General features: G+C 70.9%; 83 protein-coding genes, 2 tRNA genes and 7 pseudogenes (1 of these 92 running past the window's edge). 42 read left to right on the top strand and 50 right to left on the bottom strand.

All coding sequences use genetic code 11. The features are described 5' to 3' along the window. From K7957_RS10215 to K7957_RS10200, 4 genes are all read left to right on the top strand, one after another. Positions 1–492: the 3' portion of a uracil-DNA glycosylase family protein gene (locus K7957_RS10215; RefSeq protein WP_223011895.1), read on the top strand. 81 nt of this gene lie to the left of the window's left edge; 492 of the gene's 573 nt are visible here — the last part of the coding sequence; its start codon lies off the left edge, out of view; its stop codon occupies positions 490–492. A gap of 176 nt (positions 493–668) precedes the next feature. Further along, the gene (locus K7957_RS10210) at positions 669–1802 is read left to right on the top strand and encodes a Gfo/Idh/MocA family protein (RefSeq protein ID WP_223011894.1); all 1134 of its coding nucleotides are present in this window, start codon (positions 669–671) and stop codon (positions 1800–1802) included. A 1-nt stretch (position 1803) separates the two neighbouring features. Beyond that, positions 1804–2625: a glucose 1-dehydrogenase gene (locus K7957_RS10205; RefSeq protein ID WP_223011893.1), complete on the top strand. Its 822-nt coding sequence runs from the start codon at positions 1804–1806 to the stop codon at positions 2623–2625. Positions 2626–2641: 16 nt separating this feature from the next. Then, positions 2642–4441 (top strand): glycoside hydrolase family 15 protein, encoded by a 1800-nt coding sequence (locus tag K7957_RS10200; RefSeq protein WP_223011892.1) that lies wholly within the window; start codon positions 2642–2644, stop codon positions 4439–4441. Positions 4442–4480: 39 nt separating this feature from the next. Here the strand turns inward: K7957_RS10200 and ftsZ are convergent, their stop codons facing one another. From ftsZ to K7957_RS10100, 20 genes and pseudogenes are all read right to left on the bottom strand, one after another. After that, on the bottom strand, positions 4481–5983 hold the full coding sequence (gene ftsZ, locus K7957_RS10195) for a cell division protein FtsZ (RefSeq protein WP_223011891.1): 1503 nt from the start codon (positions 5981–5983) through the stop codon (positions 4481–4483). 117 nt (positions 5984–6100) lie between these two features. Beyond that, complete coding sequence (gene ftsA / locus K7957_RS10190; protein WP_223011890.1) at positions 6101–7360, bottom strand: cell division protein FtsA; 1260 nt, start codon at positions 7358–7360, stop codon at positions 6101–6103. A gap of 34 nt (positions 7361–7394) precedes the next feature. After that, positions 7395–8369, bottom strand: coding sequence for a cell division protein FtsQ/DivIB (locus K7957_RS10185; RefSeq protein WP_223011889.1), 975 nt, complete (start codon positions 8367–8369; stop codon positions 7395–7397). Beyond that, a pseudogene (locus K7957_RS10180) lies at positions 8366–9334 on the bottom strand (D-alanine--D-alanine ligase); the annotation flags it as partial. The pseudogene K7957_RS10180 and the gene K7957_RS10185, both read right to left, overlap by 4 nt. Before the next feature lie 219 nt (positions 9335–9553). Further along, positions 9554–10480: pseudogene (gene murB, locus K7957_RS10175) on the bottom strand (UDP-N-acetylmuramate dehydrogenase); the annotation flags it as partial. Continuing rightward, complete coding sequence (gene murC, locus K7957_RS10170) at positions 10435–11853, bottom strand: UDP-N-acetylmuramate--L-alanine ligase (RefSeq protein WP_223011888.1); 1419 nt, start codon at positions 11851–11853, stop codon at positions 10435–10437. The gene murC and the pseudogene murB, both read right to left, overlap by 46 nt. Beyond that, positions 11850–13010, bottom strand: coding sequence for an undecaprenyldiphospho-muramoylpentapeptide beta-N-acetylglucosaminyltransferase (gene murG / locus K7957_RS10165; protein ID WP_246616955.1), 1161 nt, complete (start codon positions 13008–13010; stop codon positions 11850–11852). Before murG ends, murC begins: the two co-directional genes overlap by 4 nt. Next, positions 13007–14221, bottom strand: coding sequence for an FtsW/RodA/SpoVE family cell cycle protein (locus tag K7957_RS10160; protein ID WP_223011886.1), 1215 nt, complete (start codon positions 14219–14221; stop codon positions 13007–13009). The genes murG and K7957_RS10160 overlap by 4 nt, the downstream gene beginning before the upstream one ends. Continuing rightward, positions 14218–15522, bottom strand: a complete 1305-nt coding sequence (murD, locus tag K7957_RS10155; RefSeq protein ID WP_223011885.1) for a UDP-N-acetylmuramoyl-L-alanine--D-glutamate ligase — start codon at positions 15520–15522, stop codon at positions 14218–14220. Before murD ends, K7957_RS10160 begins: the two co-directional genes overlap by 4 nt. A gap of 55 nt (positions 15523–15577) precedes the next feature. Next, positions 15578–16648, bottom strand: coding sequence for a phospho-N-acetylmuramoyl-pentapeptide-transferase (gene mraY / locus K7957_RS10150; protein WP_223011884.1), 1071 nt, complete (start codon positions 16646–16648; stop codon positions 15578–15580). Further along, positions 16649–18019 (bottom strand): UDP-N-acetylmuramoyl-tripeptide--D-alanyl-D-alanine ligase, encoded by a 1371-nt coding sequence (locus tag K7957_RS10145; protein ID WP_223011883.1) that lies wholly within the window; start codon positions 18017–18019, stop codon positions 16649–16651. 196 nt (positions 18020–18215) lie between these two features. Continuing rightward, positions 18216–19643: a UDP-N-acetylmuramoyl-L-alanyl-D-glutamate--2,6-diaminopimelate ligase gene (locus K7957_RS10140; RefSeq protein ID WP_223011882.1), complete on the bottom strand. Its 1428-nt coding sequence runs from the start codon at positions 19641–19643 to the stop codon at positions 18216–18218. Between the two features lie 10 nt (positions 19644–19653). Next, positions 19654–21366 (bottom strand): peptidoglycan D,D-transpeptidase FtsI family protein, encoded by a 1713-nt coding sequence (locus K7957_RS10135; protein ID WP_223011881.1) that lies wholly within the window; start codon positions 21364–21366, stop codon positions 19654–19656. After that, a complete protein-coding gene (locus K7957_RS10130) occupies positions 21363–22007 on the bottom strand; it encodes a hypothetical protein (RefSeq protein ID WP_223011880.1) in 645 nt (214 codons plus the stop codon). The genes K7957_RS10135 and K7957_RS10130 overlap by 4 nt, the downstream gene beginning before the upstream one ends. Before the next feature lie 2 nt (positions 22008–22009). Continuing rightward, complete coding sequence (rsmH, locus tag K7957_RS10125) at positions 22010–22987, bottom strand: 16S rRNA (cytosine(1402)-N(4))-methyltransferase RsmH (protein ID WP_223011879.1); 978 nt, start codon at positions 22985–22987, stop codon at positions 22010–22012. Further along, complete coding sequence (locus tag K7957_RS10120) at positions 22987–23565, bottom strand: division/cell wall cluster transcriptional repressor MraZ (RefSeq protein ID WP_343228371.1); 579 nt, start codon at positions 23563–23565, stop codon at positions 22987–22989. Before K7957_RS10120 ends, rsmH begins: the two co-directional genes overlap by 1 nt. A gap of 559 nt (positions 23566–24124) precedes the next feature. After that, positions 24125–24445: a hypothetical protein gene (locus K7957_RS10115; RefSeq protein WP_246616954.1), complete on the bottom strand. Its 321-nt coding sequence runs from the start codon at positions 24443–24445 to the stop codon at positions 24125–24127. Between the two features lie 40 nt (positions 24446–24485). Beyond that, complete coding sequence (locus tag K7957_RS10110; protein WP_223012239.1) at positions 24486–25475, bottom strand: cysteine synthase A; 990 nt, start codon at positions 25473–25475, stop codon at positions 24486–24488. Between the two features lie 46 nt (positions 25476–25521). Then, positions 25522–25848, bottom strand: a complete 327-nt coding sequence (locus K7957_RS10105; RefSeq protein WP_223011878.1) for an Mpo1-like protein — start codon at positions 25846–25848, stop codon at positions 25522–25524. A gap of 30 nt (positions 25849–25878) precedes the next feature. Continuing rightward, positions 25879–26883 carry an alpha/beta hydrolase gene (locus tag K7957_RS10100; RefSeq protein ID WP_343228370.1) on the bottom strand — a complete coding sequence of 335 codons (1005 nt, stop codon included), beginning with the start codon at positions 26881–26883 and terminating at the stop codon, positions 25879–25881. A 193-nt stretch (positions 26884–27076) separates the two neighbouring features. On the opposite strand from K7957_RS10100, the gene K7957_RS10095 reads away from it, so the two are divergent. From K7957_RS10095 to aat, 4 genes are all read left to right on the top strand, one after another. Continuing rightward, on the top strand, positions 27077–28372 hold the full coding sequence (locus K7957_RS10095; RefSeq protein ID WP_343228369.1) for a Y-family DNA polymerase: 1296 nt from the start codon (positions 27077–27079) through the stop codon (positions 28370–28372). Between the two features lie 85 nt (positions 28373–28457). Beyond that, entirely contained in the window at positions 28458–28841 is a 384-nt protein-coding gene (locus K7957_RS10090) for a hypothetical protein (RefSeq protein WP_223011876.1), read from the top strand. A gap of 95 nt (positions 28842–28936) precedes the next feature. After that, entirely contained in the window at positions 28937–29644 is a 708-nt protein-coding gene (locus K7957_RS10085) for a ParA family protein (RefSeq protein ID WP_223011875.1), read from the top strand. Then, on the top strand, positions 29641–30369 hold the full coding sequence (gene aat / locus K7957_RS10080) for a leucyl/phenylalanyl-tRNA--protein transferase (protein WP_223011874.1): 729 nt from the start codon (positions 29641–29643) through the stop codon (positions 30367–30369). Before K7957_RS10085 ends, aat begins: the two co-directional genes overlap by 4 nt. Before the next feature lie 35 nt (positions 30370–30404). Here aat and K7957_RS20375 read toward each other — a convergent pair. The 5 genes and pseudogenes from K7957_RS20375 to K7957_RS10055 all read right to left on the bottom strand — a co-directional run. Continuing rightward, positions 30405–30638, bottom strand: a pseudogene (locus tag K7957_RS20375) (DUF2155 domain-containing protein); the annotation flags it as partial. Between the two features lie 203 nt (positions 30639–30841). Further along, positions 30842–31234, bottom strand: coding sequence for an NADH:ubiquinone oxidoreductase subunit NDUFA12 (locus K7957_RS10070; protein ID WP_223011873.1), 393 nt, complete (start codon positions 31232–31234; stop codon positions 30842–30844). Between the two features lie 270 nt (positions 31235–31504). Beyond that, complete coding sequence (locus tag K7957_RS10065) at positions 31505–32008, bottom strand: DUF192 domain-containing protein (RefSeq protein ID WP_223011872.1); 504 nt, start codon at positions 32006–32008, stop codon at positions 31505–31507. Next, positions 32005–32577, bottom strand: coding sequence for a cold-shock protein (locus K7957_RS10060; RefSeq protein ID WP_343228368.1), 573 nt, complete (start codon positions 32575–32577; stop codon positions 32005–32007). The genes K7957_RS10065 and K7957_RS10060 overlap by 4 nt, the downstream gene beginning before the upstream one ends. 91 nt (positions 32578–32668) lie before the next feature. Beyond that, complete coding sequence (locus tag K7957_RS10055; protein WP_425517196.1) at positions 32669–33319, bottom strand: regulatory protein RecX; 651 nt, start codon at positions 33317–33319, stop codon at positions 32669–32671. Here K7957_RS10055 and K7957_RS10050 point away from each other — a divergent pair. From K7957_RS10050 to nusG, 6 genes are all read left to right on the top strand, one after another. After that, positions 33306–35057, top strand: coding sequence for a fatty acyl-AMP ligase (locus tag K7957_RS10050; protein ID WP_223011871.1), 1752 nt, complete (start codon positions 33306–33308; stop codon positions 35055–35057). The genes K7957_RS10055 and K7957_RS10050 overlap by 14 nt on opposite strands. A 244-nt stretch (positions 35058–35301) precedes the next feature. Beyond that, positions 35302–37635: a putative bifunctional diguanylate cyclase/phosphodiesterase gene (locus K7957_RS10045; protein ID WP_223012235.1), complete on the top strand. Its 2334-nt coding sequence runs from the start codon at positions 35302–35304 to the stop codon at positions 37633–37635. A 61-nt stretch (positions 37636–37696) separates the two neighbouring features. Beyond that, positions 37697–37772: transfer RNA gene (locus K7957_RS10040), tRNA-Trp, on the top strand. A 105-nt stretch (positions 37773–37877) separates the two neighbouring features. Beyond that, positions 37878–38120 carry a hypothetical protein gene (locus tag K7957_RS10035; protein ID WP_223011870.1) on the top strand — a complete coding sequence of 81 codons (243 nt, stop codon included), beginning with the start codon at positions 37878–37880 and terminating at the stop codon, positions 38118–38120. Positions 38121–38399: 279 nt separating this feature from the next. Beyond that, the gene (secE, locus tag K7957_RS10030) at positions 38400–38597 is read left to right on the top strand and encodes a preprotein translocase subunit SecE (RefSeq protein ID WP_223011869.1); all 198 of its coding nucleotides are present in this window, start codon (positions 38400–38402) and stop codon (positions 38595–38597) included. 17 nt (positions 38598–38614) lie between these two features. Beyond that, positions 38615–39151, top strand: coding sequence for a transcription termination/antitermination protein NusG (gene nusG / locus K7957_RS10025; RefSeq protein WP_223011868.1), 537 nt, complete (start codon positions 38615–38617; stop codon positions 39149–39151). A 48-nt stretch (positions 39152–39199) separates the two neighbouring features. Here nusG and K7957_RS10020 read toward each other — a convergent pair whose 3' ends face one another. Beyond that, positions 39200–40237 carry an AraC family transcriptional regulator gene (locus K7957_RS10020; RefSeq protein WP_343228392.1) on the bottom strand — a complete coding sequence of 346 codons (1038 nt, stop codon included), beginning with the start codon at positions 40235–40237 and terminating at the stop codon, positions 39200–39202. 259 nt (positions 40238–40496) lie between these two features. Between K7957_RS10020 and rplK the strand changes: the two genes are divergently transcribed. The 3 genes from rplK to K7957_RS10005 all read left to right on the top strand — a co-directional run bounded on the left by rplK (position 40497) and on the right by K7957_RS10005 (position 42945). After that, the gene (gene rplK / locus K7957_RS10015; RefSeq protein WP_223011866.1) at positions 40497–40928 is read left to right on the top strand and encodes a 50S ribosomal protein L11; all 432 of its coding nucleotides are present in this window, start codon (positions 40497–40499) and stop codon (positions 40926–40928) included. A 4-nt stretch (positions 40929–40932) separates the two neighbouring features. Further along, positions 40933–41625 (top strand): 50S ribosomal protein L1, encoded by a 693-nt coding sequence (rplA, locus tag K7957_RS10010; protein WP_223011865.1) that lies wholly within the window; start codon positions 40933–40935, stop codon positions 41623–41625. Between the two features lie 150 nt (positions 41626–41775). After that, positions 41776–42945 carry an alpha-hydroxy-acid oxidizing protein gene (locus K7957_RS10005; protein ID WP_223011864.1) on the top strand — a complete coding sequence of 390 codons (1170 nt, stop codon included), beginning with the start codon at positions 41776–41778 and terminating at the stop codon, positions 42943–42945. A gap of 33 nt (positions 42946–42978) precedes the next feature. On the opposite strand, the gene K7957_RS10000 is transcribed toward K7957_RS10005, so the two are convergent. The 4 genes from K7957_RS10000 to K7957_RS09985 form a co-directional block, all read right to left on the bottom strand. Then, the gene (locus K7957_RS10000) at positions 42979–43722 is read right to left on the bottom strand and encodes a Crp/Fnr family transcriptional regulator (protein ID WP_223011863.1); all 744 of its coding nucleotides are present in this window, start codon (positions 43720–43722) and stop codon (positions 42979–42981) included. After that, complete coding sequence (locus tag K7957_RS09995) at positions 43719–44096, bottom strand: response regulator (protein WP_223011862.1); 378 nt, start codon at positions 44094–44096, stop codon at positions 43719–43721. The genes K7957_RS10000 and K7957_RS09995 overlap by 4 nt, the downstream gene beginning before the upstream one ends. 2 nt (positions 44097–44098) lie before the next feature. After that, the gene (locus K7957_RS09990) at positions 44099–45655 is read right to left on the bottom strand and encodes a GAF domain-containing protein (RefSeq protein WP_223011861.1); all 1557 of its coding nucleotides are present in this window, start codon (positions 45653–45655) and stop codon (positions 44099–44101) included. A 134-nt stretch (positions 45656–45789) separates the two neighbouring features. Continuing rightward, positions 45790–47877 carry a S9 family peptidase gene (locus tag K7957_RS09985; protein WP_223012234.1) on the bottom strand — a complete coding sequence of 696 codons (2088 nt, stop codon included), beginning with the start codon at positions 47875–47877 and terminating at the stop codon, positions 45790–45792. Positions 47878–48345: 468 nt separating this feature from the next. Between K7957_RS09985 and K7957_RS09980 the strand changes: the two genes are divergently transcribed. After that, the gene (locus K7957_RS09980; RefSeq protein ID WP_223011860.1) at positions 48346–49896 is read left to right on the top strand and encodes a spinster family MFS transporter; all 1551 of its coding nucleotides are present in this window, start codon (positions 48346–48348) and stop codon (positions 49894–49896) included. A gap of 178 nt (positions 49897–50074) precedes the next feature. Here the strand turns inward: K7957_RS09980 and K7957_RS09975 are convergent, their stop codons facing one another. Both K7957_RS09975 and K7957_RS09970 read right to left on the bottom strand, forming a co-directional pair. Further along, positions 50075–50617 (bottom strand): superoxide dismutase family protein, encoded by a 543-nt coding sequence (locus K7957_RS09975; protein WP_246616952.1) that lies wholly within the window; start codon positions 50615–50617, stop codon positions 50075–50077. Between the two features lie 89 nt (positions 50618–50706). Continuing rightward, on the bottom strand, positions 50707–51576 hold the full coding sequence (locus K7957_RS09970) for a CDP-alcohol phosphatidyltransferase family protein (protein ID WP_223011859.1): 870 nt from the start codon (positions 51574–51576) through the stop codon (positions 50707–50709). A 129-nt stretch (positions 51577–51705) separates the two neighbouring features. Here K7957_RS09970 and K7957_RS09965 point away from each other — a divergent pair, with 129 nt between their 5' ends. From K7957_RS09965 to K7957_RS09955, 3 genes are all read left to right on the top strand, one after another. Beyond that, positions 51706–52812 (top strand): inositol-3-phosphate synthase, encoded by a 1107-nt coding sequence (locus tag K7957_RS09965; RefSeq protein WP_132908946.1) that lies wholly within the window; start codon positions 51706–51708, stop codon positions 52810–52812. 10 nt (positions 52813–52822) lie between these two features. Then, positions 52823–53545 carry a phosphocholine cytidylyltransferase family protein gene (locus K7957_RS09960; RefSeq protein ID WP_223011858.1) on the top strand — a complete coding sequence of 241 codons (723 nt, stop codon included), beginning with the start codon at positions 52823–52825 and terminating at the stop codon, positions 53543–53545. A gap of 85 nt (positions 53546–53630) precedes the next feature. Then, positions 53631–53834: a hypothetical protein gene (locus K7957_RS09955; RefSeq protein ID WP_223011857.1), complete on the top strand. Its 204-nt coding sequence runs from the start codon at positions 53631–53633 to the stop codon at positions 53832–53834. 96 nt (positions 53835–53930) lie between these two features. On the opposite strand, the gene K7957_RS09950 is transcribed toward K7957_RS09955, so the two are convergent. The 3 genes from K7957_RS09950 to K7957_RS09940 are packed head-to-tail and all read right to left on the bottom strand — an operon-like array spanning position 53931 to position 59289. Further along, complete coding sequence (locus K7957_RS09950; protein WP_223011856.1) at positions 53931–55424, bottom strand: MFS transporter; 1494 nt, start codon at positions 55422–55424, stop codon at positions 53931–53933. Continuing rightward, a complete protein-coding gene (locus K7957_RS09945; RefSeq protein WP_223011855.1) occupies positions 55421–57301 on the bottom strand; it encodes an alpha-glucosidase family protein in 1881 nt (626 codons plus the stop codon). Before K7957_RS09945 ends, K7957_RS09950 begins: the two co-directional genes overlap by 4 nt. Beyond that, positions 57298–59289, bottom strand: a complete 1992-nt coding sequence (locus tag K7957_RS09940; RefSeq protein WP_246616951.1) for an alpha-amylase family glycosyl hydrolase — start codon at positions 59287–59289, stop codon at positions 57298–57300. The genes K7957_RS09945 and K7957_RS09940 overlap by 4 nt, the downstream gene beginning before the upstream one ends. A 304-nt stretch (positions 59290–59593) precedes the next feature. On the opposite strand from K7957_RS09940, the gene K7957_RS09935 reads away from it, so the two are divergent. Further along, positions 59594–60619, top strand: coding sequence for a LacI family DNA-binding transcriptional regulator (locus K7957_RS09935; RefSeq protein ID WP_223011854.1), 1026 nt, complete (start codon positions 59594–59596; stop codon positions 60617–60619). A gap of 382 nt (positions 60620–61001) precedes the next feature. Here K7957_RS09935 and K7957_RS09930 read toward each other — a convergent pair whose 3' ends face one another. The 5 genes from K7957_RS09930 to K7957_RS09910 all read right to left on the bottom strand — a co-directional run bounded on the left by K7957_RS09930 (position 61002) and on the right by K7957_RS09910 (position 70253). Beyond that, positions 61002–62465, bottom strand: coding sequence for a tryptophan halogenase family protein (locus K7957_RS09930; protein ID WP_343228367.1), 1464 nt, complete (start codon positions 62463–62465; stop codon positions 61002–61004). A gap of 22 nt (positions 62466–62487) precedes the next feature. Then, complete coding sequence (locus K7957_RS09925) at positions 62488–62973, bottom strand: DUF4142 domain-containing protein (RefSeq protein ID WP_223011852.1); 486 nt, start codon at positions 62971–62973, stop codon at positions 62488–62490. 11 nt (positions 62974–62984) lie between these two features. Beyond that, entirely contained in the window at positions 62985–64076 is a 1092-nt protein-coding gene (locus K7957_RS09920) for an alpha/beta hydrolase (RefSeq protein ID WP_223011851.1), read from the bottom strand. 85 nt (positions 64077–64161) lie between these two features. Beyond that, complete coding sequence (locus K7957_RS09915) at positions 64162–68280, bottom strand: translocation/assembly module TamB domain-containing protein (RefSeq protein ID WP_246616950.1); 4119 nt, start codon at positions 68278–68280, stop codon at positions 64162–64164. Then, positions 68277–70253, bottom strand: coding sequence for an autotransporter assembly complex protein TamA (locus tag K7957_RS09910; RefSeq protein ID WP_223011850.1), 1977 nt, complete (start codon positions 70251–70253; stop codon positions 68277–68279). Before K7957_RS09910 ends, K7957_RS09915 begins: the two co-directional genes overlap by 4 nt. Before the next feature lie 128 nt (positions 70254–70381). Between K7957_RS09910 and K7957_RS09905 the strand changes: the two genes are divergently transcribed. Both K7957_RS09905 and K7957_RS09900 read left to right on the top strand, forming a co-directional pair. Beyond that, positions 70382–70546: a hypothetical protein gene (locus K7957_RS09905; protein WP_223011849.1), complete on the top strand. Its 165-nt coding sequence runs from the start codon at positions 70382–70384 to the stop codon at positions 70544–70546. A 211-nt stretch (positions 70547–70757) separates the two neighbouring features. Continuing rightward, a complete protein-coding gene (locus K7957_RS09900) occupies positions 70758–73439 on the top strand; it encodes a TonB-dependent receptor (protein ID WP_223011848.1) in 2682 nt (893 codons plus the stop codon). A gap of 152 nt (positions 73440–73591) precedes the next feature. On the opposite strand, the gene K7957_RS09895 is transcribed toward K7957_RS09900, so the two are convergent. Beyond that, positions 73592–76504 (bottom strand): TonB-dependent receptor, encoded by a 2913-nt coding sequence (locus tag K7957_RS09895; RefSeq protein WP_223012230.1) that lies wholly within the window; start codon positions 76502–76504, stop codon positions 73592–73594. A 237-nt stretch (positions 76505–76741) separates the two neighbouring features. On the opposite strand from K7957_RS09895, the gene K7957_RS09890 reads away from it, so the two are divergent. Both K7957_RS09890 and K7957_RS09885 read left to right on the top strand, forming a co-directional pair. Then, a complete protein-coding gene (locus tag K7957_RS09890) occupies positions 76742–77011 on the top strand; it encodes a hypothetical protein (RefSeq protein ID WP_223011847.1) in 270 nt (89 codons plus the stop codon). Positions 77012–77516: 505 nt separating this feature from the next. Beyond that, positions 77517–79808 carry a TonB-dependent receptor domain-containing protein gene (locus tag K7957_RS09885; RefSeq protein ID WP_223011846.1) on the top strand — a complete coding sequence of 764 codons (2292 nt, stop codon included), beginning with the start codon at positions 77517–77519 and terminating at the stop codon, positions 79806–79808. Between the two features lie 141 nt (positions 79809–79949). Here the strand turns inward: K7957_RS09885 and K7957_RS09880 are convergent, their stop codons facing one another. Further along, the gene (locus K7957_RS09880) at positions 79950–80819 is read right to left on the bottom strand and encodes a phosphorylase family protein (protein ID WP_223011845.1); all 870 of its coding nucleotides are present in this window, start codon (positions 80817–80819) and stop codon (positions 79950–79952) included. Between the two features lie 24 nt (positions 80820–80843). Here K7957_RS09880 and K7957_RS09875 point away from each other — a divergent pair, with 24 nt between their 5' ends. Further along, entirely contained in the window at positions 80844–81272 is a 429-nt protein-coding gene (locus K7957_RS09875) for a DUF2147 domain-containing protein (RefSeq protein WP_223011844.1), read from the top strand. A gap of 68 nt (positions 81273–81340) precedes the next feature. Continuing rightward, complete coding sequence (locus K7957_RS09870) at positions 81341–81649, top strand: hypothetical protein (protein WP_223011843.1); 309 nt, start codon at positions 81341–81343, stop codon at positions 81647–81649. A 248-nt stretch (positions 81650–81897) separates the two neighbouring features. Here the strand turns inward: K7957_RS09870 and K7957_RS09865 are convergent, their stop codons facing one another. After that, positions 81898–82713 (bottom strand): DUF6454 family protein, encoded by an 816-nt coding sequence (locus tag K7957_RS09865; protein WP_223011842.1) that lies wholly within the window; start codon positions 82711–82713, stop codon positions 81898–81900. Positions 82714–83041: 328 nt separating this feature from the next. Between K7957_RS09865 and K7957_RS09860 the strand changes: the two genes are divergently transcribed. Then, a complete protein-coding gene (locus K7957_RS09860) occupies positions 83042–83854 on the top strand; it encodes a hypothetical protein (RefSeq protein WP_223011841.1) in 813 nt (270 codons plus the stop codon). A 20-nt stretch (positions 83855–83874) separates the two neighbouring features. Here K7957_RS09860 and K7957_RS09855 read toward each other — a convergent pair whose 3' ends face one another. Continuing rightward, on the bottom strand, positions 83875–84501 hold the full coding sequence (locus K7957_RS09855) for a DNA-3-methyladenine glycosylase family protein (protein WP_223011840.1): 627 nt from the start codon (positions 84499–84501) through the stop codon (positions 83875–83877). Positions 84502–84555: 54 nt separating this feature from the next. Between K7957_RS09855 and K7957_RS09850 the strand changes: the two genes are divergently transcribed. After that, positions 84556–84873: a 2Fe-2S iron-sulfur cluster-binding protein gene (locus K7957_RS09850; protein WP_223011839.1), complete on the top strand. Its 318-nt coding sequence runs from the start codon at positions 84556–84558 to the stop codon at positions 84871–84873. 253 nt (positions 84874–85126) lie between these two features. Here K7957_RS09850 and rlmB read toward each other — a convergent pair whose 3' ends face one another. Next, positions 85127–85876: a 23S rRNA (guanosine(2251)-2'-O)-methyltransferase RlmB gene (gene rlmB, locus K7957_RS09845; protein ID WP_223011838.1), complete on the bottom strand. Its 750-nt coding sequence runs from the start codon at positions 85874–85876 to the stop codon at positions 85127–85129. Between the two features lie 212 nt (positions 85877–86088). Here rlmB and K7957_RS09840 point away from each other — a divergent pair. The 4 genes from K7957_RS09840 to K7957_RS09830 all read left to right on the top strand — a co-directional run bounded on the left by K7957_RS09840 (position 86089) and on the right by K7957_RS09830 (position 88373). After that, positions 86089–86174, top strand: a tRNA-Tyr gene (locus tag K7957_RS09840). A gap of 159 nt (positions 86175–86333) precedes the next feature. Continuing rightward, positions 86334–87389, top strand: coding sequence for a tyrosine-type recombinase/integrase (locus K7957_RS09835; protein WP_343228366.1), 1056 nt, complete (start codon positions 86334–86336; stop codon positions 87387–87389). Continuing rightward, a complete protein-coding gene (locus tag K7957_RS20370; RefSeq protein WP_246616949.1) occupies positions 87389–87601 on the top strand; it encodes a hypothetical protein in 213 nt (70 codons plus the stop codon). Before K7957_RS09835 ends, K7957_RS20370 begins: the two co-directional genes overlap by 1 nt. A 16-nt stretch (positions 87602–87617) precedes the next feature. Then, positions 87618–88373, top strand: a complete 756-nt coding sequence (locus K7957_RS09830; RefSeq protein ID WP_223011837.1) for a hypothetical protein — start codon at positions 87618–87620, stop codon at positions 88371–88373. Positions 88374–88563: 190 nt separating this feature from the next. Here the strand turns inward: K7957_RS09830 and K7957_RS09825 are convergent, their stop codons facing one another. Continuing rightward, positions 88564–89754, bottom strand: coding sequence for a tyrosine-type recombinase/integrase (locus tag K7957_RS09825; protein WP_223011836.1), 1191 nt, complete (start codon positions 89752–89754; stop codon positions 88564–88566). Between the two features lie 27 nt (positions 89755–89781). Here K7957_RS09825 and K7957_RS09820 point away from each other — a divergent pair, with 27 nt between their 5' ends. Together K7957_RS09820 and K7957_RS09815 are read left to right on the top strand one after the other, a co-directional pair. Then, complete coding sequence (locus K7957_RS09820; protein ID WP_223011835.1) at positions 89782–90012, top strand: hypothetical protein; 231 nt, start codon at positions 89782–89784, stop codon at positions 90010–90012. A 39-nt stretch (positions 90013–90051) separates the two neighbouring features. Beyond that, positions 90052–90519 (top strand): hypothetical protein, encoded by a 468-nt coding sequence (locus K7957_RS09815; protein ID WP_223011834.1) that lies wholly within the window; start codon positions 90052–90054, stop codon positions 90517–90519. 1020 nt (positions 90520–91539) lie between these two features. Here K7957_RS09815 and K7957_RS09810 read toward each other — a convergent pair. Next, positions 91540–92340 (bottom strand): DNA adenine methylase, encoded by an 801-nt coding sequence (locus K7957_RS09810; RefSeq protein WP_223011833.1) that lies wholly within the window; start codon positions 92338–92340, stop codon positions 91540–91542. Positions 92341–92529: 189 nt separating this feature from the next. On the opposite strand from K7957_RS09810, the pseudogene K7957_RS20765 reads away from it, so the two are divergent. Then, a pseudogene (locus K7957_RS20765) lies at positions 92530–92895 on the top strand (tyrosine-type recombinase/integrase); the annotation flags it as partial. Here K7957_RS20765 and K7957_RS20365 read toward each other — a convergent pair. Together K7957_RS20365 and K7957_RS09795 are read right to left on the bottom strand one after the other, a co-directional pair. Next, on the bottom strand, positions 92824–94284 hold the full coding sequence (locus tag K7957_RS20365; protein ID WP_246616992.1) for a DUF3320 domain-containing protein: 1461 nt from the start codon (positions 94282–94284) through the stop codon (positions 92824–92826). The pseudogene K7957_RS20765 and the gene K7957_RS20365 sit on opposite strands and share 72 nt — an antisense overlap. Before the next feature lie 267 nt (positions 94285–94551). Further along, a pseudogene (locus K7957_RS09795) lies at positions 94552–96150 on the bottom strand (Tn3 family transposase); the annotation flags it as partial. A 15-nt stretch (positions 96151–96165) separates the two neighbouring features. Between K7957_RS09795 and K7957_RS20760 the strand changes: the two are divergent. The 5 genes and pseudogenes from K7957_RS20760 to K7957_RS09770 form a co-directional block, all read left to right on the top strand. After that, positions 96166–96666, top strand: a pseudogene (locus K7957_RS20760) (hypothetical protein); the annotation flags it as partial. Further along, positions 96605–96832: a lysozyme family protein gene (locus tag K7957_RS09785; RefSeq protein WP_223012278.1), complete on the top strand. Its 228-nt coding sequence runs from the start codon at positions 96605–96607 to the stop codon at positions 96830–96832. The pseudogene K7957_RS20760 and the gene K7957_RS09785, both read left to right, overlap by 62 nt. Positions 96833–97193: 361 nt before the next feature. Further along, the gene (locus K7957_RS09780) at positions 97194–98924 is read left to right on the top strand and encodes a ShlB/FhaC/HecB family hemolysin secretion/activation protein (protein ID WP_223011831.1); all 1731 of its coding nucleotides are present in this window, start codon (positions 97194–97196) and stop codon (positions 98922–98924) included. Between the two features lie 174 nt (positions 98925–99098). Beyond that, positions 99099–114434, top strand: coding sequence for a two-partner secretion domain-containing protein (locus K7957_RS09775; RefSeq protein WP_223011830.1), 15336 nt, complete (start codon positions 99099–99101; stop codon positions 114432–114434). A gap of 2 nt (positions 114435–114436) precedes the next feature. Beyond that, positions 114437–115210: a hypothetical protein gene (locus K7957_RS09770; RefSeq protein ID WP_223011829.1), complete on the top strand. Its 774-nt coding sequence runs from the start codon at positions 114437–114439 to the stop codon at positions 115208–115210. Positions 115211–115237: 27 nt separating this feature from the next. Here the strand turns inward: K7957_RS09770 and K7957_RS09765 are convergent. Continuing rightward, positions 115238–115343, bottom strand: a pseudogene (locus K7957_RS09765) (IS5 family transposase); the annotation flags it as partial.

Raw genomic sequence — 115343 nt, 5'->3', positions numbered from 1 at the left:
GTGATCCAGGTCTCGCCCAGCGCGCGGCTCGTCATCGCGAGCCAGGCGCCGGGCAGCAAGGTGCACGCCAGCGGCCGCCCGTTCGGCGACGCCTCGGGCGACCGACTGCGCGAGTGGATGGGGATCGACGCCGCGACGTTCTACGACGCGGCGCGCGTCGCGACGCTGCCGATGGCCTTCTGCTATCCCGGCCGCGCCGCGGGAGGTGACCGCCCCCCGCCCCGCGCCTGCGCGGCGCGGTGGCGCGAGTCGCTGCTGGCCGCGATGCCCGAGGTGCGCCTGACGCTGTTGGTCGGCAGCTACGCCCAGGCGCACGCGCTCGGCCCCGGCGCGCTGACCCCGCGCGTGGCGGACTATCGCGCGCACCTGCCGGCGCTATTCCCGCTGCCGCATCCATCGTGGCGCTCGCAGCTGTGGATGCGGCGCAACCCGTGGTTCGAGGCCGAGGTGCTGCCGGCGCTGCGGGCGGCGGTGGCGGGGGCGCTGGGGTAGCGCGCGCGCTTGCCGGCGACTGGCGGTAGGAAGACGAACGTGCAGGAGAGTCGTCCCGGCTTGCGCGGGGATGACGGCTGGAGAGTTCATCGGCGCTCTACCATCCCGCCGAACGGAACCTTCCCCCGCTCCCAAGCGGTTGCGGCGTTCCTCAAATGAACGCAGCGGAGACAGGCATGAGCATCGCGTCGGCACTAGGGCTCGGCGGGCGCAAGGTGCGCTACGCCATCGTCGGTCTGGGCGACATCGCGCAGGAGGCGCTGATGCCCGGCGTCAAGCACACCGGCAATTCGGAGATCACCGCCCTGGTCTCGGGGGACCCGGTCAAGCTCAGCAAGCTCGGCAAGAAGTACGGCGTCAAGCACCTCCTCGGCTATGAGGGCTTCGCCGGCCTGCTCAAGACCGGCGAGATCGACGCCATCTATCTGGCCACGCCCAATTGGCGCCACGCCGAATTCGCCGTGCCCGCGCTCGAGGCGGGCATCCACGTGCTGTGCGAGAAGCCGCTGGAGGTGTCGAGCGAGCAGGCGCAGCTGATCGCCGACGCCGCCAAGCGCGGTAAGGCCAAGCTGATGACCGCCTATCGCCTCCACTTCGAACCCGCCACGCTCGACGCGATCCGCCGCATCCGCGCCGGCGAGCTCGGCGAGTTGATCGCCTTCACCTCGCTCTTCTCGCAGCCGCTCGACCCCGCCAACCACCGCGCGCACCACGGCATCGAGGCCGGTCCACTGTTCGACATGGGACCCTATCCGATCAACGCGATCCGCTACCTGTTCGGCGCCGAGCCGGTCGAGGTCGTGTCCGCGGTCGGCGTCCGTCACGCCGCCGCGGGCCTGGGCGACCTCGACGACACGGTCGCCGCGACGCTGCGGCTGCCGGGCGGCAAGCTGGCACAGTTCACTGTCAGCTACGCCGCCGACGCGGTCGACAGCCTGATCGTCGTCGGCACCGAGGGCTCGATCGAGATGAACCCGGCCTATGGCTTCGGCCAGGGGCTCGAGCACTTCCGCAGCATCGGCGGCAAGGACTCGCACGAGACCTTCGCCGCGACCGACCAGTTCGGCGGCGAGCTGCGCTACTTCAGCGACTGCATCCTCGAGGACCGTGACCCCGAGCCCGACGCCGAGGAAGGGCTCGCCGATCTCGCGGTGATCGAGGCGGTGGTCGCCGCGATGCGCAGCGGCAAGGCCGAGCCGGTCAAGGTGAAGCAGCGAACGCGCCGCATCGATCCCGAGACGCAGCTGCAGAGCCTGCGCGCGGTGTCGACGCCCGAGCCGGTCAACGCCTCCTCGCCGACGCGCGACTGAGATGGCGACGTTCTCCGACCCGGCGCGCCCGCTCGCGGGACATAGCGCGATCGTCACGGGCGCCAGCTCGGGGATTGGACTCGCGGTCGCCGAGGCGCTCGCCGGTGCCGGCGCCGCGGTGGCGGTGAACTATCGCTCGCAGCGCGAACCCGCCGACGCGCTGGTCGGGCGGATCGAGGGGGCGGGCGGGCGCGCCGTCGCGATCGAGGCGGACGTCTCACAGGAGGAGGACGTGGTCCGCCTCTTCGACGAGACCGCCGCCGCCTTCGGCCGAGTCGACGTGCTCGTCGCCAACTCGGGAGTGCAGCAGGACGCCGCGATCGCCGATCTCTCGCTCGACCAGTGGAACGCGGTGATCGGGATCAACCTCACCGGCCACTTCCTGTGCGCGCGGGAGGCGGTGCGCCGCTTCCGCTCCCAGCCGAGCGACGCGCGTCCGGCGCGCAGCGCGGGTACGATCATCGCGATGAGCTCGGTCCACGAGGTGATCCCCTGGGCGGGGCACGTCAACTACGCCTCGGCCAAGGGCGGGGTCCGCATGCTGACGCGCTCGCTCGCGCAGGAGGTCGCCCCCGACCGCATCCGGGTCAACGCCATCGCCCCCGGCGCGATCCGCACGCCGATCAACAAGGACGCGTGGGAGACCGACGCCGCGCTGGAGAAGCTGTTGCGGCTGATCCCCTACGGCCGGATCGGCGAGGCCGAGGATGTCGCACGCGCGGCGGTGTGGCTCGCCTCGGACGACGCCGATTACGTCACCGGCACGACCTTGTTCGTCGACGGCGGGATGACGCTCTACCCCGAGTTCCGCGACAATGGGTGAGCGCGAGGAGGGTCGCGTGCCGCCACGCTCGATCGGCGACCGCGGCATCATCGGCGACCTCGAGACCGCCGCCCTGGTCGCACGCGACGGCACGATCGACTATCTGTGCTGGCCCGCGCTCGACAGTCCGACGATCTTCGCCGACCTGCTCGACGACGAGAAGGGGGGCGCCTTCTGGCTCGCGCCGCGTCTCGCCGACGCGCGCCGGCTACAGCTCTACCTGCCCGACACCAACGTGCTGGTGACCCGCTGGATGGCGCAGGAGGGCAGCGCCGAGGTGGTCGACCTGATGCCGCATCCCGCCGCGCTCGGGCCACTCGGCGCGCGCGGCCTGCTCCGCCGCGTCACCGTCACGCAGGGGACCGTCGGCTTCGACGCGCGCTGCGCGCCGCGCTTCGACTATGCGCGCGAGGTGCCGCGAGCGGAGGGCGAGGACCGGAGCGCGCGCTTCGTCGGCGCGGACCTCGCGCTGCGGCTCCACGCCTCGATGCCGCTCGTCCTCGGTGACGGCGAGGCGGCGGCCGACTTCACGCTGGCGGCGGGTGACAGCGCCTGGTTCGTGCTCGGCGACGACTCGCTCGCCCGCCCCGACGACGCGGCGATCGACGCCGCGGTCGACGCGACCGCGAAGGCGTGGCGCGCCTGGCTCGGCCACGCCAGCTACAGGGGGCGATGGCGCGAACAGGTGCTGCGCTCGGCGCTCGCGCTCAAGCTGCTGACCTCGGCGCGGCACGGCTCGATCGCCGCGGCGGCGACCTTCGCGCTGCCCGAGGCGACCGGCGCAGGGCGCAACTGGGACTATCGCGCCACCTGGATCCGCGACGCCTCTTTCACGGTCTACGCCTTCATGCGGCTGGGCTTCGTCGAGGAGGCCGAACATTTCCGCCGCTGGGCCGGCGAGCGCGTGATGCACGCCGACCAGGATCATCCGATCCGCGTTATGTACGCGATCGACGGGTCGGAGGCGGCGGACGAGCAGGAACTCGACCATCTCGCCGGCCACGCCGGCAGCCGCCCCGTGCGGATCGGCAATGCCGCGCACGGCCAGACCCAGCTCGACATCTTCGGCGAGCTGCTCGACAGCACCTATCTCTCGAACAAGTACGGGGCGGCGATCAGCCATGCGGGCTGGCAGCACGTTCGCGGCATCGTCGATTTCGTCATCGCGCACTGGCACGAGCCCGACGCGGGCATCTGGGAGATGCGCGGGCCGCCGCGCCACTTCCTCCACTCGCGCGTGATGTGCTGGGTGGCGCTCGATCGCGCCATCCGGCTCGCCAAGAAGCGGTCGCTGCCCGCGCCGCTGGTCGCCTGGGCGGAGGCGCGCGACGCCATCGTCGAGGACGTCTGGGCGCACTTCCGCCACCCGGTGCACGGCTATTTCGTGCAGGAGCGCGGCGGCACCGCGCTCGACGCCGCGCTGCTGATGATGCCGCTGGTGCGCTTCGTCTCCTCGACGGACCCGGTGTGGCTGAAGACGCTCGACGCGATCGGCGAGCAGCTACGCGACGACGGGCTGGTCTATCGCTACCGCGACGATGACGGGCTGGAGGGCGGCGAGGGCGCTTTCACCACTTGTACCTTCTGGTACGCCGAGTGCCTCGCGCGCGCCGGGCGGCTGGAGGAGGCGCAGCTGATACTCGAGAAGGGCATCGCCTATGGCAATCACCTCGGCCTCTTCGCCGAGGAGCTCGACCGCCGCGGCGAGGCGCTCGGGAACTTCCCCCAGGCGCTGACACACCTGGCCTTCATCAGCGCGGCCTATTTTCTCGATCGCCGGCTCGATCCCGGGTACCGGCCGAACTGGCAACCGTGACGCGCCGCCTGCCACGGTGGCAGGCGGCGAGGCGCGAGCTTACTGGTTGTTCTGGCGATGCAGGAAGCGCGGCAGGTCGCCGCCTTCGCCATCGTCGGCACGACCGCCGGCGTTGCGGGTCGCGTTCTGCATCCGCTCGAACAGCGTACCGCCCAGTTTGACGCGCGGCTGCGGCGGCGCTTCCTCGCCCTCGGCGCCCGGCGCGAGGAAGCGGCGACGCGCGGCGTCGCCCGCGGGCGCCTGCGGTGCCGGCGCTGGCATCAGCGAGTCGGCACCGAGCAGCAGCTCGTCATCGGCCGGGGCGGCCGGCGTCGGCGCCGGTGCGGATTCCACCACCGGACCCGAGGTGCTCGGCGGCACGCCCTGCGCCATCGCGCTCGCGGCGGCGCCGCTCGGCTGCTGCGGGGGCACCTCCGGGGTCGGCTGATAGGCGCTCGGCACCGGCACCGGAGCCGGGGCCGGCTGCGGTGCGGGCGCGGCGGCGGCCGGTGCGGCGTCGCTGCGGCGCGGTGCCGAGAAGCTGAAGGTGCGCGTCGGCTCGGCCACGGTCGTGCTCGCCGGCGCCGCGGTGGTGGCGCTGCTCTCGATCCCGGTGGCGACCACCGAGACGCGGATCTTGCCCTCGAGCTCGGGGTTGAACGCCGAGCCCCAGATGATGTTGGCGTCGGGGTCGACCAGCTCGCGAATGTGGTTGGCGGCCTCGTCGACCTCGAGCAGGCGCATGTCGTCGCCGCCGGTGATCGAGACGATCACGCCCTTGGCGCCCTGCATCGACACGCCGTCGAGCAGCGGGTTGGCGATCGCCTTCTGCGCCGCGATCAGCGCGCGATCGTCGCCCTCGGCCTCGCCGGTGCCCATCATCGCCTTGCCCATCTCCTGCATCACCGAACGGACGTCGGCGAAGTCGAGGTTAATGAGGCCGGGCATCACCATCAGGTCGGTGATGCCGCGCACGCCCTGCTGGAGCACCTCGTCGGCCATCTCGAAGGCCTGCTTGAACGTGGTGTTGGCGTTGGCGACCAGGAAGAGGTTCTGGTTCGGGATGACGATGAGCGTGTCGACGAACTTCTGCAGCTCCTCGATGCCCGCGTCGGCCGATTTCGCGCGGCGGTTGCCCTCGAAGCTGAAGGGCTTGGTGACGACGCCGACGGTCAGGATGCCCATGTCGCGCGCCGCCTTGGCGATCACCGGGGCGGCGCCGGTGCCGGTCCCGCCGCCCATGCCCGCGGCGATGAAGCACATGTGGCTGCCCTCGAGCAGGCGCGACAGCTCGTCGATCGTCTCTTCCGCCGCGGCGCGGCCGATCTCGGGGCGGCTGCCCGCGCCCAGGCCCTGGGTGATCTTGGCGCCGAGCTGGATCTTCTGCTCCGCGTCGGACTGCTTCAGCGCCTGCGCGTCGGTGTTGGCGACGAGGAACTGCACGCCCTGCACGTCGGCGCGCATCATGTTGGCGATGGCGTTGCCGCCGGCGCCGCCGACCCCCACGACGGTGATGCGCGGGGTGAGATCGTCGAGATCCGGTGTGATGAATTCGATGCTCATCGCGTGCTTACTCCGTCCGCTCCGCGCCGCCGTCACTCGCGCGGTTAATTTCTACCGATGTGCAACAACGAGACGCCGGGTGGAAGAGGAAACACCGCGAAACGCCCTGTAGCTGCGTCAATAATTCGCCTTGGCTGCCTGCACGAGCTTCCAGAAACCGCGCAGGCCGCGCTGGCGGTGCACCATCTGCTGCGACGGCACGAGCCCGCGCAGGTCGATCGGATCGCTCGCTGCAAAGAAGGCCAGCCCCGCCAGCGTGGCGAAACCCGGGCCCGAATGCGCCTCGGGCAGCCCGGTCAGCCCCTTGGGCCGGCCGACACGGACCGAGCGGCCGAGCGCCTGCTGCGCGTAATCGGCGATGCCCTTGAGCTCCGCCCCGCCGCCGGTGAGCACCACCTGGCGCCCGACCGGCCCCTCGAACTTCAGCTCCTTGAGCGCCGTCTGGATCTCGCTGGTGAGATGCTCGAGCCGCTGCCGGATGACCGCGATCAACGCCGCCTTGGTGATCTGCAGCGCCTCCGAGCCCTCGTCGTCGGTGCGCTCTCGGATCGTCACCATCTCATGGTTGTCGCGCGGCGAGGCGTTGGCCGAGCCGTGGAAACATTTGATTCGCTCGGCCTGTAGCCGCGTCGTGCCGAACGCCGAGGCGATGTCGTCGGTGATGTCCGCGCTGCCGTAGGGGATCGACTTGAGCCCCACCAGCATCGAACCCGCGAACAGCGAGACATTGGTGATCCCCGCGCCGATCTCGACCAGAGCGACGCCGAGGTCGCGCTCCTCGGCGCTGAGGCAGGCCAGGCCGGTGGCGACCGGCGCGGCGATGATCGACTTCACCTCGAGGTGCGCCGAGCGCACGCACAGGTCGAGGTTGCGCACCGGGGAGCCGTCAGCGGCGATGACGTGGATATGGACGCCGAGCCGGTCGGCGTGGAGCCCGAGCGGCTTCTTCACCCCCGTCAGCCCGTCGAGCGTGTAGAGCGCGGGCTGGGCGTGGAGCACCATGCGGCCGGCCGGGTCGATCGACTGGCGGCCCTCCTGGAGCAGAGCGTCGATGTCGGCCTGCTCGATCCGCATGCCGCCCAGCTCGGCCTCGATGAAGGCCTCGTCGCTCACCAGCCCGCCCGCGGAGAAGCCCGCCCAGACGTTCTCGATGTTGAAGCCCGCGATCCGCTCGGCCTGCTCCACCGCCTCGCGCACCGCGACCTCGGTCGAGTCCATGTCGGCGATATAGCCGCGCTTGACGCCGCGGCTCTCGCGCTGGCCGGTGCCGAGCACCACAAGCTCGCCGCCGTCCCCTTTCTGCGCGATCATCGCCGACACCTTGGACGAGCCGATGTCGAGCGCGGTGATCAACCCGTCCGGTGCTGCCTTGGCCATGCTATCCCCCTCACGCCCTGTTCCACGTCGTGCTCTACGCCTCGCCGACGCGCGTCGTTTCCCGCGCGCGCGTCGCCGTCGTCTCGTTGCCGGTACCGCCGTCAGTGGCGTTGCCCGCCACCGCGTCGGCGCTGCCGTCGTCCTGCAAGCGCTGGTGCAGGTCCTGCCCCGGCTTGCGCGCCACCAGCTTGGCGGGATCGCGCAGGTCGAAGCGCACCCAGCCCTTGCCGAGCAGCGCGCGCGCGCCGTCGAGCTGCGCGAACTTGATCAGCGCCTGCGCGGCGCCGTCCTGCGGCAGCGCCAGCGTCTCGCCGGTGTCGAAGGTGAGGTCCCAGCGGCGGTTGCCGATCCAGGTGGCGGCGCGGATGCGCGGCTTGAGCGCGGGTGCGGCGGCGAGCAGCGCCTGATAGCCCGCCTCCTGCCGGTCCGCGCCCGGCCCGATCACCAGCGGCAGGTCGGGCATATGCGCGGGGTCGACCGGGGCGAGCAGCCGCCCGGTCGGGTCGATCAGCGTGAGCTGGCCGTTGTCCTGCCAGATCGCGGCGGGCTCGCGCTCGGTGATGTGGATCAGCAGCCGATCCGGCAACCGCCGCGCGACATAAGCGTCGGCGATCCAGCCATAAGCGAGCAGCCGCTCGCGCACGCGCTCCAGGTCGACTCGCAGCATCGCGCGGCTCGGCTGGTCCTCCAGCGCGATCGCGTAGACGGTCTCGCGGTCCATCCGCTTGAGCCCGGTGATGTCGACCTGCTCGACCTCGAGCCCGGCACGTCCCGCCGCCTCGGCGATGCCGACCCCGATCGCCTGCGGCACGCCCAGCACCGTGGCGAGCGACAGCGCCGCGGCGCCGACGCCGCCGAGCAGCGTCCAGGTCACCGCGCGGCGCAGCGTCTCCTCGCTGACCGGCAAACGCGCGATCAGCCGGTCGCCGAGCGACGCCTTGGGCGCGCGCCGCCGGTTGTTGACCGCGCGTCGCGGCGGGGGCCCGCCGCGCTTGATGGTGCGGCTCACCGCGGCAGGTCCTTCGCGCGCGCGGCGGCCTTGGGCGCCGGCGCGCGCATCGCGGCGTCGACGATCGCCTGTACCAGCTCGGCGTAGCTCATGCCGGTATGGCGGGCCTGCTCGGGGACCAGGCTCAACGCGGTCATGCCGGGCTGGGTGTTGACCTCGAGCAGGAACAGCCCGTCGACGCCGCGCTCGTCGTCCCAGCGGAAGTCCGAGCGGCTGCACCCGCGGCAGCCGAGCAGGCGATGCGCCTGGAGCGCGAGACCGCGACACGCCTCGGCGATCTCGTCGGGCACCGGCGCGGGGAAGAGATGCTCGGTCATCCCGTCGGTGTATTTGGCGTCGTAATCGTACCAGCCCGACTTGGGCCGCAGTTCGGTGACGCCGAGCGCGCGCGGGCCATCGGCGTCGTCGAGCACCGCGGTGGTCAGCTCGCGTCCGCGGACGTACGGTTCGGCGAGCAGCTCGTCGAACTCCTGCCACGGCCCCGCGGTGTCGCGCCCGATCGGGTTGCCGTAATTGCCGCCCGCGGTGACGATCGCGACCCCCACCGACGAACCCTCGTTGACCGGCTTGAGCACATAGGGGCGCGGCAGCGGGTCGGCCTCGTACACCTCGACGGAGCGGACGATGCGCCCGCCCGGCATCGGCACGCCCGCGGGGACGAGCACCTGCTTGGTCAGCACCTTGTCGATCGCGATCACCGAGGTGGCGAGCCCCGAATGGGTGTAGCGCAGCCCCATCAGCTCGAGCAGGCCCTGGACGCTGCCGTCCTCGCCCGGCGTGCCGTGGAGCGCGTTGAAGACGAGGTCGGGCGCCGCCGCGGCGAGATCGGCGGCGACGCTCGGGGTCAGGTCGACGCGGGTGACGCGGTGGCCGAGCGACTCGAGCGCCTCGGCGACGCCGGCGCCCGAGTTGAGCGACACCTCGCGCTCGGCCGACCACCCGCCCATCAGGACCGCGACGTGGAGGCGACGGAATTCTTCTCCGGCACGGGGAGGGGGGCCGCCAAGCGAAGCACGGTGGTGGAGGGGGCTCTCCACGAAGCGCTCCGCCTGCCGAAGCCCCCCTTCACCACCAGCCTGCGGCTGGCGGTCCCCGGCAGCGGGTTGATCATGCCCCGCATGATCAAGGATCGTCGGGGGGACGATCCGACCCGCTGCTCCGTCCCGGGGAGGAATGATACCGTCACCCACGCGCTGTATCTCCCATTCCAGTTCGACGCCGCTCGCGGCCCTGACCCGCGCGCGCACGTCCTCGCCCAGCGCCTCGATCTCGGCGCTGCTCGCGGCGCCCAGGTTGAGCAGGAAGTTGGTATGCTTCTCGCTCACTTGCGCGTCGCCGCGACGCAGGCCGCGGCAGCCGGCGGCGTCGACCAACTCCCACGCCTTGGCGCCCGGCGGGTTCTTGAAGGTGGAGCCGCCGGTGCGCGAGCGCAGCGGCTGGCTCGCCTCGCGCGCGGCGGCGATGCGGTCCATCTCGGCCTGGATCGCGGCGGGCTCGCCCGGCGCGCCGCGGAAGGTCGCGCCCACCACCACCGCCCCGTGGGGCAACGCCGAGTGGCGGTAGCTGTAGCCGAGCTCGTCGCGCGACAACGTCCGCCGCGTGCCGTCGCGCAGCACCACCTCGGCCTCGACCAGCACGTCCGCGGTCTCGCGGCCATAGGCGCCGCCGTTCATCCGCACGAAGCCGCCGACCGTGCCCGGGATCGAGCGCAGGAACTCCACCCCCGCCACGCCGGCGTCGCGCGCGGTGGAGGACACGAGGATGCCGCTCGCCCCGCCCCCGCTGCGCAGCCGCGAGTCGCCGATCGGCTCCACCCTGGCGAATGCCTTGCCGAGCCGGATCGTCACGCCGGGCACGCCACCGTCGCGCACGATCAGGTTGGAGCCGAGCCCGAGCGGCAGCACCGGCACGCCGGGATCGAGCGCGGCGAGGAACGCGGCGAGATCGTCGACGTCGGCGGGCTCGAACAGCCACTCGGCCGCACCGCCGCTCTTGAACCAGACGAGCGGCGCCAGCGCGGCACCGCCGGTGAGTCGCCCGCGCACCGGAGGGAGCGTCGCGACGCTCACCGCCGCTGTGCCGCGATCGCGGCGGCGAGCCCCGCGGCCCATTTGGTGATATCGCCGGCGCCGAGGCAGATCACCTGGTCGCCCGCGCGCAGCTCGCCCGCCAGCGCAGCGGCGAGCCCTGCCGCGTCCTCGACCAGCTCGGCCTGGCGGTGGCCGCGGTCGCGCAGCCCCGCCACCAGCGCGGCCGAGTCGACGCCGGGCACCGGCGCCTCGCCCGCGGCATAGACCGGGGTGACATAGACGAGATCGGCGTCGTTGAAGGCGCCGCGGAACTCCTCCATCAGATTGCCCAGCCGCGAGTAGCGATGCGGCTGCACCGCCGCGATCACCCGCCCCTGCGCGGACTCGCGTGCGGCGGCGAGCACCGCGCGGATCTCGACCGGGTGGTGGCCGTAATCGTCGACGATCGTCGCCACGCCGCCCTCGAGCGCGACCTCGCCCACCTTGGTGAAGCGCCGCTTGACGCCGGAGAAACGCTCGAAGCCCTTCTGGATCGTCGCGTCGTCGATGCCGAGCTCGAGCGCGACGCCGATCGCGGCGAGCGCGTTCTGGACGTTGTGGCGCCCCGGCATCGGTAGGTCGATCCCCTCGATCGAGCGCACCGCGCCGTCCCGTGCGCGCACCTGCGCCTCGAAGCGGTTGCCGCCGGCATAGGGCGTGACGTTGACGCCGCGCACGTCGGCCGACGCCGCGAAACCGTAGGTGACGATGCGGCGGTCGCGCACGCGCGGGATCAGCGCCTGCACCTCGGGATGGTCGAGGCACAGCAGCGCCGCGCCGTAGAAGGGCACGTTCTCGACGAACTCGACATACGCGTCCTTGGCGCGATCGAAGCTGCCGTAATGGTCCAAATGCTCGGGATCGATGTTGGTCACCACCGCGATCGTGCCGTCCAGCCGCAGGAAGCTGCCGTCGCTCTCGTCCGCCTCGACCACCATCCAGTCGCTCGCACCGAGCCGGGCGTTCGAGCCGTAGCTGTTGATGATGCCGCCGTTGATCACGGTGGGGTCGACCCCGCCCGCGTCGAGCAGGGCGGCGACCATCGAGGTGGTGGTGGTCTTGCCGTGCGTGCCCGCGACCGCGACGGTCGACTTCAGCCGCATCAGCTCGGCGAGCATCTCGGCGCGGCGCACCACGGGCACGCGGTTCTGCAAGGCCGCCTCCACCTCGGGGTTGCCGCGCTTCACCGCGGTGGAGGTGACCACCACCGCCGCCCCGGCGACATTGCCGGCGTCGTGCCCGATCGTCACGGTGATGCCGCGCTTCCGCAGTCCCTCGACGACATAGCCCTCGGCGACGTCCGAGCCCTGCACGGTGTAGCCGAGATTGTGCATCACCTCGGCGATGCCGGACATGCCGATCCCGCCGATGCCGACGAAATGGATCGTCCCGATGTCGGTAGCGACTCCCCTCACGCGAACGCCTTCCGCTGCTGGACGCGACCGACCGGCAGCCGCGACGCGGGCGAGTCGAGGCTCTCGACCAGGTCGGCAAGGTCGCTCGCCGCCTCGGGGGTGCCGCAGGCGCGGGCGCGCGCGGCGGCGTTCTGGAGCGCTTCCGGGTCGAGCCCGAGTTTCTGCATCTGCTTGGCAAGTTCGCTGGGAGTGAAGGCCGACTGCGCGATCGTGCGCGCGCCGCCGGCGCGGGTGATCTCGCGCGCGTTGGCGGTCTGATGGTCGTCGGTGGCGCTGGGCAGCGGCACGAGGATGGCGGGGCGGCCCGCCGCGGTCAGCTCGGCGATGGTCGAGGCGCCGGCGCGCGCGATCACGACATGCGCCCAGCCGAGCTGCTCGGGCAGATCGGGCAGATAGGTGGCGAGGTCGGCCGCGATCTCGAGCCGCGCATAGGTCTCGCGCGCGCCGTCGATGTCCTCGATCCGCGCCTGGTGCGTCACCTGGAGGCGGCGGCGGAACGCGACCGGCAGCATCGCCAGCCCCTCGGGCACCACCTGGCTCAGCACCGAGGCGCCCTGGCTGCCGCCGGTGACGAGCACGCGGAAGATGCTGTCCTCGTCGAGCAGCGGATAGGGCTTGGCGCGCAGCGCGAGCACGCTCTCGCGCACCGGGTTGCCGACGTGATGCGCCTTGGCCTGGTGGCGCGCGCGCAGCCGCGCGGTCTCGGCATAGCTGGTCGCGATCGCGTCGACCTTGCCCGCCACCAGCCGGTTGACGCGGCCGAGCACCGCGTTCTGCTCGTGCACCGCGGTGCGGATCCCTGCCGCGAACGCCGCCGACAGTGCGGGATAGGCGGGATAGCCGCCGAAGCCGATCACCGCGGCGGGCTTGAAGGTCCGGTACAGCTCGGCCGCCATGGCGCGCCCCTGCATCATCAGCCGCGCCGCCCTGGCCCAGCCGAGCGGCCCGCCGGCGAAGCGCCCGGCGGGGATGACGTGGGTCTGCACGTCCTCGAACAGCCCGGGGAAGCGCACCCCGCGCGCGTCGCTCACCAGCGCGACGCGGTGGCCGCGCTTGGTCAGCTCGGTCGCGAGCGCGGCGGCGGGCACCATATGGCCGCCGGTCCCGCCCGCGGCGAGCACGAACTGGCGCGGGCGGAAGTCCTGCACGGGCGTCATTCGGCGTTCCATCGTGTGATATAGGGGCTGCGCAGCAGGAACGGGTTGCGCCGCGTGAACGCCAGCAGCAGCCCCATGCCGAGCGACAGCGCCACCATCGACGACCCGCCGTAGCTGATGAACGGCAGCGTCATCCCCTTCGACGGCGCCAGCCCGGTGTTGACCGCCATCGAGATCAGCGCCTGCGCGCCGAACTGCACCGCCAGCCCCGAGGCGGCGAGCAGCTTGAAGGGGTCCTGCTCGTCGAGCAGTTTGACGAAGACGCGGATGACGAGCGCGAGGAACACCAGCGCCACCACCATGCAGGCGAGCAGCCCGAACTCCTCGCCGATCACCGAGAAGATATAGTCGGTGTGCGCCTCGGGCAGGCCGTATTTGACCGTGCCGCCGCCCGGTCCGGTGCCGAACCAGCCGCCCGAAGTGAGCGTGCGGTGCGCCGCGTCGGTCTGGAAATGGTCCGCCGCGCCCTCGCCTTCCACGCCGGGGAAGAGGAAGGCGTCGATGCGCGCACGCGCGGTGCTGTAGAAGAGATAGGCCGCCACCAGCGCCGCGGGCACCATCGCGACGAATCCCATGATGACGCGCGTCGGCGTCCCGGCGATCGTGACGAGCGCGAGCCAGATGCAGCAGAAGATCACGGTCTGGCCGAAATCGGGCTGGAGCATCAGCAGCAGCGCGACCAGCCCGGTGAGCCCCGCGGTGATCATCGTCACCGGCAGCTCCTCGTCGCGGGACTTGAGCGACAGCAGCCACGCCACCGCGACGACGAAGAAGGGCTTGAGGAACTCGGACGGCTGGAACTGCGCGAAGCCGAAGCCGATCCAGCGCCGCGCGCCGTTCACCATCACCCCCGCGAAGGGCACGATCATCAGCAGCGCCACACACACCGCCGCGCCGATCAGCGACATGCGCCGCGCCACCGTGACCGGCAGCATCGACACGCCGAACAGCACCGGCAGCGACACGCCCGCCCACAGCAGCTGGCGCCAGAAATAATGCAGCGGCGCGAACTTGAGATGCTCGCCCGAGTAGCGCGACGCGCTCGCCGGCGACCCTGCCGCGACCGCGATCAGCCCGATCGCGATGAGGAACAGCGCGAGCAGCAGCAGCACGCGGTCGATGTCCCAGAACCAGGTGCCGAGCGGCGACGGGTCGCCGCGACCACCCCGCCCCTTCAGCCCCGCGCGCTGTGCCCTGCTCACGTCGGTCATGCCAGCGCCTCCACTGCCGCGCGGAACACGGTACCGCGATGCTCGTAGTCGCGGAACTGATCGAACGAGGCGGCGGCCGGCGACAGCAGCACCACCTCGCCGCGTCTTGCCTCGGCCGCGGCGATCCGCACCGCGCGCTCCAGCGTCTCCGCCTCGGCGACGGGCACGCGGTCGCGCAGCAGCGCGGCGAAGCGCGGGCCGGCCTCGCCGATCGTATAGGCGCGTACCACGTTGCCGAAGTGCGGCGCGCAGGCGTCGAGGTCATCGCCCTTGGCGCGCCCGCCGAGGATCCAATGGACGCGCGGGAAAGCGGCGAGCGCGGGGGCGGTGCTCTCCGGGTTGGTCGCCTTGCTGTCGTCGATCCAGGTGACCCCGCCCAGCGTCGCCACCCGCTCCATCCGATGCGGCAGGCCGTTGAAGGTCTCCAGCCCCGCCTCAATCGCGGCACGATCGAGGCCCAGCGCCTCCGCCACCGCGATCGCGGCGAGCGCGTTCTGCGCGTTGTGCGGCCCCTGCAGCGAGGGCCAACGCGACTGATCGAGCGGCGTGCCCGGCGCGATCGTCGTGATCGTCTCACCGCGATGCGCGAAGCACCGCGCGATCGCAGCCGAGGCGGCGTCGCCGATGCCGATCACCGCGCGATGGTGCGGCGACTGCATCGCGAACAGCCGCGCCTTGCTCGCGGCATAGTCCTCGAAGCCGGCGTAGCGGTCGAGATGGTCGGGCGTGACGTTGAGCAGCACCGCGACGTCGCAGTCGAGCGTCTGCGTCAGGTCGATCTGGTAGCTCGACAGCTCGAGCACATAGACCCCGCCCGCGGGCAGCGGCGCCTGCGCGAGGACCGGCAGGCCGATGTTGCCGCCCATCCGCGCGGGCACGCCGGCGGTGTCGAGCAGGTGGTAGACGAGCGCGGTGGTGGTCGACTTGCCGTTGGTGCCGGTGATGCCGACCACTTGATGCGGCGGCAGGTCGGCGCGGGCCTGCGCGAACAGCTCGATGTCGCCGACGATCGGAACGCCCGCGTCACGCGCCGCGCCGGCGAGCGGGTGCGTGTTGAGCGGTACGCCGGGAGAGACCACGAGCGCATCGAAGGTGGCGAGATCGAGGGTGGCGAGGTCGGCGATCCTGAGATCGTCCCCAGTATGGGGAAGCGAAAAGAGTGAGTCGCGCTTCGCCTCGTCCGTATCCCACGCCGTCACCCGCGCGCCGGCGGCGAGCAGCGCGCGCACAGCCGCGGCGCCCGAGCGTGCGAGCCCGAGCACCGCATAATGTTTCCCGGTCCAGGCGCGCGAGACGATCATTGTTCTGGACCCCGGCCTGCGCCGGGGTGCGGTGAGGGCGATGACGACATCGCCCTCACCGCAGCTTCAACGTCGACAGGCCGGCGAGCGCCAGCACCAGAGCGATGATCCAGAAGCGGATCACCACCGTCGGCTCGCTCCAGCCGAGCTGTTCGAAATGGTGGTGGATCGGCGCCATGCGGAAGATGCGCTTGCCGGTACGCTTGTACCAGAACACCTGGATGATGACGCTGAGCGCCTCCACCACGAACAGCCCGCCGATGATGCCGAGCACGATCTCATGGTGCGCCACCACCGCGATCGTCCCCAGCGCGCCGCCGAGCGCGAGGCTGCCGGTGTCGCCCATGAACACCGCCGCGGGTGGCGCATTGTACCACAGGAAGGCAAGGCCGCCGCCGATCACCGCGCCGCAGAAGATCGCCAACTCGCCCGCCCGCGGCACGTGCGGGATGCCGAGGTAATCGGCGAACTTCACGTTGCCCGCGAGATACACGATCAGCATGAAGGCGACCGAGGCGATGATCACGGGCATGGTCGCCAGCCCGTCGAGCCCGTCGGTGAGGTTCACAGCGTTGCCGAACGCCACGATCGTGAAGGCGGCGAAGATCGGGTAGAAGTAGCCCAGGTCGACGTAATAGCGGCTGGTGAACGGGAAATAGAGCCCGGTGCCGTTCTCCTGCATGATGATCCAGGCCGCGATGCCGGCGATGGCGAACTCGATCAGCAGCCGCGTCCGACCCGACACCCCCGCGGTGCTGGCCTTGCGGACCTTGTCATAGTCGTCGAGGAACCCGATCGCGCCGAACCCCAGGGTGACGAACAGGCATGCCCAGACGAACGGGTTGCGCAGGTCCATCCACACCATCACCGACAGCACCAGGCTGGTGAGGATCATCAGGCCGCCCATCGTCGGCGTGCCCCGCTTGGCGAGGTGGGTCTGCGGGCCGTCGAGGCGGATCGGCTGGCCCTTGCCCTGGCGCACGCGCAGCCAGCCGATGAAGCGGGGGCCGATGATCAGGCCGATCAGCAGCGCGGTCGCGACCGCCGCGCCGGCGCGGAATGACTGATAGCGGATGAGATTGAAGCCGCCCTCGAACCCGAGAAGCTGCGCGATCCAGTACAGCACTCAATCCACCTTGCCGGCGAGCGCGGCGACCAGCCGCGACAGCCCGACCCCGTTCGATCCCTTGACGAGCACCGCGTCTCCCGGACGGAGCAGGGCACGGACCTGGTCCAGCGCCGCGGCGGCATCGCGCACATGGACGAAATCGACTTGCCCCTCAAGCGCCTGCGCGAGCGGCGCCATCGCCTCGCCGACCAGCACGGCCGTTTCGACGCGCGCCGCCACCACCGCCGGGCCGAGCGCCGCGTGATAGGCCGCCGAGCCGTCGCCGAGCTCGCGCATCTCGCCCAGCACCGCGACGTGGCGCCCGGGCTCCTGCGCCAGCACCGCCAGCGTCGCCTGCATCGAGGCGGGGTTGGCGTTATAGCTCTCGTCGATCAGCAGCGCGCGGCCGTCCCCCGCCGCGACGTCGCGCCGCGCGCCGCGCCCGGCCAGCCCGCCGAGCTCGCCCAGCGCGAGGCCGGCGAGCGCGAGGTCGGCGCCGACCGCGTCGACCGCGGCGAGCACCGCCATCGCGTTCGACACCCAGTGCTGCCCGGGCTGCGCGATCGTCATGCTCAGCTCGCGCGCGCCGACCCGCGCGCCGACGAAGGTGCCGCCGCGCGGCGACGGCATCACCTCCGCGGCGTGGACGTCGGCGCGCTTGTCGAGCCCGAAGGTGACGATCTTGCCCGCATAAGGGTGCGCCGCCGCGATCAGCCGGTCGCGATGCGGGCTGTCGTAGGGGACGATCGCGATGCCGCCGGGCTCCAGCCCGCGGAAGATCTCGCCCTTGGCGTCGGCGATGGCGCTCTCGTCGGGGAAGAACTCGGTGTGTGCCGGCGCGATCGCGGTGACGATCGCGACGTGCGGGCGCACCAGGGTGGTCAGGTGCGCCAGCTCGCCGGGATGGTTCATCCCCATCTCCAGCACCGCATAGTCGCTGTCGGCGGGCATGCGCGCGAGGCTGAGCGGCACGCCGGTGTGATTGTTGTAGCTTTTCACCGAACGATGCGCGCGCCGGCTGGGCGAGCGGTCGAGCGCGGCGAACAGCGCCTCCTTGGTCGAGGTCTTGCCGACCGAGCCGGTGACGCCGATCACCTTGCCTTTGACCCGCGCGCGGGCGGCGCGGGCGAGCGCCTCGAGCGCGCCGAACGTGTCCGCGACGCGCACCGCCGGGTGCGCGGACTCGCGCGAGACGATCGCGCCGGCCGCGCCCTGCGCGAACGCCTGGTCGAGGAAGCGGTGGCCGTCGCTCTGCTCGCCCGCGAGCGCGACGAACAGGTCCCCCTCGCCGACCTCGCGCGAGTCGAAGGCGACACCGTCGGCGGTGAAGCCGGCAGAGGAAGTGCCGCCGGTGGCAGCGGCGATGTCGGACGAGGTCCAGAGCGTCATGACAATCCTCCCCAGCATGGGGAGGGGGACCGCGCCGAAAACGTGGTGGAGGGGGGATGCGGCATACGGAACGCTTCTAGCGGACGATGCGGGTGAAAGTCAGGGAGCGCGGCAGACAAGCTACCGCCACGCGCGGCAGCACGCGCGGCGCGCCCCCTCCACCATGCCCGCGGCATCTGCACGACCACCATCCCGCTCACGCCGCCATCTCACGCGCGACCGCGACGTCGTCGAACGGCAGCACCAGGTCGCCGACGATCTGGCCCTGCTCGTGCCCCTTGCCCGCGATCAACACGATGTCGCCCGCCGCCGCCTCGCGCAGCGCCGCCGCGATCGCGGCGCGGCGGTCGCCGATCTCGCGCGCGCCGGGTGCGCCTCGGAGCAGATCGGCGCGGATCGCGGCGGGATCCTCCGAGCGCGGGTTGTCGTCGGTGACGATCACCACGTCCGCCGCGGCCGCCGCCACCTGCCCCATCGGCTCGCGCTTGCCGCGGTCGCGGTCGCCGCCCGCGCCCACCACCAGGATCAGCCGACCCGCGACGTGCGGGCGCAGCGCCGCGCAGGCCGCCTCGATCGCGTCGGGCGTGTGTGCATAGTCGACATAGACCGGCGCGCCGCTCGCCGTGATCGCGGCGCGCTCGAGCCGCCCGCGCACCGGCTGGAGCCGCGCCAGCCCCGCGATCGTCGCCGCGACGTCGCCGCCGGTGGCGATCACCAGCCCCGCCGCGATCAGCGCGTTGGCCGCCTGATAGCCGCCGATCAGCGGCAGCTGGACGCGATGGTCGACCCCGCCGGCGCGGACCACCAGCCCCTGGCCGAGCAGGGTCGGCACGCGCTCGACCAGCCGCAGGTCGTCGCCGTGCTCGCCGACGGTGAGGACACGGTTGCCGCGCTCGCGCGCGATGTCGATGACTCGCTCGGACTGCGGGTCGTCGGCCCAGACCACGGCGCTGCCGTCGTCGCTCAACACCTGCGCGAACAGCCGCAGCTTGGCGGTGAAATAGGCCGCCATGTCGCCGTGATAGTCGAGATGGTCGCGGCCAAGGTTGGTGAAAGCGGCGGCGCGCACCGGCAAGCCCTCGGTGCGAAACTGGCTGAGGCCGTGGCTCGACGCCTCGAAGGCGAGATGGGTGACCCCCTCGCGCGCCAGCCCGGCGACGTTCGACAGGAAGGTGACCACGTCGGGCGTGGTCAGCCCGGTGACGACCCGCTCGTCGGCGGTGGTGACGCCGAGCGTGCCGATCGAGGCGGCGTGTTCGCCGGCCATGCGCCACAGCTGGCGCGTCATCTCGACCGTCGAGGTCTTGCCGTTGGTCCCTGTCACCGCGACCGCGGTGGTCGGAAAGGGCGCGTAGAAACGCGCCGCGAGCCGGGCGAAGGCCTCGCGCGGATTGTCGTCCGCGACATGGGCGGCGCCGTCGACGTGCGCGCCGGGTCGCGCCACCACCGCCACCGCGCCGGCCCCGATCGCGGCGTCGATATAATCCTCGCCGTTGACGCGCAGTCCCTGGAAGGCACCGAAGACGTTGCCCGGCGCGACCTTGCGGTGGTCGATCGCGAAGCCGGTGACGGTCGCGTCGGCGGCGACCGGCGCGTCATGGCCGAGAAGCGCGGAGAGCCTCATCGCGCGCGCCTCACTGGCCGCCGCTCTTGGGCGCATCGTCGCCCTGCCACAATGTCGGCAGGATGTCCGAGACGTCCACGTCGCGATGGTCGTCGGGCATCACGCCGAGCAGGGAGCCGACCCGCGCGATCGTGCGCCCCACGACCGGGGCGGCGTTCCACGCCGCGGTCTTCCACCCGCCCGTCTCCTTGGTGCCCTGCGGCGAGTCGAGCATCGCCAGCACGACGTAGCGCGGCTCATCCATCGGAAAGGCCGCGACGAAGGTGGCGACGTTGCGCGACCGGTCGTAGCCGCCCGCCACCGCCGCCTCCGCGGTCCCCGTCTTGCCGCCGACGCGATATCCCGGTGCGTCGCCCTTGCGCCCGGTGCCGCGCATCACGACCAGCCGCAGCATCTGCCGCATCCGCGCGCTGGTCGCCTCGCTGATCACGCGGCGACCGACCGGTGCGTGGCCGGGCTGCAGCTTGAGCAAGGTCGCGGGGCGCCACGTGCCGCCGTTGACCAGCGCGGCATAAGCGTTGGCGAGATGAAGCGGGGTCACCGCGATGCCGTGGCCGAAGGCCGTCGTCATCGTCGTCGTGCGCGCCCAGTATCGCGGCCACAGCGGCCGGCCCTTCTCGCGGATCTCGATGTCCGGGCGGGTATCGAACCCCAGCTTGCGGAACATCGTTTCCATCCGCTGCTGTCCTACCTCATCGGCGACGCGCGCGGTGGCGACGTTCGACGAGTAGATCAGCGTCTCCGCCATATTGAGCCAGCGCTTCGGGTCACCGCGCTCGTCGTGGATCGTGTAGCGGCCGACCTGGAGCGGGTGGGTGGCGTCGAAGCGCGCGTTCATCGAGGTGACCACGCCGGTGTCGATCGCGGTCGCCATGGTGATCGGTTTGAAGGTCGAGCCGAGCTCGAACACGCTCTGCGTGGTCAGGTTGCGCAGCTGGTCGGTGCCCGACATGCCGACGCGGTTGGGGTTGAAGGTCGGCAGCGATACCATCGCCAGCACCTCCCCGGTGTGGACGTCGAGCACGATGCCGCCCCCCCCTCGTGCAGAGAAGGTGGTCATCGCGCGTCCGAGCTCGCTCTCCAGCGCGGCCTGGACACGGGTGTCGAGCGACAGCGCGACCGGCTGGCCGATCGTGGCCGGGTTGGTGAGGCGCTCGTCGAGCGCGCGCTCGATCCCGCTCATGCCATGGCCGCCGCTGATGAAGCCCAGCGCGTGCGCGGCCAGCGTGCTCTGCGGGTAGAGCCGCTGCGTCTCGCGCTCGAACACGATGCCGGGCTCGCCGATCGCGTTCACCGCCTCGACCAGCGCAGGGCTGGCGCGGCGCTGCAGATAGGTGAAGCTCACCGGCTTGGTGATCTGCGCGTAGAACCAGGACTGGTCGCCCTTCTCGGGCATCAGCTCGGCGAGCTTGCGCGCGACCTCGGACGGGTCGCCGATCAGCTTCTTGGGATGGACGCCGATCGTCCAGGCGTCGATCGTGCGCGCGAGCGGGGCGCCGTTGCGATCGACGATGTCGCCGCGCGGCACCGCCGCCGCGACGCTGGCGCCGCGTTCGCTGCCCGCGACGACGCCGAGCAGCGTCAGCCGCCCGATCACCACCAGCACGCCCGCGACGAACAGCAGCATCAGCACCATCAGCCGCAGGTGCTGCGTGGCGAGCAGCTGCTGGCGCTGGTCGCCCGCGCGCACGCCGCGGACCGGACGGGCGACGAGGGCAGTCACCGCAGGCGACCGCGCTCGGTGCGGGCGCGGCTGAGCAGGTCGCCGACGGTGGTCTCGCTCAGCAGCGCGCGATCGAGCATCGCCACCTTCGCGGCGCGTGTGGCGGGGGCGTTCGGGCCAGGTGCGGCCGCCGCCACCACCGCCGGGGTCAGGCGGGCAGCGGCGACCGGCTTGGCCGCCGCGACCTTCACTGTCGTGACCGGCGCGGCGGCCGCGGTCCGGACGGTGGCGGGAGCGGCGGGAGCGGGAGCGGCAGAGGCGGTGACGGCGGTCGCGGCGGCGGGGACGATCAGCTGCGCGGTCTGCACCGGCGCGGCGGCGCCCGGCAGCGGCGCGGGCACCGGCTGGTTGGGCGACAGGGAGGCGAGCGCGGCCTCGTCGCGGACGAACTGCGCCGCGGTCGGCACCGTCAGCGCCAGCGTGTCGCCGTTCCAGCGCTCGAGCTGGGCGAGGTTGGCGCGCACGTCGAACTCGGTCTCGAGCGCGCGGATGTCGCGCTCCGCGCCGACGATCTTGCGGTCGAGCTGCTCCACGCGCTTGCGCTCGGCCGCCACCTGCGAGGAGACGAGGTAGAAGCCGATCGCGACCATCGCGCAGCTGGTGAGCCAGCCCAGCCCCTTCAACCGATATACCGCCGCCATCCTCACGCCTCCCCTACCCAAGCCGTCGCCGCCGTCCGCCGTGCCGCGCGTAATGTCGCCGAGCGGGCGCGCGGGTTCGCCGCCAGCTCGGTCTCGTCGGCGCGCTGCGCGCGCCCGATCATCTCGAAGGTCGCCGCGCGCGGCGGCGCCGCCGCCGGCAGGTGGCGCGAGCCGCCCGGTGCCGCGCCCGCGCGATCGCGCAGGAAGCGCTTGACGATGCGGTCCTCGAGCGAGTGGAAACTCACCACCGCGAGCCGGCCGCCGGGGCGCAGCACGCGCTCCGCCGCGGCGAGGCCGCGCTCCAGCTCGTCCAGCTCGCCGTTGACGTGGATCCGCACCGCCTGGAAGGCCCGCGTCGCGGGGTCCTTCTTGTCGTGCGGACGATGACCGAGCGCGCGGCGCACCACGGAGGCGAACTGCGCGGTCGTGGTCAGCGGGCGGGCCGCCACCACCGCGCGCGCGATCCGGCGCGACTTGGGCTCCTCGCCGTAGCGGTAGAGCACGTCGGCGATCGCCTCCTCGTCGGCGGTGTTGAGGAAGTCGGCGGCGGACGGGCCTTCCTGGCTCATCCGCATGTCGAGCGGGCCGTCGCCCTGGAAGGAGAAGCCGCGCTCGGGCCGGTCGAGCTGCATCGAGGAGACGCCGATGTCCATCGTCACGCCGTCGACCGGCGCGAGGCCGCGCGTCTCCAGCTCCTCGGCGAGCGCCGAGAAGGTGGCGGCGACCATCGTCAGCCGCGGCGCGTCGGCCGCGAGCGCGCGCCCGGTCGCAACCGCGTCGGGGTCGCGGTCGAACGCGATCACCTCGGCACCCGCGTCGAGCAGGGCGCGCGTGTAGCCGCCGGCGCCGAAGGTCGCGTCGACGTGGCGCTCACCGGGGGCGGGGGCGAGCGCGGCGAGCACGGGCGCGAGCAGCACGGGCACGTGCGGCGCCACGGCGTGACCGGGGGGCAGGCCGGTCGTCGGGGCGGTCTCGCTCATCATAGCGCGATCCCCTTTTCCTCGCAGGTGAACTCGACATATTCCTTGAGGAACGGATCGATGTCCGGGGTCTCGAGCAGGATGTTGGGCGCCCAGATCGTGATCCAGTTGAACGCGCCGAGGAACACCGCCGCGCCCGCGATGCGCGCGTAGCGGCGCTCGAACGCGGGCATGATGAAGCGGCCCGAGCCGTCGAACGGCAGCGGCTCGGCGCCGCCGGCGCGATCGAGGATGTTGTAATCGACCTTGCCGGTGCGCTCGAACTGCGCGGCGTCGAGCGCCTCCAGCCGGGACTTCCAGAACGGCACGAAGCCGGGATCGTAGGCGATCAGGCAGCGGTGCTCGGGATGCGGGGCGATGATGACGGTACCGCCGTCCTTGCCGTCGTCGCGAGGGGCGTTCTTGGCGAGCATCGCGCGGAGGGTGTTGGGAATCGCGACCCGGCCCTTGTCGTCGACAAGACCGAGTCCCTTTCCCTGGTAGTCCACCCTGTCCGTCACGCCCACCTCACACCCGGAGCGCACGACCTCCTGTTTCGGCAAGCGGCCATCACCGCCCGCCGACGTTGCTGTCAGCAAACAACAGTGGTCCTGCCCCCAATGTCGTGCTCGACACCTATCAGGGTTACCCGGGGATGAGAAGGGATATTCGGGGACAGCCGGGGAAACACCGGATTTTCTCGGCTGATCCGCGCGCTACGATGGAGGCGGCGGGCGCGAGCGGGCGCTCGCGCTGCCAAGAATCGGCGCGGAGAAGGCGTGGCGGCAGGCTTTCCCCGCTTCTCCCCGGACGAATCCAAGAAGGCGGGAGACGGACGTCATAAGGATGGGATCGAGAGCAGCTTCGAGGTGCATCGGCTCGCGAGCGGCGACCGGCGAATGGCCCCACCTCCCGGCACGAGACGGCGCTCGCGCCGACGACGATGCCACCCCCGCTACGACCGCCGTCACAGCCATGAGCCGGGATCTATCGTGCCGCGGACACAATGATCGTCGGACTCGCGACACCATGGATGACGGGTCAAGCCGGCATGACGATCGCGCGTGGCGCCAGACCGCATCACCCCGGCTGAAGGTAGCCGATGGGACGCACCTCCGCGTGCTCCTTCCCGCCGCCCCCAGCCGGGCGCGCCGTCCGTCACTGCGCGTGCGGCGCGGGCTTCTCGGCCGGCGGGGTGTTGGCGGCGCTGGGGGTGACGCCGAGCTCGGCGAGCGGCTCGTTGGTCGGCGTGACGGTGGGGATCGGACCCGGCACGCTCATGTTGACCACGACCGCGGGCTGCGCCGCGCCCGCGACCGCGACCGGGCGCTCCCGATCGACCGTCGAGAAGATCGCGCTCGCCACGCCGATCAGCAATACCACCATGGCGAGCCCGACCATGCCGACCCGCACGCGCTGCCGCGCCTGTTCGGACTGCTGGCGCTCGACCGCCACCTTCTTTCGCTGCGAAACCTTCATCTCGTCGTGCGACGTTAACCGATCGTCGCGGCGCTGTCGATCACGACCCGTCACGGCGCTGCCGTACCAGGCCCTTCGACGCCAGCCACGCCGGGTCATAGAGCGTCGAGAGATAGCGGAAGCCGGTGTCGCACAGGATCGTCGCGATCCTTTTGCCCGGCCCGAGCTGCCGCGCGAGGCGCACCGCGCCGGCGACGTTGATCCCCGACGACAAGCCGAGGCACAGCCCCTCCTCCGCCAGCAGCCGCTCGGTCCAGTCGAAGCCTTCCTGATCGGCGATGCGGAACTGCGCGTCGACGGGCGCGCCCTCGAGATTGGCGGTGATGCGTCCCTGCCCGATCCCCTCGGCGACCGACGAGCCCTCCGAGCGCAGCTCACCGCAGGCGTAATAGTCGTACAGCGCGGCGCCATGCGGGTCGCTCAGCGCGATGCAGACGCGCTCGTCCTTGGCCTTGAGCCCCAGCCCCACGCCGGCAAAGGTGCCGCCGGTGCCGACCGCGCAGGTGAAGCCGTCGATCCGGCCCTCCATCTGCGCCCAGATCTCCTCGGCGGTGCCGACGATATGCGCGCGGCGGTTCGCGATATTGTCGAACTGGTTGGCCCAGATCGCGCCGGGCGTCTCCTCGGCGATGCGGCGGGAGGTGTGGACGAAATGATATTGGCTCGAATAGGGCGCGGCGGGGACGGTCACCAGCTCGGCGCCGAGCGCGCGCAGCGTGTCCATCTTCTCCTTCGACTGGGTGTCGGGCATCACGATGATCGTGCGATAGCCCTTGGCGTTGGCGACCAGCGCCAGCCCGATGCCGGTGTTACCCGCGGTCCCCTCGACGATCGTGCCGCCGGGCTGGAGCTGCCCGCGCGCCTCGGCGTCCTCGACGATGAACAAAGCGGCGCGGTCCTTGACGCTCGCGCCCGGGTTGGTGAACTCGCACTTGCCGAAGATGTCGCAGCCGGTCGCCTCGCTCGGGCCCTTGAGCCGAACGAGCGGCGTGTTGCCGATCAGCGCGAGCGTGTCGCTTGTAATATGCATGGCGCGGTAGATGCGCAGCCCGAGGGCAATGCGCAAGCGAGCAGATCTATCGCGACGCGACCCCGGCCTTGGCGAGGTGCGGCGCGAGGCGGCCGACTAACCACAGGAAGAACATGCGGTAATCGGCGACCAGCGACCAGAGCGGCTGGCGGAAGGTCGCCGGGCGGTTGCGCTCGACCGTGAGATGCGCACCCCAGGCAAAGGCATAGCCCGCGGCCGGGACCGCGGCCCACCACCAGCCGCCGAACGCCAGCGCCGGCGCGGCGACGGCGAAGCTGAGCGCGGTGCCGGCGTAGTGGAGCGCGCGCGTGGCCGGGCGCGCGTGCTCGCGAAGGTAATAAGGCCAGAAATCGGCGAAGGTGCGCGGTGTCACGGGCGGGCTCCGATCAGTGCGGCGTGCGGATCATAGCATGCCGCGATCGTGCAGCCACTGCCGCACCTGTCCGGGCCATTGCGTCGTCACGGGCGCCGCCGTCGGGCGCAGCCCGAAGGCGTGCCCTCCCTTGGCGTAGACGCGCAGGTCGACCGGCACGCCCGCGTCATTGAGCGCTAGTGCATAGGCGAGCGGCTGCCGGATGTTGTCGGTCGGATCGTCCATGGCGTGGAGGATCAGCGTCGGCGATGCCTGAGGGCTGATCGTGACCCACGGCCGCAGCTCGAGATTGTTCCGGCCCTTGCCGTTGTCGAGCATGCGCGCGGTATAGGCGATCACCGCGAAATCGGGGCGCGACGACGCGCCGTCGGCGGCGTCGGTCGGCGCGTAGCTGCGCGCCTCGGTGTTGCTCATGTTGGCGGCGATATACGCGCCGGCGGAGAAGCCGACCGCGCCGACCCTGTGCGGATCGATGCCATAGGCCGCCGCGCGCTGGCGCAGGATGCTCATCGCGCGCTGCGCGTCCTCGAGCCCGAGCAGCACGTCGGGGCGGCGCTGCTGCCCGGCCACGCGCGGCCAGACCTGCGGGACGCGATATTTGAGCACCGCGCAGGTCATGCCCTGGCGGACCGCCCAGGCGCAGATCTCGGTGCCCTCGAGGTCCATCGCGACCACCTCGAAGCCGCCGCCCGGCAGCACCAGCAACGCGGTCCCGCTGTTCGACCCCCGGGGCCGGTACAGCGTCATCGTCGGCCGCGTGACATAGCTCGCCCAGTGCCAGCGGCGCCCGCCGACCAGCGCGGTGCCGTTGCCGGTACCTTCCGGACGATCGCCGCTGTCGGGTTTGGCGAGCGGGATCGTGGCGGGCCAGAGCGGGATCTGCTCGCCGCCGTCGCTCGGCTGCCAGAGGCCGGCGCGCTCATCCTTCGGAAGCGGCGTGGCCCCCCGTGGATCGGCACGCTCAGACGCCTGTCCGGTGGCCGTCATCATGACGGCGGCGACGAACGCGGCGGTGAGCGAGTGATACCGTGCCACAGAGCCACCGTCCCTGCCCGCGGCGATCGCCGGTCCGGTCCGGCGCATGGGGCGGTGCGGCGCCGGTCTAGCGCGCTCTGCGGCGGGCGTCATCGCCCGATCGCCGGATCGTGCCACGGCGGTCCGCGGTCTCGCCAAACCGCCTCCGACCTGCCATGTTCCTCATCCGTTCCCTCTCGCGAGTCGCCCGCCGGTGCCCAGCGCCGATCTCACCCTTCCCCCACGACCGCTGCGCTGGCTGTTCCTCGACCTGAACAGCTATTTCGCCAGCGTCGAGCAGCAGGTGCAGCCCGCGCTGCGCGGGCGGCCGGTGATCGTCGCGCCGGTCGGCAGCGACACCACCGTCGCGATCGCGGCGTCGCGCGAGGCCAAGCGGTACGGCATCTCGACCGGCACGCCGGTGTGGGAGGCGAAGCGCAAGTGCCGCGACCTGGTCGTCACGCCGGCGCGGCACGAGCTCTACGTCGCCTATCACCACCGCATCGTCGCCGAGGTCGAGCGCCACGTGCCGGTGACGCGGGTCTGCTCGATCGACGAGGTGGCGTGCCGGCTGCTCGACAATGAGAATGGCCGCGACGCCGCGATGGCGCTGGCCGGGCGGATCAAGCGCGGGCTCGCCGCCGCGGTGGGCGATGTTCTCACCTGCTCGATCGGGCTCGCGCCCAACCGCCTGCTCGCCAAGCTCGCGTCCGATCTGCAGAAACCCGACGGGCTGGTGGTGTTCGAGGCGGACTCGCTGCCCGAGGCATTGTACCCGCTCAAGCTGCGCGACATCGCCGGGATCGGTCCCAACATGGAGCGACGGCTGGCGCGCGACGGTGTCAACGACATCCGCCAGCTGCTCGCGCGCCGCCCGCGCGACGCCGGCCAGGCCTGGGGCGGCAGTGATGGCGACCGGCTTTGGTACCTGCTCCACGGCGTCGACCTGCCCGAGAAGGCCACGCAGAGCCGCACGATCGGGCACAGCCACGTGCTCTCCCCGCGCCACCGCGACTATGAGTCGGTGCGGCTGACCGCGCGGCGGCTCGCGCTCAAGGCCGCCAGCCGGCTGCGTCGCAAAGGCTATCGCGCGCGGCTGCTGGTGCTCCACGCGCGCTTCGAGGACGACAAGAGCAAGTGGCGCGCGAGCGTCAAGCTGCCGGCGACGCAGGACAGTTTCGTGGTGCTGGCGCGGCTCGACTCGCTCTTCCCGCGGCTGCGCGCGGCGGGCGCGGCGCATCGCAGCGGCTGCCGCATGATCGGTGTGACGTTGGCCGAGATCGAGCCGGTCGCGGGTGAACAGGGCTCGCTGTTCGCCGCGCTGGACCCCGACGACCCGCTCGCGCGCGAGACCCGCACGCTGGCGCTGAGCCGCGCGATGGACCGGATCAACGAGCGGTTCGGGCGCAACGCCGTGTCGGTCGGCCCGCTGGGCGGCGGGCGGATCGATCGCGTCGGCTCGAAGATCGCGTTCGGGCGAATCCCCGAGCTGTCCGAATTTCACGAGTGAGCGCTACCGAAATGGGTCGATGATATAATGACTTTAGTATGACAGGGTTGACGACCTTTTCCGCATGCGCGAAGCGTGCGGACCTATGCAAAAGCTCGCTTTCCTCCCCCTCGCCGCCTCCTTGTTCGCGCTCGCAGCGTGTAATTCCGAGCCGTCCAAGCAGGTTCTCGATTCCAACCCCGATCCGATGGCGTCGCAGCTGGCCAACGCCGCGCCCGTCGAGCTGCCGCCCGCGATCAAGGCGGACAAGACGATGCGCTGCAAGGACGGCAGCCTCGTCTACGTGACCTTCTTCACCGGCGACAAGCAGGCGGTGGTGCGCACCGAGAAGAACGGCACGCCGACGATGCTGAAGGGCGAGGGCGGCGAGGCGCCGCTGAGCGCCGACGGCGGCTGGAAGCTGACCGGCACGCCGACCGAGGTCACTCTCACCCGCCCCGGCAAGGGCGCACTCTCCTGCCACGCCTGAGCTGAATCGCGCCGGCGCGTCTCGCGGAGAGCGCCGGCGCCTCACCTCGATCAATCCTTGCCGCACGTCGCGGCCGCCCCTAGCGTCCGACGCTTATGGCAACCATCGCGATCTACAGCCTGAAGGGCGGCGTCGGTAAGTCGACGCTGGCGGTCAATCTCGCCTGGTGCGCGGCCACGCTGTCGGCGCGACGCACCTTGCTATGGGACCTCGATCCCCAGGCCGCCTCGAGCTGGGTGCTCGGCGAGGGCGCCGCGCACGACCGGGCGCAGGCCTTGTTCTCGCGCGACGTGGATCCCGAGCGACTGATCACGCGCACGCGCTTCGACCGGCTCGAGCTGCTGCCCGCCGACGCCTCGCTGCGCGACCTCAACCACCTGTTTCGCGAGCTCGACAAGAAGAAGCGGCTGCGCAGGCTGATCGCCGACCTGGGCGACCACGACCATGTCATCCTCGACTGCCCACCCGGGCTGACCGAGACCGCCGACCAGGTCGCGCGCGCCGCCGACCTGATCGTGGTGCCGGTGGTGCCCTCGGCCTTCTCGCAGCGCGCCTACGCCACGATCGAGCGCCAGTTCGGCGGCCAGGTCGCGATCCTGCCGGTCCACAACATGGTCGATCGCCGCCGCGCGCTCCACGTCGCCGCGGTAGGGCAGCACGCCGACTGGCCCGCCCTCCCCGCCGCCAGCGCGATCGAGGCGGCCACCGCCAAGCGGCTGCCGGTCGGCGTCGCCGCCCCGAACAGCGTCGCGGCCAAGGCCTTCGCGCAGCTGTGGCGCATCGTGGAGCAGCGCTGCGCTTGAGCGAGCCGCTCGACCCGTCGCTGCTGCTGGGCGCCTATTCGGTCGGGGTCTTCCCGATGGCGGACAGCCGCGACGCCGAGGAGGTCTATTGGGTCGAGCCGCGCCGCCGCGCGATCCTGCCGCTCGACGGGTTCCATCTCTCGCGCTCGCTGCGCAAGGTGATCGCGGGCGACCGCTTCCGCGTCACCGCCGACCAAGCCTTCGCCGCGATCATCGCCTTGTGCGCCGAGAGCGCAGAGGACCGTCCCGATACCTGGATCAACGCCTCGATCGAGCAGGCGTTCGTTCGCCTGCACGGGCTCGGCCTGGCGCACTCGGTCGAGTGCTGGGACGGCGAGACCCTGGTCGGCGGGCTCTACGGCCTCGCGCTCGGCCGCGCCTTCTTCGGCGAGAGCATGGTGAGCCGCGTGCCCAACGCCTCGAAAGTGGCGATCGCGGCGCTGGTGGCGCGGCTGCGCGCGGGCGGCTTCACGCTGCTCGACTGCCAGTTCATGACCGACCACCTCGCCTCGCTCGGCGCGATCGAGGTGCCGCGCGCCGACTACATGACGTTGCTGGGCGCGGCGCTCTCTTCGACCGCCTCGTCGGCGGGGGCGGGCTCATCCCCCGCCGCGCTGGCCGAGGCGGCAGGCGCCGGCGCCTTCGGCGCCTTGGACGCCGCGGCCGGCGCGGACGGCGGGGTGCCCGGGAAGGTCATCGCGCAGCTCTTGGTCCAGACGTCGTAGACCGGGTGGATCACCACGTTGGCGGCGGGCCGCTCCTTGTAGAGCCAGCCCGAGAAGGCGCGGCGCCACCCGCCCTCGACCGCGCGGACGTCGAGCTGGACGAAGGCGCCGGTGAGCGGCTCGGGCTCCCACGGCGCGGTCTGCTCGCACGCGCGCAGCCGCACGATCACGTCGCCAGCGCGCACGGCCTGACCGGGCTTCAGCGTGATGTCGCGGCTGATGCCGTTGCGCTTGTTGAGCAGGCCCAGCACCGCGACGCGCTGCGCCATCGGGGTGGCGCCGAGGTCGACCGGATCGTCCTGCGAGTCGAGCGACACTTCGTCCGAGGCGCGCGGTGCGGGCGCACCCGTCGGCGCGGGCAGCGCGGTGCTCACGGCCGGCGAGGCACCGTGGCGTGCGCCGCGCCAGCCCAGGCCCGCCCAGGCCGCCGCCGCCGCCACCACTAACAGCCCGCCGAGCGCGAGCCCGCGCCTCACGCGTCGGGGCTCCACGCCTCATAGTCGCCGGTGGCCGAGGCGCGCTGGCCGCCCTTCTCCAGCGCGCCCTGCGGGCGATAGGCCAGCGCGGTGCCGGTGAGATTGGGCACCGCCGGCTTCTGCCACTGCCGCGGTGGCGGCAGGTTCTGGTCGGGCGTGCCGTCGACCTGGTGGTGGAGCCAGCTGAACCACTCGGGCGGCACGCGGCTGGCGTCGTTGGCGCCGGCGTAGATCACCCAGCGGCGCGGGTTGCCCGCGGTGTCACGGCCACCTTCCCAATAGGTGTTGCCGAGCGAGTCCTCGCCGACCTGGCGCTTGCCGCGCAGCCCGAGGATGGTGCCCCAGCTGGCGCCGTTCCACCAGGTGAAAGGATTGAGGTTGATGCCCATGGTGACCCGCGCTTACCCGGCCCGCGGGCGCGGTTCAATGCCTGGCGGGTGTCGTAAAGCTAATCCTCCCCGCTGGCGGGGAGGGGGCGTGTGGGCGAGATCGTGTCCCCCGGACACGATCTTGGCGTGTCGAGGGCACGCCAAAGCCCTCACGCGCCCGAAGGGCGTGGTGGAGGGGGGCTTCCGCAGGCGCTGCGCTGCGAGGAAAGCCCCCTCCACCACCGGCTTCGCCGGCGGTCCCCCTCCCCGTGCCGGGGAGGATCTAGAAGGTCACCAGCTCACTCGATCGCCCACGCTGATGCCGAGCGCGGCGGCGCGCCCGCCGACCAGCTCGAGCACCGCCGCGACGGGCTCGCCCGAGCTCACCTTCGCTTCCGAGAGCGGCGTCGCGCTCGGCGCGATCGCGGCGATGCTGTGGTCCGCGCGGATGAAGAGGATGTCGAGCGACAGCGGCGTGTTCTTCATCCAGAAGTCCGCCACCTGTGGCGCGCCCCCGCCGGCGGGATAGGGCGCGAACAGCATCGCGTCGTCGGGCTGCAGATCGGTGCGGAACATCAGTCCCTGCGCCTGCTGCGCCGCCGTCTCGGCGACCTCGGCGCGGAAGGTGTGGCGCTTGCCGCCGCTCTGGATCGTCACCGGCACCGTGCGGCGCTGCGGGCTGGCTGTCTCACTGGTCATGGCGGAAGGGGACGCCGAGGGCGCCGTGTCGGGAACACCGCGCCCGCACGCGGCGAGCAGCAGCCCCAAGATCAGCGGCAGCGCGGCGCGGCTCATTCGATCACCGCCACCGCGACCGCCAGCGGCCCCTTGCGTCCCTGGATGATGCGCGCGCGCAGCCGCTGGTCGGGCTGCGCCTCCGCGACCCCGGCACGGCGCAGCGTCTCCATGTGGACGAAGATATCGCCCGGCCGCTCGAGTGCGACCAGGAAGCCATAACCCTTGATGCGGTTGAACCATTTGACGGTGACCTCCTCCCACTCCCCCGCCTCATCGGCGAGCGCGGTGGGATCGACGCGCGCGCGGTCGCGGTCGCGCATCGACTCCGACGCGACGCTGAGATCGATCTCGGCGATCGTCACCGCCTGCCAGCCGCGCTGCCCCTGAATCGCGGTGCCGCTGACCCGCGTCCCCTCGGGCAGGGTGCGGCGGCCGAACGCCTGGAGGACGCTGAAATGAAGCAGGATATCGCCCTTCGAGGGATCGTCCGCGACGATGAAGCCGAACCCGCGCGTCGCGTCGAACCATTTGAGAACGCCCGATACCGCTACCGAAGCGGCGTCAGCCGTCGGCAGTCCGGCCGGATCGTGCGGATCGCCGGCGGTCGCGGAAGCCTCGTCTCGCACGTCGCGCCGTCGTCCCCTTCTTCGCCGTGTTGCAGCGTTAACGCTCCACTATCGGTGCACTGCACAATGAGGCTTGGCAAGCGTCGATCGTTCATTCCTCGTCCAGAATCGCGCCGGGTCGGGCCTCGACGATGCGGCGCGCCAACGGCGGCGCGTGACCGGCCCGCAGCAGTTGGCCGAGCTGGCGCGCGCGCTGGGCCGCGTCGGCCGGTGTCTCGGCGAATGGCCCGATCCGCTTGCGCCGGGCGAGCCGCAGCGCGCTCTCCAGCGCGCCCTCCTGCGCCTGCGCCAGGACGGGGGCCGCATCCGCCGCATCGAGCCCGGCGGCACGCAGCGTCTCGGCGACGCGGCGCGCGCCATAGCCGCGCCGACCCAAAGCGGCGCCCTTCTGCTCGGCGAAGCCGCGATCGTCGACGTAGCCGAGCGCCGCCATCCGCTCCGCCACGCCGTCCGGATCGGCCGGCTCGCCTTCCCAGCCGCGCTCGCGGATCTTGCGCGTGAGATAGGCGCTGAGCTTGCCGCGCGTGGTCGCGAATCGCTCAACGTAGCGGAGCGCGAGCCGTTCGAGCCCCGCCTGGTCGAGCGGCGGCGGGCGGCGGCGGGTGGTAGAGGAGAGCGACACGGCCATGTTTGTGCCACACTGACAGCCGATTTTGAACGCTCGGCCAAAGTACGCCTTTAACCGCTTAACTATTGCACCGGCGTGACCGCTGCGACAGGAACACAGGATGACGACCGACATCGCCCCGATTGCCCCCCAGACGCGACCGACGCCGACGGCCGATCCGCTGCCGCGCCGCTTCGCGGATTTCGCGACGCTGGGCGAGGCGCTCGACTATGCCGCACGGGGCGGCCGTGGCCTTAACTTCCACGACGCGCGCGGCACGCTGGTGCGCGCTTATGGCTTCACCGCGCTGCTCGACGACGCGCGCGCCTGCGCCTTTCGCCTGATCGCGGCCGGGGTCACGCCGGGCGACCGCGTCGCGCTGGTGGCCGAGACCAGCGCCGAGTTCGCCGCGCTCTTCTTCGGCGCAGTGCTCGCCGGCGCCTGGCCGGTACCGCTCCCGTTGCCGACCTCGTTCGGCGGCCGCGATTCCTACATCGACCAGCTCCGCGTCCAACTCGCCAGCTGCGACCCCGTCATGCTCGTCTTCCCACCCGACCTGGCGCAGATGGCGGGTGCCGCGGCCGAGGCGTCCGGCGTGCGCGGGGTCGACTGGATCGAGTTCGCGACCCAACCCGATCCCGAGGCGGCGCTGCCCGCGAGCACAGCGGACGATGTCTGCTACCTGCAATATTCCAGCGGATCGACGCGTTTCCCGCACGGGGTGGCGATCACGCATCGCGCGCTGCTGAGCAACCTCGCCGCGCACGCGCACGGCGTGCAGATCATCGAGACCGATCGCTGCGTCTCATGGCTGCCATGGTACCACGATATGGGGCTGGTCGGCTGCTTCCTCTCCCCGGTCGCCAACCAGGTCTCGACCGACTATCTCAAGACCGAGGACTTCGCGCGCCGGCCTCTGTCGTGGCTCGACTTGATCAGCCGCAATCCGGGCACCTCGCTGAGCTACTCGCCGACCTTCGGCTATGACATATGCGCGCGCCGCATCTCGAGCCAGACCAAGGCGTCCGACCGCTTCGACCTGTCGCGCTGGCGCGTCGCGGGCAACGGCGCCGACATGATCCGGCCCGACGTGATGCAGGCCTTCGTCGACGCCTTCGCCGACGCCGGCTTCCAGGCGACCGCCTTCCTCCCGAGCTACGGCCTCGCCGAGGCGACGCTGGCGGTCTCGCTGATGCCCCCCGGCGAGGGCATCCGCGTCGAGCTGGTCGAGGAGACCGAGCTCTCGGGCATGCAGCACGGTGAGGACCGGCCGCAGCGCTACCGCGCGATCGTCAATTGCGGGAAGCCGGTGCGCGACATGCAGGTCGAGGTGCGCGAGGAGGACGGCACGCCGCTCCCCGACGGCGCGATCGGCAAAGTGTGGTGCCGCGGGCCGAGCGTGATGGTCGGCTATTTCCGAGACCCCGGCGCGACCGAGGCGTGCCTGATCGACGGTTGGCTCGACACCGGCGACATGGGTTATATGTCCGGCGGCTACATCTTCATCGTCGGCCGCGCCAAGGACATGATCATCATCAACGGGCGCAACCACTGGCCGCAGGACATCGAGTGGGCGGTGGAGCAGCTGCCCGGCTTCAAGGCGGGTGACATCGCCGCCTTCGCGATCACCACGCCCGGCGGCGAGGAGACTCCCGCGGTGCTGGTGCAGTGCCGCAGCTCCGACGAGGTCGAGCGCCTCCGGCTGCGCGACGAGATCCGCGACCGCGTGCGCTCGGTGACCGGTATGAACTGCGTCGTGGAGCTGATCCCGCCGCGTACGCTGCCGCGCACCAGCTCGGGCAAGCTCAGCCGCGCCAAGGCGCGCAACCTGTATCTCGCCGGCGAGATCAAGCCCTACGACCTCGCCGCCTGAGGCGCGCGCCGGCGCCGCCCCGGCGGCGAACCGGCCGCGCCAGCGGCGCGTGAGCGGCGATGACTCTTCGTCCATTCTGAACGCGTTCGCGAGCAGCAACCTGAGTTCGGCGGGCAAGTGCTTGACCGCCCGTGCCTTGTTCCCGGCAATCCGGTGCCGATGCGCTGGCATGATCTTGCCGGCAGCAACGCTTCGTCAACGACGATGTGGCTAAGGCTCGGACGTGACCCGCGATCCCTCCCCCATGCCGGCCTCCGTGCCGATCCGCGCGCGCCTCGGCCTGCGTCGTCGCGCCGAGCGCACCGCCGGCCGCCGCGACGTGGCGGCGGAGCGCGCGGCCGCGCGGCGACTCGCGCCCGCGCTGCTCGCCGCGCACCTGCTCGGCGCGGGCGCGGCGACGGCGCTGCTGCGCCACGCGGTGGCGCTGCCCTGGTTGATCGGCTGGGCCGCGATGGTAGCGGTATCGGCGGCGGCGCTCACCCGCCTGCTCGTCGCACGCGCCGAGCCCGATACGCCCTTGCCGCTCGTCGCCGCGAGCGCCGCCGCTGCCGCGCTGGCGCTCGCCTGGGCCGTGGTCCCGCTGCACCTCGCCGCCGCGAGCGATCCGGCCGCGACGCACGCGCTCGACCTCCTGCTCGCCACCGTCATGACCGCCACCGCGCTGACCCTCGCGACGCTGCCGGGCGCGGCGTTGGTCTTCGTCGCCGTGACCGCCGCCGCGACGGCCGCGCCGTTCGCGCTCGCCGGCCGCCCCGTCGCGGCGACGATCGTCGTCGCGCTCGCGCTGCTGCTCGCTGCCCTGGTGCGCTCGCGCGCGCACGCGGTGGCGCGGATCGGGGCGGCGGAGAGCGCGCTGCGCGAGCGCGAGGCGACGGTGCAGCTCCTGCTGCGCGACTTTGAGGAGAGCGCGGACTGGCTCTGGCAGACCGACGCCGCGCGCCGGATCGTCGGTGCGGGCGAGCGGTTCGCACGCGCCTGCGGTGTCGCCGCGGCGGAGCTCGAGGGCACGCCGCTGCTCCAACTGCTCGCCGGCGCCGACTGGGAAGGAGCGGCCGTCTCCGAAGAACTGCGCCTGATCGCGGACAAGATGACACGGCGCGAGCCGTTCAGCGATGTCGCGCTGCCGGTGACGGTGCGCGGGGAAACGCGCTGGTGGCAGATCGCCGCGGCGCCGCGGCTCGACCCGACGGGTCGCTTCGCGGGCTTTCGCGGCGTGGTGTCGGACATAACCGAGCAGCGCGCCTCCTCCGAGCGGATCAATCGTATGGCGCGCTTCGACGCGCTCACCGGCCTCCCCAACCGGCTCTCCGTCAACGAGGAGCTCACCCGCGCGCTGAGCGAGGCGGAGCGCTGGCGCGCGCGCTGCGCCTTCATGATGATCGATCTCGACCGCTTCAAGGCGGTCAACGACACGCTGGGTCACCCCGTCGGCGACCGCCTGCTGCGCCGTGTGTCGGAGCGGCTCGCCGAGCTGGTGACCGCGAACGAGCTGATCGGCCGGCTCGGCGGCGACGAGTTCGCGGTGGTGGTACGCGACGCGAGCGACCCCGCTCGGGTCGAGCGGCTGGCGCACACCATCATCGAGACGCTGTCGCGCCCCTATGAGGTGGACCAGCACACGCTCTACATCGGCGCCTCGGTCGGCGTCGCCACCGGGCCGCGTGACGGACGCACTGCCGAGACGCTGATCCGCTCGGCCGACCTCGCGCTGTACCGCTCGAAGGACCGTGGCGGCGGCGTCTACCACGCCTACGTGCCGCAACTGCATCTCGAGGCGGAGGAGCGTCGCGTGATCGAGCTGGCGCTGCGCCGCGCGCTCGACAACGAGGAGCTCCACCTCGCCTATCAACCGGTGGTCGACTCGCGCAGCGGCGCGGTGCGCGGGTTCGAGGCGCTGCTGCGCTGGAGCCATCCCGAGCTGGGCGATATCCCGCCGGCCAAGTTCGTGCCGATCGCCGAGGAAGCGCGGCTGATCGCGCCGATCGGCGAGTGGGTGCTGCGCACCGCCTGCGCCGAGGCGGCGGGCTGGCCCGACGACGTGCGCGTCGCGGTCAACGTCTCGCCCGAGCAGCTCCACAACCCGCAGTTCGTGGGGGTGATCACCGACACGCTGGCGCGCACCGGCCTGCCCGCACGCCGGCTCGAGCTGGAGGTGACCGAGAGCGTGTTCCTGCGCGAGGGCACCGGCGCGGTGAAGCTGCTCAAGCAGATCCTCGACCTGGGCGTCGGGCTCAGCCTCGACGATTTCGGCACCGGCTATTCCTCGCTCGGCTATCTGAGCGCCACCCGCTTCTCCTCGATCAAGATCGACCGCAGCTTCGTCCAGGCGGCGTCGCGCGGCACGCTCGAGGCGATCGCGATCATTCGCGCCGTCGTCGCGATGGCGCAGAGCATGGGCATGACCACCACCGCCGAGGGAGTCGAGACCGAGGCCGAGCTGCGGCTCGCCCAGGAGCTCGGCTGCGGCAGTATCCAGGGCTTCTATTTCGGTCACCCGCTCCCCGTGGCCGAGGCGCGCGCGCTGGCGATCGCGGTGCGCCGCCCCGACGCGCCACCCGCCGCGACCCGCGCCGCATAAGCCCGCGGGCATGCTCGCCCCTTGACGAACGCGCGCGCGGCGTCCAACAGCGCCCCGGCACAGGAGTGTAGCTCAGTTGGTAGAGCATCGGTCTCCAAAACCGAGGGCCGTGGGTTCGAGTCCCTCCACTCCTGCCAACCCAGATCGGTGGTGACGGATAGATTATCCGGCCTCGTGTTCTCAGGTCGCGGCGTGATCGCCCTATACCTCTCAGGCACGTCAATCACCAAGGGAGTATCCTCATGCGTTCTGTTCTCGCCGGCGCCGCCGCGCTGAGCCTCGTCGCCGCGCCGGCGCTTGCCGCCACGACGAACAATCCCGCTGCCAGCCTGTCGGTCGCCGGCGCGCGCGCAGCGACCGCCACCGCGAAGGACAGCCAGATCGCCGGCGGCGCCATCATCGGTGCGATCATCGCTGCGGGCATCGCCGCCATCGGTGTGATCGCGATCGTCAACGACAACGACGACGATTCGGACAGCAACTGATCGGAACCGGTCGCCTCGGCGATCGCCGTCGGGAGCGACGAACGTAGGAGGGGGGGCCGGCGTGTGGGAGCCGGCCCCTTCTTCGTCATGGCGGCGCGGCAGTCACGCGGACAAACCCGCCGCCACGCTTGCGTTTTCACCGCGGCCAACTTATGTCCCCTCGCACTTCCGACAGTACGGACGGTTCATCATCGCTCTCCCCATCCGCGGGGAAGCGATAGCGGGCCCATGCCGGTGACTGGCGGGACATTTTTCACGGCTCAACAAGGGCTCAGTATCGTGGCGAAGACGACCCCGCTCGAGTTCATCCGACAGGTCCGCACCGAGACCGCCAAGATCGTCTGGCCGTCCGGCCGCGAGACGGTCATGACGGGGGTGATGGTCGTCGTGATGACCACGGTGTTGGCGCTGTTCTTCCTAGCGGTGGATTCGTTCTTCAACGCCGTGGTCAAGGCGCTGCTGAGCCTGGCGAAGTAAGGACGGGAAGCACGACGATGGCGCGCTGGTACATCATCCACGCCTATTCCGGGTTCGAGGGCAAGGTCCGCGACTCGATCATGGCCGAGGCGACCCGCATGGGGCTCGAACAGCTGGTCGAGCAGATCGAGGTGCCGACCGAGACGATCACCGAGGCGCGCCGCGGCAAGAAGATCGCGGTCGAGCGCAAGTTCATGCCGGGCTATGTGCTGGCCAAGCTGAACATGAACGACGACGTCTACCACCTCGTCAAGAACACGCCCAAGGTGACCGGCTTCCTCGGCTCCTCGGGCAAGCCGCAGGCGATCTCGGAAGCCGAGGCGGCGCGCATGCTCAACTCCAAGGAGGAGGCGGCGGTCGCACCCAAGACCAAGGTCAAGGTGGACTACGAGATCGGCGATGCGGTCAAGGTCCTGGAGGGTCCGTTCGCGAGCTTCAACGGCACCGTCGAGGAGCTCGACTTCGACAAGTCGAAGGTCAAGGTCTCCGTCAGCATCTTCGGCCGCGCCACGCCGGTCGAGCTCGACTTCGAGCAGGTAGAGCGCAGCAAGTAGGCGAGAGGCTCCCGCTCGGGCGGGAGGCCTCGACGATGACCGTGAGCGCTATCGATGCCGGGCCGCCCCCCGCGTATCAGCGGGCGCGGCCACATCGCGCGGCAGCAGATCCATACCGATCGGCATATCTGCCAGCGACGTGGATGGCTGCCCGTCCGCGAGCCACGGCGCGGGCGCGTGGGGCGCCAGGTCGGCGCGCTTGCGCTGCTGGCGCACCTCCAGCCCCGGCGTGAGCAGCGGCGTCGGCGTCCGGCGGAACTGCGCCGGGGTCATGCCGACGAACTCGCGGAACTCACGGTTGAGATGTGAGGCGTCGTAGAAGCGCAGCTCGGCGAGTTCGTCCGCGCTGGGCACCGCGAGCCCGCGCATCACTGCCGCCATGTCGAGGAAGCGGCTGCGGCGCATCACCGTCTTGGGCAGGTGACCGAAATGCTGGCGCACCGCGCGATCCAGACGTCGCCCCGAGATGCCGAACTCCGCCGCTACCTCGGTGACGGGGCGGGTCGGGTCCACCCGCGCGATCCGCTCGAAGCGTGCGCTGACCATGTCAGGCGCCGCCGCCCGAACGACGAGATGCTCGCGCACCACCTGGTGGAGCCGAGCGAAGGTCTGTTCGTGATCGAGCACGTCATCGCACGCCCAGCGCAGCGCCTCATTCCATCGCCCCGGCGCGATCGGCGCCAGGCGATCGGCCAGCGCATCGGCGGGGGTGTCGCTGAAGCCGAACCAGCCGCCCGGCCGGATCGCGAATCCGGCGGCGACGACCGGACCGACACAGCGCACCGGGAAACGGCGCTGCTGTGCGCCGAACAGCATCGGCCCCTCATAGTCCTGCCACGCGCCCTCGATCATCGTCGACCACTGACCGATCACCGGCACGCGGATGTAAGCTGTTTCATGCAATAGGAAATCTTCGAGCACCGCGTCATCGGGCCGATCGAAGATGGTGACGAAGAAGCGCGCGACGAAGGGCGCGAGATCGGCTGGCGGCGTGCGACTCAGCGACAGCGGGGCACCGTCCCGGGAAGTTCCTGTACGTGGGATGAAGCCGCCCATGATTTCGCGATTACGACTTGCCGCTCCCACGAGCAATAATCCTGCTTATACAACTCGCCGCGCCCGACCCTAAATTACGTACAATTCGCTGAAATTTTCGGCGGGCTCGAGGCGGGAGGGCCAGGAGTGCCAGCTTGCCAAAGGAGCCGGCTTCGGCTACGCGCGCCGGCTTCCACCGCATCACACGATGGAACGCCGCGGGAGGGCGAGGCCACGGCCCCGCCCGGACGAACCGCTAGACTTGAACCGGGCGCTCCCCTCGGGCGCGACCAGTAACAGAGTGAGACGAATGGCAAAGAAGATCACAGGCTATATCAAGCTGCAGGTGCCCGCGGGCGCCGCCAACCCGTCGCCGCCGATCGGCCCGGCGCTGGGTCAGCGCGGCGTCAACATCATGGAATTCTGCAAGGCGTTCAACGCGCAGACCGCTGACATGGAGAAGGGCTCGCCGCTGCCCACCGTGATCACCGTCTACGCCGATCGCAGCTTCTCGTTCATCACGAAGACGCCGCCGGCGACTTTCCTGATCAAGAAGGCCGCCAACCTGAAGTCGGGCTCGAAGGAGCCGGGCAAGGTGTCGGCGGGCAAGATCACCCGCTCGGCGCTCGCCGAGGTCGCGCAGGCGAAGATGAAGGACCTGAACGCGAACGATCTCGAGGCGGCGACCCGCATCATCGAAGGCTCGGCCCGCGCGATGGGCCTCGAAGTGGTGGAGGGCTGAGGCCGTGACGAAGGTGAGCAAGAAGCAGAAGGCCTGGACGATCGACCGTGAGAAGCTGCACGGCGTCGACGAGGCGATCGCGCTGGCGAAGCAGAACGCGTCGTCCAAGTTCGACGAGACGATCGAGATCGCGCTGAACCTCGGCGTCGACCCCCGCCACGCCGACCAGATGGTCCGCGGCGTCGTCACGCTCCCCGCCGGCACCGGCAAGACCGTCCGCGTGGGCGTGTTCGCGCGCGGCGCCAAGGCCGACGAGGCGCGCGCCGCGGGTGCGGACGTGGTCGGGGCTGAGGACCTGATGGAGACGGTGCAGGGCGGCACGATCGACTTCGATCGCTGCATCGCGACCCCGGACATGATGGGCGTGGTCGGCCGACTGGGTAAGGTGCTCGGCCCGAAGGGCCTGATGCCGAACCCCAAACTCGGCACCGTGACGATGAACGTGGCCGAAGCGGTGAAGGCCGCCAAGGGTGGTCAGGTCGAGTATCGCGTCGAGAAGGCCGGCATCATTCACTCGGGCATCGGCAAGGCGAGCTTCGGCGCCGAGGACCTGCGCCGCAACTTCGACGCGCTGGTCGACGCGGTAGTCAGGGCCAAGCCGTCGGGGGCCAAGGGCAAGTACGTCAAGAAGATCGCCGTCAGCTCGACGATGGGCCCGGGGATCAAGGTCGACGTCGCCGAGGTCGCGGGCGCCTGACGCCCCCGCCCCGGCTCGCCGGGGTCTCGAGCAACGAACAGCGAAGGGCCGGGAGTGATCCCGGCCCTTCGTGCGTCCGCGCCCCGCCGCAGCGGCGTGGAACCGCTTCCCGAATTCGCGTACGTCCGGGCGGATACAGGGAGAGTGGGGATGGCGCAGTTCGGCGACTATCAGCTGGCGATCTATCTCGCCGGGCTGGAGGGGAGCGTGCCGGAATGGCCGGTCGACTTCGCCACGCTCGAGCAGCGCGCCGAGGCGGCGATGCCGCCCTCGCTGCTCACCTACGTCCAGGGCGGATGCGGCGACGAGCTGACGCAGCGCCGTAACGCCAGCGCCTTCGCGCACTGGGGCATGGTACCGCGCATGATGGTCGACAGCGCGCGGCGCGACCTCTCCGCCGATTTGTTCGGCACGCGGCTCGCCTCCCCGCTCTTCATGGCGCCGATCGGCGTCACCGGCCTGTGCACGCCCGACTCGCACGGCGACCTCGCCGCCGCCCAGGCCGCGCGCGAGACCGGCGTGCCGCTGTGCGCCTCGACGCTCGCCAACGATCGGCTGGAGGACGTGATCGCCGCCGGCAGCGACGCGCCCGCGCTGTTCCAGCTCTATACGCCGCGCGATCGCGACCTCGCCGCCAGCCTGGTGAGCCGCGCCGAGGCCGCGGGCTACCGCGCGATCGTGGTGACGCTCGACACCTGGGTGACCGGCTGGCGGCCGCGCGACCTCAACACCGCCAACTTCCCGCAGCTGCGCGGCCATGTCCTCGCCAATTACTTCAGCGACCCGGTGTTCCGCCGCCTGCTCGCGCGGCCGCCGGAGGAGGACCGCCGCGCCGCGGTGATGACCTGGGCGGCGACCTTCGGGCAGGTGCTGACCTGGGATGACCTCCCGTGGCTGCGCTCGCTCACCTCGCTACCGATCGTGCTGAAAGGCCTGTGCCATCCCGACGATGCCTGCCGCGCGATCGACGGTGGCGCAGACGCGGTCTACGTCTCCAACCATGGCGGACGCCAGGCCAACGGCGGGATCGCCGCGATCGACCTGCTCTCCGACGTGGCGGCGGCGGTAGCGGGGCGTGTGCCGGTCTGGTTCGACGGCGGGGTGCGCAGCGGCACCGACATCGTCAAGGCGGTGGCGCTCGGCGCCGATCTGGTCGGCGTTGGGCGGCCCTACAGCTACGGGCTCGCGCTCGGGGGCGCGGCGGGCTGCGCGCACGTGCTGAAATGCCTGCTAGCCGAGGCCGACCTGCTGATGGCGGTCAACGGCTGGCCGACGCTCACCGCGGTGCGCGAAGCTGGGGCGCGGCGGGTGGAGGATTAGATCCTCCCCGCGAACGGCGAGGATCGACTTACCTCACCGCGCGCGCGCCGGCTGCGGCCCCACGGTGGCGGACACCCGCATCGGCACGCGGCCGATCTTGCGCGCCAGACTGGGCGGGTCGAGCAACGTGACCCGACCGCCCTTCCACTGCAGGTCGTTCTCGCGCCGTGCCTGCTGCACCATGCGATTGACGTGGACCGAGGTGAGACCCAGCGCGTCCGCCAGCGTCTCCTGCGTCAGCGGCAGGTCGAAGCTGGTGCCGCGCGCCATGCCGTTGAGCGTGAGCCGCTCGTGCAGCTCGAGCAGCAGGTCGCCGATCCGCTCCTGCGCGTTGAGCCGGCCGAGCCGCGTCACCTGCGCCAGCACATAGGCCTGATCGAGCGCGTCGCCGACCGCGTAGACCGTGCCGAGCACCGAGCCGGGCGCGGCCGGCGGCGCGGCGCAGACCAGCACGTCGGTCAGCGCCACGATCGTCGCCACCGCGACCGGGCGCGGCTGCGGGCAATGGCCGATGACATCGCCGGGGAGGAGAAAGCTGAGGAACTGGCGCCGCCCGTCGGGCAGCAGCCGCACGCGCGCCGCCCAGCCGCGCAGCAGCAGCACCGGCTCGGCGATCTCGCGCCCTTCGCTCACCAGCTCGCGGCGCGCCCGGATCGTCTGCGCCTGCCCCGCGGCCGCGACGATCGTGTCGATCACCTCGGCGTCGAGCGGGGCCAGCGCGGCGAGGCGCTGCAGCGCTGGCTGACGATCGTCGATGATGGTGGCGGCGCGGATCATGGCACGTCCTCCGGTGCGAGTAATTGGTCGAGCGCGGCAAGCACCGTCGATACCGCGAATGGTTTGGCAATGCGCGGCACGTGGCGGTAGGCGTCGGGGAGTGCCCAGGCGTCGTAACCGGTGACGAACACGAAACGGATGCCGCGCGCGGCGAGCCGGTCGGCGATGGCGAGCGACGAATCGCCCTCGAGGTTGACGTCCAGCAGCGCGGCGGCGATCCCCTCGCGCTCGGCGAGCTCCAACCCGGCGGCGAGGCTGCTCACCGGGCCGACCACCACCGCCTGCTCGGCATCGAGCGCACGACGCAGGTCGGAAGCGATGAAATATTCGTCCTCCACGACCAGTATCCGTTTGCCCGCGAGTCGCCCCGGCATCGTCACGCCCCTTCCTCGTCGCCGCCCAGCGGCAACCCGATGGTGCAGCGCACGCCGCCACCGCGGAACTCGAGCCGCGTCTCGGCGCCGAGTCGATACGGTAGGGCCTCCTCGATCAGCTCGGTCCCGAACCCCTGCCGTGTCGGCTGGATCGGGACCGCGGGCACGCCCTGCTCGGTCCAACTAAGGTCAAGGCGGCGCGCCGATCTTCCATCTACATTAACATCCCAGGCGATCGAGAGCGACCCTCCCGGTGCGCGAAAGGCGCCGAATTTTAAGGCGTTGGTCGCAAGCTCGTGGATCGCGAGACCGAGCAGCTCGACCGCGTCGGCGGGCAGAGCCACGTCGGGACCGGCCATGATGAGCCCGGGCCCATCGCTGACACCGACACTCAGCAGCTCGTCGCGGATCAGGTTCTCGAGGTCGACGGTGCCGCTGGCGTTGAGCGTGGCGCTCACCTGCGTACGCGCCAGCGCGTCGAGCCGGCCGCGGAAATGGTCGGCGACGTCCTCGAGCGACTCGCTGCCCTCGACGGTGCGCGCGAACACCGATCGCACCACCGTGAGGATGTTGCGCACGCGGTGCTGCAGCTCGGCGACGAGCACGCGCTGGCGCTCCTCCAGCGAGTGCATGTCGCTGATGTCGGTGGCGGCGCCGAACCAATGCGTGATCTGGCCGGCGCCGTCGCGCACCGGCACCTGGCGGATCAGCACTGCGCGATAGCCGCCCTCGGCCTGGCGCACGCGGCACTGCACCGTGACCGGCTCGCCCGCGGCATAGGCGCGGCGGAAGGCGCGGCTCACCTTGCCCGCCTCGCTCGGGTGGATCAGCTCCATCCAGCCGCCGTTCGAGGCCTGCTCGTCGGTCTGGCCGGTGATCGCGTGCCACTGCTGGTTGGACGCGATGCGCAGCCCGGCGAGATCGACGCGCCACAGCATCGCGGGCACCAGCTCGAGCGTGAGGCGGCGCTGCTCCTCGCTGTCGCGCAATGCCATCTCGGCACGCTTGCTGTGGAGCGCCTGCACGATCGCGGGGGCGAGCTCCTCTGCCGCGGCGAGGTCCTCGTCGCGAAAGCCGCCGGGGCGATTGCCGAGCCCGACCATGCCGAGTACCGCGCCGTTCTGATGCAGCGGCACGCCGAGGAAGCTCTCCAGCGGCGGATGTCCCGCGGGGGTGCCGATCCGATCGTCGTGGGTGGCGGCGTCGTTGAAGATCAACGCCTTCCCCTCGCGCAGCACGCGCCCGTACAGGCCGTGGATGGTCAGGCCGGTAGGCACCTCGCCCTGCGGCCAGTCGCTTTTCGCCGCCTCGAAGGCGGCCCAGCCGCGCTCGCTGATCGCGATCTCGTCGAGCAGGTCGGTGGCGCGGTCGATCTCGCCCATGAAGCTGAAGGACGCGCCGGTGACGTCCTCGGCGACGCGGAGGCAGACGCGGCCGAGTGCCTCCAGCGACGGCGCCGTTAGCGCCTCATGGAAGATCCGGTTGATGCCCTCGAGCACCGCGTTCTTGCGCGCGAGCGTCGCCATCAGGCTGGTCTCGTCGCGAGGCTCCATCCTCATCGCTTTTACCCCTCGCTGGCCAACGCCTCGCGGCGAAATTGGCTCAAATCAAACACCTTAACCTATGTCCTGCGGCAGCCACCGGGACGCTGACGATGATGGTTGGGACATGCGGGAGGAGCGCAGCGGCCGCCTCAATCCGCCTTCGGCCCCGCACCCGTTGCCGCACCACGGCCGCGATAGCGGTCGAACCACGCCAGGATCGCCGCGGCCTTTGCCGCCGACTGCGACGGTCGCGACGTGAAGCCGCCGTGGCTCGCACCGGGTACCTTCACCAGCGCGGTCGGCACCTTGGCGATCTGGAGCGCGGCATAATATTGCTCCGACTCGCTCACCGGGGTGCGGTAATCCTCGCTGCCCACCACGACGAGCGTCGGCGTCGTCACGTTGCCGACGAGGCTCAGCGGCGAGCGCACCCAATAGCTCATCGGGTCCTCCCAGGGCAGCTTGCTGAACCAGTAGCGCGAGGTGAAGGTGGTGTTGTCCATCGTCAGCGCCTCGCTGATCCAGTTGATCACCGGCTTCTGCGTCGCCGCCGCCTTGAAGCGGTGCGTCTTGCCGACGATCCAGGCGGTCAGCACCCCGCCGCCCGAGCCGCCCGTGACGAACAGCTCGTCCGCGTCGGCGGTGCCGTCGGCGATCGCGGCGTCCACCGCGGCCATCAGGTCGTCGTAATCGGCGGAGGGATAGTTCTTGTCGATCAGGTTGGCGAACTCGGCGCCGTAGGAGGTCGAACCGCGCGGGTTGACCCACAGCACGGCATAGCCCGCCGCGGCGTAGAGCTGGACATCGCTGGCGAAGGTCGGACCGTAGGCCGAGTGCGGGCCGCCGTGGATCTCCAGGATCAGCGGCACACGCTGCCCCGCGGCGCGCGTCGGCGGCGTCGCGAGCCAGGCGTCGATCGCGCGGCCGTCGGGCGCGGTGACGCTCAGCTTGCGGACGGGAGCGAGCGTCTTGGCGGCGGTCATCACCGCGTTGAGCTGGGTCAGCCGGCGCGGCTTGCCGCCGGCGAGCACCCAGACGTCGGCGGGCGCGCCCGCGTCGCCGCCGGTGTAGGCGACGGTGCCGTCGCGCGCGACCGAGAAGTCGCCGCCGGTATAGGGCCGGTCGAGGCCGCTGCCCTGGAGATTGTCGGCGAGCACGCTGAGCTTGCCGTCGGTGCCGACGCGCGCGAGCTTGCGCTGGCCGCGGTCGTCATAGCTGGCATAGAGGCTGCGGCCGTCGCGTGACCATTGCACGTCCTCGACGCTGCGGTCGAGCGCGGCGGTGAGCGAGCGCGGCGAACCGCCGTCAGCGCCGCCGACGTAGAGCTGCGCGTCCTCGTAGCCGCGGCGGTGGTCGTCGAAGCCGATCCAGGCGACTTGCTGGCCGTCGGGCGAGACGCGCGCGTTGGCGTCTGGCCCCTGTCGCGTGGTCAGCGCCGTGACCGCGCCGCTGGCGAGGTCGACCGACTGGACGTCGGTGTTGAGCACCTCACGCTCGGTGTCGCCGGCGCGGATCGCGGCGAACAGGAGGCGGCGCCCGTCGGGGCTCCACGCCAGCGGGCCGTCGTCGTCGAAGCGGCCGTAGGTGAGCTGGCGCGCTGCGCCGCCGTCCGCGGCGACGACGAACACATGAGCGTAGCCGGGCTTGCGATAGCCGGGGCCGTCGTTGCGATAGGTGACGCGGTCGATCACCTCGAGCCCGGGCGCCCATTTGGACCCCTCCGGCTTCGCGGGGGGCTTGCCGAGCGTCGTGCCCTCGCCCGCGACCGTGGCGACATAGGCGAGGCGGGTGCCGTCGGGCGACCACGCGAGCGCCCCCGGATCGCCGGGCAGCGAGGTGACGCGAGCGCTGCTCCCGCTGGCGAGCCAGCGCACGAACAGCTGCGACTGGTCGCCGTCGCCCGCGACATAGGCGATCCGGGTGCCGTCGGGCGACCAGCGCGGCGAGTTGCCCGAGGTGGCGAACGGGGTCTGGCGCCCGCTGGCGACGTCGATCAGCCAGAGCGAGGAGGCCATGCGGTCGGTCATGATGTCGCCGGAGCGGCGGACGTAGACGATCGTCTTCCCGTCCGGGCTGATCTGCGGGTCGCTCGCGACCGACAGGCCGAACAGGTCGGCGCCGGTGAAGCGGCGGGTCGGCCCGTCCGCCGCGGCGGCGGCGGGCGGCTGCTGCGCGGCGGCAGGCGTGGCGAGCAGGGCGAGGCAGAGAGCGAGGCGGGAGAGCGCTGGACGCACGATGGGGACGACTCCGCGGAAGATGGGACGCGCGCGATCATGGACGAAAGTATCGGCGGCGCAATGAGGCGGGTGGGTGACGCTGGAGCCGGGAGGAGGGAGGCGCGCGCGCGATCGCGATGGCTGGCTGGGGAAACATGATGCGACAGCGTCACCTCACCTCGATGAACATCCGTTACCCCAAGCACTGCCTGTCACCCCGGCGAAGGCCGGGGTCCCAGTCGGGGGACGCTCATGACTTTCACGCCGGCCTTCCCACCTGGGCCCCGGCTTCCGCCGGGGCGACGGAAATAGGTGGGCAGCGGCATCAACGATCGCAGGCCAGTTATCGGTCTCACGGTGCATCCTAGAACGAGGCCAGGATGACACCGGGCAAGCGGGTGTCCATGCCCCACGACGGCGGCGCCCCCTTCCCTCCCGCCGCTCCTCTGTTACGCTCCGGCCAACGAGAGACATCGGGAGGGAACGGGCATGATCCCGGACGGCGACCAGCGCGCGAGCGGCTATGCGTGGTACGTGCTCGCGGTCCTGTTCGTCGTCTACATCCTCAATTTCGTCGACCGGCAGGTGATCTCGATCCTCGCCGAGGACATCAAGCGCGACCTCCACCTGCGCGACGAGGACCTGGGCTTCCTCTACGGCACCGCCTTCGGCGTCTTCTACGCTTTGTTCGGCATCCCGCTCGGCCGCCTCGCCGACAGCTGGCACCGTGTACGGCTGATGACGGTGGGGCTGGCGCTCTGGTCGACCATGACAGCGCTGTCGGGGCTGGCGAACGGGGGCGCGCAGCTCGCCGCCGCGCGCGTCGGCGTCGGCGTCGGCGAGGCGACCGCCTCGCCCTCGGCCTATTCGCTGATCTCGGACTATTTCCCGCGCAAGCTGCGTGCCACCGCGCTGTCGATCTACTCGGCGGGCATCTATGTCGGCGGGGGGTGCTCGCTGCTGGTCGGCGGGCTGGTGGTGCAGCATTGGCAGCGCGCCTTCCCGACCGACCCGCCGCTCGGGCTCGCCGGCTGGCAGGCCGCCTTCCTCGCGGTCGGGCTGCCCGGGCTGCTGCTCGCCGCGCTGGTGGCGACGCTGCGCGAGCCGGTGCGCGGCGCGGTCGAGGGGCTGCCCGCGCCCGCGCCCCATCCCGCGCCATTCCGCGCCTTCGCCAGCGAGTTGCTGACGATCCTGCCCCCGCTCACGCTGATCGCGGCGGCGCGGCGCGGAGCTGGCGCGCTGGCGGTCAACCTCGTCGCGCTGGCGGCGGTCGTCGCGGCGGTGGCGTTGCTGCACGCGATGGGCGAGCCGCTGCCGCAGTGGATCGCGGTCGGCACCGGCGTGTACGCGGTCTTCTCCTGGGCGAGCGCGCTCCGCCAGCGCGACCCGCCCACCTTCGCGCTGATCGTCGGCACCCCCGCCTTCCTGTGCGTGGTGGTGGCCTATGGGCTCAACGCTTTCCTGAGCTACGCCGCGTCCTTCTGGGCGGCGCCCTATGCGATGCGCGCGCTGGCGGTGTCGCCCGCGGAGGCGGGGCTGATCCTGGGCGGCGGCGCGGCGCTGTCGGGGTTCCTCGGCGTGACGAGCGGCGGGCTGATCGCGGACCGGCTGCGGCGGACCAACCCGTCCGGGCGGCTGGTGCCGGTGCTGTGCGGCGCGGTGCTGCCCGTGCCCTTCCTCGTGATCGGCTTCACCGCGAGCGCGCCGCTGACGCTGTACCTGTGCCTGTTCGCCTCGCAATACGTGGCGAGCTGGGGACTGGGCTCGGCCGCGGCGGCGACGCAGGACCTGGTGCTGCCGCGGATGCGCGGCACCGCGACCGCGACCTTCTTCATCGGCACGACGCTGCTCGGGCTGGCGCTCGGGCCGTATCTGGCGGGGCGGATCTCGACGCTGAGCGGCAGCCTGTCGACCGGGATGCTGGCGCTGCTGGCAGTGGTGCCGCTGGGGGTGGCCGCGGGCGTGGCGGCCTACCGGCTGGTGCCCGAGGCGGAGCGGACGCGCGAGGCCCGCGCGCGGGCGGCGGGGGAGCTGGGATGAGGCGGGGACGGCGGGTGCCTATCCTGGCCCTTTGACGCCCCCTCACGCTCAGGCGTCATCCTGAACTCGTTTCAGGATCTACTGTCCCTCGAACGCCCCAGCACCTGGGTAAGGGGCACGGTGGATCCTGAGACGAGCTCAGGATGACGCCCGTGAGAAGGGGTGAAGGTCGCCCCGCTCACCCCGCCTGGAACACGCCGCAGGCGATGCGCGCGCCCGAGTTGCCGCTGGGATCGGTCTTCAGATCGTCCTGCCCGGCGTGGATCACCATCGCGGCACCGTCGGCGTCGAGCAGCCCGGCCATGGTCGCGCCCGGGATCGTCGCACCGATCGTGCCACGGCCGTCGTTGCCGATCACGAGGTTGGGCAGATCGCCCTGATGCGGCCCCTGCGGGTTCATCGCGCCGTGCTTCATCTGGGTCGGGTTCCAGTGACCGCCCGCGCTCTCGAAGCCCGGCGGGTCGCAGCGACCGACCATATGGACGTGCGCGCCGTGCGTCCCCGGCGGCATGCCGCTGGCGTCCACGGTGAAGCGCAGCCCGCCCGCCACCTCGGTAACGGTGGCGCGGCCGACCGGCGCGCCCGTCGCGGTGGCGAGCTGCGCGGTGGCGCTCGCGCCGCCGGCCATCGGCGCCCCCGTGTCCAGATTCGCCTGGTCGTTGCACGCGGCGAGCGCCAGCGTCGCCAGCCCCACCGTCGTCATCGCCGTGATCCGTCGCATCGCTCGCTCCCTAAATCTCGCTGATCCATGTTCTTGCCGCAGGCAACCCGCGGGTCGCGCACACGGTTCCCGCGCGCCGCCGGCGCGGGTCAGCGGTGCCCGTGCGCGATCAGCTGGGTCATCCGCCGCCCGACATAGGCAGCCTGCACGACCGCGAGCACCAGCACCACGTTGAGCACCACGATCTCGATCAGGAAGAACCACAGCGGCGTCCCCGCGATCATGCTGAGCCCGAGCAGGATGGTGCGCGGGTTGGCGCCGAGCACCGCGGCGGCGGGGAGCAGCTTGCGCCCTTCCTCGCGCGCGATCTGTGCGATGCGGCGGCGCTCGGGCGGATCAGCGGCAGCGCTCGCCACCAGTGCGTTCACCACCTGCGTCGGCCCCGACATCTTGTGCCACGCCCAGAGATACAGCGCGGAGAGCCGCACGCCGATGCCGTCGCCGCCCGACTTGGCGGTCTGCAGCCACGGCACGTCATAGGCCCACCATTGATAGGTGCGGCGCTGGCTCTCGGCGAAGACCGACTGGACCGCGCGGCTCACCCCCGCGAGCACCACGATCGGCCAGGCGATCCAGCCGATGCGGTCGTCCATCGCCGCGCCGAGCAGCGTGTACATCACCGCGTGCCCGGCATAGTCGCACAGCCCGTCGACGATCTCGCCCGAGGGCGACGCGCGCCCCGACAACCGCGCCAACGCGCCGTCGGCGCCGTCCACCACGTGCCACAGGCAGTGGAGCAGGAAGCCGAGCGCGATCGCCGCGGGCGTTCCCACCCGCGCGTACAGCACCGCCGCCGCCATCACCATCAGCGCGCCGAGAATCGAGACCATATTCGGCGTCACCGGCGTCGGTACCAGCGCGCGCGCCAGCAGGTGCGCCAGCGGGTGATAGATCGTCCTGTTCAGAAGGCCTTGAAGCTCCCGCGGCTTCCCCGCCACAGCCGGTTCGGAATCGTTCACGCGTTCCTCGTGCATTTGCCCCGGCGCGCCTATACAGGCGTTCGGTCCGCTTGACAGTTGCCACGTATCTGTCACGAAGCGGCAACGTATATGTCTTCAGCTCGGCTAGGGGCCGACAAGTGGGGTAGAATGGCTTCGATCAAGGTGGCGGTCATTGGGGTTGGGAACTGCGCGAGCAGCCTCGTGCAGGGCAAATACCACTATGCCGGCAGCAACACCGCCGCCGGTCTGATCCATGAGGAGATCGGCGGCTACAAGGTCGGCGACCTCGATTTCGTCGCGGCGTTCGACGTCGACTCGCGCAAGGTCGGCCTCGACCTGGGCGAGGCGATCTTCGCCAAGCCGAATTGCACCAAGGTATTCCACGCGGACGTGCCCAAGACCGGGACGATCGTGAAGATGGGTGCCAAGCTGGACGGCGTCGCGCCGCACATGCTCACCGCCGCCAACGACCGCGGCTTCGAGATCAACGACACGCGCGACGCGGAGAAGGCGGAGATCATCGCCGAGCTCAAGCGCACCGGCGCCGAGATCCTCGTCAACTTCCTGCCGGTCGGCAGCCAGGAGGCGACGGAGTTCTACATGGAGTGCGCGCTCGAGGCGGGCCTCGGCGTGGTCAACTGCATGCCGGTGTTCATCGCCTCGCGCCCCGAGTGGGAGAAGAAGTTCGCCGACGCCGGCCTGCCGATCATCGGCGACGACGTGAAGGCGCAGGTCGGCGCGACGATCGTCCACCGCGTGCTGTCGAATCTGTTCGGCCAGCGCGGCGTGACGATCGATCACACCTACCAGCTCAACACCGGCGGCAACACCGACTTCATGAACATGCTCGACCGCAACCGGCTGGCGAGCAAGAAGGAGTCGAAGACCGAGGCGGTGCAGGCGGTGATCGCCGAGCGGCTCGCGGACGAGAACATCCACGTCGGCCCGTCGGACTACATCCCCTGGCTCGGCGACAACAAGCTGTGCTTCCTCCGGCTGGAGGGTGACCTGTTCGGCGGCGTGCCGATGAACCTCGAGCTGCGCCTGTCGGTCGAGGATTCGCCCAACTCGGCCGCGGTCGTGGTCGACGCGATCCGCTGCGTGAAGCTCGGCCTGGAGCGCGGCATCGCCGGCGCGCTCGAGGGTCCGTCGGCATTCTTCTGCAAGCACCCGCCGCAGCAGGTGACCGACGACGTGGCCGCAGCGATGACCAACGAGTTCATCCACGCCGACGCGCGCCTCGCCGCCGAGTAAGGCCCGCCCCTTGCACGCGCTCATCGTCGCGGCCGGCTATGGCAGCCGGCTGCGCGCGGTCTCTCCCTCCAAGCCGCTGACTCCCGTCAACGGCGTCCCGCTGATCGAGCGCGTGCTGCGTGCCGCGCTCGACGGCGGCGTGACCGACGTCACCGTCGTCACGGGACATGAGGGGGAGCGGCTGGAGCGTCACCTCGCTTCCGTCGCCGCCACGCTGCAGGTGCCGCTGCGCTGCGTACGCACCTCCGACTGGTCGCTCGCGAACGGCCATTCGGTGCTGACCGGCGCCGCGGCGATCGGCCCGCGCCGCCACCTGCTGATGATGGCGGACCATCTGCTCGACCCGGCGCTGATCGCGCGCGTCGCCGCAGCACCCGAAGCGGCGCTGACGCTCGGGGTCGACCGCCGCCTCGACAATCCGCTGGTGGACCTGGACGACGTCACCCGCGTGCGCACCGACGGCGACCGCATCGTCGCGATCGGCAAGCACCTCCCCGACTATGACTGCTACGACACCGGCGTGTTCGCGGTCGACGCCCGCTTCCACGCGGCGCTGCGCGACTCGATCGCGGCGGGCGGCAGCGGCTCGATCTCGGCCGGCGTCGAGGCGCTGGCCATGCGCGGCGAAGCGCAGGTGGTCGACGTGGGCGACGCCTGGTGGCTCGACGTCGACGATCCGCGCGCGCTCGATCAGGCCGAGGCGGCGCTCTCGGCGCATACCCGCGCCGCCTGACAGCAAGAAAATGTAACCTCGATCAGCGGGAACGTGACTGCCGACTGTGTCATTGCACCGGCGACTCTCTCGCACGAGGAACGCCATGGACACTGACAAGCACGGCTTCTCTTACCGCAGCTTCGCCGGTTGGCCCGCGTTGCTCGCGATCGCTCTGCTGATCGCAACGGTACTTTACCTCAACTACGGCCGCGACGCGGCGGCGACCCGGCTCAAGCCCGCCACCGGCACCGCGCGCGCGATGGCGCTGGCGGCGGAAAGCGGCGAGAAGGCGCCCGAGCGGCCATAGACGTTGCGTGCTCCTGCACGCGGGAGCCCAGGATTACAGGCGGTACGCTCGTGGCTCTGGTTTCCCGCGCGCGCAGGAACACGGGCACCGCCTCGCCTACTCCACCCGGACCCGCAGCATCGCGCCCGCCGCGACCAGCATCGTCGCGGCGGCGAAGGCCATCGTCCAGATCGGCTCGGTCGGGAAGAAATGCTTGGTGATCGATCCCATCACGGTCGCCACCAGCAGCTGCGGCAGCACCACGAAAACGTTGAACAGGCCCATATACACCCCGAGCTTGCGCTGCGGCAGCGCGGAGGCGAGGATCGCATAGGGCATCGCCAGGATGGTCGACCAGGCGATGCCGATCGCCACCTCGCTCAGCAGCAGCCAGCGCGCGTCAGGCACCACGAACATGCTGGCGAAGCCGAGCGCGCCGCAGCCGAGCCCGATCGCGTGGGTCCGCGCCTTGCCGACGCGTCGCGCCAGCCACGGCAGCAGCAGCAGCGCGGAGAGCGCCGCCACGCCGTTGTAGGTGGCGAACAGCACGTCGACCCAGTTGGCGCCCTCCTGATAGGCGGAGCTGGCCGCGTCGGGCGCGCCGTAGAAGGCGCCGGTGACGACGGGCGTGGTGTTGATCCACATGATGAACAGCGCCGACCAGCTGAAGAACTGGACGAGCGCCAGCCGCTTCATCAGCGGCGGCATGCCCGCGAAGTCGCCGACGAGATGCCCCAGCATCCCCGCGCCCCGTCCCCGCCGCGCGCGGCGGATCGCGACCAGGCTCGCCAGGCCGTAGCCGGCGAGCAGCGCGCCGAGCAGGTACATCTCCTTCTCCAGCCCGAGCGCGGCGACGAGGGCGACCACGGCCGCGCCAGCGCCGAGCCAGGCGAGTGGAGCGCGGTCACCGCGCGCGGCGAGCGCGGCGTGGCCCTCGGCCGCGTCCGCCGCGCGCGCGCCGTCGAACGCGTCCATCTCCTCGGGTGAATATTCACGCGTGGTCAGTACCGTCCACAGCACGCTCAACAGCAGCGCGGCGCCGCCGACCCAGAAAGCGACGCGCACCGAAGCGGGGATGACGCCGGGCGGCGCGACGTTCGACACCCCTGCCTGCTCGAGCAGCCAGGGGAAGATCGAGCCGACGACCGCCCCCGTGCCGATGAAGGCGGTCTGCACGCCATAGCCGGCGGCGTGCTGGTCGCGGTCGAGCATGTCGCCGACGAAGGCGCGGAACGGCTCCATCGAGACGTTGAGCGAGGCGTCGAGCACCCACAGCATCAGCGCCGCGACGAGCAGCCCGGGGCTGAGCGGCATGACCAGCAGCGACAGTGCGGCGAGCAGCGCACCGGCAAGGAAATAAGGGCGCCGCCGCCCGAAGCGGCCGAGCCAGGTGCGGTCGCTGAGATGTCCGATGACGGGCTGCACGAGCAGCCCGGTGAGCGGCGCGGCGACCCACAACGCGGGCAGGTCGTCGAGCCGCGTGCCGAGCGACTGGAAGATGCGGCTCATGTTCGCGTTCTGCAGCGCGAAGCCGATCTGGATCCCGAAGAAGCCGAAGCTGATGTTGGCCAGCCCGGCGAGCGACTGGTGGCGGCGGCGCGGCTGGGTCATGCGCGGGGGGCCGCGAGCGGGGTGGTAGTAGGGGCAACGTCGACGTCGGCGGGGGCGTCAACCGCGACGAGCGGCGACGACTTGTCCCCTTCTCCCGTCCACTCCGACGAACGCCGGGGTCCGGTTGCGGCCGGCGCGTGAGATGCGGAACCGTCACCCACCTGGGCCCCGGCCTCCGCCGGGGCACCGCTGAAGGACGAGTCCCGCCCCACATCACTCGCGTGCCCCGGCGCAGGCCGGGGCCCAGCAGCGGGCGGCACGTGAGGGGCGGAACCGTCCCTCAACTGGGCCCCGGCCTTCGTCGGGGCACGCAGCGCCAGCAGCGCGCCATAGCCCTCGAACCGCGCCCCGCTCACCCCGCTCGCCACCAGCGTCACACCGTCGGGCAGCACCAGCTCGCGCGGCTCGGCCGTCAGGTTCACCACGCACAGCAGCCGCTCGTCCCCGGCGACCCGCTCGAACGCCACCACGCCTGGCCCCAGATCGACGAACGCGATCGTTCCCACCCGCAGCGCCGCATGGGCGCGGCGCAGCGCCAGCAGCCGCCGCGTCCAGTGCAGCAGCGAGCCCGCGTCGGCCTCCTGCGCGTCCACCGCCAGCGCGCCATGGTCCGCGCCGAAGGGCAGCCACGGCGTCCCCGCGGTGAAGCCATGCCCCGGCCCCTCCGCCTGCCACGGCATCGGCGTGCGCGCGCCGTCGCGGCTGAGCGTCAGCGGCCAGTTGGCGATCGCCTCGGGGTCCTGGAGCAGCTCGAACGGCACCGCCACCTGCGTCAGCCCGAGTTCCTCCCCCTGGTAGAGGAAGATATTGCCGCGCAGCCCCGCCAGCAGCACCATCTTGGCGCGCGCGAAGGCGTCGCGATGCTCGGGCAGCGCCCAGCGCGACACCGCGCGCGGCGCGTCATGGTTCTCGAACGCCCAGCTCGGCCAGCCCTCGCCCGCGGCGCCGGGCCATTGCGCCAGCGCGGCGCGCACCAGTGCCGGGGTCAGCTGCTCGGCGTAGAGGAAGTCGAAGCCATAGGCGGTGTCGAGCCGGCGCGGCGCGGTATAGTCCTTGCGGACCCAGTCGCTCTCCTCGCCGCCGATCTCGGCGACGGTGAAGCGATCGGGATATTCGTCGGTCAGCGCGCGGATGCGCTCGACGAAGGGCAGCATGTCGGGCTGATCCTGGCTGTGCTGCTTGAGCTGGAAGTCGAACGAGCGCGTCCGCGGCTTGTTCGAGGGCGGCGCGGGCGGGTTGTCGGTCAGCGCCGCGCTGCCCATCGCGTGATTGATCGCGTCGAGCCGGAAGCCGTCGACGCCGCGCTCCAGCCAGAAGCGCCCGACCGCCAGCAGCGCCTCCTGTACCGCCGGGTGGCGCAGGTTGAGCTGGGGCTGCTCGCGCAGGAAGGTGTGGAGGTAATATTGCTGGCGCCGCGCGTCCCACGTCCAGGCCGGGCCGCCGAACACCGACTGCCAGTTGTTGGGCGGCGAACCGTCCGCCTTCGCGTCGGCCCAGACGTACCAGTCGTGCTTGTCGCCGTCGCGGCGCTGGCGGCTTTGTCGAAACCAGGGATGCTGCTCCGACGTGTGCGACCAGACCTGATCGGTGATCACCTTCAGCCCCAGCGCGTGCGCGCGCGCCACCAGAGCGTCGAAGTCGTCGAGCGTGCCGAAGATCGGGTCGACGTCGCAGTAATCGGCGACGTCATAGCCAAAATCGCGCATCGGCGAGGTATAGAAGGGCGAGATCCAGATCGCGTCGACGCCGAGCGAAGCGACATGGTCGAGATGCGCGGTGATGCCGCGCAGGTCGCCTACACCATCGCCGTTCGCGTCGGCGAAGCTGCGCGGGTAGATCTGGTAGACGGCGGCGCCCTTCCACCACGGGTCGGTCATTCTGTCTCTCCGATAGCGCACACGGCATAGCCGAGCGGCGGCAAGGTCACACGCAGCGATCCCGGCGCCGCCGCGCGCGCGGCACAGCCCTCCCCCGCGAGCGTGGCGGCAGTGGCACCGCGCACGCCGATCTCGACCAGCCGCTCGAGCGGCCGGGTCGAGGTGTTGAAGGCGAGCAGGATCTCGCGCCCGCTCACCGGATCGACGCGCGACACCGCGAGCAGCCCCGGCGTGTCGCCGCGCGCGCGCAGCAGCGTCCGCCCCGCACGCAGCGCCGGCTCGGCACGGCGCACGCGCGCGAGCGCCGCGATCTGGCGGAACAGCGGGTTGTCGCGCCCGAAATGCGCGGTGGCGGTGGTCGTGGTGGTGCCGAGCAGGCGGTTGTCGTTGTAGCTGGCGACCCGGCTGGCGAACATGTCCTCGCGCGCGTCCTGGTCGTTGCCGTCGCCGGTGAAGCCCTGCTCGTCGCCCGAGTAGATCGTCGGCACGCCGCGCAGTGTCAGCAGCATCGCGTTGGCGAGCTCGACCCGGCGCAGCACCTCGTCGTCGCTGGCCCGGGGCAGCGCTTGCCGCACGTAGAAAGCGAAGCGGCCGTTGTCGTGGTTGCTGACGAAGGTGGGGAGCGTGCGCGCGACCGCCTCGCCGCCCTCGTACAATGCATCGCCGCGGATCAGCGTCTCGAACGCATCGGTGCCGCGCGTGCCCGCTACCGTGTCGAGCACCGCGCGGCGGAAGGCGAAGTCGAGCACCGCCGGCAGCTCGTCGACGCGCGTGTGGACCGCGAGCGGGCCGGGATCGAGCTGGTCGGCCGCCACCTCGCCGAAGACGTGGAAGTTGGGGATGCCGCGCGCCTTCGCCCGCGCCAGGATCGCGGGGACGAACCGCTGCCAGAACTCGGGGTTGACGTGGCGCGCGGTGTCGATGCGGAAGCCGTCCACGCCGAAGCGGTCGATCCAGCCGCCGAAGATCTCGATCATGCCGCCGACGACGCGCGGGTTCTCGGTCATCAGATCGTCCAGCCCGACGAAATCGCCCATCGTCGAGCTCTCGTTGCTGAAGGTGCTGTTGCCGCGATTGTGGTAGAGCGTGACGTCGTTGAGCCAGGCCGGTGACTTGGCCTTCTCCTCACCCCTGGGAATGAACGGGGTGTAAGCGTAGCTCGGGTCGGTCAGGCGCGCGAAATTGGCCGCGCTCTGGTCCTGGTCGCCGGCGAAGCCCGGATTGATCGCGGCGCCGTCGACGCCGCCGCGGCGTTGGTATGGGTAATCGGCGCGGCTGCGGTAGGCGCAGTCGCCGCACTCGCGATACCGGATCACGTCCGCGGTGTGGTTGACGATGATGTCCATGTAGACCTTGATCCCGCGCGCGTGCGCGGCGTCGACCAGCGCCTTGAACTCGGCGTCGGTGCCGAGATGCGGGTCGACATGCTCGAAGTCGGTGATCCAATAGCCGTGATAGCCCGCGCTCTCCTGCCCCCTGGGCCCCTGCACCGGCTTGTTGCGGAAGATCGGGCCGACCCAGATCGCGGTGGCGCCGAGCGCCTCGACATAGTCGAGCCGGCGCGTCAGCCCCTTGAGGTCGCCGCCATGGTAGAAGCCCTTCGCGGTCGGGTCGTAACCGGTGGCGAGCCGGTCGCCCGTGAGCCCGCCGCGGTCGTTGCTCGGATCGGCGTTGTCGAAGCGGTCGGGCAGCGCGAAGTAGATCACCTCGTCCTGCGGCGGGCGCGCGCGCAGCTCCGCCAGCGGGTCGGCGAACGCGGGGACGGCGGTGGCGAGCAGCGCGACGAGGGAGGCGAGGGTGAAAGCGCAGGCGCTCCTTCTTCTAGCGTCATCCTGAACTCGTCTCAGGATCCACGGTCCCGCGAGCGCCGCGACGGCTGAGTACGCGGCGCGGTGGGTCCCGGACCAAGTCCGGGATGACGGTGGAGGGGAGGAAGCGGCAGCGCTCTTCTGCAACGCCGGCACGGGGTAGATAGCGGCGGCGCTCATGTCCGGCGAGGACGAGGCAGCGTCACGCTTCGCACCCGTGTTGCCGCGCACGCGGGAACCCAGTGCCGCGATCCCGCCGCTCAGTGGCCCCGGACTCCCGCGTTCGCGGGAGCACGAAGCTGCTGCGATCCGCGACCACGACACCACCATCCACTCACCCTCCCCGTGCCGCGTCGGGATTCCCCGCGCTGATCGCCGCCTGATGCGGTGCCCCGCAGCGCTTGGCCAGCGCAGGGCATACGTATTCACAGCGCCGCGCGCGCGCGGTAGAACATTCGTCCCCAGGAGAGACCGATCCGCCGCCATGGCGCTGTCCGACAAAGTCACCTCGTTCGACATCGCGGCGCTGGCCGGGGTCTCGCAGCCCACCGTGTCGCGCGCACTGCGCGGCGACAAGACGGTGAGCGCGGCGACGCGGCTGCGCATCGAGGCGATCGCGCGCCAGCTCAACTACAAGGTCGACCGCGCCGCCTCGTCGCTACGGAAAGGCGAGGCGCGTACGCTGGCGCTGCTGTTCTTCGAGGACCCGCTGCCCGACGATTCGCACATCAACCCCTTCTTCCTGTCGATGCTGGGATCGATCCTGAAGACCTGCGCGCTGCGCGGCTATGACCTGCTCACCTCCTTCCAGCAGCTCTCCGCCGACTGGCACGTCGACTATGCCGACTCGCGCAAGGCCGACGGGCTGATCCTGCTCGGTTACGGCGACTGGCAGCTGTACCGCGCGCGCGTCGAGCAGCTGGTCGGGCAGAAGACCCGCTTCGTGCGCTATGGCTCGGTCGCGGCGAGCGGCGGGCTGGGCACGGTGATCGGCTGCGACAATCGCGCCGGCGGCGCCGCGGTCGGCCGCCATCTGATCGAGCGCAGGCGCCGCCGCGTCGCCTTCGTCGGCGAGGCGAGCGACCATTATCCCGAGTTCCGCGACCGCTACCGCGGCCTCGCCGACGCGCTGCGCGAGGCCGGTCTGGCGGCGGACCCCGGGCTGCACGTCGACGCGCTCTCATCGGAGCAGGCCGGCTATGAGGCGACACAGCGGCTGATCGCGCGCGGCATCGGCTTCGACTCGCTGTTCGCCGCCTCCGACCTGATCGCGCTCGGCGCGCTACGCGCGCTCGACGAGGCCGGGCTGGTGGTGCCCCGCGCGGTGTCCGTGGTCGGGTTCGACGACATCCCAGCGGCGAGCCTGACCCGCCCGCCGCTGACCACCGTGGCGCAGGATTACGCGCGCGCGGGCGCGGTGCTGGTCGACACGCTGGTGCGCCAGATCGCGGGCGAGGCGACCGATCATCTCACGCTGCCTGCGACCTTGGTGGTGCGCGCGTCGACGTGAGGCGGTCCGGGTCAGAGCTCACGCGAAGATGCGAGGACGCGAAGACGGTTGTTCACGCGGAGGCGCGGAGGCGCAGAGAGGAGGTACTTGTCACGCCGGCGGGTTTTTCTCTCGGGGGATCACCGTGTGCTCGCTCGAGCTGCGCGCCTCGTATTGGTCTTCCGGCGAAAGCCGGAACCCAGGACTTTGTAGGGCAACCCTCTACGGTGCGCGTGATCCTAGGCTCCTGCGTGCGCAGGAGCACAGATAGGAGTGTCGCCGCGACGACTCGATGGGTGAGGTTCGCTGGTGGCGAAGGCTTCCTCCCTACGCCTCCGCGCCTCCGCGCCTACGAGTGAAAAACCTCCTTCGCGCCGTCGCGTCTTCGCGCGAACCGAGCTGCTCAGCCCCCCACCAGCGCCGCGTGCGGCGGCATCTGCGCCACCTCGCGCCGCACCAGCTGCGCCCACAGCGCCAGGAACTCGCGCGCCTCCTCCAGCGGCTCGGCGTCGGCGAGGGGATGGTGCGCGGCGGGCAGCACGCCCTGCCCGATCAGTACCTGGATCCACGCCACCTCGGTGAACAGCTCGTCCTGCTCGCGCAGCACCACGCCCTGCTCGCGCCAGAGCGCCAGCCTGTCCGCGAGCGTGCCGGGCAGCGGCAACTCGCGGCAGTAACGCCAGAACGCGCCGTCGCGCCGATTGGCGTGATAATGGAGCACGAGGAAGTCGCGGATCCGCGCCCACTCGGTCGCGCTCTGGCGGTTGAAGGTGTCGCGCGTCGCGGGCCCCGCCGCCGCGCCGGGCAGCAGCGCGATCAGCCGCGCGATCGCCGACTGGACGAGGTGGAGGCTGGTCGACTCGAGCGGCTCCATGAACCCCGCCGCCAGTCCCACCGCGACGACGTTGCCACGCCATGCCTCGCGCCGTCGCCCGGTGGTAAAACGGATCGCGCGCGGCGCGGCCTCGCTGCTGCTGTCGAGCCCGGCGCGTAACACCTGCTCGGCCGCGGCATCGTCGAGATGCGCGCTGCTGTAGACCACGCCATTGCCGGTGCGATGGCGCAGCGGGATGCGCCACTGCCAGCCGGCGTCGTGCGCGGTGGCGCGCGTGTACGGGATCGGCGGCGCGACGCGCGCGCAGGGCAGCGCGAGCGCGCGGTCGCACGGCAGGTAACGCGACCAATCGTCGTACGGCACCGCCATCGCGTCGCCGATCAGCAGCGCGGCGAAGCCGGTACAGTCGACGAACAGCTCGCCCGCGACGCGCCGGTCGCTGTCGAGCCGCAAGGCGGTGAGCGTCTCGCCCGCGCGCTCGACGCCGAGGATGCGCCCTTCGAGGCGCTCCACCCCGCGCGCCTCGGCGAAGCGACGCAGCAGGGCGGCATACAGCGCGGCGTCGAAGTGAAAGGCGTAGGGCATCTCGGGCAGCAACGCCGCCGTGCGCGCGCGGCCGAGCTGCATCCGCCCCTCGCGAGCGGCCACGTCATTGAGCGAATGATCGCCGAGCGGCGCCACGGCTCCCGCCGCACGTGCGCGGAGCCAGCGCTGATGGAACGGCACCAGCCCCGAAGCGCGGCCGACGTCGCCGAACGCGTGGAGGTAGCGCTCGCCCGGCGCGCCCCAGCCGACGAACTCGATGCCGACTTTGTACGTCCCCTCGGTAGCGTCGAGGAAGGCGCGCTCGTCGAGCCCGAGTGCCTGGTTGAAAGTGCGGATCTGCGGGATCGTCGCCTCGCCCACGCCGACGGTGCCGATCGAGTCCGACTCCACCAGTCGCACGCGCCAGCCCGGTCCGAGCAGGTGCGCGAACGCGGCGGCGCACATCCACCCCGCGCTGCCGCCCCCGGCGATGACGATCGTGCGCACGCCCTTCCCCCTCGAGCTCGATTCACATCGCCTTGAGCAGCTCGGCGTGGCGCGCCACCACTGTCGCGACCCGCGCCGCCGCCGCCTTGAGTCCCGCCGCGCCGCCGCCCGCGGCATAGGCCTGGTGCAACGCCATCGCGCGACCGTGCGCGGCACGCTGCTGTGCCACATAGGTCGCGTCGCGCGCCAGACCGGTCTCGGCGCGCAGCTCGGCCATCCACTCGGTCTGCAGCGGGGTGAGCACCGCCGCGGGCACGCGCACCCTGGCGCGCGCCGCCGCCGCGCGCAGCGTGGCGCTGCCACGCGCCTGGTCCGCCAGCATCATGCGGGCGACATCGCGCACCTTCGCGTCCGTGGTCGACTCGAGCACCATCTGACTCGCCGCGCGCTCGTATAGGTCGGCGGCGCCGGCCGCCTCGAGGTAGCGCGCGGGCGACATCGCCTGCGCCGCCGCGGGCAGCGCCAGCATCGCGCTGGTCAGCATCATCAGACCCGCGGTCGCGCGCATCGTCACTCCCCTCATAGGCCGAACGCCGTCTTGAGCCGCGCCACCGCGAAGAGCTCGGCGTCATAGGCGCCGCGCACCAGCCGGCCCATGCCGAAGAACTCGTGCGTCACGCCGCTGTATGTCCGCTGCTGCACGCTCACGCCGGCGCCGCGCAGCGCCTGGGCGAGCGTCTCGCCGTCTGAGCGCAGCGGGTCGACCTGCGCGTTGACGATCGTCACCGGCGGCAGCCCGCGCAGGTCGGCGCGCACCAGGTTGAGCCGCGGGTCGGCGGAGTCGCCGGCGTTGGCGCTGTAGTAATGCGCGAACCAGCCCAGCATCGCGGTGTCGAGCGGCGTCGCCCCCGCGGAGTCGCGCCGCGACGGCAGCGCGGGATCGCTGTTCGCGATCGGGTAGATCGCGAGCACGTGTGCCGGCCGCGCCAGCGCATGGTCGCGCGCGTAGATCGCGGTGTTGAGCGCGAGATTGCCGCCCGCGCTCTCGCCAGCGAGCGCCACCCGAGCCGGGTCGGCCCCCCAGGCGCCGGCGTTCCGCACCGCCCAGCCATAGGCCGCGGCGGCGTCGTCGTGCTGCGCCGGGAAGCGGAACTCGGGCGCGCGGCGATACTCGACCGACACCACGATCGCGTTGAGCTGCTTGGAGAGCAGCCGCGGCGTCGCGTCATAGGCGGTGAGATCGGCCAGCACCCAGCCGCCGCCGTGATAATAGACCAGCAGCGGCAGCGGCGCGCCCGTCCCGGCGGCCGCACCCGGCCGATAGATGCGTGCGTACTGCATCGCGTCGGAGCCGTAGGCGAGGTCCTGCGTCGTCACCGTCGCGTCGGGGGCGACCGACATGCCCGACTTGCGGATCGCGGCATTGTAGGCGTCCGCCGCCGTGGGCTCGAGCCGCGCCTCGACCGGGGTGAGCGCGGTGATCGGACGCGCGCCGAGCAGCGGCAATTGCTCCAGCACCGACCTCATGTCGTCCGCCACCGCCGGCGGCGGCGCGGGCGCGGCGAGCGGCAGCGGCGGCGGCGCGCCGTTGAGCGCGGCGGGCGACTGTGCCGCCGCGCCGCTACCGACCACCAGCGCGGCCGCCGCGGCCGCGCACCATCCCACTCGCATCCTCGCCCCCCTCACGCTCACTCGCGCCGCAGCGCCGCCATCGCGCCGGCCGCCGGACCGTTCCGGCCACCACGCGCCACGCACGTCAATAATCACGCGACACGCGCACGTTGGCACTCTGCCGCCCCAGCGTCGAGATCGACGACAGCAGCGACAGCCAGCGCGTCACCTGGAACTCGACGCGCGTCGCCGAATAGCCGGCGCCGTCGGTGATGATCTCGGCGTAGATCCGCCGCGTCACGTACTTGCCCGCCGCGATCGACGTGCCCTGCCCGGTCTGCGGGTCGGCGGGCAGGATGCGCAGCCGGTCGAGCCCGGCGGCGCGGCGCACCGCGTTGATCGGGTTGAGCCCGCCGCCGCCGTCCTGCAGCGCCGCCACCGCGGCCGCCAGCTGGAGCGCCTCGGGCGCGGAGAGATTGGTGATCGAGGTGCCGAACAGCAACCGCGACAGCAGCTCGTCCTGCGGCAGTGCGGGCGTGCTGGTGAAGTTGATCTCGGGCTTGAGCGCGACGCCGGTGACGCGGATCGTCGCGTTGAGCCCGGTGGTGTTGGCGCTCGCCTCGATGTCGAGCGCGGGGTTGGCGGGCACCTCGCCGGCGAAGCGGATGATCCCGCGTGACAGCTCGAACTCGCGCCCGGCGAACTCATAGTCGCCGCGCACCAGGTCGGCGCGGCCGGTCAGCGCCGGGTCGGTCGGCGTGCCCGCGATCTGGACCTGCGCGGTCCACTCGCTCGACAGGCCCAGCCCGGTGACCATCAGCCCGTTGCGCGCGCGGGCGCGGATGTCGAGCCGCCACGGCGCCGCCACCTCGTCGTCGGCATTGTCGCCGCCGGGCACGTTGATCTCGCGCACCGCCACCTGCGGCAGCGCGCTCGCGACATTGGCCTGCCCGAATTTGTAGCGGCTGGTGTCGAGCCGCACATCGCCGCCTATCACGCCGCCGTCGCCGTTGGAGCGGAAGGTGATCGGGCCGGTGACGGTGGCGCCGATATCGTCGCGGTCGATCAGCACGGCGTGATCGGCGTCGACGCGCAGGTCGAGCGCGACTCCGGTCGGGCGCAGGTCGAACCAGCCGCTGCCGCTTACCTTACCACCGCGCCCCGCGTCGCCGGTGAAGCGGTCGAGCTGGAGCCGCGCGCCGCTGAAGCGCCCGCTCGCCGCGACGTTGGTAATCGAGGTGCCGGTGGTCGCGCTCTGGATCCGCGCGCCAGCGGCGCGCACCACGCCGCGCAGCTGCGGCGCCTGGGTGGTGCCGGTGACGTCCGCGGCGAAGGCGACGGGACCGGTCAGGTCGAACAGCTCGATCCGGGTGAGCCGCCACAAAGTGTCGGCCGGCCCGCTATAGCGCACCTGCGCGAAGAGTCCGGCGCGCGACAGCCGCTCGACCAGGCTGCCGCTACCGAGCGGCTTGAGCTGCGCCTGCGCGCGCCCGACGATCTTGCCCGCCGACTGCATCACCACGCGCACGCCGGCACGGTCGGACGCGAGCACCGCGGCCAGCCCCATGTCGACCGGCGTCGACGAGGTCACCAGCCCCGATCGGGTCAGCCCGCGCACGGTGAGGTCGGCGCGCCCGGTCGGCGCCGCGCCCGCGCGCGCGTCGAGCCGCAGCGAGCCGCTCGCGCTGCCCCCGAGGCCGAGCCCGCTATAGCCGATGTCGAGCACTGCCAGCGGCAGGTCGGCGAGCGTGGCGCGAACGCTCGTGTCGTCGTCACCGAGCCGCCCCGAGACCTCGGCCGAGCCGCCCGAGAAGCTCAGCTTGGTCGGGGCGAGCGTCCAGGTGTCGCCGTCGCGGCGCAGCACCGCGGGCGTGTCGAGCCGGATCGGGCGTTGGCCGATGCTGCCGCTCGCGCGCACGGTATAGCCGTCGGGCGTGACGGCGGTGACGGTCTGAACGCGGAAGCCGACCCCGCGCGAGCCCGCGATCGCGGCGCGGATCTCGCCGGTCTCGCCCGCCAGCGCGACCGTGCCGTCGAAGCGCGAGACCGACAGCGCGCCGTGGCGCAGCCCGGCGCCGCGCGCGGTGGCGTCGAGCTTGGTGCCCGCGGGATCGAGCAAAGCGGTGAACTGCAGCTGCGCCACGCGCACGGCGGCGACGCTGCCGATGCGGGCGTTGCGCGCCTGGAGCTGGGCGGCGATGCGCTGCACCTCGCCGACGGGGACGAAGTCGAGCGCGCCGCTCCACCCGCCACCGTTCACGTTCAGGCGCCCGCGGAAGCCGCCGTCGACGATGTCGAGCGCGCCGGTCGCGCGCGTGCCGCTGACGTCGAGCCGCTCGACCAGGATACGCGACTGGCCGTCGCCGGGCGGCAGCACGATCTGTCCCGCGCCGGTGAAGTCGCCGAGCCGCGATCCCCCCGCCGCGGTGAAGGTGAAGCCCTGCGCGCTGGGGTCGAGGTGCGCGCGCACCGCGGCGAGCCCCAAGGTGGCGTTGGGGCGCGCGAAGACGAGATCGAGCGTCGGCCGCTCGATCCTGCCGTCGAGCCGCAGCGTCACCGGCCCGTACGTCCCCTGCGTCCCCGCGCCTTCGAAGAAGAAGGTGCCGTCGCGGCGGCGATAGCCGTTGCCCGCGAGCCGCAGCGTCGGCGCGGTGAGCACCAGTCGGGTGAAATGGAGGATGCCGTCCGGCGTGCGCTCCAGCTCGGTCTCGATCCGCGGCAGCCCGCCGGTGAGCGAGCGGAAGAAAGTGTTGTCGAGCCGCAGCACGCGCGCGGTGCCGTGCCCGACCACGCGCGTGCCATGGCCGCCGGGGCCGGGCACCGCCTGGAGCCGCGAGTCGACCTGCACCAGCCCGATGCCGGGGATGAGATACCGCCCAAGCCCCCCGCTCAATGCGACGTCGTAGCGCCCGGTGCGCAGGTCGAGCTGGAGCCCGATCTCGCCGGCCAGCTGGTCCGAGCGCAGCCGCAGCCGGTCGCCGGTGACCTGTGTGGCGGTCACCTTGAGGACGCCGTCGACGCTGAGGTTGCGCAGGATGCCGCCGGCGACGTCGCCCACGCCGGTGACGCGCGCCGCGGTGAAGCGCGCGGGCACCAGCACCGGGGTCCGCGACCAGCGCCCGCGCCCCGCCGCGCGCGCCTGCTCGAAGCCGGTATCGTCGAACGCGAAGCGGTCCGCGGTGAGGCGATAGTCGAAGGAGAAGATCCGGAAATTGCCGTCGAGGATGGCGCGCAGCCGCATGTCCCGCGCGGTCATGTTGCGGAACAGCGCCGCCGGACGCAGCAGCCGCGCGCTGACGCGCACGTTGCGGAAGGCGCTGCCGGCGAGGTCGACCATCCCCTCGATCTGCGCCGCCAGCGCAGGGGAGCGCAGCGCCAGCGTGCCGTCGAGCCGGCGGCTCGCGAAGGTGGCGCTGCCGTCGACCGCGACGCGGGGCGCGGTGAGCGACTGGAGCTTGCCGCCGCTCACCGCGCTCGGCGCCACCGTCCCGATCAGCCGGTAGCGCCCGTCGCGGTTGGCGAGCGCGAGGTCGATCACCCGCGCCGCACCGGCCTGCGCCACCGCGCGCCCGTCCCAGCGGTGCCAGTCACCGTCGCCCGCGACGTCGAGCGCGAGCGCGCGGTTGAGCCCGGTGAGCTTCGCCAGCACGCCGCGCGCGGTGCCGCGCGCGCGCGCGGCCAGGTCGAAGCGGCCCGCATCGGGGCGCGAGTCGAGCCGCAGGTCGAGCGAGTCGCTGCCCTGTAACAGCGCGGCGAGGTCGACCAGCGCGTGGCCGTCCCGGATATCGGCGCGCCCGCGCAGCCGGCCGAAGCGCACCACGCCGGTGACCCGCGGCGCCACCACCAGCCGGTCGACCGCCAGTCGCGCGATGGCGATGTCGAACTTGGGCAGCAGCGGCCCGCTCCGGCCGGTGTCGCGCGGCTCGGGCAGCTTGGCGAGCGTCGCGGTGGCGATGTCGAGCGAGGTGATGTCGAGTCGATTGTGCCACCAGGCGAGCGGCGACCAGTCGAGCCGCGCGCGCGGCACCGACAGCACCAGCCCCTTGGGATCGTAGAGACGAAAGTCGACGAGCTCGGCGCGGCCGTACAGCGAGCCGTCGATCCGCCCGAGGCGAAAGCGCAACCCGTTGTCGGGGCGGAGCGCGTTGACCCGGTCCGCCACGAAGCGGTGCCCGACGCCGGTGTCGAGCACGAAGACGACGAGCAGCGCGAGCGCGACCAGCGCCGCGAGCGCCAGCCCGGCGTAGCGCAGCGCGCGGCTCAAAACGCCTGCCCCAGCGAGACGTAGACCGCGACCCGGCTGTCGCCCTTCTGCGGGTTGATCGGGGTGCCGAGGTCGACGCGGATCGGGCCGAAGTTCGAGTAATAGCGCACGCCGATGCCCGCGCCGTAGCGGAAGCCGGTGAGGTCGGGCAGCCCGCCGGTGTAGATGTTGCCGCCGTCGAAGAAGGGCACCACGCCGAAGTTGCCGAAGGCGCGAATCCGCGCCTCGACCGCGAACTCGGCCAGACTCCGCCCGCCGATCGGGTCGTTGTTGGGATCGCGCGGGCCGATCGACTGGAAGCCGTAGCCGCGCACCGAGGCGCCGCCGCCGGCGTAGAAGCGTCGCGACGGCGCGATCTGGTCGCGCGGCGCGCCCAGGATCGTGCCCGCGCGAACCCGGCCTGCCAGCACGGTGCCCTTGGTGACCGGCTGGTACGCGCTCGCGTCGAGCTGGACGCGGGTATAGCCGAAGGCGCGGTTCTGCAGCGACAGCTCGGGGCTCACCCTCCCGGCAAGGCGGAAGCCGCGCGTCGGGTTGAGCAGGTCGTCCGACCCGTCATAGCCGAGGCTGGTCGGCAGCGCGCCGATCAGGAAGGTGCGGCGGCGCGGCTCTCCGGTGGAGAGGATCACGTCGCGCTCGTCCGAGGCGACCAGCTCGGCGCCGAGCGACCAGGTCCAGGTCTTCTGGAAGAAGATGTTGGTCTGCCGCTCCAGCGCCGCGGACAGCGACAAGGTGTTCGCCTCGTACGCGTCGCGCAGCAGGTGTGCCGCGGCGAACTGCGCGGTGAGCACGCGGTCACGCGCGTGGAAATTGTTGCGGCGGAAGGTGACCTGGCCGAGCTGCTCGCGCGTGCCGGCGACGCCGCGCAGCGTCACCGCGCCTTCGGGCGGTAACAGGTTGCGGTGGGTCCAGCTGACCTCGGAGCGCGCGCCCTCGCCCGTGCCATAGCCGAGCTCGACCGCCACCGTGCGCGGCGGCGCCGGCTCGAGCCGCACCGCCACGTCCACCACCGACGGATCGTCCGCCGCGACCGCGCGCACCTCGGCGGTGGAGACCAGCCCGGTCTGCACCAAAGCGCGGCGCAGGTCGTCGAGCTGCGACGCCTCATAGGAGTCGCCGGTCTGGAAGCGCGCGATATCGGCGACGTGCGCGGCGTCGAACACGCGGTTGTCGGCGTTGGCGGTGATGCGTCCGAAGCGGCGCGCGGTGCCCGGCGCGACCTCGACCGACACGGTCGCGCTCTGCGCCGCGCGGTCGACCACCACCTGCGGGTCGCCGACCCGCGCGAAGGCGAAGCCCTCCTCGCCCGCGCGCGTGCGCAGGTTGGCCTCGGCCGCGGCGATGGCGTCGCTGTTGACCGGGTCCTCGGGCTTCACCGCGAAGGCGTCGCGCAGCTTCTGCGCCTTCTCCCCCGCGGCCTCGACGCCCGCGAGCGTCACCCCGGCGAAGCGGTAGAGCGTGCCCGGGGTCGCCGCCAGCACGATCACGGGGCGTTTCTCGGCGCGCTCGAACCGCGTCGCGACGGTGGCGTCGTAATAGCCCTCGCCCTTCAGCAGGGTGAGCAGCAGTGCGGCGTCCTGCCGCGCGCGGCGATCGAGCTGGGCCGAATTGGCCTCCTTCCCATCGTTGCCGGCGAGCACCGACAGTTCCTGAAAGCGCTGGCGCAGCAGCGGCGTGCCCGCGGCGTCGAGCCCGTCGATGCGCCAGGCGTAGCGCGTGGTGGCGCCGATCTGCGCGCGTTCGGCCACCGGCGCGGCGGGGGCGGCGCTGAGATCGGGCCAGTCGACGCCGATGTCGGGCAAAGCGGCGAGCGGCGCGCTCGGGTCGACGTCGTCGAGCGCGGGCGTGTCCGCCGCCGGCGACGCAGGCGCGGCGCCGGACGGCGCCTGCTGCGCGCGCGCGGGCATCGCTCCTGTCATCATACCGATCGCGGCGCAGAGCAGCGCGCCGCGCCGCCCCACGTCCGGCCTCATCCACCCGGTCTAGCCGCCGCAGGTGGAGAGAAGAAGGGGGGAAAAGTGCGCGAGCGAGGCCGGGATCGCGGCTCCGGCACGGCCGGTCGCGGCTGGCGCGCGCGGCGCCGCCGTGGCAGAGCGCACGCATGCCTCCTTCCCGCTCCCCGCTCGCCGGCGGCTTCCCTATCGCCGCGCTGATCCTCGGCGGCACGATCCTCGGCCTCATCGCCGGCGAGCCGACGATCGGCTTCCTCGCTGGCCTCGCGGCAGGAGTAGCGATCGCGCTGTGGGTTTGGTGGCGCGACCGCTAGGCGATCCCTCGACCTGCCCGCCAAGCTCCTTCAGTAGCACGACCGAGGGCCGAACCGCGCGCCTCGGCGCATCGACCTACCCGGAAACGCGATATCGCGCCGGAAAGTGCGCGGTCGTAACGAAACCGTCGCTAAAACGACGCGGCGTTTACATCGAGCCCCCGTAGCGGCCCGCGCCAAGACGGCACTCATGCCGCTTGGGGGTATCATCATGCTATCGTATGTCGGCCTGCTTCGGGCGTCGGCCGCGCTCGTCACCATCGCCTCGCTGACCGGGACCGCGCACGCGCAGACCGTCGCGTCGGCGGCTCCCGCCACGCAGGCGAGCGACGCCGCCGCGGCCGACCAGCCGGGCGAGGACATCGTCGTCAACGGCACCTACGCGCGCAGCATCGACGCCGCGGTGGAGACGAAGCGCCGCGCCGCCTACGGCGTCGACTCGATCAGCTCGACCGACATCGGCAAGTTCCCGACGCAGAACGTCGCCGAGGCGCTGCAGCTGATCCCCGGCGTGGCGATCACCCGGCCGCGCGGGGAGGGGCTGTACGTCAGCGTCCGCGGGCTCGGGCCGCAGTTCCAGAACACGCTGATGAACGGCCGCACCGTCGCGCTCAACGACCTGATCGAGAACGGCGGCGCCAACGGCCGCCAGTTCCGCTTCGAGATGCTGCCGGCCGAGTTCACCTCGCGCATCGACGTGGTGAAGACGCCGACCGCGGACATGAGCGAGGGCGCGCTGGGCGGCAACATCGACGTCACCACCTTCCGCCCGCTCGAGGTGGGCAACAAGACCACGCTCAACCTGCGCGGCACCTACACCACGCAGACCGACAAGGTCCGCCCCAACGCGACGCTGCTGACCAGCGTCACCACCGACGACGGCACGTTCGGGCTGCTCGCGGGCGCGCAATATTGGGCGAAGTCGGTCCGCAACGACCGCTTCCTGGGGTTCGGGTGGATCGCCGACCGCTACACCACCGCCGCGACGGGCGGGCTGCCCAAGGGACTCTACTCGCCGACGCGCACGCGGCCGACGGTGGAGACCGAGGATCGCGAGCGCGTGTCGGGGATGATCTCGGCGCAGTGGCGCCCGACCGCCGAGCTGGAGACGATCCTCGACGTCGTCGCGACCCGGCTCGACGTCGCCTATGATGAGTTCGGCCTCGATATCTATCCCGACGACGGCAAGGGCACCTACAATCCCTCGGGTTCGTCGATCGTGCCGGGCTCGGTCGTCACCGACGGCGACACGATCACCAAGGCGACGATCAACAACGTGCGCTTCATGGCGTCGCGCGAGTACAGCCTCAACCGCCACGACCTGCTGACGGTCGGGCTCAAGCAGCGGTGGAACCCTGATCGCTGGCACCTGTCGGCCGACGTCAACTGGTCGGCGGCGCACAGCTACCACCCCGATTATCGGGAGGGCACGGTGCGCAGCCGCGCGATCTTCATCGCGCCGCTCAGCTACGACGCGACCGGCGGCTACAAGGTGCTGCCGAGCCTCACCACGCCGGTCGACGCCACCGACGCGGCCAATTACAGCCTCTACACCTTCAACATCGCGCCGAAGGACAGCAAGGACTGGGACCTCTACACCCGCGCCGACGTCGCACGCGACCTCGACGGCTTCCTCTCCAAGCTGGCCGCGGGCGGCGAATATCACCGGCGCCGGCGCGACTATTTCCGCCGCGACTTCCTGGTCAACCCGCCCGCCGGCACCCCGCTGAGCGTGCTCGGCAGCGGCGCCTACGAGCAGCTGCCGTTCGATGACTTCCTCGAGGGCGTGTCCGGCAATACGCCGCGCACCTTCCTCGTGCCGGTGACGAGCGCCTATCTCGACGCCTTCTTCACGCCCGCAGTGGAAAATTCGGCGCTGACGCTGGCGGACCGGCGCTCGAGCTTCACCGTCACGGAGCGAATCGCGGGGGGCTATGTCCGCGCTGACTATCAATTTCCGCTGGGCGCAGTGGCGGTGAGCGGCAACCTGGGCGTGCGATACGTCCACACCGACCAGGTCGCGAGCGGGACGCTGACCGCCGGCTCGGTCGCGACGCCCGCCAGCTTCCCCAAGACCTTCAACAACTGGCTGCCCAGCTTCAACCTGCGCGCCGATCTCACCACCAAGCTGGTCGGCCGCCTCGCCGCGAGCCGCGTGCTGACCCGACCCAACGTCACCGACGTCGCGCCGCGCATCACCGTCTCCACCGACGCGCCGACCGCGAGCGGCGGCAACCCGCAGCTGGTGCCCTTCCTCGCGACGCAGTTCGATGGCTCGCTCGAATGGTATTTCGCGCCGTCGGGGCTGCTGTCGGGCACGGTCTTCTACAAGGCGCTCGACAATTACATCACGCAGAACAACGTCGACATTACCATCCCGGGGCGCGGCAACGTCCGCCTGTCCACGCAGATCAACGGCGGCGACGCCAAGGTCTACGGCGCCGAGTTCGCCTACAGCCAGGTGTTCAGCTTCCTGCCCAAGCCGCTCGACGGCCTGGGCGTGCAGGCCTCGTACACGCACACCTCGGTGCAGGCGGACTATAAGGCAGGCGACCGCGAGATCCGCGACCAGCTGCTCGGCCTGTCCAAGAACAGCTTCAACCTGGTCGGCTTCTACGACATGGGGCCGGTGTCGACGCGGCTCTCCTACGTCTGGCGCGACCGCTATCTCAGCGGCACCGGCAGCACGGTGCAGTCACCGAGCTATGTCGCGCCGTTCGGCTCGCTCGACGGCAATTTCTCGATCAAGGTGACGCCGCAGCTGACGCTCAGCCTGGAGGGGATCAACCTCGCCGGCGCGCGGCAGAACACCTACAACGACAGGGAGCTGCGCTTCGGCGAGGTGAACTACTACGGGCGCACGATCCTGTTCGGCGCGCGCGCCGAGTTCTGAGCGGCATCAATCCTCCCCGCTCGCGGGGAGGGGGACCGCCGCGAGGCGGTGGTGGAGGGGGGTCGCCACAGGCGCTGCGTTTCGTGGAGAGCCCCCTCGACCACCCGGCTTTGCCGGGCGGTCCCCCTCCCCGTGCCGGAAAGGATCTTGGGTCAGAACCGATACGTCAGGCCGACGTAATAATCGGTACCGTAGCGCTGGTAGCGCCGCACCTGGCGCGGGTCGCCGTTGGTATACTGGTAGAAGGCCTGATCGGTCAGGTTCTTCGCCTGTGCCAGGATGGCCAACCCCTGGAGCGGACCGCTCTGGAATTCATAGCCGATCTGCGCGTCGAGGATGCCCTCCGCCTTGGCGGTGTTGAGCTCCGGCGTGGCCGACAGCCCGCGCACCTCGGCGAGGAACTCGGAGCGGTAGCGATAGGTCGTGCGCGCCTGGAAGCCCCATTTCTCGAAGTATGCGGTGCCGTTGAGCACCCACTTCGACAGGCCCGGCACCGTCTGCGTGTCCGCCGGCGCGCTGTCGTAGCGCACCGCCGAGCTGGTGTAGCTGCCGCTGCCGAACAGGCCGAAGCCGTCGAGCGAGCGGGTCAGCATGCGCAGCGGCAGCGACAGCGTCGCCTCGGCCCCGAGGATCTCGCCGCGGCCCGAGTTGGCCGGCAGCTTGAACAAGCCGTTCTGCGCGTTCTGCGCGCGCACGATCGCCTGCTGCTCGGGGGTCAACGAGCTGAGCAGCGGCGAGAAGTCGTACAGCACGTTGTTGTTCGGATCGACGTAATCGGTCAGCCGTTTGTAATAGCCGGTCAGCGCGACATAGCCGCCGCCGGGGAAGTATTTCTCGAACGACATGTCGATGTTGGTCGACTTGTACGGCCGCAGCTGGAAGTTGCCGCCGTCGGACGAGAAGGGGCTGTTGAGCGGGTCCGAGCCGCGCCCGACGTTGCCCGGCGTGATCGCGACGTTCTGCGAGATCCGCTCCTGGTCGAGCCGCGGGCGCACCATCGTCTGCGACGCGCCCATCTTGACGAAGCCGCTCGGGATGAGCTCGACCGACAGCGTCGCGCTCGGCAGCACGTTGGTGTATTTCGCGCCGCCCGATACTTCGGACAGGGTCACCGCGCCCGCGTTGAGCCCGGCGATGCGGCCGTCCGAGCTCTGGTCGGTGTGCACCACCTGGACGCCGAGCGAGCCCTTCATCGCCCTGCCGCCGGCGGTGCCGTCGAACACCAATTTGGCGTAGCCGGTCGCGACCTTCTCCTTCACGCCCCACACCTTGGCGAGGCTCTCCGGGCGGTTGTCGAACACCGGGGTGAGCAGGTCGAGCACGCCGCGCGAGTCGAGCGCGAGGATGTTGGGCACACCGATGAAGCCGAGCGAGACCGGATCGAGCACGACGTCGCTCGGCACCGCGATCGAGGTGGTGGTGCCGCTGGCGACGGTGCAGCCGGTTCCCATCCCCGACGGGCAGTAGAAATAGGAGGTGTACTGCGCCTTCTTCTCGCGCTGCGAGTAATTGGCGCCGACCTCCCAGCCGCGGATCACGCCCAGGTCGGCGAAGTCGCCGGCCAGGCTGGCGCGCAGCGACTTGAGGTCGTCGCTGAACTTGGGCCGGTTCTGGAAGCCCGCCTGTACCACGGCGTTGGTGCCGTTATAGCCCCAGCCGCCCGGGTCGGTGATGCGGATCACGTCGGTGTCGGTGTAATCGAGCGTCGGCACGATGGAGTAGATGCCGCTGTCCTGACGCGTGACCGTGATCGTGTCGCGCTGCCCGGTGCCGCCATAGCCGGTGCCTGAATAGGTCTCGATCAGCTCGTCCTGCCGGTTGGCGTGCGACCAGCTCGCGTCGACGTTGAGGTGGATCGAGTCGGACAGCTTGAGATCGTTGTTCCAGCCGAACGAGTACATGTCGGCGCGGCGCTCGTTGAGGTCGTTGCGTTGCACCGTGTACTGCGGCGAGAAGGTCGCGGTCTGGACGTACCCGTCCTGCACCGTCACCGAGCCCGGGTTGGGCGCGACGTTATAGCCGAGCGGGAACTCGATCCCGCGCAGGTGCTGCGTCTCCTCGAAGTGCGTGTAGAGCGCGTCGAAGGTCGAGTGGAAGGAGTCGCTCGGCTGCCACTCGATCGTGCCGACCCCGCCGTAGCGCTTGAGCAGGTTCGACTGGACATAGGGCTTGGCACCGCCGAGCAGGCACGGGTTGCCCGCGGCGTCGCAATTGGCGTTGCGGTCGTTGAGGCCCGGATAGCCCCAGGCCTCGTACTTGTCGTAGTTGGTCGGCGATTCCTGCGCGGCCAGGCCGATCGAGATGCCGAGCGTGTCGCCCGCGAACTTGTCGACGAAGGTCGCGGTGGCGCGATAGCCGTAGCGCTGTCCGTCGGGATTGCGCTTGCCGATGCCGTTCATCTGGCCGCGCGCCGAGACGACGAACAGTCGCTCCTTCTGGTCGAGCGGGCGCAGCATGCGCAGGTCCACCGTGCCCGACACGCCGGCCGCGATCAGCGACGCGTCGGCCGACTTGTAGACGTTGACGTTGCTGAAGAACTCCGACGGATACTGGTCGAACTCGACGCCGCGATTGTCGCCGGTGGTGACCTGCTCGCGCCCGTTGAGCAGGGTGGTCGAGAAATCGGGGCCGAGGCCGCGGATCGACAGGCTCTGGTCGCGGCCCTCGACGCGCTGCGCGGTGACGCCTGGCAGGCGCGCGAGCGAGTCGGCGACCGACACGTCGGGCAGCTTGCCGATATCCTCGGCCGAGACCGAGTCGACGATGATCGTCGAGTTGCGTTTGATCTCGGCCGACTTGGCGAGGCTGGCGCGGATTCCGGTGACGACGATCTCGTCCGCTCCCGCGTCGGTCGCGGTGGGGTTGGGGTTGGCATTCGCGTCGGGCGTGGGATCGGCCGAGGGAGCGGGCTGGTCGACCGTCGCCTTCGCCGTCGGGTTGGCGGTGGGCGCGTTCGCCTGCGGCGGCGCTTCCTGCGCCTGCGCGGCGGTGGCGACGAGCAGCAGCGCCGCGGCGAGCGCAACGCCGCTGCTGTGCGAGACGAGGCGCGTGCGCGCCGATACCATGAGTGACGAGCGGTCCAAGACGATCCTCCCCTGTCCCGGCGGCCGCGTTGGTGCGACCGTGCCTGGGTAGATGCCGCCGATTAGGCCCGCGCCGGACCGCGTCACAAGAAAGCCACATACGTATTCAGCCGCCTCGGGGCGGGCTGTGGCCCGTCGGACACAGCGCGTCGGGGCCGGCGGCGAGGGAACGAGCGTGGTCGGCGCGACGTTGGCGCGCTTCAGCCGACGGAGACTGTCATGACCCGTGCCCTGCCCCGCGCCGCCTTCCTCGCCGCCCTCCCGCTCGCGCTCGCGCTCGGCGCCTGTGGCAAGGGCGACCAGACGATCACGACCGACGAGAACAACAACGTCGTCGCCAACGAGAGCCAGGCCAACGGCCTCACCGCCTCGGGCGCGGCGGGCGACCTGATGGCGACGGACAATGCGTCGGGCGCGAACGCGATGACGATGGAGAACAGCGACACGCTGGGCGACCTGTCCAATGGGACGATGTCGGGGGCGCACTGAGCGGCCGAACACTCGCCACGTCCACGCTTCATGACGTGGAGGCGATCGATCGGGCCCGCGAGCCGGTTGGCGAGGGGCGCTTTCGTGGCGCCCTGAAGCGACAGCGCTAGCCCGGTACTCGGTCTGTGTGCGCGTAAGTCCTCGGCTCGAAGGGCCGGTCCCAAGGTTCGGTTGAAACACTCGCCCCGGGGTGGGCACGACGGCGCGGCAGATGCGACCGGCGTCGCGGCATCGGTCGTCGAGCGTGCGCAGCGAGACGATCGCTCCGACAGTGTCGGCTTCGGCAAGTTCGGCCGGATCGGCATGCGGAGTTCCGCATCGCCTTTGCTCGATCCACCCATCCCCCTTTCCGACGTGGACGCGGACTCCCTCACCTATCTCCCCCATTCTGACAGCGGCCTTGTTTCGGCCACGCTCCGGCTACGGTCCGGCGCGTTTTGCCGGCTTGACTGCGCGCGACGCAGACGGAGCGGCGCGGATGCCGGGCGAGCAGGTAAGATTGCTGATGCTGAGCGCAGCCGCGCTCGCCGCGCCGGCGACGGCGCAGGAGCGCGCGCCCGAGCCGCCACCGACTGCCGAGCCCGATGTCGTCGTCGCGGCGCGGCGCTCGCCCGGCTCGGCGATCGGCAGCAACGAGCCGATAGCGGTGCTGGACCAGCGCGCGCTGCGCTCGCTCGGCGTCACCGGGCTCAAGGAGGTGCTGGACCGCCTCCGTCCGCTCACCGCGGGGATCGGCGGTGCCGAGCCGGTGATCCTGCTCAACGGCCGGCGCGTCAACGGCGTCGCCCAGATCCAGTCGATCCCGCCCGAGGCGATCGAGAAGGCCGAGATCCTCCCCGAGCAGGACGCGGCGCGCTTCGGCTTCCCGCCGACCGTCCGCGTGCTCAACCTGGTCACCGCCAAGCATTTCCGCTCCACCGTGGCGCAGCAGCTCGCCGGTCCGACCACGCGCGGCGGCGGCGCGACGCACTATGCCGAGGCGACCGCGACGCGGATCGACCTGTCGCGCCGCGCGACACTCCAGGTCTCGCACTTCCGGCAGCTGCCCGTGCGCCAGTCGCAGCGCGCGATCGCACCCGAGCCGGTGCCGCTGCTCGGCGGCGGCAGCGCCGATGTCGGCGCGGGACGCTACCTCCAGCCGCTGACCGATACGATCAAGGTCGACGCCGCCGCCGCGCGACCGATCACGGCCAAGCTCGACGCCGACCTCAACCTGACGATGGAGGCGACGCGCAACCTGCGCCGCAACGGCCTCGCCCCGCTGCTCGGCGCCGACGGAGAGCAAGCCGGCCTCTATCTACCCGATAGCTCGCTGCGTCAGCGCGACACCGCTCTCACGCTGCGCGGCACCGCGGGTCTTCACGGCGGCGCGGGGCGGTGGATCTGGGACGCCACGGGCGGCTACGAGCGCATCCGCGGCGCCGTCACCGCCGAGCAGGCGCGCGCGCTCGACGATCCCGCGCGCCTGCTGTCGACGCGCGGTCGCTCGCTCACCGGCACCGCCAGCACCCGGCTGACCGCGAGCGGGCCGCTGCTGCGCCTTCCCGCGGGCGAGCTGCAGGTGACCACCAGCGTCGATCTGGCGCGCGCCACCAGCGACGGCAGCGCCGCGGCCGACGCCCCGCTGCTCGCGACGCCGGTGCCGCGGCTGCGGCGCACCAGCGCGGGAACGAGCGTGGGCGCGGTACTGCCGATCGCGGCGGCGAGCGAGGGCGTGCTAGCGCCGCTAGGCCGCCTCGCCGTCACCGCGACGCTGGGGATGAACCGGGTGACCGGGTTCGAGCGGCTGACCAGCCTCAGTTATGGCGCGACCTGGCAGCCGGCGCGCGCGGTGGAGCTGACCGCCACCGTCAACCTCTCTCAGACGGCGCCGCCGATCACGTCACTGACCGGTGCGTTGGTGGCGGTGCCCAACCTCCCCGTCTTCGACTATGCCACTGGCACCAGCGCCTTCGTCGACGCGGTCTACGGCGGCAATCCCGCGCTGCCGCCCGAGCGCACCCGCCTCACCACGCTCGGCGTCGCGCTGCGGCCCTTCGCCGAGCGCAGCTTCGACCTCCGGCTCGACTATCTCGTCACGCGCGCGCGCGACCGTAGCATCACCCCGGTGAGCGGCTCCTCCGCGTTCGAGGCGGCCTTCCCCGACCGCTTCGTGCGTGACAACGCCGGGCGGCTGGTACGGCTCGACCTGCGCCCGGCGGCGGTGGCGGCGGAGGACGAGCGCAGGCTGCGCCTGACGCTCAACCTCTTCACCGAACTCGGGCCCAAGCCGCCCTCGCCGCCCGCCACGCCAGACCCCCAGGCGCCGCCACCCCCGCCCCCCAAGCCGCGCCCGAGCGTCTACGTGATGGGCAGCGCGACCTGGCGGCTCTCGGATCGGCTCACCCTTCTGCCGGGCCAGCCCGCGCTCGACCTGCTCGACGGTGCCACGCTCGACGGCAACGGCGGCCGGCCGCGCTGGGAGGTCGAGGGCAACACGGGGATCGGCTACGGGCCGGCCTCGGTCGGCGTCTACGCGCGGTTGCAGGGCGCGACGCGGGTGCGCGACCTGCTGCCCGCGGCGGACCTGCGCTTTTCCGGACGCGACTGGCTGGTGCTCTACGGCAACCTCGACGCCGAGAAGATCGTCGGGCGTCCCTGGGCGAAGCGGCTGTCGCTGTCCTTCACGGTAGAGAACCTCTTCGACGATCGCATCGCGGTGCGCGACGGGCTGGGCGCGACGCCGCTGCGCTTCCAGCCGGGACTGATCGACCCGGTCGGCCGCTCGATCCGGCTGGGCGTGCGCAAGCTGTTCTGAGATCGCTACGAGGCGATCCCTCTCGGTGAGACCTTGCTCCGGCGAACGCCATCGGGCGGGACGCGCGTGGCTCTGGGCTCCTGCCTCCCCAAGAGCATCTCGCCGCTTCACACCGGAAGGACCATACCCGAGCAGGCGACCTCAGCCGAGCACGCGCGCCAGGATCGCCGCGTTGCGCTCGAGCAGCGCCGGATCGCGCGCCGCTGCCGCGGTGAAGAGCGCGCCGTCGAGCGCGGTATCGGCGGGCACGGCGGATCGATCGGCCGGCAGCATCGACGTCAGCGCCGCCACCGCGGCGCGCGCCACCCGCCCGTTCGCCGTGGCCTGCGCCACCACCGCCGCGAGATCGACCGCGGCGCCCTCGACGCGCCACGAGTCATAGTCGGTGACCATGCCGACCAGGGCATAGGGCAGCTCAGCCTCACGCGCGAGCCGCGCCTCGGGCAGCGCGGTCATGCCGATCACGTCGCAGCCCCAGTCGCGGTACAGCCGGCTCTCGGCGCGGGTCGAGAACATCGGCCCTTCCATCGCCAGATAGGTGGCGCGCTCGGCCACTTGCCCGCCCGCCGCGGTGACCGCCGCCGCCGCCAGGGCAGAGAGCCGCTGGCACACCGGGTCGGCGAAGCTGACATGCGCCACCAGCCCGCTGCCGAAGAAAGAGGCGGCGCGCGCGATCGTGCGGTCGACGAACTGGTCGACCAGCACGAAACTGCCCGGCGCCAGCGCGTCGCGCAGCGACCCGACCGAGGAGAGCGCGATCACGTCGGTGCAGCCGGCGCGCTTGAGCGCGTCGATGTTGGCGCGCGCGGGTATGTCGCCGGGCGCGAGCCGGTGGCCGCGACCGTGCCGCGGGAGGAACCGCACCGGCACGCCGCCGAGCCGGCCGAACAGGAGCTGGTCGCTCGGCGCGCCCCATGGGGTCGCGACGTCGCGCCACTCGGCTTCCTCCAGACCGTCGATGGCGTACAGCCCCGAGCCCCCGATGATCCCGATCGTCCATTGCGTGTTCATCATCGTTCCTCGATATTCCTGGCCATGCGTCTCCCCCTCCCCGCCGCGCTCGCGCTGCTCGCCCCGGTCGCTTTGGCCATTCCCGCCTCCGCCGATGCCGCCGCTCCGATCGCGGGGCGCTACCTCACCGAGGACGGCGCGGGCGTGGTCACGGTCGGGCCGTGCGAGGGCAGCGTCTGCGGCCGGCTCACCACGATCCTCAAGAAGCGCCCCGGCGCGCCCGACACCGACGTCAACAACTCCGACGCGGCGCTGCGCTCGCGCCCGATCCTGGGCCTGCCGATCCTGTCGGGCTTCACCGACGAGGGCAAGGACTGGCGCGGCAAGATCTACGATCCCCGCAACGGCAAGACCTACAAGTCGATCGTCGCGCGCAACGCCGACGGCACGCTCAACGTCAAGGGCTGCATCGCCTTCTTCTGTCAGACGCAGGTGTGGAAGCCGGCGAAATGAACGCGATTTCGCATGCTGAGCGGATGGCGATGGGGTAGCTTCGCTGTCTCATGTCGAGAGGAGTCGAGATGCGCCGCCGTCTGATCACCGCCACGGTGCTGGCCCTGCCGCTCGCCGCCGCGCCCGCCCTCGCGCAATATGGCAACGGCAGCGGGCTGGTGCTCGACACGCCGGCGAGCGCTCCGGTTTTCACGCCCGCGCAGGAGTTCCCCAATTCTTCGGCCACGCCGACGATGCGTCGCCAGCGTCTCGCCGCGGCGGCCGCGCTTCGCACCGAGGTCGCTCAGATGGTCGCCGACGGCAAGGGTCAGCTGACGGACGAGCAGGTCGCCTATGTCCGCCAGCGCGTGCGCCGGATCAACGGCGCGCGCGACTGAGCCGCGCCACGGCCACGGTCGGCGTGCGCTGATTCGGCCGTCCACCCGGCCGCGATCCCCCGCGATCAGGTGCAGCGGCCCGAGCAGCAGCAGCACGCCGTCCGTCGCGAAATGCGCGCCGATCGCCAGCGTCGCCAGCGCCGCGGCGGGGTCGAGCAGGTTAGCGAGCGACTCGTTCCATCGCGCCGACTCGCCGCGCAGCGCCGGGCCGCCAAAGACGGCGAGGATACAGGCACCGAAGATCGCGCTCAGGCGGCGAGGCGGAAATGGAACAGCCGGCTCGGCCCATCCTCCGGCAGCAGGTAGAGGTCACGCCCCTCGATCGCCAAGCCCTCGCCAGTATAGGGACCGCCGCGCCCGAACGGTCGCACCGGACCGATCGCCCCCGCGCGCAGCGTGCGGCGGAGCGCGAGGGAGGGCCAATCGAGGAAATCGACGGTGCCGCTCCACAGGTCGAGATTGCCGCCCGCGACGAGCGCGCCGGCGACGAACTTCATGTCCTGATAATGTGTCGCCGAGGAGTTGGGCACCGCGCGCACCGTCGCGGTGTCGGCGGGATCGATCACGTAGAGCAGCCGGCTGTCCCAATTGCCCGCGATCAACCGGCCGTCGGGTGCGACCGCGACGCAGCCGAGATGGTCGGCGACCCGCAGGCGGCGGCGCACGCGCAGCGTCGCGGCGTCGAGCTCGACCAGCACCGCCGAGCTGTCGGGGCGCATCTCCGCGACCGGCACCCACAGGCTGCCATCGTGGAACGAGAGCCCGCCGGGATGGTAGCGTACGCCGTCGGTGAGCTCGATGCGGCGCCGGAAGCGGCCCGTGGCGCGATCGAACTCGTGGAGGTAACCGCGCCGCGCCGCGCCGTCGACCGAAGTGACCCAGATGCGGTGCGCGCCGATCTCGACCCCCTGAACATGGTACAGCTCGCCGTCGAGCGATAGCGCGCCGAGCAGCCGCGCGTCCTCGACCGCCCCGTCGAACCGCTCCGACGCACCCGCCACGGACAGGCCGGAGAGGAGGAGCAGCGCCGCGGTCACCGCGGCTCGCCCAGCCCGCCGCCCCATCGTCCAAGCCCCGATCGTCCGCCCCTTCATCTGCGCCTCCGCCGCCGCGTCCCCGCGGTGGCCTTGGCAGGCCCATGTGTCAGCGACGCTGAGCTTTGATTGCAGTTCGGCGGCAGCGCCCCGCGATGGGCCGGGGGGTGCGGGCTCGCGGATCGCGCGTCGTCCTCCTGGCGCACGAGGTCCTCGCCATGCCGTTTGTAAAGATCACCACGATCGTGGCTGAGTCCGTCCAATCGAACGGCCGCGCGAGGCAGTATCGTGGTCGCGCCGGGGGAGAACGGCGCGCGCGCGATCGGCAGGGTCAGCGGCGCGGGAGGGAGCGACGGTGATGCCCTATCGTCATGGCTATCGGGCAGTGCTGCTGCTGTTGCCGCTGATCCTGCTGGCGTTCTGGCCCGGCTATTTCGGCGCGCTGCGCGCCGCACCGCTCGCGCTCCACGCGCACGGGCTGAGCGCCACCGCCTGGCTGGTGCTGCTCGCGGTCCAGCTCTGGTCGATCCATGACCGCCGTGTCGCGCTCCACCGCACCGCCGGGCTGGCGCTGTTCGCGATCGTGCCACTGTTCGCTGGCGCCAGCCTCGCCGCGGTGCAGGGCGGGATCGCGCTCTTCGTCGCGCGAAGCGATCCCTTCCACACCAGCTTCGGCGCCCGGCTCGCGCTGGTCGACCTTCTCGCGCTCGTCACCTTCGTCGCGCTGGTGCGCCAGGCGCTGCTCGCGCGACGACAGGTGCGCGCCCATGCCGCCGCGATGTTAGCGACCGCGCTGCTGGTGCTGCCGCCGATCATAGGACGGCTGTTTCCCGCGGTTCCCGGCTTCTTCGACTGGGAGGTGGCGCGGCACAGCGGCTTCGCGCTGTCGTTCCAGCTGGCGATGCTGGTGTCGATCGGCGGCGCGCTCGCGATGTGGCGCGGTCGGCGCGACGGCGGCGCGTTCCTGGTCGTGGCGGCCTCGCTCGTGCTCCAGGCAGTCGCGTTCGACACGGTCGCGGCGAGTATGGCCTGGGAGAGCGCGGCGAAGGCCTTGCTGACGGTCACCCCGGCGCTGCTGTTCGCGCTCGGCGCGCTGGCGGCGGCTGGCGCGCTGACCGAGGGCTGGCTGCGCGTCCCGCCGCGCCCGCGACCGCGGCTCGGACTGGCGTAGCCGACACGCCCAGCGCCCCCTCACACTGGGGCGGCGTCAGCCCCTGCGCCATAATGGTGCCAGGTGAAGATCGCCGCGGCGCCGCGGTGCGGGCGCCACGGCTCGGCCAGCGCGCGGGTGAGCTTCTCGCTCGGGCGCTCGGCGTGGCCGAGGATGCGGCCGGTCTCGATCTGCACCGCCAGGTCGCCCGCGGGCCAGATGTCGGGGCGGCCCTCGGCGAACAGCAGGTACACCTCGGCCGACCAGCGCCCGATGCCCTTCACCGCGACCAGCTGCGCGATCGCCTCCTCGTCGTCGGCGGGCAGCGCGGCGAGATCGAGCGCGCCGCTCGTCACCAGCCCGGCGAGGCTGCGCGCATAGCCCGCCTTCTGCCGCGAGAAGCCGCAGGCGCGCAGTTCCTCGTCGCCGAGCGCGGTGACCAGCGCCGGGTCGCCGGGATCGCCGTGCTCGGCGAGCTTGCGCCACACCGAATCGGCCGCGCGCACGCTCACCTGCTGGCCCAGGATCGTGCGCAGCAGCGTGGCATAGCCGGTGGCGCGGATACGCGGCGCGGGATAGCCGACGCGCCCGATCGCGGCGGCGAAGGCGGGCTCGATCTCTGCCAGTGCGTCGAGCCCGGCGGTGAGCGCCGCCGCACTCAGCCCCATTGCGCGGCTCCCGCGTAAACGGCATGGATCGGGCGATTTTCGGTGGAGACCAGCATGCCCAAGCTTATCGTCGAGACGCGCGCGGGGGAAGAACGCGAGATCGACGGCGCCGCCGGCCTGTCGGTGATGGAAGTGATCCGCGAGGCCGGGATCGACGAGATCCTGGCGCTGTGCGGCGGCTGCTGCAGCTGCGCCACCTGCCACGTCCACGTCGACCCCGCCTTCCTGTCGCTGCTGCCGCCGATCGGCCAGGACGAGGACGATCTGCTCGACGCCGCGAGCGACCGCGACTCGACCTCGCGGCTGTCGTGCCAGGTCGAGTTCGGCCCGGCGCTCGACGGCCTGCGCGTGCGCGTCGGCGCGGACGATTGAGGCGGTCCGGCGGTCGGTCGAATAGATCCGCGCCAATACGCGCATAGGGCGGCGCCGAGAAACGGCGCGTGGCGCCAGGAGGAGGTTCACGCGGAGGCGCGGAGACGCGGAGGTGAACCGCCTTGGGCGCTCGTCACCTTACGCCCGAGATCGGCGCGCGACACCGCTGCCGCGCGCGCCCTCTCTGCGCCTCCGCGCCTCCGCGTGAACCAATCTTCTTCATGGCCTCATCGCGTCTGCGCGTGAACGAACCTCAGCCGACCCGCGCCGCCGCGGCGTAGAGCGCGATCGCAGTGGCGTTGGAGACGTTGAGGCTCTCCACCTTGGCCGAGATCGGCAGCCGTGCCAGTTCGTCGCAATGCGCCTCGGTGTTCTGGCGCATGCCCTCGCCCTCGGCGCCGAGCACGATCGCGACTCGCTGCGCTCCCATGGCCTGCGCCAGCGTCTGGGTCGCATGGCCGGTGAGCCCGATCCGCCAGAAGCCGGCCTCGCCGATCTCGTCGAGCGCGCGTGCGAGATTGACCACGCGCACCCACGGCACCGTCTCGAGCGCCCCCGACGCGGCTCGCGCCAGCGCACCCGACTCGGGCGGTGCGTGGCGGTCCTGCGTGACGATGCCGAGCGCGTCGAACGCCGCGGCGGAGCGCAGGATCGCGCCGACATTGTGCGGGTCGGTCACCTGGTCGAGCACGACGAGCGGGCGCTGGTCGTCGCGTCCTTCCGCGAGCAGGTCGCCGAGCCACACGTCCTCGAGCGGGTCGACCTCCGCCACCAGCCCTTGGTGCGGCGCATCCGCGGGGACGAGCCGGCCGAGGTCGGGCGCCTCGGCGAAGACGACCGGCAGCACCGGCGGCAGATCGAGCGTCGCGAGCGCCTCCCGCGTCCCCCAGAGCTTGCGCACCGTCCGCCGCGGGTTGGCGAGCGCGGCGAGCACGGGATGGCGCCCCCAGAGCCGCGTGCGGTTGCCCTGCTGCTGGCTCGGCCGGTGCCCGCGCCGCGCCATCAGCCGCGGCTCCGGCGGGTGGCGAAAGGGGCGAGCGTACGACGCGACATGGGTGAGAGCTTTCCGGCGGTGGGAGGAAGTGCGGCGGACGCTATGCGCGGGCGCGCCGCGACGCAACCGCCGTGGCGCGATGGAGAAGGCCGGACGGAAGGCGTTGACAGCGCGATGCGGCGCGGGCATTGGGCGCCCTCGCTTTCGACAGCGCCGCTCGTGGAAGGGTGGCCGAGTGGTTAAAGGCAGCAGACTGTAAATCTGCCCACGCAAGTGTACGCTGGTTCGAATCCAGCCCCTTCCACCAAAGCTTCATTCCAGGTCGTCTCAGATAGCCCCAAAACGGGCTATCTTCCCTCGTGGAACGGCTTGTTTGTCGTCTCAGTCGGTCGCAACCAACACCCATGCAGCACGACGAATCTGGGGGCACTTTGGGGGCACCATTTCGCCAGCCTGGGGGCACCGAGTGCTGACCGACGTCGCCTGCCGGAAGGCAGTTGCCCGAGAGAAGCCCTACAAGCTCAGCGACGCGAATGGGCTCTACCTCTACGTGCTGCCGAGCGGCTTCAAGTCATGGCGCTGGAAGTATCGCATCGGCGGCAAAGAAAAGCGCTTGGTCTTCGGGGGCTACCCGGAGGTGACGCTCTCGAAGGCGCGGGCGCTACGCGAGGAGGCGGCGCGGAGCCTGCGCGAGGGAAGCGACCCGGCGGCGAGCAAGCGCCAGCGCGCGGCCGAGCAGACCGCGATGGCGGGCAACACCTTCGAGACGATCGCGCGCGAGTGGCACGCCAGCCAGAAGGCGGGCTGGTCGGAGCGCTATGCGAGCATCGTGCTCAACAGCTTCGTCAACGACGTCTTCCCGCGGTTAGGCAAGCTGCCGATCACCGCGGTTACGACGCCGCTGGTGCTCGAGGTGCTGCGGCCGATCGAGGCGCGCGGTGCGGTCGAGACGGCTCACCGCGTGCGGCAGCGGATCTCGGAGGTCTTCGCCCGGGCGATCGCCGCGGGCATCGCGCAGGCGGATCCATCGGCGGTGACGAAGCGCGCGCTCGGCCGGAAGACCAAGGGCAAATTTCCGGCGGCGCGCACGATCAAGCTGGCCCAGGCGGTGCTCGCCGGATCGGAGCGCCAGCCCGGTCACCCGCTGACGAAGCTCGCCTCCCGACTGCTGGCGCTCACGGCGGTGCGCTCGGCGACGCTGCGGCTGGCCGAGAAGCACGAGTTCGAGGATCTCGACGGCGCGGAGCCGATCTGGCGCGTGCCGGCGACGAAGATGAAGCTCGGCGTCGAGCGAAAGCAGGACGCAGCCTTCGAATTCCTCGTGCCGCTGTCGCGCCAAGCCGTCGAGACGGTGAAGGTCGCGATCGCCTTCTCGGGCGCGGGCAATCCGGGGCTGGTCTTCCGCAGCGTTCGCAATTCGCGGAAGCCGATCAGCGACAGCACACTGAGCAAGGCTACAGCGAGGCGGGTTTCTCCGGGGTGCATGTGCCGCACGGCTGGAGGTCGACCTTCTCGACCGTGATGAACGAGCTGGCGAAGGCGCGCGGCCAGGACGGCGATCGCGCCGTGATCGACTTGATGCTCGCTCACGTCCCCGATGGTGTCGAGGCGGCCTACAATCGGGCCGCGTACATGCCGCGCCGGCGCGCGATCGCGCAGGAGTGGGCGGACATGCTGACGGACGGCTTGCCGCCGCCCGCGGCGCTGCTCGAGGGCAAGCGGCAGCACGGCTGACGATCGGAGGCCGCGCGTGACCGCGGCCTCGATGACGCGCCAGACGCGCCAAATGACGAAGGGCTTCGCCGCCCAGCTCGCGGGCAAGGGCGAGCGCGGCGCCGACCGGAAGGTGCGGCGCGGCAGCGTCGACGTCGACGATCGCCGCGCCCGGGTCTACCGCCCGATCGGCGATGGTACGACGGCTGGCGCGCTCGGCTGGATCGACTGCCTGCTCAAGGTGGTGGCCGAGTGGGACGATATGGAGCGCCAGCGCGGCGGCGCGCGGCCGCTCGGCCTTCACGGCATGCGCGTGCTCGAGACGCTCCTCGGCCGCCGCGGCGGGGTGCCGGTCGACTTCAAGACCGGTCGGCTCGACCCGGCGATCGACGCGATCGCGCGCGTCGCGCGCGTCGCGCGCGGCACGGTCGTCCGCGCGCTGGCGCAGCTGAAGCGCCTAAGGATCCTGGATTGGGTCCGGCGCACGGAGAAGACCGGCGCCGACGGCGTGTTCGGGCCGCAGCGCCGTCAGATCTCCAACGCCTACTTCTTCACGCCGGAAGGCCTCCCAGCCCGGGTAGCGCAGCGCCTGCGCGCCCTGCTCGCCCGACGGCGCCTCCGACGCGAGGGCACTGAGCCGCCACCAGGCGCGCCACCAGCCCGCCCCATGCCCGCCAACCCTGAGCTGCGCGCCGTCCTCGCCCGGATGGAAGCCGGCCTCGAACGCCGCGCCGAAGAGGCGAGCGCGAGTCCACCATCCGGTCAGTATCCCCTCTCAGGGGTTCAAGGATGAAAGGAATGGGGTCGCTTGGGCGACCCCATGCGCTAGTTTGATCATCCCCCCGCGCTGAGAGGTCACACCACCTCAGAACGATCGCCCAGGCTCGGCGGTCGAACGTGGCGGCTTGCGCCGCCCCGATGCTGCCTGGGGGGATGGAGCACGAACGGTGCCAACCGCCCCCACCGCGGCGCTCGCGGCGCGGTCATCCCATCAGGATCTCGGCCCAAGCCTCGTAAAGTCGCCGACGCGGCGCCAGGTGCTGAGCGCGGTTGTAGGCGCTCAGCACCTTCGCCGCGGATCCGTCCTCCCGCTTGAGCGCGTGGCCTAGCGCCCGGTCGATTGCGCTGCGCTGGTCCGGCAGGCGCTCGTTGAGGATCGTCGAGAAGGTCGCGCGCCAGCCGTGAGGGACATGGCGCCGCGCGAAGCCGGCTCGATCATACAGCGCGCCGATCGCGCCCTCGCCGATTGGCGCCGCGCCGCCGCGGCCCGCGAAGATCAGCTCGCCCCCAGCGCCCAGCGCGCGCGCGGCGCGCAGGACCTCGACCGCGGCCGGCGCCAGCGGCACCAGGTGGTCGTTCGCCGCGATGAGCTTCTTCGCCGCCGCCAGCGTCATCCGCGCGGCCGGCACGCGCCACAGCGGCTCGTTGCCGTCCAGGTCCTCGATCTCCGACCAGCATGCGCCGCGCACCACCGCCAAGCGAACCGCGGTGAGCGCAAGGAAGCGCGAGGCGAGCTTCACCGCGGCGCCGGCGTCGACCAACTCGGCCGCGGCGAGCAGCTCGCGCGCCTCGGCGATCGTCGTCACCGCCGGCTGGCGCCGCACCGCCGGCGCCGGCGCCAGCGCGCGGCCGACGACGGCCGCGGGATCGGTCGGCGCCCAACCCTCGCTTACCGCTAGCGCGAAGACGTCCGAGATCCGCTGCCGCACGCGCCTGGCCGTCGCGATCGCGCCGCGGCGCTCGATCGAGCGGACTATCCGGAGCACCGCCGGCGCGTCGATCGCGTCCAGCTCGAGCGCGCCCAGGTCGGGGAAGACGTCGGCCTCGAGGCTGGCGAGCACGTCGCGGGCGTGGACCGGCGTCCAGCCGGCGAGCTGCTGCTCGTGCCAGGCGCGTGCAGCGCGCTCGAAGGTCATCGCCGAGGCGATCGTGCGCGGATCCACGCCGCGGCCGAGCTGCTCGCGCGCCGACTCGGCCCGCGCGCGTGCCGCGTCGAGCGAGATCTCGGGCCATTGCCCGATCGTCAGCAGCTGCTCGTGCCCTGCGAAGCGGAAGCGCCAGCGGAACGACTTGCGGCCGGTAGGCGCCACGAAGAGGTGCATCCCGCGCTCGTCGGCGATCTTGTAGGCGGCCGCGCGCGGCCGCGCGGCTTTCACCGCGGCGTTCGTCAGCATAGATCATACTCTGAAGGAGACAGGTGGATGAATGTTGAGCAGCGTTTCGCGCACCTGCACGCTCTCGCCGCGGAGGCGGGATCAATCGACTTTGGGGCCCGCAACAGAACGCCGAACAGCGATGAGACGCGGCGTTGGCTTGGTCGGCTTGTCGCGCTGATCGAGGATGACGGTCAGCTAACTGATCTAGTTTCCGCGCGGGTCGCGGCGGATAATCTCGGCAGCGCGAATCATGATCGATGCGAAGCTCAGCTTTGAAATGTTCTTCACCGGGCGCTTGCGGCAACTGAGCTGGAGATGCCGGCGTCTGCTCGCGGAGCCTATGTCTCCGTCGGTAGTGCCTTCGACGCAATGTCCGCGTTGCAGGACGTCTTCGCCTCAGTGAGTGATACGGTCCTGATCGTTGACGCTTACATGGATGCTCGCGTCATTCGAGACATCGCTCCGTTGGCTCCCGAAGGAGTTAAGCTGGCGCTGCTCACTGACGAAAACGGAGTCAAAGCTGAGTTTCTGCCAATTTGCCGCGCTTGGATCGATCAGCATGGCGATAAGCGGCCGCTAGCGGTTCGTGTCACCGCAGCGCGCGTTCTTCACGATCGCGCGGTGCTCGGTAACGAAGGCGACGCGTGGATCTTGACGCAGTCGCTCAAAGATTTCGCGAAGCGCTCTCCCGCCTCGATACAGAAGGTCGATCGCGACATCGCTGAGGCGAAGTTTCAAGCCTACTCAGACATCTGGTTGAGTGCTCGGGATCCGCTGATGTGACATCGCGGCGTAGGTGACCTCCGACGCGGTCAGCCAAGGTTAGGTCCGTTTCGGGTGTACTCACCACGATCAAGGCAGGCTTGTCCGGCCTGTGCTTCTATTCCGTATGGCCGTGTTTCAGATTATTATTGCCGATAAGCAGAGCGTCAGCGAGGGCGAGGAGATGCATGCGACTTACGACCGGGCTCGATCGTCCGCCGTCCGGTCGGCGGTCGCCATCTTGATGGATACGAAGGGTCGCCGTCGGCCACCCCTACTTGCCACTTGTGAAATCCGCGAGGCGAAGAGCGGTTTAGTCCGCACGTTCGACGTGACGATTTCCGTAAGCTCGGACCGGCGCCAGTGATCGTCGACTCCACGTACCTTATTGAGCAAGCAAATCGATGCCGGCGTTTGGCTGCCGCCGTCGACACTCCCGACGTGACAGAGCGTCTGCTCGCCATGGCGGACGAATACGAGGCGCACGCGAGATACATCGAGGCGGCGAGAAAACCGAAGAGAGGTTTGACGGCGCGTGATTATCGCGGCGGAGGAAGCCTCCGCCGCGGTCTGGGTCCGACCCTTAGGATGGGTGAGATGTTGCTTTGCAAACCCGCGCGCATGGATCAACGGACCACGTTTCAGCAGCCTTGTCGCTCTCCACGGCGAGGGAACTATAAAAATCTATAATAAACGTATCGACTGCGCGATCCGCCCACAATCTTTCCAACTGGGCGCGAGATCGGAAATAATCAGGATAAAATCCTTGTGACAAAGTTTCTCTCTATTATCGTTGCCTGCCGGTTATCACTTTCAGGCTGCAGCGACGGTCTCGCAAGAACAATTAAATAGATCAAGAAGTCGTCATCGTCGCTAAAGGCAACCTTCCAGTTGTGCGGTTGATCGGGTCCGTGCGCTACCGCCGACAGGCGTACAGCGGCGGAGGTAACCTCCGCCGCGGTGCCCACGCGGATCGCGGTTTTCTGCGGCTGAGCGGGGTATCTGCCGGGGTTCGATACCCCGCGCGATACCCCGCGCTGATCAGCCGATGTTGCTGACGACCAGCTCGGTGACGCGCTTTGCCGTTCCGGTCGACCTGGTGGCGATTGACCAGGCAACATCGACGTCGACGGTGCGGAAGCGGCTGAATACGGCGCGCGAGCCTTCGGTCGCGTTAATCGACAGCACGAACTTGCCGCGGATCGTGGCGAGCTGGTCGGCGAGCTGCTCGAAGTCGCCGCGCGAGAACACGTCGGCGCCGTAATCATCCTCGGAGCCCCAGTAAGGCGGGTCGAGGTAGAAGAGCGTCTCAGGCGTGTCGTAGCGCCGGATCAGATCGGCATAGGGAAGCCGCTCGATCGTGACCGGCGCCAGGCGTTCGCCCAGCGCGCGGATCTCGGCGCGCAGCTTTGCATAGTTGAACCGCGCCGGCGTCGTGCTCGAGACGCCGAAGGTCCGCCCCGTCACCCGACCGCCGAACGTCATGCGCTGCAGGTAGAGGAAGCGGGCAGCGCGCTCGATGTCGGTCAGCGTCTCGGGATCCACCCGGCGCTGGCGCTCGAACTCGTCCCGGCTGGCGAGCAGCAGCTCCAGTTCGTCGACCAGCGGCTCGAAGTGGCGCCGCACGACGCGGAAGAGGTTGGAGACGTCGCGCGAGATATCGTTGATGACCTCGGCCGGCGCGGCGCGGCCGCGGCGCAGGAAGATCCCGCCCATGCCGACGAAGGGCTCCACGTAGGTGCGGTGCGGCGTCGCATCGATGATGGCGCACAGGCGCTTGGCCAGGTTGCGCTTGCCGCCGAGGTACGGCGCGATCGGCCGGGCGGCGGTGGTGATTGGCATGTCGGGGCTTTCTCTTCGGGAGGAAGCGCTCGGCTACGCGCGCGGGATCGCGACGATCGGCAGCGATCGACGGGCCTGCACCAGGTCGGCGCAGGATCTCGGCAGCGGCACTCGGCCGCGAATATCTGGGAAGGGTACTGCGCGGCCAACCGCCCGTGACCGGGTGGTTATGGCTTCGGCGGCAAAGAGAAGCTGCTCACCTTTGGCCCCTATCCAGGGATCTCGCTCGCGCGGGCGCGTCAGTTGCGCGAGGACGCCTCGCGCTCGCTGCGAGACGGTATCGATCCGTCGGTGAGGAAGCGCCAGCGTGTCGCGGCCCAGGTTGCCGAGACACAGGCGACCTTCGAGCTGATCGCGCGCGATTGGCACCGCAGCCAGCGACCTGTCTGGTTCGAGCGTTACGCCAGCACTATCCTCAACAGCCTCGTCAACGACGTCTTCCCGAAGATTGGCAAATCGCCAGTTTCGGCGGTGACGACCCCGCTAGTGCTCGAGGTGCTCCGCCCGATCGAGGCGCGCGGCGCGGTGGAAACGGCACATCGCACGCGCCAACGGATCTCGGAAGTGTTCGCGCGCGCGATAGCGCTCGGCCTCGCACAGACGGATCCGGCGGCGGTGAGGGTCGCGAGCTCGCCCGCCTCGGGCGCGCGATCGACCGCAACGCGATACCGCCGGGTGGTCTGAACCCCGCACTGCGAGGTTAGAGAGATGAGGAATGGCCTCGCCGAGAGCGAGGCCATGCGTTCCGCCACCTCCGTTGGCGGAGCCCGCGATCGTCTTCACGACAACATCCTCCAGCTTCTTGTTGAGGGTGTTGGTGACGACGTCCCAGCGCAGCGTTTCCTTGAATTCGAGCCGCTCGCTCTCGCCCGCCGCGATCAGCTGGGCGAGTGGACTTGGTGCCCGCGCCGGCCCGCTGTCGTTCGCCGACGCAGGACCGACAACCAGCATGCCGTTCCGCCGACTCAGGCGTTCGCCCGCCACGGCTGCAGCAATGACTCCCGCGAGTAGGTCCCGCAGCTGGCCGCTCGTCGCCTTGAAGCCGACGGCGCGGGCGGCGGCCTGAACGACCTGATCGTCCGTCGCACCGTAGTTCTCCCGCACCACGCCGAGGATGGCGGCTTCGAGTTCCGTCGGTGGCAGGCTGTCGCACTTGCGGGGGGAGGCCGACCGCACCTCGCTGCGGTCCCGCACGCGAGGGGTCCTGCCCGGGATGGTCAGGAAGTCGCCGTCCTCGGCCAGCCTGCCCTCGCGCACGGAAACCTCGACGGCCTTCTCGACCGCTTCCTGGATGCGACCGCCGGCCCGCCTCAGCCCCCACGCGTCGCGGATGCGGTTCACCACCTCGCAGACGTGAACGGGTCCCTCGATCCCCATTACCTCTTCGGCAAGCGCGGACAGGGCGCCGCGCGGTGCCTCGTGCAGTTCGCAGACGAGGTGCCGGGGGCGCTCGATCATGGCCTCCTCGTAGAGGGCGGTTGCAGGCGGCGCTTCCGCTTCCGCGAGGCCCACCTCGGTATAGCCTTCGCGCTCGACGGTGAGGATCTCGACATGGCTTCTCCGACGGGCGGAGACGCCCTGCGCCTCGGCGTCGTGCTCCGCCTTCGCCGCCTCGATACGGCCAACGACGAGATCGATCTGCTCCTTGGGACGCTGGAACCAGTCGGTACTCCAGATGCGATGGATGGTCCACCCATGGCTTTCCAGCACCGACTGGCGCAGCCGGTCGCGATCGCGCGCGGAGCGGGCGTCGTGGTAGGACGCGCCGTCGCACTCGATCCCGAGCAGGTAGCGGCCGGCCCGATCGGCGTCGGACACGGCGAGGTCGATGAAGAAGCCGGCCAGACCGACCTGGCGGTGCACCTGATAGCCTCGCGCCTGCAGTGCCTTCGCCACCTGTTCCTCGAAGACGCTGTCGTGGTCGCGACCAGTGCTCTCTGCCATCGTCATGCGGCCAGTGCGGGCGAAGTGCAGGATAGCTTGAACGCCAGCACGCCCTTCCGGGTCGACGCGAAGTCGGGATCGATGTCCTCGTCCGACATGGACGCGAACACCTCGCAACGCTGCTTGGCGCGGCTGATCAGCACGTTCAGGCGCCGCTCGCCGTCGTCCGTGCCCAGCGGGCCGAAGCGCATCGGCACCTTGCCGCCGGGAACGGGCGGCCCATAGCCGACCGAGATGAAGATGACGTCGCGCTCGCGCGCCTGACAAGGAGGTGCGCGGGTAGGAGCCGAGCCGCTCCAGCGTCGCGGACGCGCTGGTGGTGCCGGTGCGGACAGAGGTCATGAGCCGGAGCACGTCCGTCCAGTGGGAGGTGACCAGCTCTTCGTCGATCGCGTCGCCCACGAGCGGCGCGATATCCGGTCCGGGGTCGAGCCCCTCGAACAGGTGAAGCCGTCTGGCGGACAGATTGGGGATCCTCGGCGCGAACAGGAAGCCCATGCCGTGGCACATGGCGAAGACATGGTCCGACACCCCGCCGCCGTCCGTATGATGCCGCTTGATGCTGAGGTCGGCCCTGGGGTGGAGCAGGCCGTCGAGCCCATGGGCGGCCTCGCCCGCACCGGCCGAGATCACCTTGGAGTGGAACGGCGCATAGCGGTCCGACACGTGCGTGTAGAACGACACCGCCGGCTCTGAGCCCTTATGCGGGTTCACCGCCTCAGTCGCCTGGGCACGACGGTCGAGCGGGAAGTGCTGCCCGTCCGAGCCTGACGCCGTACCCGACCCAAATAGGGCGGCGAGCGGCATCCGGCGCTGCGCGTTCACCAGCCGGGCGAGCGCCGCGCCATAGGTTTCCTCGCGCGCAGGTGCCAGGATGAAAGCCAGCCGAGCTGGCGTTGGCTGACGAGGCCGCAGGCTTCCGCCATGCGGACATGGCCGAGATTGGTCGCATCCGCCAGCACCGCGGTGAGCACCGCGCGCGGGTCGTCGTGGGTGCGCCCGGTGGTCAGGTGCGTGAAGCAGCCCGTGAACCCGGTCCAGCGGTCCACGTCGGCGAGGAGGTCGGTCACGCGGATCGGCGGCAGGTGCGCGTACATAGGCGCGAGCGCGCCTTCCGCTTCGTCGGGCGTGCTCGCCTTCAGTGGCGAGACGCGCAGCCGGCCCGCTCGCAGGGACACGTCCTCGAGCCCGTCCGAGGCGACCTTGGCCGCGACCTTGCCCAGGTGACGATTGAGGACCTCGCGCTTCCCGGCCAGCCACTCGGCCGCAGAGCCTGGAAGTGGTACCGGCAGCGGCCCCGCCGCCCGCATCGCGGCGAACACAGACGCGGGAATGAGCTGCTGCTCGACCGCACGATAGCGGCGGTTGCCTCGACCCACATGTCACCGGCGCGTATCGGGTCGCGCAGCTCGGCCATCACGCAGAACTCGTAGGTGCGCCTGTCCATGCCGTCTCGGCCGATGCGACGTCGCCAGGTCTGGCGGATGAAGCCGACCGGCGCATCGGCCGGCAGCTTGCGCAGGCGACCGGTCCCGAGAAGCCGCACGATTTCAATGCCGCGTGCTAGCGCCGAGCAGGCCAGCATCGCCCCGAATGCGAAGGCTTGCACGAACGGGGGACCGATCTGGCGCAGGATGGGGAAGTTGGACCGGGCAAGCTCGACGGGGTCGAGCGGGTCGGGCTGAACCAGGCGCCGGAACATCTGGCCGAAGAGCCGCTCGAACATGAGTACCGCGTCGTCGGTCAGGTGACCGGCGTCTCTAGCGCGATTGCGACCAGCACCGCGCGCCGCCTGGTCGCGTTCAAGGTCGCGAGATGCTGGGCGGTGAGGCGCGCGCCCTCGCCGGTGAGCCGCCGTAGGCGCTCGATTTAGCGGCCTTCAACAAGACGCCCGTGCGATTCGTCGGCATCGCCAATCTGCGTGTCAAAGAGTGCGATCGCGTGGCGGCGATGGCAACCGAGCTCTCACCCCTTTCGCTGGGGCTGGCCGTAGAGGATGGTGGCGATTTGGTGGTAACCCCACGTCACGCGGACAGCTTCCGACCAGCTCAAATCGAAACCTATTCCGATCACCGCATAGCCATGAGCATGGCACTCGCTGGCTCGCGAGTGCCAGACGTGACCATCCTCGATCCAAGCTGCGTGCGGAAAACTTATCCAAACTATTGGACCGATGTTAGCAGCTTAGGGGTCGATTTCGCCTGCGAAGCTTCACGTAGCAACCTGCCCTACGAACACTGCACTGCAAACAGGAGTTTTGGTGTCGCTGACGGCCTTACCGTATATCCGTGCCCGTTCCATGTAACGACCCGTTCGAGCGTTGGGGGAGCAGCAAGCCGGTTGGGTCGGTGCCGAGATCCGCAACCGCGACGGCAGCTATGACCTCGGGACGCTGCAGATCAACAGCCGGTGGGTGGACGGGCTCGCGCGGCTGATCGCAAGCCCGCCCGAGCATGAGAGGCAATGGCTTCGCGATGATCCGTGTTTCAACGTCGAAGCTGCCCGGTGGATCGTATTGACCGATCTCGCTGCGACGAAAGATTTCTAGCAAGCAGTCGGTTCCTACCATAGCCCCGATCCCCGGGCGCAAAGCCCGGTACATCGCGGCAATCGTCGCTCGTATCCGCAAAGAGAATCATGACCTTGGGTGCGTAGGGCTTCGATCAACATGGCGCGATCACGCTCTGGTACGATTGCAAGCGGTTGAATCGAAGGTGCGATCGTCGATCTTCAGAGCAACATTGAAAAAATCAACGTGAATATAGTAGGTGCGACAATATTTCTTGATGCAGAACAAATGTTTATTACCTTTATCCGATTTGACCTACAACAAAGCAGGCAAAATAACACGTCACTCTTCCGGCATTGACTAAGATGTGACAGGGACATTCTTTCGGGGAGGTTGAGGGGTGCGGCGCGGGGAGCAAGCCATCTGGTGGATGGTTGCCGCGCACGCGGGCGCCTTGACTCTGCCCGGCGGTGCGGTGGCGCAAGAGCGGGCGGTATCACAAGACCGAGACGCGCGGCAGATCATCGAGCGGCTGCAGCAGCAGGAACGCGACCGGGCCGAGCGTTTCGAGCGATCGCGCGATCGACCGCCCACGGGCGAGGAGGCGGAGGTCGCAGCGCCGGCCGTGGCGACCGGCGAGGATTGCGCGGTTATCCGCCAGGTGCGGCTGGTCGGCGTCACGCGCTACCGCCCGGCAGAGTTCGCCGCGGCGACGGCGGAGCTGAAAGGCGACTGCGTCGGCCTGGCGGCGATCGACGCGGCGCTGCACACGATCACCGCTCGCTACATCGGGGACGGCTACGTCACGTCGCGCGCGTTCGTCGGTCCACAGGACCTGAAGGGCGGCATTCTCACCATCACCGTGATCGAGGGAAGGCTGGCGGACATCCGCGCGGCGCCGGGCCGGCATTACGGCGCGGGCGAGATAGGCGCGGCGTTCCCGCTCCACCGGTCGTCGATCGTCAACCTGCGGGCGCTGGAACAAGGCGTCGACCAACTCGCGCGCCTTCAGAAAGGCGATCCGGGCATCGATGTCGAGCCAGGCGATCTGCCCGGAACAAGCACGATCCTGGTCGAACGCGGCCCGTTGTCTAGCTGGATCAGGCCGGCGGTCGATGTCAGCAATGACGGTGCCGCGGCGACGGGGCGCCTGCTGGAAACCGCCAGCCTGGACCTCGACTCGCCGCTCGGGATCGCGGACAGCTGGTCGCTCTACGCGAGCCGCGGCGGCGCCGGCGACGGGCAGATCGGAAACCATGCTTACGGCGGCTTCGCCTCGCTGCCGCGTGGTTGGTGGACCCTCGCTCTCTCGGGCGGGGCCTTCGGCTATCGTTCCGTGCTGCATGGCCACGGCCTCACGTTCGCCACGCGCGGGCGAAGCTGGAACGGCACCGCCTCACTCGACCGCATGCTCCACCGCAACGCGCGAACGAAGCTCTCCGCCGATGTCGGTCTCTCGATCATGGATACGGCCAATTATATCCGAGGCATCCAGCTTCGCACCGGTAGCTACCGGATCGTGGCAGGCCGGATCGGTGGACGCTGGCAGCGGCGCCTGGGTGAGTCGCTTCTGGTAACCGACGCCCGTTACACCCGCGGTCTGCGCCTTCTCGGTGCGCATACGGTCGACACGGGTCCGGGTGGCGCGACCGGGCGATACCGCATGATCTCGGGCGACGTCGAGTTGCAGAGCGGCTTCGCCGCCGGGCGCACGAGGTTCGTCAACACCGCGATGCTGCGATGGCAGAGAAGCCCGGACGAGCTCTTCCCGGCGCAACGGTTCAGCCTGGGGGGCACGTCTACCGTCCCGGGTTTTCGCGAGGATGGCATCTCGGGGCGATCCGGCGCGCTGCTGCGCGAGCAACTCGGGATCGGCCTCGCCGACGTCGCGCGTGATCGTCCGGCGCTCGCGACGAACCTGTCCGCCTATGTCGCTTATGATCTGGGCATCATCCAACGCCAGATCGGTGATCCGTTCGAGCGCGGCACGCTGGAATCGGCGAGCGTCGGCGCGCGCGCACAGAGCCGGCACGGCCAGCTCGAGACGGCGCTGGCCGTCCCGCTGAGTGCACCCTCGTGGGTGCGCCACAAGAGAACGGAAATCTTCGTGAAATTCAGAATGCTGCTGTGAGTGGGGGCGTCGATGGCGAGCAGATGGCAGACGCGGGACGCGCGGGTGTGGCTCCCGGCCGAAGGTGACGTGAAGGGGCATGCTGCAAAGCTGGTGCGGGCGGTGACGCCTCCAGCTAAGGCCGATCAGCGCCTCGTCGCCGTTGCTCCGCCGAACCGCGCCTTGCATCGCTTGATGGCAGCGGCGCTGGCGACCTCGGCTTTGTCGCCGGCGGTCTCGCCGGCGTGCGCCCAGACGACCGCCCCCATCACAGCGCCGCCGCTTCAGCCGGCCGATCGGCGGACCGCGCTGGACGTCACCCCCGCGGGCACCCCGATCGTCAACATCGCCGCGCCCGACAAGAACGGAACCTCGTACAACGTCTACAACAGCTTCTCGGTGAGCAAAGAGGGGCTGATCCTCAACAACAGCCCCGTCGTCGATCGCAGCACGATCGGCGGGATGCTACTGGCCAACCCTCATCTGGCGGATGGCCAGAACGCGAGCCTGGTGCTCAACGAGGTGACGGGTGGCGCGCGGAGCACGCTCGCCGGGCCGATCGAGATGTTCGGCAAACAGGCGGCCTTCGTGCTGGCCAACCCGTCGGGCATCACCTGCGACGGATGCGGCTTTCTCAACATGTCGCGAGTCAGCCTGGCGGCGGCTCAACTTCAGTTCGGCGGCGAGAGCACCTTCACCGGCTTCGCCAAAAGTGGCGCCGACGTCACCACGGAGGGGAAAGGACTGCTCGCGGGCAATGTCGACTATGTCGACATCATCGCCGCCGTCACCCACATCAACGCGGCGGTCTATGCGCGCGACCTGGTGATCGCGGCCGGCAGCGGCACCGTCGATTACGCGACCCGCGCGGCTGCCGGCGCCGGGAGCGATGCCACCGGCGTCGCGCTCGACTCCAGCGCGCTGGGCGGCATGTACGCCAACCGTATCCGGCTGATCGGTACGGGGGCCGGCCTCGGCATCAATCTGGTCGGTACCGTCGCCGCGCTGGACGGGTCGCTCGCCATCACCGGCGACGGGGCGATCGCCGTGGCCAAGGTCAGCGCGTCGGGGGACGCGACCATCGCCTCGAGCGGTGCGGTGGTGACCCTGACCGACCAGTTCCGGGTCGGCGGTGCCATTGCCATCGATGGCGCGAGCATCGTGCAGCGTGACGGCGTCGCCGCCGCGGCGCGCGACGTCGACCTGCGAGCGGCGCAGGGCGTCAGCCTGGCCGGCAAGGGCGTCTATGCGGGGGTCGATTCATCTGGCCGGCCGAGCGGCGCGGCCACGCTGACGGTGCGATCGGGCGGCGTGACCGACGTCGGCTCCGCCACATTGGCCGCGGGCGGCGGAATCGCGGTGACGGCCGCGGGGCTGCGTCAGGCGGCCGACGGGCAGATCGTCGGTGCCAAGATCAAGCTCACCGCGGACGAACAGCACCTCGCGGGCGCGATATCGTCGAGCGCCGAGACGGTGCTGCGCGGCGACGTGATCGATCTGACCGGAACCCTGCACAGCGCCGGTTCCCTGGCGCTCTCGGCCGACCGGATCCATCTCGGCGCGTCGGCACTCGTCCGATCGGAGAGCGCCGTAGCGTTGTCCGGGACCGCCATAGCTCTGAGCGGTTCGCTCGCCGCTTATGGCGCCCTGCATCTCTCGGGCCGCTCGATCACGCTCGGGACCACGGGTGTCGTGCGGTCTGGCGACGACATCGCGGTCGTGGGCGACGCGGTTGATCTGTCGGGCGATCTTCAGGCCTCGGGAGCGCTGGCTCTTTCCGGCGGTCACATCACGCTCTCCGGCAGCGCCATCGGGCTGCGCGCCGCAGATGCGCGGGCGGACGACTCGATCGAGATCGCGTCGACCGGCCATTTTCAGACGAACGGTGGCGTCACCCTCTCGACCCCGGTGCTCGTCAGCGCGGGTATCATCAGCGGCGGCGCGGCCGCGTCGTTTGAAGCGATGACGCTGGTCACGACGGGTATTGTCGCCACAGGTGGCGACCTGAGCGTGACAGTGCAGCGCGATGCCATGATCGGCGGCAAGGTCAGCGCCGCCTGCCCCGTCGCCGTGACGGTCGGTGGTGTCGCCACGCTCGACGCCGACCTGCGCGCGGGCACCACCCTGCGAGTCGATGCCGGCGCCCTGGCGATCGGTGGCGTGGCGACCGCGCGTGACGCCCTGACCTTCGCCGCAGCCCGCGATCTGACGGTGTCGGCGCAGGCGCAGGTCGGCGCGCAGGGCGACGTTAGCCTGCTGGCGGCGGGCACGCTGGCGCTCGCGGGGACCGTGGCGACCGATCGTGCGCTGACACTGACGGCGGCAAGCATCGATCTCGCCGGCGCTGCCACGGCCGGGAGCAGCCTCGCGCTTCGTGCGGATACGCTGGCGCTGTCGGGCCGCGCGATCACCGACGGAGGCGCGACAGTCGAGATAGCGGGGCAGTTCCGACTCAGCGGGAGTCTGTCTGCCGGGACCGACCTCGGCGTCGCGGCCGCCTCCTTCGTTGGCGACGACGGCGGACAGATGCTGGCGGCGCGCACACTGGCGGTGCTTACCCCCGGTAGCTTCGAGCATGCCGGCGGGCTGAGTGGCGAAGTGGTCACGATCACCGCCGACCGCCTCGTCAACGGAGGTCGTCTGATCGCTGCCGAGACGATGTCGCTCGCGGGCGTTAGCGAGATCGTTCAGGCAGGGCTCGCCCAGGCGGGCACGGGGCTGTCGCTCGTGGCACCCCGAATTGGTCTGGTGGGCGAGACGATCGTCGCGCATCAGGGGCCGCTCGGGGTCCGCGCGACGACGCTGGCGTTCGCGCCCGGAGCCGACCTCGAATCGGGCGGGACGCTCTCGCTGTCGTCGGTGCGCGATCTCGCGATACAAGGCCGCATCCTGACGCTGGGCGCGGCGACGATCAGCAGCCAGGGCGCGCTATGGCAGGGTGGTGCCATCGAGAGTCATGCCGCGCTCGACGTGACCGCGGGCACGACGCTCGCGCAAGCGGCGGACGTGAAGGCCGCGGGTCCGCTCACGCTGACCGCTCCTGTCATTACCAACAGCGGCGCGGTGGCGAGCGGCGGCGCCTTGTCGCTGCGCGCGACCGATATGCTCGCGTCGAGCGGATCGTTGCTGGCGCACGGCGACCTGACCCTCGGCGCACCGACGCTAGACCTCTCGGGCACGACGACGTCCGATGGCCTTCTCACGCTCGACGCGCCGCGGCTGCGGCTCGCGGGCAGCGCCTCGGGTCTCGCCGGCGTTCGCATGCCAAGCGCGGATCTCACGGTCACTTCGGGTGGTGCCTTGCAGAGCGGCGACGCGCTGGCGCTGGACCTCACCCACTTCGAGAACGAAGGACTGATCTCCAGCGCCCGAGCGCTTCACCTCGCCGTCGACGGCGACGCGGTCAATGCCGGGCAGATCGTCGCGCGGACAGCGCTCGATCTGGCCATCTCGCGCGACCTCGCCTCCTCCGGTGTGCTCCAAGGCGGTACCGCGCTGACGGCAGCGATCGGCGGCACGGCCGCGCTGTCGGGAGCTCTCTCTGCCGGCGGCGACGCGACGCTGAGCGCGTCGAGCCTCGTGGCTGCGGGCACGATCACCACGGATGGCGCGCTCTCCGTCACGGTGCGCGGGGAGGCGGTCTTCTCGGCTGACTCGGTCATCACCGCGAAAGCCGGATTATCCGCGACGAGCGCCACGTTCGACTTGGCCGGATCGCTGCGCAGCGGCAGCACGCTCGACCTGGCCGCGGCGCAGGATCTGGTGGTGAGCGGCGGTTTCTGGGCGAGCGGCGCCAGCACCCTTCGTGTCGGAGGCACTGCCAGCGTCGCGGGGAGACTGACGAGCGGTGGGCCGCTTCGTCTCGACGCATCGGCCGTATCCCTTTCGGGACGGATCGCTGGCCATGACCAGATCGCCATCACCGCGAGCGGAACCGACCTGGACCTCGCCGGTACGATCCAGGCGACCGAGGATGTCGCTCTCACGGCGGTCCGGCGGCTGACGATCGGCCGGGCGCGCGATGCGACCGATACGGGGGCCGCCGCCCCGTCGGCGAGCTCTGCGCCGGACGCACCGGCGCCCGCGACCCAGCGACTGGCCGCCCCATCGACGGCGAGCGGATCCAACGATAGCGGTACCGCGATCCCACCGGCCGATGGCAGCTCGGCGGGCTCGTCATATATGATGCCGCAGCCGGCGGCGCTGACGCCGGGCACGCTCGCGACCGACGGCAAGCTGACGCTCTCCGCCGCCGACATCGACATCGCCGGATCGGTCACCGCCAGGGGCGATCTCGCCGCCCTCGCCTCGCATGTCCTCACCGTCTCCGGGCAAGTCTGGAGCGACGGATCGGTCGACGCCCGGATCGGCAGTCTCGCCGTCGCGATCGGCGGCAGGCTTGCGGGGGCGGGGCCGGTCGGTATTGCCGCGACGCAGGACATCACCCAGGCCGGCACCTTGGCCTCGCGCGACGATGATGTCCGCCTCACTTATGCCGGACGGCTCGATCATCAGGGTACGACGTCGGCAGGCAAGATCTTCTCGGTCGTGACCGGAGCGGATTACACCGCGGCGGGCAGCGTCGCTGCCGAGCAGGTGACGATCGATGCACGCGACCTCGTCTTGTCGGGCAAGACCGTTGCGGGTGGCGAGCTCCGTCTCACCGGCCGCACCGTCACGTTCGCTGGCGGCAGCCTGACCGAGAGCGGCGGCACGATGTCGATCGCCGGTGTGGGTGCGGTGGACCTGTCGGGCCGGATCCTGTCGGCGAGCGATGTGTCGGTGACCGCGGGCGGTGCGCTGGGCCTGGGCGAGGGTGCCGACCTCGGTGCGGGCGGCGCGCTGCGGCTGCGATCCGACCAGGACCTTACCGCTCAGGCGGGCAGCACCGCGTTGGCCAAGGGTGCCTTGGCCTTTACCGCGAAGACCATCGCGCTGGCCGGGCGGCTGAGCAGCGACGCGAGCGCCGAGCTGACCGCGCGCAATGGCATGATCGTCGGGGGCAAGGTCACCGCCCTCGGCGACGTCTCGGTGGAAGCGGCCCGTGATCTCGCGGTCACCGGTACGATCGCGAGCGCGCGCGGGCTGGCGCTGCGTGGCGGAAACACGCGTCTCATGAACGGGGCCGTGCTGCAGGCGGGCGGTGAGCTTCGTCTCACTGCCGCGTCGCTCGATAGCGGCGCGACGCTGCTCGGCACCACCGGCGTGGTGCTCGACAGCGCCGGCGCGCTGCACCTAGGCGGCGCGGTCACCGCTGGAACGGTCGACGGTCAGGGGGTGGTCACCGCCCTCGCCGACCTGACGGTGCGGGGTGATGATGCCGTCGTCTTCGATGGGGTCGTGAACGTCACGGGTCGCGGCAGCGTCACCACCGGCGCGCTGGATCTCGGCGGCACGCTGGTCACGCTCGGTGACGTTGCCCTGGACGGCGCCACACTGGCGACACGCGGCACCGTGACGGCCAATGGCGCAATCGCTGCGACGATCCGCGGGAACGCCGCACTCGGTGGCACGCTCATCGGCCTCACGGGGATCGATGTCACCGCTGGCGGTAGTCTGACGCAAGCGGCGCGGCTCGGTGCGAACGGCGCCATCGCGCTCGCTGCCGGCGGAGTGCTGACGCACATCGGGACGAGCCAGGCCCAAGGCAAGATCGCGCTCTCCGGCGCCAGCCTTCAGCTCGGCGGCGTCCTGCGTGGCGGGTCGATGCTCGCGCTCGCCGCCACCGGGGGCGGGGTCACGCTCGCGCCAGAAGCCGACGCCAGTGCGGCGTCGGTGTCGCTCAGCGCGACGGGGGACGCGGCGATCCGGGGCAGACTGGCCGCGACGCATGATCTCGCCACCGACATCGGCGGCACGTTGACGCTCGCGACGACCGGGGTGCTCAGGGCCGGCGTCCCCGAAGGCGCGAACGCGCCCGCGATCGCCGGCACGATGGTGCTGCACAGCGGCGGCGTGCTCGACAATGCCGGGCTGATCGCCTCGACCGGCAGCATCACCTTCGATGTGCCGCGCCTGGTCAATAGCGGCACGATCTCCACCGGCACCGACGTGACGCTGTCCGCGGCGAGCCTCTCGCTGGGGGGCAGCTTCATCAGCGCGGGCGATATCACGCTCTCGGCCACCGCCGGGACGCTCGAGGTCGCGGGCGAACTGGAGGGGCGCAACCTTCGTCTCTCCGCATCGGGCGGCGATCTCGATCTGGGGAGCGCCTCCAGCCTGCGGGCGGTCGGCAGCGGCGGCGCGGGCAAGGCTGATCTCACCGCCACCGGCGCGATCGACGCGCTGGGTACCATCGCCGCGAACGGCGACGTCACGGTGGAGGCGGGGACGAGCCTGCACCTCGGCAAGGATCGCGCCGGTGGTGCGGGCGCCGCCGCGCTCTCCAGTGCGGGCAATGTCCGCCTCACCGCCGGCGGTGCCCTGACCGACGACGGCACGGTCGCGGCGCAGCAGGACCTCAGCGTCGCTGCGGCCAGCCTGACGAGCGCGACGCTGGCGGGCGGCACACTGTCGGTGACCACCGCGGGCGACATCACGCTGACGGGGATGAGCTTCGGCCGAACCAGTGTCGTGATCACGTCGACACGAGGCGACCTCGCGCTCGCCAGCGGCGCGTCGCTGCAGAGCGACGGCCGCATGACGGTCTCCGCTGCCGGCGACGTCACCAACGCCGGCAGCGTGAGCGCCGGCATGCAGGGCGCGGCGACGCCGGGCGCGATCAGCATCACGACCGGCGGTGCGCTGCGCTCGACCGGCGCCATCCTGTCGAACAACGATAGCGTGACGCTCACCGCCGCGACGCTGACGCTCGGCGGTGCGCTGAGCGACGGCGGGGGTGTCTATGCCGCCGGCGCGCTGACGCTTCGCGCCTCGGCGATGACGCTCGCCGACGGCGGGCAAGCGGTGGGGAACGGCGGCGTCGTGGCCGAGGGCGCCACGCTCACGCTGGGCAAGAACGGGCTGCTGCAATCGAACCAGGATCTCTCGGTCGCGCTGAAGGATGGTCAGCCGAGCGGCTATACCTCGACCGGCCAGCTCGTCGCGCTCGGCGACCTCTCGCTGACGGTCGCCGGCGGGACGATCGCGAACGGCGGGGGGGCGGGCATCTTCGCCGGTGGCGCGGGGAGTATCGCTCGCGGCGGGTCGATCACGCTGTCGGCCACCGCGCTCGACAATGGAGGCCAGGTCGTCGCCAGCGCCGCGGCGGACGGCAGCAAGGGCGCGGTCGCGATCACCGCCGGCACGATCGCGAGCGGGGGCCTGATCCATGCCGACCGCACCTTGCGCCTCGCCACCGCCGCGCTCACCGTCGACGGCGGCGTGGTGGAGGCGGGCGACGCGCTCGATCTCCGCATCGCGACGGTCCAGGTGGCGCAGGGCGCGGCGCTCCGCAGCAGCGGCGACGTCAAACTCAGCGGTGCGAGCCTCACCAACGGCGGCGCGATCCTGAGCGGCGGGGCGCTCGCGGTCGCGAGCAGCGGCGACCTGATCTCGAGCGGCGTGCTGCAAGGTGTCCGCGGCGTCGCGCTGGCCAGCGGCACGCGACTGACGCTCGCCGGGTTCGGCACGACGCTGTCGGGCGACGCGCAGGAGAGCCCGGCGGTCTCGGACGCCGCGCTCTCGCTGGCGGCGCCCACGATCGACCTGCTCGGCGCGGTCGGCACCACCGGTACGCTGGGCATCAAGGCCGATCGCGTCACGGTCGGGGGCAGCGTGGCGGGCAACGGCGACGTCACGCTCGCCGGGTTCAGCGGCGGCGCGGCGCCGGCGCTCGCGGTGCAGGCCGGCGCGCAGCTCGCCAGCTATCTCGGCAGCATCCGGCTCGGCACGTTATCGGCTTTCGCGCTGGACGGCACGACGCTGGCGTCGCAGGGCGATGTCGCGCTGAGCAGCGCTGCCGTCCGGATCGGCGCCGGCGGCCGGCTGCTGGCGGGGCGCGACGCCCAGATCACGGCCAGCGGCAGTGGTGCGGTCGCGATCGAGGGCGCGATCGGCGCGACGCGCGACATCAGTTTGGCGGGCGGCACGCTGACGCTGGCAAGCGGCGGCGCGATCAACGCGGGGCATGATCTCACCTTCGTCACGGCCGACACGGTCGCGGGCACCGGGCCGGTCACGGTCAACGACACGAGCTATGATGTCACCGCGACGCCGATCTCCGCCCGCATCGCCGGTAAGCTCAGCGCCGGCCATGATCTGACGCTGACGATGCCCGGCGCGCTGATCGTCGATGGCTCCGCGCAGATCGTCGCCACGCACGACCTCGCGCTCACCGCCGGTCATGCCGTGATCGGCGCGCGCTATACCACCGACGCCTCCGGCACTCCGCTCACTCTCGGCGTCCTCGCCGGGCACGACCTGCGCTTCGCCAACAGCAGCAGCGTCGCGCCGGGTCGGCTGCGCCTGCGCGGGCTGGCGCTCGACGGATCGATGCAGGCGGGGGCGACGCTGCGCATCGACGCGAGCGGCGAAATGACGTCCACCGGCGCGGCGCAGCTCGTCGCCGGCAACGGCTTGTTCGTCTCGGGCTCGGCCATGCAGCTGGCCGGGCTGAACTCGGGGCAGAACAGCGTCCGCTTCGTCGCCACCGGCGCCACGCCGGCGGGGGTAACGGCGCGGCTGACGCCAGGCGACGTCCTGCTGTCGGGTGCGACCGCGTCGGGCGGGCGGATCAGCCTGTCCGCGACGACCGCGACGATCACGGCCGGCGGCTCGCTCACCGCCGGCGGCGGGGCGGCCAATAGGGTCGCGGTCGCGCGCGATATCGGCGCGGCCGCCAACATCGACATCGAGACCGGCGGAACGCTCACCAACAAGGGCGCGATATGGTCGGACGGCGCGATCTTCCTCACGTCTGCGGGCGGGGACGTCGTCAACGAGGCGAGCGGCGCGAACGGCGGGATCACCGCCAAGACTTTGGTGGTGCAGGTCGGCAGCGGCGGCTTCCTCAACCGGGCGGGTGCCTTCAAGGCGGCCGATACCGGGCTGTTCCTCGGCGGCGACTTCGTCAACGGCGGCAGCCTCGCGCCCTCGGGCAATTACCGGATCGAAGCGGCGAATATCCGCAACTCGGGGCTGCTGGCAACGTCGGGTAACCTGACATTGGTGGCGGCGGGCGACCTCTACAATGTCGGCACGCTCTACGCGGGGCAGGCGATGTCGCTCACGGCGGGGCGCACGCTCACCAACGATTATGTCGGTGACGACCAGGGCAACGGTGCACACGGGCTGATCCTGGCGCAGGGCGATATCGCGATCAGCGCGCACGACGTGCTGAATCAGTCGGCGACGATCCAGTCACTGGGCGGGAGTGTTGACATCACTCTGAAGGGGGGATCGTTCTTCAACACGATAAAATCGCTGATCATCTCTCCCGTTCCTGGCTCTGGGGCCAAGAGAGCGGTAATGCCAGTCGGAAATCCTCCCGTACCAGTGAACGAATTGTTTAATCGGGTCGGCTGTGGATGGTCGGGAACGTTGCAGAACGGAGCGAGAGCTTCCTTCAAGTGTATCTCCGATACAAAGGTGCTTGTTTCTTATAGTGGTTGCGGTGCATCAGCGGAATATTATCTTGACTACGAGGTCAAAGATGGGCCGCCGAGCCTAGCCGTTACTGCGAATACGGGAACAGCAACGATACTCTCGAGCGGCCACATCCACATCAACGCCGTGGGCGGTAAGGTCGTCAACAGGAATTCCTCCGTTCTAGCCGGCGGCGACATCACGATCGAAGCCGGCGACACCGTGACGAACATGGCCGACCTGCTCGCGACGAATACCGATATCGGCGGAACGCGCTCGCTAGAGAATTCAGTGCTGCCCGGCGCCCCCACCATCATCCAGGCCGGCGGTACCGTCACGATCAACGCCGCCACATTCAACAACGTCGCCAACAACCTCGTCGGCCCGGACACGTTCACCGTCGCGCAGAAGGTGGAACATGCCGCGCCGGGACGTTCGCCCGCCGGAGCGGCCCCCGACACCGGCAGCACCGGCAACAACGCATCCGCCTCCACCAGCTCGGCCACCGGGGCGAAGGCGAGCAGCGTCGCCGTTCCCGATGGCAACATCTCGGCGCGCGGTGTCGTGGCACTCACCGGCCGCGGCGCCGGCGCGGCGCTCAATACCGCGCGCGCCCACCGCGACCGCGCGGGCTTCACCGCGCTCGGAAGCACCATCTCAGGCACCGGCGGGAGCGTCGGTACGGTCGCCGCGCTCGACGCGCGCGTGATCGGTTCCACCGCCGCGCCCGTCGTGGAGGAGGGACATATCGGCGCGGTCGCCGATCGCACCGTGGACGTCGCCGCCTCCGCGCTCACCTCGGGCACGGTCACCGACGCGCCGCTCGCCGCCGGCAACCCGATCGCGCTCAACACGCCGGCCGGCGCGCCCGCCGTGACGTTGGGCGCGAGCCCCGCGCCGGGCGTGCAGGGCGCCGCGCCGCTCGTCGCCGGGCTGGTGACCGCGCTGAACGGCGCGAACCTGCCGACCCTGTCCGACCAGCCTTTCGGCACCTTCCTCGGCCAGTTCCTCGCCAGCCTCAATCTCACCAGCTCCAACGCCTCGCTGTTCACTTACTCGGACAACCCGTCGACCACCGCGCTCTTCTCCACCAACAAGGGGCTGCAATCCGAGGCGGAGCTGTACGACTCCGGCTATTTCTTCCAGCGCGTCGCGCCCGACCGCGCGACCACCTACGCGCGGCTGGGCGACGGCTTCCTGGAGGCGATGCTGGTCACGCGCGAGGTGCAGGCGGCGACCGGCCACGCCACGCTGCGCGAATTCGGCACCGCGCTCGACCAATATCAGCACCTACTCTGGAACGCCGCCGACCAGCAGGCCGGGCTGGGCTTGCACCTCGGCGTGGGGCTCACCCCCGAGCAGGTCGCCAAGCTGACCGCGCCGATGGTCTGGTATGTCAGCACCAGGATCGGTGACCGCGACGTGCTGGTGCCGGTGGTATATCTCGCCGCGTCCGACCCCAAGGCGATCAGCGGCGGCGCGCTGATCGATGGCGGCAATGTCGCGATCGCCACGACAGCGGGCATCACCAACTCGGGCACGCTACGCGCGAGCCAGATCGTCGCGCTGAGCGCGAGCGGCGGGGACATCGTCAACGCCAGCGGCGGCACGATCGCGGGCGGGACCGTCGTCGCAAAGGCCGCGCACGACATCGTGCTACAGGGCGGCAGCACGCTCGTTGCCAATGGCTATGCGCTGCCGGGCGGGCAAGGGACTGCAGGCGGTGTGGTCGCGCTCCAGGCGGGGCATGACATCAGCAGCGGGATCGTCAAGGCGAGCAATGTCGCGTTCGCTGACGGGCGCGTCACCAGCACCGAGAAGATCACCGGCGCGACGATCCAGTCGAGCGCGGGCACGCAGCTCGTCGCCGGCAACGATATCGCTCTGAACGCCGCCGGCCTGACGTCGAAGGGCAGTATCGCGCTCGCGGCAGCCGGCGACGTGACGCTCGGCGGCAGCAGCGCCACCACCCGGAGCCGCGCGACGACGCGCCGGTCGAGCGAGACCGACACCAGCACGCGCTTCACCGGCACCACGCTCGACGCCGTGGGGCCGGTGTCGATCGCCGCGGGCGGCACGCTGGACATGATCGGCAGCTCGATCACGACGCACGACAAGGCGAGCGGCTGGGTCGATCTCAGCACCGGCAAGGGCATCACCATCGCCGCGGCGGAGGAGACCTGGTCGGCCAGCCGGGTCGAGCAGACCGGCAAGCGGAGCTCGGTGACGAGCGACGCGCGCGGCACGACCCACCAGCTCTCCGGCATCGACGCGGCGGGGGGGCTCGGGGTCGAGACGGCGGGTGCGCTGGTGGTGCGCGGGGGCACGCTGATCAGCGGCGGTGCGCTCGACGTGCAGGCGGGGTCTTTGGCGGTCACCGGCGTGATCGACAGCGTCGACAGCCACGTCACCGCCGTGTCGCGCCGGTCCGGGCTGCTCTCGTCGCAGTCGAGACGTAGCGATACCACGACCCACCAGGAACAGGCGGTCGCCTCGACGCTGTCGGGCGAGATGGTGACGGTGCTCAGCAAGGGCGCGGTGCATGTCACCGGATCGAACGTGGTGGGCTCGAACGGGGTCGACATCGACGCCGCCGGCACGGTGACGATCGACGCGCTGGCGACGCACGATCGCCAGGACGTGACGCAATCGGTGCGCAAGAGCGGGGTGTCGCTGGGCGGTGGCGGACTGTTCGTCGGCGCGGCGCGGACCAGCAGCGAGGCGGCGGAGAGCGACACGCGGCAGCACGGCGCGCTGGTGGGGACGCTGAACGGCGACCTGCGGATCCGCAGCGACGGCGCGCTGTCGATCACGGGCAGCCAGACGGTCGCGGGCGGGCACGTCGGGTTGCAGGGCAGCTCGGTGGTGATCGACGCCGCGCTCGAGAGCAGCGACGCGCATCATGCGACGAGGAGCTCGAGTCTCGGCGTGACGCTGGGAGTGCAGAGCCAGTTGCTGCAGAGCGCGGGCAATCTGCTCGACATGGGCGGGGTCGCGGCGCGGACGGGCAATGCGCGCGTGGCGGCGGTGGCGGGGCTGGCCGGCGGGATGGCGGCGGTCAACGCGGCGGAGGCGGGCCAGGGCCTGGTCGATGCGCTGGGCAAGGGCAGCGGCGACCTGGGCGCGTCGGTAGTAGCGACGTTCGGTGTGTCGCGCGCGCGCGCCAGTGACAGCGAACACGACGAGCATGTCATGGGCAGCGAGGTACAGGGCCGCGACGTGACGATCGTCGCGACCGGGCCTGGTGCCACCGGGACGGTCGACGTGCACGGCTCGCGCGTTCGAGCGGACACCGATCTCGCGGTGGGCGCGAATGGCAAGATCACGGTGGAGGCGGCGGTCGAGCAGGACCGCCAGTCGGGCCGGTCGCGGAGTTCGGGCGCGACACTGGGGGTGACGGCGCAGGTGGGTCTAGCGAAAGACGCGCCGCATCTCTCGGGTCCGACGGTGTCGGCGGGGGTGTCGTCGTCGCGCGGCGGCTATGCCGGCGAGACGGTGACGAACGTGGACGGCGCGCTGAGCGCGGGCGGCACGGCGACGGTGATCACGCCGGGGGCACTGGTGCTGGACGGCGGGACGGTCTCGGGCCGGCGCGTGGTCGGCGATGTCGGCAGCCTGGAGATCACCAGCCGGCAGGACACAAGTCGCTACGACGCGCGCTCGCGCGGCGTGTCGGGGAGCATCGGCGTGGGCGGCGGGGTGGGTTCGCTCAGCGGCAACGTGTCGAGCGGGCGGCAGTTGGGCGCGTTCGCGAGCGTGGGCGAGCAGTCGGGGATCTATGCGGGGGACGGCGGCTATTCGCTCCGGGTGGCGGGCGACACGACGCTGGTCGGCGGGGTGATCGCCTCGACCGCGGAGGAGTCGAAGAACAGCCTCACCACGCGCACGCTCCACGCGAGCGACCTGGAGAACAGCGAGACGTGGCGCGCACGGCAGGTGGCGCTGGGCGGCGGCATCGGCGGGATCGGGGCGGATCGCGCGGGGCAAGCGGGGCCGGGCGGCGCGACACCGCTGCCGGGGGTGCCGCTGGGCGGGCTGGGGCGGCTGAGCGCGGCGGTGCCGGTGGCGCTGGGCGCGGGGGGCGAGCAGTCGAGTGTGACGCGCGCGGCGATCTCCGCCGGCGCGATCACGCTCACGAGCGGCGACGCGGCGAGCCGGCGGGTGGCGGAGACGATCAGCCGCGATCCGGGCGCCGCCAACGCGGGGGCGCTGCGGCGGCAGTTCACCGACACGAAGCGGCAGGAGGTGGCGGACGGGTTCTGGGCGGCGCAGGTGCTGACCAGCGAGACGGGCGCGTTCTTCGCCAAGAAGGGCCAGGACGAGGCGGACCTTCGCGCGCAGGCGAAAAAGGCCAAGGAGCGGGGTGACCCGAAGGACGCGGATCGGCTGACCCAGCAGGCCGACCAGCTGCACGAGCGCTACGGCGCAGGGAGCGCGGTGCGGCTGGTGGCGACGGGGCTGGGCGGCGCGGCGGGTGGCGACGTGACGGGGTCGCTGGGCGGGCTGGCGCGCGCGTCGGCGGTGAACGTGCTGCAGGGGCTGGCGGCGACGCAGGTGAAGCGGCTCGCGGACGGGCTGCGCGACGGTGACGGCGCGGCGACGCTGGGCAGTGAGGCGGCGCGCGCGGGATTGCACGCGGTGGTGGGGTGCGCCGGGCAGGCGGCGGGCGGCGCGGGCGACTGCGGCAGCGCGGCGCTGGGGGCGGCGTCGGCGGTGGTGCTCAACGACCTGCTGTCGAGGGGCACGACGAGTGCGACCGACGCGGACGGCAAGCCGCTGACGCTGGCGGCGCAGCAGGCGCGCGAGCAGCTGGTGGCCACGCTGGTGGCGGCGGGGACTGCGGGCGCGGGGCTCGACGCGCACGGCGCGGTGACCAGCGCGCAGGTCGAGACGGAGAATAACTCGCTCGAGCAGGGCCATCGGCTCGTTCAACCGAAGGTCACGGTGGTCGACACCAACCTTCGGTCGCTGATCAAGAACAGCCCTCCATTCAAGCAGGCGCTCGAGCATCTTGCCGCGGGTCATTATGGCAGCGCCGAGGAAATTGCGGCGGCCTATGATGCCTACGCGAGCTGCCTGACCGCGCCCGGGTCATCATGCCACCAGCCGGACGATCCGCTGCTAGATACGGTGGGCAAGCTCTTCGACGCGGCCGCGCAGGGTGGCCTGACCGCGACGGTCACCACGTTGCTCACGCAAACCGACCCCGCCCTCGTCGCCCGCCTGGCGAGCGTACCGGGAGCGACGACGGCGTCGAGCTATACGGGCGAGATCGGCGCGACGCTCGAGGTCACCACGCGGTTACCCGGACCGTGGGGGCGTTCGGCGGAGGCCGGTGTGTTAGGGGGCGCGACACTCGCGCTCGGCATGGCGGAACTCGCGCCGCTGCCGCCGACGCTGATCCATACGCCGGGATTGGGCAACATCGGCACGAGCGCGATCGATCCGGACGATCGCGCGCGCGGGCAGTTCGAGGCGTTTCCGACGGTGACGCCGCAGGGGGTGCTGCCGGGGTTCACGCCCGACTTCTCGGGCTCGGGCGCGCTGCCGGGCTATGGCTTGACGACGCCGGTCGAGAGCGGGAACGTGCTGACCAATGCCTCGCACAATCCCAGCTACACCGTGGGCGAGTCAGACGGCGGCCCCGGTACGTGGGTCAAGAACGGTCCCTTTGGCAAGCCGGCTGACCAATGTTACCAATGCCAGGTGACGGGTGCGCCTCCGGGGATCGAGTATCAGGTCAACGGAGTTCACTTCGATGGCTACGATCCCAAGACCAATACATTGATCGACGCCAAAAATTATGCCGATTGGCCGATTGATAAACCGTTTAGCAGTGGATCCGTTCTGAAGCAGGCAGAAGACCAGGTGGCGGCCGCAAAAGGAACGGGTGCTAAAATAGAATGGCGGGTGGCAACCCGAGACAGGGCTGAAAGCGTGCAGAACTTATTCGCAAGAAACGGAATCATTATTCAAGTTAGTGTAGAAGCTCCCGAGGTTAAATAGTTATGTCTTTGTATGACGCGGATTTTGCGGAATTGCGTATAAGGATTCCATCGCGCCGGCGCACATTGGGAGATGCCTCCAGATTGGAGCGCAATGTGCTGCTAATTTTGCGCGATGTTTTTCCCGATGCGTACGAGTGGATAGCGACAGGGGAGCCCAACAAGCCGATACCAATCAGTTTCGAGGATGAGAAGGTTTTCACCGACACCATCGTCAAGCTGCGAAAAACCAATTCTAGATCAAGAAATCATAATCCCGAGTCTCTGAGCTATAATGCGGACTCGGTCCCGCATTTATCTACGACCAAGAACGGATTTTACACTCCAAGTCCCCGAAATCCGCTCCGGCCCCATCCAGATGATAGCGTCAGCTGGTCTGTCTGGTTTAGCTTGGGCCGGCCGGAAGGAATGTACGAGCATGTCAATATCAGCTTCCCCAGCGCGGTCGCTCAATCGCGTGACGAGGCGGCAAAGGTAGAGCTGTTGCTGGAGCGGTTAATCATAGCGCTCGGTCCGGAAGACGCGCGCTTTGCCGTAACGCATTTCGATCGTGCCTTCTGGAAGGTGCATCATCGCATCGGTTGGCTGACATATTTCTCACAGCCTAGCATCTGCGAGCATCTGCTCGGTGATTTCCGCGTTCGTCCTTTTCATCATGGGGTGATCCTTAAGCTCTCCGATGATCCAAAGGACATGCTAAGAGATCAATTCGTAAAACAATCCTTCGAATTTTGCCAAAGCCTCATTCCATACTGGCCACCTCAACTCGAAAATTGAGTGTGACCTAGGATCAGGACTCGTTGATCACAGCCAGAAGATGACGGTGGCAGCGAGGGCGACCGCGGAGAAGAAGACGATCGGGCAGCGGTCGTAGCGGGTAGCGACGCGCCGCCAGTCCTTGAGGCGCCCG

The sequence above is a fragment of the Sphingomonas yunnanensis genome (genome assembly GCF_019898765.1).
GTDB lineage: Bacteria > Pseudomonadota > Alphaproteobacteria > Sphingomonadales > Sphingomonadaceae > Sphingomonas > Sphingomonas yunnanensis.
This window is presented reverse-complemented; position numbering and strand designations above follow the sequence as displayed.

Excerpts from the sequence above, each read along its gene's own strand:
- K7957_RS10070 (WP_223011873.1), bottom strand. The coding sequence starts at position 31,234 with ATGGGCATCAACCTCAATCCTTTCACCTGGTGGAACGGCGCCAGCTGG.
- K7957_RS09875 (WP_223011844.1), top strand. The coding sequence starts at position 80,844 with ATGCGTCTCCCCCTCCCCGCCGCGCTCGCGCTGCTCGCCCCGGTCGCT.
- K7957_RS09935 (WP_223011854.1), top strand. The coding sequence starts at position 59,594 with ATGGCGCTGTCCGACAAAGTCACCTCGTTCGACATCGCGGCGCTGGCC.
- K7957_RS09900 (WP_223011848.1), top strand. The coding sequence starts at position 70,758 with ATGCTATCGTATGTCGGCCTGCTTCGGGCGTCGGCCGCGCTCGTCACC.
- K7957_RS09940 (WP_246616951.1), bottom strand. The coding sequence starts at position 59,289 with ATGAGCGCCGCCGCTATCTACCCCGTGCCGGCGTTGCAGAAGAGCGCT.
- K7957_RS10115 (WP_246616954.1), bottom strand. The coding sequence starts at position 24,445 with ATGAAGGTTTCGCAGCGAAAGAAGGTGGCGGTCGAGCGCCAGCAGTCC.
- K7957_RS09820 (WP_223011835.1), top strand. The coding sequence starts at position 89,782 with ATGAATGTTGAGCAGCGTTTCGCGCACCTGCACGCTCTCGCCGCGGAG.
- K7957_RS09770 (WP_223011829.1), top strand. The coding sequence starts at position 114,437 with ATGTCTTTGTATGACGCGGATTTTGCGGAATTGCGTATAAGGATTCCA.
- K7957_RS09855 (WP_223011840.1), bottom strand. The coding sequence starts at position 84,501 with ATGGGGCTGAGTGCGGCGGCGCTCACCGCCGGGCTCGACGCACTGGCA.
- K7957_RS09945 (WP_223011855.1), bottom strand. The coding sequence starts at position 57,301 with ATGACCGACCCGTGGTGGAAGGGCGCCGCCGTCTACCAGATCTACCCG.
- K7957_RS09910 (WP_223011850.1), bottom strand. The coding sequence starts at position 70,253 with ATGAGGCCGGACGTGGGGCGGCGCGGCGCGCTGCTCTGCGCCGCGATC.
- K7957_RS10045 (WP_223012235.1), top strand. The coding sequence starts at position 35,302 with ATGCCGGCCTCCGTGCCGATCCGCGCGCGCCTCGGCCTGCGTCGTCGC.
- K7957_RS09920 (WP_223011851.1), bottom strand. The coding sequence starts at position 64,076 with ATGCGAGTGGGATGGTGCGCGGCCGCGGCGGCCGCGCTGGTGGTCGGT.
- K7957_RS10035 (WP_223011870.1), top strand. The coding sequence starts at position 37,878 with ATGCGTTCTGTTCTCGCCGGCGCCGCCGCGCTGAGCCTCGTCGCCGCG.
- rlmB (WP_223011838.1), bottom strand. The coding sequence starts at position 85,876 with ATGGCGCGGCGCGGGCACCGGCCGAGCCAGCAGCAGGGCAACCGCACG.
- K7957_RS10090 (WP_223011876.1), top strand. The coding sequence starts at position 28,458 with ATGCAAAAGCTCGCTTTCCTCCCCCTCGCCGCCTCCTTGTTCGCGCTC.
- K7957_RS20370 (WP_246616949.1), top strand. The coding sequence starts at position 87,389 with ATGAACGAGCTGGCGAAGGCGCGCGGCCAGGACGGCGATCGCGCCGTG.
- K7957_RS09895 (WP_223012230.1), bottom strand. The coding sequence starts at position 76,504 with ATGGTATCGGCGCGCACGCGCCTCGTCTCGCACAGCAGCGGCGTTGCG.
- ftsZ (WP_223011891.1), bottom strand. The coding sequence starts at position 5,983 with ATGAGCATCGAATTCATCACACCGGATCTCGACGATCTCACCCCGCGC.
- K7957_RS09990 (WP_223011861.1), bottom strand. The coding sequence starts at position 45,655 with ATGAGGATGGAGCCTCGCGACGAGACCAGCCTGATGGCGACGCTCGCG.
- K7957_RS09865 (WP_223011842.1), bottom strand. The coding sequence starts at position 82,713 with ATGGGGCGGCGGGCTGGGCGAGCCGCGGTGACCGCGGCGCTGCTCCTC.
- K7957_RS09925 (WP_223011852.1), bottom strand. The coding sequence starts at position 62,973 with ATGCGCGCGACCGCGGGTCTGATGATGCTGACCAGCGCGATGCTGGCG.
- murD (WP_223011885.1), bottom strand. The coding sequence starts at position 15,522 with ATGATCGTCTCGCGCGCCTGGACCGGGAAACATTATGCGGTGCTCGGG.
- K7957_RS09815 (WP_223011834.1), top strand. The coding sequence starts at position 90,052 with ATGCCGGCGTCTGCTCGCGGAGCCTATGTCTCCGTCGGTAGTGCCTTC.
- K7957_RS10145 (WP_223011883.1), bottom strand. The coding sequence starts at position 18,019 with ATGACGCTCTGGACCTCGTCCGACATCGCCGCTGCCACCGGCGGCACT.
- K7957_RS10050 (WP_223011871.1), top strand. The coding sequence starts at position 33,306 with ATGACGACCGACATCGCCCCGATTGCCCCCCAGACGCGACCGACGCCG.
- K7957_RS09775 (WP_223011830.1), top strand. The coding sequence starts at position 99,099 with ATGGCAGCGGCGCTGGCGACCTCGGCTTTGTCGCCGGCGGTCTCGCCG.
- K7957_RS09870 (WP_223011843.1), top strand. The coding sequence starts at position 81,341 with ATGCGCCGCCGTCTGATCACCGCCACGGTGCTGGCCCTGCCGCTCGCC.
- K7957_RS09880 (WP_223011845.1), bottom strand. The coding sequence starts at position 80,819 with ATGAACACGCAATGGACGATCGGGATCATCGGGGGCTCGGGGCTGTAC.
- K7957_RS09980 (WP_223011860.1), top strand. The coding sequence starts at position 48,346 with ATGATCCCGGACGGCGACCAGCGCGCGAGCGGCTATGCGTGGTACGTG.
- ftsA (WP_223011890.1), bottom strand. The coding sequence starts at position 7,360 with ATGGCCAAGGCAGCACCGGACGGGTTGATCACCGCGCTCGACATCGGC.
- K7957_RS09965 (WP_132908946.1), top strand. The coding sequence starts at position 51,706 with ATGGCTTCGATCAAGGTGGCGGTCATTGGGGTTGGGAACTGCGCGAGC.
- K7957_RS10000 (WP_223011863.1), bottom strand. The coding sequence starts at position 43,722 with ATGATCCGCGCCGCCACCATCATCGACGATCGTCAGCCAGCGCTGCAG.
- K7957_RS09810 (WP_223011833.1), bottom strand. The coding sequence starts at position 92,340 with ATGCCAATCACCACCGCCGCCCGGCCGATCGCGCCGTACCTCGGCGGC.
- K7957_RS09975 (WP_246616952.1), bottom strand. The coding sequence starts at position 50,617 with ATGCGACGGATCACGGCGATGACGACGGTGGGGCTGGCGACGCTGGCG.
- K7957_RS09890 (WP_223011847.1), top strand. The coding sequence starts at position 76,742 with ATGACCCGTGCCCTGCCCCGCGCCGCCTTCCTCGCCGCCCTCCCGCTC.
- K7957_RS09950 (WP_223011856.1), bottom strand. The coding sequence starts at position 55,424 with ATGACCCAGCCGCGCCGCCGCCACCAGTCGCTCGCCGGGCTGGCCAAC.
- K7957_RS09995 (WP_223011862.1), bottom strand. The coding sequence starts at position 44,096 with ATGCCGGGGCGACTCGCGGGCAAACGGATACTGGTCGTGGAGGACGAA.
- K7957_RS10110 (WP_223012239.1), bottom strand. The coding sequence starts at position 25,475 with ATGCATATTACAAGCGACACGCTCGCGCTGATCGGCAACACGCCGCTC.
- K7957_RS10210 (WP_223011894.1), top strand. The coding sequence starts at position 669 with ATGAGCATCGCGTCGGCACTAGGGCTCGGCGGGCGCAAGGTGCGCTAC.
- rplK (WP_223011866.1), top strand. The coding sequence starts at position 40,497 with ATGGCAAAGAAGATCACAGGCTATATCAAGCTGCAGGTGCCCGCGGGC.
- K7957_RS09860 (WP_223011841.1), top strand. The coding sequence starts at position 83,042 with ATGCCCTATCGTCATGGCTATCGGGCAGTGCTGCTGCTGTTGCCGCTG.
- K7957_RS09905 (WP_223011849.1), top strand. The coding sequence starts at position 70,382 with ATGCCTCCTTCCCGCTCCCCGCTCGCCGGCGGCTTCCCTATCGCCGCG.
- K7957_RS09825 (WP_223011836.1), bottom strand. The coding sequence starts at position 89,754 with ATGCTGACGAACGCCGCGGTGAAAGCCGCGCGGCCGCGCGCGGCCGCC.
- murG (WP_246616955.1), bottom strand. The coding sequence starts at position 13,010 with ATGACGCCCGTGCAGGACTTCCGCCCGCGCCAGTTCGTGCTCGCCGCG.
- nusG (WP_223011868.1), top strand. The coding sequence starts at position 38,615 with ATGGCGCGCTGGTACATCATCCACGCCTATTCCGGGTTCGAGGGCAAG.
- K7957_RS10205 (WP_223011893.1), top strand. The coding sequence starts at position 1,804 with ATGGCGACGTTCTCCGACCCGGCGCGCCCGCTCGCGGGACATAGCGCG.
- K7957_RS09885 (WP_223011846.1), top strand. The coding sequence starts at position 77,517 with ATGCTGAGCGCAGCCGCGCTCGCCGCGCCGGCGACGGCGCAGGAGCGC.
- K7957_RS10085 (WP_223011875.1), top strand. The coding sequence starts at position 28,937 with ATGGCAACCATCGCGATCTACAGCCTGAAGGGCGGCGTCGGTAAGTCG.
- K7957_RS10160 (WP_223011886.1), bottom strand. The coding sequence starts at position 14,221 with ATGACCGACGTGAGCAGGGCACAGCGCGCGGGGCTGAAGGGGCGGGGT.
- K7957_RS10065 (WP_223011872.1), bottom strand. The coding sequence starts at position 32,008 with ATGAGCCGCGCCGCGCTGCCGCTGATCTTGGGGCTGCTGCTCGCCGCG.
- K7957_RS10005 (WP_223011864.1), top strand. The coding sequence starts at position 41,776 with ATGGCGCAGTTCGGCGACTATCAGCTGGCGATCTATCTCGCCGGGCTG.
- K7957_RS10140 (WP_223011882.1), bottom strand. The coding sequence starts at position 19,643 with ATGAGGCTCTCCGCGCTTCTCGGCCATGACGCGCCGGTCGCCGCCGAC.
- K7957_RS09850 (WP_223011839.1), top strand. The coding sequence starts at position 84,556 with ATGCCCAAGCTTATCGTCGAGACGCGCGCGGGGGAAGAACGCGAGATC.
- K7957_RS10055 (WP_425517196.1), bottom strand. The coding sequence starts at position 33,319 with ATGTCGGTCGTCATCCTGTGTTCCTGTCGCAGCGGTCACGCCGGTGCA.
- K7957_RS09955 (WP_223011857.1), top strand. The coding sequence starts at position 53,631 with ATGGACACTGACAAGCACGGCTTCTCTTACCGCAGCTTCGCCGGTTGG.
- K7957_RS10130 (WP_223011880.1), bottom strand. The coding sequence starts at position 22,007 with ATGGCGGCGGTATATCGGTTGAAGGGGCTGGGCTGGCTCACCAGCTGC.
- rsmH (WP_223011879.1), bottom strand. The coding sequence starts at position 22,987 with ATGAGCGAGACCGCCCCGACGACCGGCCTGCCCCCCGGTCACGCCGTG.
- K7957_RS20365 (WP_246616992.1), bottom strand. The coding sequence starts at position 94,284 with ATGGCAGAGAGCACTGGTCGCGACCACGACAGCGTCTTCGAGGAACAG.